Below are 114,569 nucleotides of genomic sequence, written 5' to 3'. Positions count from 1 at the left end.
GAGGTCGCGACTTTCTACTTCATGTTCAACATGAAGCCGATCGGCCGCTATCACCTGCAACTCTGCGGCACCACGCCCTGCATGTTGCGCGGATCGGACGACGTGATGCGCGCCTGCCACGACGCGGCGCATGTGCATGTCGGCCAGACCAGCGCGGACGGTCTGTTCACGCTGACCGAGGTGGAATGCCTCGGCGCCTGCGTGAACGCGCCGGTGCTGCAGGTGGATGACGACTACTACGAGGACCTCGACTACGACCGCACGGTCGCGCTGATCGAGGCACTGAAGCGCGGCGAGCGGCCGAAGCCGGGCAGCACCATCGGGCGCCAGACCAGCGCGCCCGAAGGCGGCCCGCTGACGCTGACCGACGTGCCGGGAGAATAGCGATGGCGCTCTCCGACAAGGACCGCATCTTCACCAACCTCTACGGCATGCAGGACTGGCGCCTGCCGGCCGCGCAGCGCCGCGGCAACTGGGATGGCACGAAGGCCATCCTGGAACGCGGCCGCGACGGCATCATCGAGGAGGTGAAGAATTCCGGCCTGCGCGGCCGCGGCGGCGCGGGCTTCCCCACCGGCATGAAGTGGTCCTTCATGCCGAAGCAGGCGAGCGAACGGCCGCACTACCTCGTGGTCAATGCCGACGAATCCGAGCCCGGCACCTGCAAGGACCGCGACATCATCCGCCACGATCCGCACACGCTGATCGAAGGCTGCCTGATCGCCGGCTTCGCGATGGGCGCGCATGCCGGCTACATCTACATCCGCGGCGAGTACTACAATGAGAGCGAGGTGCTGGAGGCGGCGATCGAGGAGGCCTATGCGGCCGGCCTGATCGGCAAGAACGCCTGCGGCAGCGGCTGGGACTTCGACCTCTACGTCCATCGCGGCGCCGGCGCCTATATCTGCGGCGAAGAGACCGCGCTGATCGAAAGCCTGGAAGGCAAGAAGGGAATGCCGCGGCTGAAACCGCCATTCCCCGCCGCCGTCGGGCTCTACGGCGCGCCGACCACGGTGAACAACGTCGAGACCATCGCGGTGGTGCCGGAGATCATGCGACGCGGCGGCGCCTGGTTCGCGCAGTTCGGTCGCCCGAAGAATTCCGGCACGAAGATCTTCTGCATCCAGGGCCATGTGAACAGGCCCTGCAACGTGGAGGAGGAGATGAGCATCCCGATGCGGGAGCTCATCGAGCGGCATGCCGGCGGCGTGCGCGGCGGCTGGGATAATCTGCTCTGTGTCATCCCCGGCGGCTCCTCCACGCCGCTGCTGCCGAAGCACATTTGCGACGACGTGCTGATGGATTTCGATGCGCTGCGCGAGCACAAGTCGGGCCTCGGCACGGCGGGCGTGATCGTGATGGACAAGTCCACCGACATCGTCCGCGCCATCGCGCGCCTGTCACGCTTCTACAAGCATGAGAGCTGCGGCCAGTGCACGCCCTGCCGCGAAGGCATGGGCTGGGTCAGCCGCATGATGGACCGCATGGTGGAAGGCCGCGCCGAGGTCGAGGAGATCGACCTGCTCGAGGAAGTGACGCGCCGCATCGAGGGCCACACGATCTGCGCGCTGGCGGATGGCGGCGTCTGGCCGGTGCAGGGGCTGATCCGGCACTACCGGCCGGTCATGGAAGAACGCATCGCCGCCTACAAGGCGGCACGCGGCGGCGCGCAACTGCCGCTGGCGGCGGAGTAGCGCGGCATGGCCAAGGTCACCGTCGACGGCATCGAGGTGGAGGTCCCGAACGGGGCTTCCGTGCTTCAAGCGTGCGAGGCCGCGGGCAAGGAGATCCCGCGCTTCTGCTACCACGAACGGCTGAGCGTCGCCGGCAATTGCCGCATGTGCCTGGTCGAGGTGGAGAAGGCGCCGAAGCCGATCGCCTCCTGCGCCTATCCGGTCGCGGACGGCATGGTGGTGAAGACCGACAGCCCGATGGTGCGCAACGCGCGCCGGGGCGTGATGGAATTCCTGCTGATCAACCATCCGCTGGACTGCCCGATCTGCGACCAGGGCGGCGAGTGCGACCTGCAGGACCAGGCGGTCGCCTACGGCATGGACCACTCCCGCTACCGCGAGCCGAAGCGCGTGGTGAAGGACAAGTACATGGGTCCGCTGATCAAGACGATCATGACCCGCTGCATCCAGTGCACGCGCTGCGTCCGCTTCTCGGCCGAGGTCGCGGGCACCTCCGAGCTCGGCGGCACCAACCGCGGCGAGAACATGGAGATCGGCACCTATGTCGAGAAGGCGCTGACCAGCGAACTCAGCGGCAACCTGATCGATATCTGCCCGGTCGGCGCGCTGACCTCCCGGCCCTATGCGTTCGTCTCGCGGCCCTGGGAGCTGCGCAAGACCGACAGCATCGACGTGCAGGACGCGACCGGCACGAACATCCGCATCGACACCCGCGGGCCGGAAGTTCTGCGCATCCTGCCGCGCATCAATGACGATGTGAACGAGGAGTGGATGGCCGATCGCGGCCGCTTCTCCTTCGACGGCCTCAAGCGCAAGCGGCTTGACCGGCCCTGGCTGCGCGTGGACGGCAAGCTGCGCCCGGCGAGCTGGGCGGAGGCCTTCCGCGCCATCGCCGCGCGCGTCCGCGCGGCGTCGCCCGACCGCATCGGCGCGGTGGCCGGCGAGCTGGTGGATGCGGAGAGCGTGTTCGCGCTGAAGGCGCTGATGGCGGCGCTTGGCTCGCAGAACCTGGATTGCCGCACCGATGGCGCGGCGATCGATGCCTCGCGTCGCGATTTCTTCCTGTTCAACAGCACCATCGCCGGCATCGACCAGGCGGATGCGCTGCTCATCATCGGCAGCGATCCGCGCAAGGAAGCGCCGGTGATCAATGCGCGCATCCGCAAGCGCACGCTGGCCGGCCGCTTCCCGGTGGCACGCATCGGCGCGCCGGGCGTGGACCTGACCTATCCGCACCAGCATCTCGGCGACGGGCCTGCGGCGCTGCGCGCGCTGCTGGACGGTTCGCACCCCTTCATGGAGGTGCTGAAGGGCGCGAAGAACCCGATGGTGATCGTCGGGCGCGGCGCCCTGGCGCGGCCTGACGGGCTGCATGTCCTGGCGGCGGCCTGGCAGGTCGCCGTGGCGGCGAATGCCCTGCGGCCGGATTGGCACGGCTTCAACCTGCTGCACCTGTTCGGCGGGCAGGCAGGTGCGCTGGAGCTCGGCTTCCTGCCGGGTCCGAGAGGCAGGACGCTGGGCGGCATGCTCGGCGGCGGCGTGGATGTGCTGTGGCTGCTCGGCGCGGACGGCTTCGATCCCGCGGCGATCGGCGCGGAGACCTTCGTCATCTACCAGGGCCATCACGGCGACCGCGCGGCCGCGCGCGCCGACGTGATCCTGCCCGGCGCGGCCTATACCGAGAAGGACGCCACCTACCTCAACACCGAGGGCCGCGCGCAGCGCGCCTGGCTCGCGGTGCACGCGCCCGGCGAGGCGCGGGAGGATTGGCGCATCATCCGCGCGGCGAGCGAGGTGCTGGGCACGCGCCTGCCCTTCGATACGCTGGAGCAGTTGCGCGCCGCGATGGCGCAGGCCGTTCCGATGCTCGCCGCGCCCTTCGCGCCGCGCGGCTGCGAGGACGCCTCCGGCCCCGCGGGCAATCCTTCGGAGATGTCGGACGCGCCCTTCGCGCCGGCGATCACCCATTATCACCTGGCGGACCAGATCGCGCGCGCCTCCGACGTGATGGCGGAATGCGCGCGCGTCTACGGCGAAGCGCCGGCGCTCGCCGCGGAGTGACGTGATGGAAGGCTTCCTCGCAACCCCCGTCGGCCACCTGGCGCTGACCGTCGCGCAGGCGATGGCGCTGCTGGTGCCGCTGCTGATCGGCGTCGCCTATCTCACCTGGGCCGAGCGCAAGGTCCTGGCCGCGATGCAGCTGCGCAAGGGGCCGAACGTGGTCGGCCCCTTCGGCCTGCTGCAGCCCTTCGCCGACGCGATCAAGATGCTGATGAAGGAGACGATCATCCCCGCCGGGGCCAGCCGCGTGCTGTTCATCATGGCGCCGATGATCACCTTCATGCTGGCCATGCTCGCCTGGGCGGTGATCCCGGTGAACGACGGCTGGGCGATCGCCGACATCAATGTCGGCATCCTCTACCTGTTCGCGATCAGCTCGCTCGGCGTCTACGGCATCATCATCGCGGGCTGGGCGTCGAACTCCAAATACGCCTTCCTCGGCGCGCTGCGCTCGGCGGCGCAGATGGTGTCCTACGAGGTCAGCATGGGCTTCGTCATCGTGACCGTGCTGCTCTGCGTCGGATCGCTGAACCTGACCGAGATCGTCCGCGCGCAGGCGGACATGTGGTTCATCATCCCGCTCTTCCCGATGTTCGTGATCATGTTCATCTCGGCGCTGGCCGAGACGAACCGCGCCCCCTTCGACCTGCCCGAAGGCGAGAGCGAGCTCGTCGCCGGATTCTTCGTCGAATACAGCTCGATGTCCTTCGCGCTGTTCTTTCTCGGCGAATACGCGAACATGATCCTGATGAGCGCGCTGATCACCATCCTGTTCCTGGGTGGCTGGTACGCGCCCTTCGACATCGCGCCCTTCACCTGGATCCCCGGGCCGATGTGGTTCGTGTTCAAGATCTGCTTCTGCCTGTTCGTCTTCATCTGGGTGCGCGCCACCTTCCCGCGCTACCGCTACGACCAGCTCATGCGGCTGGGCTGGAAGGTGTTCCTGCCGTTCAGCCTGGTGTGGCTGGTGCTGACCGCCGCGGCGCTGAAGCTGTTCGGCTGGCTGCCGGCCGCCTGAGGGACACGATCATGGCGCTCACCCTCGACCGCGTCGCGCGATCCTTCCTGCTGGCGGAACTCGCCCAGGGGATGTGGCTGACGCTCAAGACCTTCTTCAAGCCGAAGGCGACCATCTCCTATCCGTACGAGAAGACGCCGCTGAGCCCGCGCTTCAAGGGGGAGCACGCGCTGCGCCGCTACCCGAACGGGGAGGAGCGCTGCATCGCCTGCAAGCTGTGCGAGGCGATCTGCCCCGCCCAGGCCATCACCATCGAGGCCGAGCCGCGCGAGGACGGCTCCCGCCGCACCACGCGCTACGACATCGACATGGTGAAGTGCATCTACTGCGGCATGTGCGAGGAAGCCTGCCCGGTGGACGCGATCGTCGAGGGGCCGAACATGGAGTTCGCGACCGAGACGCGCGAGGAGCTGCTCTACAACAAGGAACGCCTGCTGGAGAACGGCGACCGCTGGGAAGCGGCGCTGGCGAAGCGGCTTGAGCTGGACGCGCCCTACCGATGATCGCAGCCCTCGCCTTCTACCTGTTCGCGGCGGTGCTGATCGCCTCCGCGGTGATGGTGGTAACCAGCCGCAACCCCGTGCACAGCGTGCTGTTCCTGATCCTCACCTTCTTCAACGCCGCCGCGCTGTTCCTGCTGGCGGGCGCCGAGTTCCTGGCGATGATCCTGGTCATCGTCTATGTCGGCGCCGTCGCCGTGCTGTTCCTGTTCGTCGTGATGATGCTGGACATAGACTTCGCGGCGCTGCGGGAGGGTTTCCAGCGCTACGCGCCGATCGGCGGCGTGGTCGGCGCGATCCTGCTGCTGGAACTGCTGCTGGTCTTCGGCACCTGGCAGTTCGCCTCCGACGCGGCGGGGTTCCGGCTCAACCCCGCGCCCGCCGGCGTGGACAACACGCGCGCGCTGGGCCGCATCATGTACACGGACTTCGTCTGGCTGTTCCAGCTTTCCGGCCTGATCCTGCTGGTGGCGATGATCGGCGCCATCGTGCTGACGCTGCGCGGCAAGACCTCCACCAAGCGGCAGGACATCGGCCGGCAGATCGCGCGCAGCGGCAGCGTGAACCTGCGCCAGCCGGCGCTCGGCGCCGGCCTCGGCGAGATCGGCATCGAGCGGCCGCCGGTCGATGCGCCGGCCGAGCCGAAGAAGCTCGCTCATGCCGACCACGGCCACGGGGGACACCACTGAGATGATGGCCGTCGGCCTCGCGCACTACCTCACGGTCAGTGCCATCCTTCTCACGCTCGGCGTGCTCGGCATCTTCCTGAATCGGAAGAACGTCATCGTCATCCTGATGTCGGTGGAGCTGATCCTGCTCTCGGTCAGCCTCAACCTCGTCGCCTTCTCGGCCACGCTCGGCGACCTGACGGGCCAGGTCTTCGCGATGCTGATCCTGACCGTCGCGGCCGCAGAGGCGGCGATCGGGCTGGCCATCGTGGTCATCTACTTCCGCAACCGCGGCACGATCGAGGTGGAGGAAATCTCCACCCTGAAGGGCTAGGCGATGTACGTCGGCGCCATCTTCTTCCCCCTGCTGGGCGCGACGCTCGCGGGGTTCTTCGGCCGCTGGCTGGGCGACAAGGCATCGCAGTGGGTAACGGTGGCCTGCATGGTGCTGGCGGCCGCCTGCGGCATCGGCGCCTTCGTCGAGGTGGCGCTGAACGGCGCGCCGGGCGTCGTGCCGATCGTCACCTTCATCGATGTCGGCGGCTTCGAGGTGTCCTGGGCGCTGCGCTACGACACGCTGAGCGTGGTGATGGTCGCGATGGTGACCTTCATCTCCACGCTGATCCACCTCTACAGCGTCGGCTACATGTCGCATGACGCGACGATCCCGCGCTTCTTCGCCTATCTCAGCCTGTTCACCTTCATGATGCTGATGCTGGTGACGGCGGACAACCTCGTGCAGCTGTTCTTCGGCTGGGAGGGTGTCGGCCTCGCGAGCTACCTGCTGATCGGCTACTGGTACGAGCGCGAGAGCGCGAACCGCGCGGCGATGAAGGCCTTCATCGTGAACCGCGTCGGCGACCTGTTCTTCATGCTGGGCCTGGCGCTGACCTTCTGGACCTTCCAGTCCGTGGAGTTCGACGCGATCTTCGCCGGCGTGCCGGCGGCACGGCAGGTGACCTTCCTGGGCATGCCCGCGCTCGAGGTGATCGGCGTGCTGCTGTTCCTCGGTGCCTGCGGCAAGTCGGCGCAGCTTGGCCTGCACACCTGGCTGCCGGACGCGATGGAAGGCCCGACGCCGGTCTCCGCGCTGATCCATGCGGCGACGATGGTGACCGCGGGCGTGTTCCTGATGGCGCGCATGTCGCCCGTGATGGAATACGCGCCGGTCGCGCTGGCGATCGTGACGATCGTCGGCGCCTCCACCGCGATCTTCGCGGCGACGATCGGCTGCGTGCAGAACGACATCAAGCGGATCATCGCCTATTCCACCTGTTCGCAGCTCGGCTACATGTTCTTCGCCGCCGGCGTCGGCGTCTATCAGGCGGCGATCTTCCACCTCTTCACCCACGCCTTCTTCAAGGCGCTGCTGTTCCTCGGCGCCGGCAGCGTGATCCACGCGATGTCCGACGAGCAGGACATTCGCAGGATGGGCGGCATCTGGAAGAAGATCCCGATCACCTATGCCGTGATGTGGATCGGCAGCCTGGCGCTGGCCGGCGTGCCGCTCTTCGCCGGCTACTACTCGAAGGACATGGTGCTGGAGGTTGCCTATGCCGCGCATAGCGGGCCTGGCGCGTACGCCTTCGCCATGGGCCTGCTCGCCGCCTTCCTGACGGCATTCTACTCCTGGCGCCTCATCATCCTGACCTTCCACGGCGCGCCGCGCGCGGACCATCACGTGATGGAGCATGTGCACGAAAGCCCCCCGGTCATGCTGATCCCGCTGCTGGTGCTGGCGGCCGGCGCGATCGTCACCGGCTACCTGTTCTACCCGCTCTTCGTGGGCGACCAGCAGGAAGCCTTCTGGAACGGCGCGATCCACACCGCCGCGCACAACCACGTGCTGCACCATGCGCATGAGGTGCCGGAATGGGTGCCGCTGGCGCCCACGGTGGTGGGCGTTGCCGGCATCGCACTCGCCTACATCCTCTACATGTTCGCGCCGGGCATCCCCGGCCAGCTCGCCGCGCGCTTCAACGGCGTCTACCGCTTCCTGCTGAACAAGTGGTATTTCGACGAGCTCTACGACGCGATCTTCGTCCGGCCCGCGCAGTATCTTGCGCGCGCCTTCTGGAAGACCGGCGATGCGCGGCTGATCGATGGCGTGCCGAACGGCGCGGCGGCGCTTGCGGTGGATGTCGCGCGGGGCGCCGCCCGCATCCAGACCGGGCGGGTGGCGAACTACGCCTTCACGATGATCATCGGCCTCGTCCTCTTCGTCACCCTGCTGCTCTACGGTGCCCGATGAACGCCGCCGGCTTCCCGATCCTCAGCCTCGTCACCTTCCTGCCTCTGGCGGGCGCCTTCATCATCCTGATGGTGCGCGGCGAGGATGAGGTCGTCGCGCGCAACGCACGCTGGACCGCGCTGTGGACCAGCCTGATCACGCTGGCGCTCTCGCTCATTCTCTGGGCGCGCTTCGATCCCTCCACGGCGGATTTCCAGTTCGTGGAACGGGTCGCGTGGCTGCCCGAGTTCGGCGTGAACTACCACATGGGCGTGGACGGCATCTCCGTGCTGTTCGTGCTGCTCTCCACGCTTCTCACGCCGCTCTGCATCCTGGCGTCTTGGGAGAGCGTGCAGACACGCGTGCGCGACTACATGGTCGCCTTCCTCGTGCTGGAAAGCATGATGGTCGGCATGTTCTGCGCGCTCGATTTCGTGGTGTTCTACATCTTCTTCGAGGCCGTGCTGATCCCGATGTTCCTGATCATCGGCGTCTGGGGCGGCGCGCGGCGCGTGTATGCCGCCTTCAAGTTCTTCCTCTACACGCTGGCGGGCTCGCTGCTGATGCTGCTGGCGATCCTGGCGGTCTGGTACTATGCAGGCACCACCGACATCCCGACCTTGATGGCCACGGCCTTCCCGCCGGCGATGCAGTTCTGGCTGTTCCTGGCCTTCTTCGTCTCCTTCGCGGTGAAGGTGCCGATGTGGCCGGTGCATACCTGGCTGCCGGACGCGCATGTGGAAGCGCCCACCGCCGGCTCCGTCATCCTGGCGGGCGTGCTGCTGAAGATGGGCGCCTATGGCTTCGTCCGCTTCTCGCTGCCGATGCTGCCGCATGCCAGCGCGGATTTCGCGCCGCTGATCTTCGCGCTGTCGGTCGTGGCCGTGGTCTACACCTCCCTCGTCGCGCTCGCGCAGGAGGACATGAAGAAGCTGATCGCCTATTCCTCGGTCGCCCATATGGGCATCGTGACGCTCGGCATCTTCACCTTCACGCAGCAGGGACTCTCGGGCGCACTGTTCACCATGCTGTCGCACGGCGTGGTTTCAGGCGCGCTGTTCCTCTGCGTCGGTGTGCTCTACGACCGCGTGCATTCACGCGAGATCGCGCGCTACGGCGGGGTCGCGAAGATCATGCCGGCCTATGCGCTGATCTTCATGCTGTTCACGATGGCCTCGGTCGCGCTGCCGGGCACGGCGGGCTTCCCGGGTGAGCTGCTGGTCATCGTCGGCGCCTTCAAGGTGAACCCCTGGGTGGCGTTTGGTGCCGCGCTCGGCATGATCCTCGGCGCGGCCTACATGCTGTATCTCTATCGCCGCGTCGCCTTCGGGAAGATCACGCGCGACGATCTGCGCGCGCTGCTCGATCTCAGCCCGCGCGAATACGCGGTCTTCGCGCCGCTGATCCTGCTGACGCTCTGGATGGGGGTCTACCCCTCGTCGTTCCTCAACTTCTTCGAGGCCAGCGTGGCGAACCTGATCGCGCAGCACGAAGCCGCGCTCAGCGCCGCGCGCCTGGCGGGGATGTGACGCCGTGATGAACTGGACCCTCGCCGCGCCGGAGATCCTGCTCGGCGTCTCCGGCCTCGTGATCCTGCTGATCGGCGTGATCCCGCGAAAGGGGATGTTCTTTCCCGTGGCCATGGCGGTGGTCGGCGCGCTGATCCTGGCCGCCGTCCTGGTGCTCGGTCAGGACGAGGGCACCGCCTTCCTCGGCCAGTATGTCGCGGACGACTTCTCGCGCTTCGCCAAGGTGCTGATCCTGCTGGGCGCCGCGTTGGGCCTCGTGCTTGCGCTGGATTTCAACGAGAAGGCCGACCTCGCCCGGTTCGAGTATCCGGTGCTGATGCTCTTCGCGACGCTCGGCATGATGGTCATGGTCTCGGCCAACGACCTCATGTCGCTGTATATCGGGCTCGAGCTGCTGTCGCTCTCGCTCTACGTCATCGCCGCCTTCGACCGCGACAATCCCCGCAGCGCGGAGGCGGGGCTGAAGTATTTCGTGCTCGGCGCGCTCGCCTCAGGCCTGCTGCTCTATGGCGCATCGCTGGTCTATGGCTTCGCGGGCACGACGAATTTCGACCGTCTCGCGGACGCGCTCTCGGCGGGCGATGTCGGCACGGGCGTCGTCGTCGGGCTGGTCTTCGTGCTGGCGGGCCTCGCCTTCAAGGTCTCGGCGGTGCCGTTCCACATGTGGACGCCGGATGTGTACGAAGGCGCCCCGACCCCGGTCACCGCGTTCTTCGCCACGGCGCCGAAGGTCGCTGCCATCGCGCTGCTGATGCATGTGCTGATCGGCCCCTTCGGCGACCTCTCGGCGCAGTGGATGCAGGTGATCTGGCTCTGCTCCGCGGGTTCGATGATCCTCGGCGCCTTCGCCGCCATCGGGCAGAAGAACATCAAGCGGCTGATGGCCTATTCCTCCATCGGCCATGTCGGCTACGCGCTGATGGGCCTCGCGGTGGCGAACGACACCGGCTATCGCGGCGTTCTGGTCTACATGGCGATCTACGTGGTGATGAATCTCGGCACCTTCGCCGTGCTGATCGCCATGCGCCGCGGCGGCCGCGCGCTGGAGCAGGTGGAGGACCTGGCCGGTCTCGGGAAGACGGATCCCGCGATGGCGCTGTGGATGGCGGTGTTCATGTTCTCGATGGCCGGCATCCCGCCGCTCGCCGGCTTCTTCGGCAAGCTCTACGTCTTCCTCGCCGCGGTTCAGGCCGGGTTCTGGACGCTGGCCATCATCGGCATCGTCACCAGCGTGATCGCCAGCTACTACTACCTGCGCATCGTGAAGGTGATGTATTTCGACAGCGCCGAGCAGGGCGCGCTGGATGCGCGGCCCGCCAGCCTGACGGTGGTGATGGCCGGCACGGGGCTGCTGACGCTGCTGTTCTTCCTGTTCCCCGCGGCGCTGATCGGCGCGGCGCAGGTTGCCGTCGCCGCGCTCGCCGGCTGAGGGCGCGGCCGCGCTGCCGCCGGGCTGGCGGCTGCGCATCGAGGCCGAATTGCCTTCGACCTCGGATCTTCTGCAGCGACTGGCCGCGGCGGGAGAGCCGGAGGGGCTTGCCATCCTCGCCCGCCGCCAGACCGCCGGGCGCGGTCGCGATGGCCGAAGCTGGCAGAGCCCGGAGGGCAACCTCTCCATCTCGCTGCTGCTCCGCCCGGATGCGCCGGCCGCCCATGCGCCGCGCTTCGCCTTGCTCGGCGGCGTCGCGCTGGCCGAGGCGCTCTCCGCCTTCCTGCCGGACCGGGACGCCATCCGGCTGAAATGGCCGAACGACCTGCTGCTCGGCGGGGCGAAGCTGGCGGGCATGCTGTGCGAAGGCTCGGCGCATGACGGGCGGATCGAATGGATCGCGCTGGGCCTCGGCGCCAACCTGGCGGTGGCACCGGCGGTGCCGGACCGGCCCACCACCTGCGTCGCCGCCTATGCTGCGGCGCCGGAGCCGGAAGCGGTCGCCGTCGCGCTGATCCGCGCCGTGGCGGCCTGGCAGCACCGCCTGGCGACAGAGGGCATCGCGCCGCTGCTGGACGCATGGCAGCACCGCGGACCGCGCCCGGGCACGATGTTGACGCTGCGCACCGGTGCGGGTGAAACCTCCGGCCTCTACCGGGGCCTGGATGCGGACGGCGCCCTGCTGCTGGAGACGGATGGGCGGACCAGGCGCTTCGCGACCGGCGAGCTCTCGGCGGGAGGAGACTGAGGTCCCATGCTGCTGGCGGTGGATGCGGGCAACACCAACGTCGTCTTCGCCGTGCATGACGGCGCCGAGTGGCGCGGCCGCTGGCGCATCCGCACCGATGCCGAGCGCACCTCGGACGAATACGCCGTCTGGCTGATGACGCTGCTCGGCCATTCCGGGCTGAAGCCGGCCGACATCTCCCGCTGCGTGATCGGCACGGTGGTGCCGGCGGCGCTCTACAACCTGCGCCGCCTGGCGCGCGAATGGTTCGCCTGCGAACCGCTGATCGCCCGGGCTTCGCTGGATTGGGGCTTCGAGATCCGGGTGGACGCGCCGCATGAGGTCGGCGCCGACCGCCTGCTCAACGCGCTGGCCACGCATCACCGCTACAAGGGGCCGCTGATCGTCATCGATTTCGGCACCGCCACCACCTTCGACGTGGTGCACCGGGACGGCGCCTATCTCGGCGGCGTCATCGCGCCGGGCATCAACCTGTCCATCGAGGCGCTGCACCGGGCCGCGGCCCGGCTGCCGCGCATCGGCATCGGCCGGCCGCAGGCGGTGGTCGGCCGCAACACCGTCGCCGCCATGCAATCCGGCATCTACTGGGGCTATGTCGGCCTGATCGAAGGCATCGTCGCCCGTATCCGCGGCGAGTACGACGAGGCGGTGGACGGGCACCTGAAGGTCATCGCCACCGGCGGCCTCGCCCCGCTCTTCGCGGAAGGGACGGCGGTGATCGAGACCACCGACCCCGACACCACCCTCGATGGGCTGCGGCTGTTGGCGGAGCGCAACCCCGCCCCCACATTGGTGAGACATTCCCGCCGCGACGACACCCTGGCCTGAAGGGCCGCCGCACCACTCCCTGACCTGATCGAGAAAACGGAAAAACAATGACAGGAGACCTGGCCTTCATCCCGCTCGGCGGGACGGGGGAGATCGGCCTCAACCTCAACATCTACCGCTGCGATGGCCAGCTTCTGGCCGTGGATTGCGGCCTGGGCTTCGGTGGGCCTGAGCATCCGGAAGTGGATGTGATGGTGCCCGATGCCGGCTGGCTGGCTGCGCGCCGCGAGCGCCTGGTCGGCCTGGTGATCACGCACGCCCATGAGGACCATGTGGGCGCGGTGGCGCATCTCTGGCCGGCGCTGCGCTGCCCGATCCATGCCGGCCCCTTCGTCTCGGCCGTGCTGCGGCGCAAGCTGGGGGAGGCGGGGCTGCTGACCCAGGCCGAGATCATCACCCAGCCTCTCGGCGGCCGCTGGACGCTCGGTCCCTTCGACCTGGAGTTCCTGCGCGTCGCCCATTCCGTGCCGGAGGCGCAGGCGCTGGCGATCCGCACGACATACGGAACGGTGCTGCACACGGGCGACTGGAAGCTCGACCCGCAGCCGCTGATCGGCCCGCCGACCGACGAGGCCGCCTTCGCCCGCCTCGGCGAGGAGGGCGTGCTGGCGATGGTCTGCGACAGCACCAATGCACTGGTGGAAGGCCATTCCGGCAGCGAGGCGGAGGTCCGGCGGAACCTGGCCGCGTTGATCAAGGGGCTGAAGGGCCGCGTCGCCGTCACCTGCTTCGCGACCAATGTCGCGCGGGTGGAGAGCATCGCGCTCGCCGCGCGTGCCGCCGGGCGGGAGGTGGCGCTGTTCGGCCGCAGCCTGCGCAATGCGGAGGCCGCGGCGCGGGAATGCGGCTATCTGCGCGACATCCCGCCCTTCCTGACCGAGGAGCAATCCGCCGATGTCTCGGACAGCCGGCTGGTGATGATCTGCACCGGCAGCCAGGGCGAGCCGCGCAGCGCCATGTCCAAGATCGCCGCGGACACCCATCCCCATGTGTCCCTCGGTGAGGGCGACACGGCGATCTTCTCCTCGCGCATGATCCCCGGCAACGAGCGCGCGATCCTGCGCGTGCAGGACGAACTGAGCCGCGCCGGGGTCGAGGTGATGACTGCCGATGACCACATGGTGCATGTCTCCGGCCATCCGGCGCGCGACGAGCTCAAGCGGCTGTACCAGCTCGTGAAGCCGAAATACGCCGTGCCCGTACATGGCGAGTGGCGGCACATGAACGAGCACGCCAACCTCGCCGAGGCGCTGGGCGCCGACGCCTATGTGATCGAGGATGGCGACGTCCTGAAGCTTGCCCCCGGCACGCCCGACATCGTGGAGAGCGTGCCCGTCGGCCGGCTCGCGGTGGATGGCGACCGGCTGCTGCCGCTGGATGGCGATGTGCTCGCCGCGCGGAAGAAGATGCTGTTCAACGGCGTGGTCATCGCCTCCCTCGCGGTGGATGGCGCCGGGCGGGTGCTGGGTCAGCCGCAGGTCTCGGCGCCCGGCCTGTTCGACGGCACGGATGGCGAGACGGCGCAGATTGCCGCCGACCTGGCCCGTGCCGTGGTGGAGCTTCCCGCGCCGATGAAGCGCGAGGACGGTGCTTTGCGGGAAGCGGCGCGGACCGCGGTGCGCCGCGCCGTTGGCCGCCGGCTGCGCAAGCGGCCGAGCGTCGAGGTGCATCTGCTGCGGGTCTGAGGTGTGGCGGCAAAAGGCCGGCGGCTACGCTTCTGGCTCGGGCTCGGTCAGCCAGGCCATCGCCTGCGCCCGCTCGCCGGAGTCGAAGCGGCGCAGCTTGGGCGGCAGCAGCGCGGCGGCGACTCGGGCGAGCATCCCGGCCAGGTCGCTGTCGGTGACCAGGGCCACCCGGTCCACCTTCGCCGCATGGCCGCGCACGAACCGGCCATGCGCCAATAACCCGTCCAGCCCGTCCCAGCGGGGAAAGCTGCGCGTGTCCACCATCAGGCCGCGCAGGCGCCCCGCCTCCTCCAGATAGGGATCGATCAGCGCGCCCAGGCGGTCGAAATCCTCTTCCGTGAGCGGCCCGTCTGGTTCCAGCACCAGCACGCCGCGTTGGCGCATCAATTCCATCTCCAGCATGCCGGGCCCTCCCGCCAGTGAGGGTCAGGCCTGCCATCCCGTGCGGTCAAGCGAGACTTCCGCGGCGGCGAACGCGGAGGCACATAGGCGCATGGACTGGTTCACGGGCATCATCGTCTATCTGCTGATCTGGTGGCTGACGTTGTTCGCCGTGCTGCCGGTGGGCACGCGGCCGGTGGAGGAGGCGGATCCGGAGGCCGGCGGCTGGCGCGGTGCGCCGACCCGGCCGCAACTGCTGCGCAAGGCGATCGCGACCACGCTGATCGCGGGCGTGCTCTGGCTCGGCGCCTACGCGCTGATCGCCTCCGACCTGGTGAGCTTCCGGGAGGGCTGGTTGGCGTATGAGGGGCCGGCAGGGCGGTGAGTCTGGGCGCTCGGCGGGGTGTGCATAAAATTCAGGCGGCCAACCCGCCTCCCCAGCGGGTGCCGCCCTCGAAATGCGCAGTTCGGTTTCGGAAGCCTGTTTTTTGGCTTTCCACGGCGGCCTTTATTGTTGTGCCGCCTTAGCTCCCCAAGCCAATATCCATCCCAGGGAGAGGTTGATCCTCTCTCTGCCGTGTGACTGGCGTTTCCTCCCTAAACTCGGGCCGCCCCCTTTGGGGTGCGGCCCGTTTTTTTCTACCTGCGGAATTATGAATTGCAAAGGGCTTTTTGGGCTGAATCGTGGCGAAATCGGCGTGATATTTTCTTTCGTCCGCCTTGCGCCTAATTTTGTTGCGACGCAACATGACGCACGGACTGCTTGTCGCGAGCGCCCGGCCGGCATTTCCCGCCCCCGCGATCCGGTCTAGTTTCCCGGCCTTCCCGCCGCCCGGAGCCTCGCCTTGCGCCTCTCCCGCGCCTTCCTGCCCACGCTCAAGGAAACGCCAGCCGAGGCGCAGATCGTCTCGCACCGGCTCATGCTGCGCGCCGGCCTGGTGCGCCAGACCTCCGCCGGCATCTACGCCTGGCTACCGCTGGGCTGGCGCACGCTGCAGAAGGTCGAGCAGATCGTGCGCGAGGAGCAGGACCGCGCCGGCGCGCAGGAGATCCTGATGCCGACAATCCAGTCGGCCGATCTCTGGCGCCAGTCCGGCCGCTACGACGCCTATGGCCCGGAGATGCTGCGGCTGAAGGACCGCCACGAGCGGGAGATGCTGTTCGGCCCCACCAACGAGGAGATGGTGACGGAGATCTTCGCCCAGTTCGCGAAGAGCTACCGCGACCTGCCGCGCAACCTGTACCACATCCAATGGAAGTTCCGCGACGAGGTGCGCCCGCGCTTCGGCGTGATGCGCGGCCGCGAGTTCCTGATGAAGGATGCCTATTCCTTCGACCTGACGAAGGAGGGCGCCACGCACTCCTACCGCCAGATGTTCCTGGCCTATCTGCGCACCTTCGCCCGCATGGGGCTGAAGGCCATCCCGATGCGCGCCGACACCGGCCCGATCGGCGGCGACCTCTCCCACGAATTCATCATCCTGGCCGAGACCGGGGAGAGCCAGGTCTTCGTCAGCAAGGCTCTGCTGGAGATGGACCCGCTGGCCGAGACGCCGGACTACGATTCGGACCTTACGCCGCTGGTGAACCGCTGGACCGGCCACTACGCCGCCACCGAAGAGATGCATGACGAGGCCGCCTGGGCCAACCTGCCGGAAGAGAGCCGCGTCTCCGCGCGCGGGATCGAGGTGGGGCACATCTTCTACTTCGGCACCAAGTATTCGCAGCCCATGGGCCTGCGCGTGCAGGGCGCCGACGGCCAGGCGGTCGCGCCGGAGATGGGCAGCTACGGCATCGGCGTCTCCCGCCTCGTCGGCGCGATCATCGAGGCCAACCACGACGAGGCCGGGATCAAGTGGCCGGACGCCGTGGCGCCGTTCAAGGCAGCGGTGATCAACCTCAAGCCGGGCGACCTCTCCTGCGATGCGCTGAGCGAGCGCGTCTATGCCGCGCTCGGCAATGACGGCGTCTATGACGACCGTCCGGACCGGGCCGGCGTGAAGTTTGCCGACGCCGACCTGATGGGCCATCCCTGGCAGGTCATCATCGGCCCGCGCGGTGCCGCGGCCGACAAGGTGGAGCTCAAGCGCCGCATGACCGGCGAGCGCTACGAGCTGAGCGTCGAGGACGCGATCGCGCGGCTGAGCGCCTGACTTTCGCCTGATGTTCAACGCCTTCGAGCGCGCCGTCGCCTTCCGCTATCTGCGGGCACGCAAGGGCGAGCGCTTCGTCTCTGTCATCGCGATCTTCTCCCTGGTCGGCATCGCGCTCGGCGTCGCCACGCTGATCATCGTGATGAGCGTGATGGGCGGCTTCCGGCAGGAGCTGCTGGGGCGGATCCTCGGCCTGAACGGCCATCTCGGCGTCTACGGGATGGAGCGCAACATCACCGACTACGACGCGATGGCCGCGCGCATCCGCACCGTGCCCGGCGTGATCAGCGCGACGCCGATCGTGGAAGGCCAGGTGCTGCTGACGAGCGAGCAGGGCGGCGCCTCCGGCGGGCTCGCGCGCGGGGTGAAGCCGGATGATCTGCGCGCGCGCGGCCTTGTCGCGCAGAACATCATGGTCGGCTCGCTGGAGCAGTTTGAGGGCGACGACGCCATCATCATCGGCACGCGGCTGGCCCAGAAGATGCGCATCACGGTCGGCGACAAGATCACGCTGGTCTCGCCGCAGGGCCGCACGACGGTGTTCGGCACGGTGCCGCGGGTGCGCGCCTATACGGTGGTCGCGCTGTTCCAGGTGGGCATGCACGAATACGACAGCAGCTTCGTCTTCCTGCCGATGCAGGCCGCGCAGGTGTTCTTCCAGACCGGCGACACGGCCACGCAGATCGAGGTCTTCGTGCGTGACCCGACCGAGGTCCGTGCGGTGACGCGGGCGATCCGCACGGCGCTGGACGGCACGCCGGTGCGCATCCTCGACTGGCAGGACGCCAATTCCAGCTTCTTCGCGGCGGTGCAGGTGGAGCGGAACGTGATGTTCCTGATCCTGACGCTGATCATCCTGGTGGCGGCCTTCAACATCATCTCCTCCCTGATCATGCTGGTGAAGGACAAGGGCCGGGACATCGCGATCCTGCGCACCATGGGCGCGACCAGCGGGTCCATCCTGCGGATCTTCCTGCTGTGCGGTGCAAGCGTGGGCGTGGCGGGCACGCTGATCGGCTTCGTGCTCGGCATGCTGTTCGTCTGGAACATCGAGAGCATCCGCCAGGCGATCCAGGCGCTGTCGGGGACCGAGCTGTTCAGCCCGGAGGTCTATTTCCTCTCCCGCCTGCCAGCCGTGGTGGACCCGTGGGAGGTGACGCAGGTGGTGCTGATGGGCCTCGGCCTGTCGCTGCTGGCCACGATCTACCCAAGCTGGCGCGCGGCGAAGACTGACCCGGTCGAGGCGTTGCGCAATGAGTGATTCCGCGCCGTTGGAGCTCCGCGCCGTCGCCCGCGCCTTCCGCACGGAAGCGGGCGAACTGCCCGTGCTGCGCGGCGCGGACCTGACGCTTGCGGCCGGCGAGATCGTGGCGCTCGTCGCCCCGTCCGGCACCGGCAAGTCCACGCTGCTGCATCTGGCAGGCCTGCTGGAGAGACCCGATTCGGGCGAGGTGTTCGTCGGCGGCAAGGCCGCAGGCACCCTCAACGACGATCAGCGCACCGCGATCCGGCGGACCACCATCGGCTTCGTCTACCAGTTCCATCACCTGCTGCCGGAATTCACGGCGCTGGAGAACATCGCCCTGCCGCAGATGGCCGCCGGCGTGGCGCGCGCGGCGGCCTCGGAGCGCGCGACGACGCTGCTGCACGCCTTCGGCCTTCAGGGGCGCGAGCAGCATCGGCCGGGGAAGCTGTCGGGCGGCGAGCAGCAGCGCGTGGCGATCGCGCGCGCCCTGGCGAACAGCCCGCGCGTGCTGCTGGCCGACGAGCCGACCGGGAATCTCGACATCGGCACCGCCGACCGCGTGTTCAGCGAGTTGCTGCAGGCGGTGCGTGGCCAGGGCGTCGCGGCGATGATCGCGACCCACAACCCGGATCTTGCCGCCCGGATGGATCGGGTTGTGACGCTGCGCGAGGGGCGCGTCATCCCGGCCTGAGACTTCTGGCAAGTTCATTGCATCCCGGCCAGGGCGACTCATGTAGGATTGTTGCCATGCCGACCGACCCGCCTCCGCCTGCCACGGACCTGCACCGCATCGTCGTCGTCGGTGGGGGGGCCGGGGGACTCGAACTCGCAACGCGCCTCGGGGACACGCTGGGCCGGCGCGGCAAGGCGCGCGTCACGCTGGTGGACCGCACCCGCAGCCATCTCTGGAAGCCGCTGCTGCACGAGGTTGCGGCCGGCAGCCTGGATGTGGACGACCATGAGCTGGACTACCTGGCGCAGGCGCATTGGCACCACTTCACCTATCGCTATGGCGAGCTGATCGGCCTTGATCGCGCCGCGAAGATCGTGAAGCTCGGCCCGACCTTCGACGAGGACGGGCGGCAGGTCACGCCGGGGCGCGAGGAGCCCTACGACACGCTGGTCATCGCCATCGGCAGCACGACCAACGATTTCGGCACGCCCGGCGTGCGCGACCACGCGATCCCGCTGGAGACCACGGACCAGGCGCGGCGCTTCAACCGGCGCCTGCTGAATGCCTGCATACGCGCCCAGACGCAGCCGGAGCCGATCCGCCCGGGACAGCTGCATGTCGCCATCATCGGCGCCGGCGCGACGGGAACGGAACTCTCCGCGGAACTGCACCGCGCCACGCGCCAGCTTGTCGCCTACGGCCTGGATCGCATCGACCCGGAGCGCGACCTGCGCCTGACGCTGATCGAGGCCGCGCCGCGCATCCTGCCGGCGCTGCCGGAGCGGCTTTCGGAAGCCGCGACGAAGCTGCTGGAGGGGCTCGGCGTGAGCGTGCTGGCCGGCACGCGGGTCAACGCCGTGACGGCCGAGGGCGTGCAACTCGCCGACGGCCGCTTCCTGGAATCCGAACTCGTCGTCTGGTCCGCCGGCGTGAAGGGCCCGCCGGTGCTGGCGCAGCTCGACGGGCTGGAACTGGCGCGCATGCACCAGCTGGCGGTGCTGCCGACGCTGCAGACCACGCGCGACCCGGACATCTTCGCCATCGGCGACTGCGCCGCCTGCCCAGGTCCGGGACCGGGCGGCTTCCTGCCGCCGCGCGCCCAGGCGGCGCACCAGCAGGCGAGCCACGTGCTGCGCCAGGTCCGCCGGAGGCTGAAGGGCGAGGCGCCGGAGCCGTTCAAGTATCGCGATTTCGGCAGCCTGGTCTCGCTCGGCCACTACTCGACCGTCGGCAGCCTGATGGGCGTGCTGGTGGGCAAGAGCCTGATGGTCGAGGGGTATTTCGCGCGGCTGATGTACCGCTCGCTCTACAAGATGCACCAGCGCGCGCTGCATGGCTGGGCGAAGACGGCGCTGGCCTCGGTCGGGCGCATGCTGACACAGCGGACCGAGCCGCGCGTGAAGCTGCATTGATTTTGGCGCCCTCAGGCGCGTCGTGCGAAGGCACGCCTTTGTCGTGACGCGCCGCCTCCGGCGGCTTGGCTCGCCGCACAAGCGGCGGGCCGCATTCGCGGCCTCGGCCAGCTTCGCTGGCCGCCACTGTGTCTACCAGAAGCCGTGATGCGCCACGGCCGCCTCGTCCTCCAGCAGCGGGCCTTCCACGCGGACCGAGCGCTGGCCCGCGGCGAAGACGTCGCGGCAGGGCAGGTCCATCGTCAGGTTCTCGGGATGCGGGCCGATCATCGCCTTGAGGCGCTTCTCCGAAAGGCCGAAGACCACGCGGCCGATGCCTGCCCAGTAGATCGCGCCGGCGCACATCGCGCAGGGCTCGGCGCTGGAATAGAGCGTCGCCGCGGCGCGCTGCTTCGGCGCCAGCTCGATGCAGGCGCGCGTGGCGACCAGCCGCTCGGCATGCGCGGTGCCGTCGCCATGCGGGTGGAAGCCGTTGCCCGCCTCCATCAGCACGCTTCCCTCCGAATCGGCCAGCACGGCGCCGAAGGGGTGCTGGCCGGCGGCGCGGCTCGACTCCGCCAAGGCGATGGCGCGGCGCAGCAGGGCGAGGTCGTCTTGCATCGCGAATCTCCGGCCGGTCCGTGCTAGGAAGGGGGTGATGTCCTCCTTCGTCCATCTGCACGTCCATTCCTCCTATTCGCTGTCCGAAGGCGCGATCAAGGCGGAGAAGCTGCCGGCGCTCGCGAAGGACGACGGCATGCCCGCGGTCGCGCTGACCGACACCGCCAACCTGTTCGGCGCGCTGGAATTCGCGCAGGCCTGCGCCGGCAAGGGCATCCAGCCCATCATGGGCTGCCAGTTCTTTTTGTCTCGTAGTGCCACCGAGGATGCCGGGCGTGCCGCCGATCCGCGCTACAGCCGGCCGGACCCGATCGTGGCGCTGGCCAAGGATGCGCAGGGGCTGGAGAACCTTCAGCGCCTGTCCTCGGCGGGCTTCCTCGGCAGCGATCCCTCCGGCCAGCCCTGCATCACGCTGGACACGCTCGGCGCGCACGCGCAGGGCCTGATCCTGCTGACCGGCGGCACCACCGGCCCGCTCGGCCGCCTGCTGTCGGAAGGCCGGCGCGACGCCGCCGCCACGCTGCTCGCGAAACTGAAGGAACAATTCGGGCCGGACGACCTGGTGGTGGAACTGCAGCGCCACGGCCTGGCGCTGGAGCGCGCGATCGAGCCGGCGCTGCTGCGCCTGGCGGACGAGGCGGGGCTGCCCATCGTCGCCGCGAACGACGTGTATTTCGCCAAGACCGGCATGTACGAAGCGCATGACGCGCTGCTCTGCATCGCGGAAAGCCGCGTGCTGGCGGAGCAGGACCGCCGCCGCGTGACGCCGGAACACTGGTTCAAGCCGGCCGCGGTGATGCGCGATCTCTTCGCCGACCTGCCGGAGGCCTGCGACAACACGATCGCCATCGCGCGGCGCTGCGCGGTCATGGCGGAATCGCGCAAGCCGGAACTGCCGATCTGCCCCAAGGTGCGCCCCGGCATGACGGAGGCCGAAACCGTCGCCGCGATGGCGAAGGAAGGGCTGGAGCGACGCCTGGAAGCCCAGGCCACGCCGGAGGCCGAGCGGCCGACCTATCGCGAGCGCCTCGCCTACGAACTCTCCGTCATCGAGAAGATGGGCTTCTCCGGCTACTTCCTGATCGTCGCGGACTTCATCCAGTGGGCGAAGCAGCACGGCATCCCCGTGGGGCCCGGCCGCGGTTCGGGCGCCGGTTCCGTCGCCGCCTGGGCGCTGCTGATCACCGATCTCGACCCGCTGCGCTTCGGCCTGCTCTTCGAGCGCTTCCTGAACCCCGAGCGCGTCTCGATGCCGGATTTCGACATCGATTTCTGCCAGGACCGGCGCGACGAGGTGATCCAGTACGTGGTGCGCGAATACGGCGCCGACCGCGTCGCGCAGATCATCACCTTCGGCAAGCTGCAGGCGAAGGCGGCGGTGCGCGATGTGGGCCGTGTGCTCGGCATGCCCTATGGCCAGGTGGACCGCATCGCCTCCCTGATCCCGTTCAACCCGGCCAAGCCCGTCACGCTGTCGCAGGCGATCGAGGGCGAGCCGAAGCTGCAGGAAATGCGCGACAACGACGAGCAGGTGGCCCGCCTGCTGGAGATCGCGCAGCAGATCGAGGGCTGCTACCGCAACGCCTCCACCCATGCCGCGGGCGTGGTGATCGGCCGCAAGCCGCTGGTCGAGATCGTGCCGCTCTACAAGGACCCGCGGTCCGACATGCTCATCACCCAGTATTCGATGAAGCATGTCGAGAACGCCTCGCTCGTGAAGTTCGACTTTCTCGGCCTCAAGACACTGACCGTGCTGGAACGCGCGGTGGAGTTGCTGAAGCGGCAGGGCATCACGCTCGATCTCGCCGCGCTGCCGCTGGATGACGCGAAGACCTACGCGATGCTGGCGAAGGGCGACGCCGCCGGCGTGTTCCAGTTCGAAGGCCAGGGCATGCGCGACTGCCTGCGCATGATGCGCCCTGACCGCTTCGAGGACCTGATCGCCGCCGTCTCGCTCTATCGCCCGGGCCCGATGGCCAACATCCCCGCCTATTGCCAGCGCAAGCATGGCGAGCCATGGGCCGCGCCGCATCCTGCGATCATGCACATCGTGCAGGAGACCTACGGCATCCTGGTCTACCAGGAGCAGGTGATGCAGATCGCGCAGGAGCTGGCGGGCTACAGCCTGGGCGGCGCCGACCTGCTGCGCCGCGCGATGGGCAAGAAGAACCGCGCAGAGATGGAGGCGCAGCGCCGCATCTTCGTGGACGGCGCGGTGAAGAACGGCGTCCCCGACGCGAAGGCCGGCGAGATCTTCGACCTGATGGAGAAGTTCGCCGAATACGGATTCAACAAGTCGCATGCCGCGGCCTATGCGCTGGTCGCCTATCACACGGCCTGGCTCAAGGCGAACCACCCGGTCGCCTTCCTCGCCGCGTCGATGTCGCTCGACCTCGGCAACACCGACAAGCTCGCGGGCCACATGCAGGAGGCGGCGCGGCTCGGCATCGCCGTGCTGCCGCCGGACATCAACCGTTCGGGCGCGGAATTCGTGCTGGAACCGCAGGAGGACGGCAAGGTCGCCATCCGCTTCGCGCTCGGCGCCATCAAGCGTGTCGGCCTCGGCGCGATGAAGGAGCTGGTGGCGGCGCGCGACGCCCGCGGCGGCTTCGCCTCGCTGTCCGATTTCGCCGGCTGCGTGGATGCGCGGCTGCTGAACAAGATGCAGCTGGAGAATTTGGCGCGCGCCGGGGCCTTCGACACGCTGGAGAAGAACCGCGCGCGGGTTGTGCAGGGCTCGGAGCTGATCCTGCGCGCGGCACAGGAAGCGGCCGAGCGTCGCGCCAATCCCACGCGCGACATGTTCGGCGCGGAAAGCGCGCCGCCGCCGCTGCGCCTGCCGGAAGCACAGGACTGGCCTCTGCTGGAACGCCTGGCCTTCGAGGCGGAGGCGGTGGGCTTCCACCTTTCGGCGCATCCGCTGGACACCTACAAGCGGGCGCTGGCCAAGCTCGGCGTCGTCTCCTCGGTGCAGATCGCGGAGCGCGCGCGCGGCGGGGCGGGGCGCATCAGGCTGGCCGGCACGGTGGTCAGCAGCCGTTCGATGAAGACCAAGACCGGCAGCCGCATGGCCTTCGTGCGCATGTCGGACGCGCAGGGCGCCTATGAGGTGACCTTCTTCAGCGAGGTGCTGGCGCGCGCCGGGGACCTGCTGTCGGAAGGCCAGGCGCTGGTCGTCACCGCCGATGCACGGGTGGATGGCGAGACCCTGCGCCTGACCGCGCAGGACGTCGAGAACCTGGAGAAGGCGGCGGCCGGCATCGCCGGCGGGCTCAAGCTCTGGCTGGAACAGACCGCCGCCGTGCCGCATATCCGGTCGCTGCTGGAGCGCGAGGGCAGGGGGCGCGGCCGCGTCGTGCTGGTGCCCGTCACCGGCCCGGGGCAGGAGGTCGAGATCGCGCTCCCCGGCGGCTTCAACGTCTCGCCCCGGTTGATGCAGGCGATGAAGGTGCTGCCCGGCGTGGCCGAGGTCCAGGAACTGTAGTGGCAGGGAAAGGAGTGGGCTAAATGCGTGTCGGCCTGGAACGGAGCGACGACCCTGACCGCGCATCTGCCTGACCTCTCGCCCGATCGCGCCGCCGCGCTGGTGGATGCCGCGCTGGAGCGGCGCAACCTGCTGCGCCTGCGGGAGGACGCCGCGCCGCTGGTGGAGGCGCTGCCGCCGGAAGTGCAGCCCTTCGCGGAACTCGTGCTGTCCGAACTCGCCCGCAACGCCGCGCGGCTGGATGCGCTGGAAGCGGCGCAGGAGGAAGCGCGGCTGACGCGCGAGGACCGGTTGCGGCTCGATCCGCTGCGCTTCATCCCCGCCGCGCGTCTGGCTGCCGCGCTCGGCCCTGCCGCCGCGGCGGAAGCCGGCCCGGTCGCCGTCACGCCGGGCGAGCCGGATTTCGTCGGCTATGGCTGGTGGGATCCGGAGCAGACCGAGGGCGGCTGGCTGATCTGGTCCGGTGCCGCCCGCTGCAGCACCGTGCTGCTGCCCGCGCTCGGCGGCGGCGAGCTGGTGCTGACCCTCTGCCTGCGCTCGCCCTTCGGGCTGCCGCTCGACATCAGCGCGCAGGACATGTTCCTCGACGGCGTTCCGCTGGACTTCGCCCCCATTTCCAACGATGGCACGGTGGGCATCTTCGAGGCGCGGCCGGTGCTGGCGGACCTGCCGGCCGGCACGCGCCTGACGCTGATGCTGCACGGCCCGCTGCACGAGGACCCCTCCCGCGGCCCGCGGCGCGACACGCGGCGCATCGGGATCGGCCTGGTCTGGGCGCGGCTCGAACGGGCGTGAGGTTTTTCGTGCCCTCCTGCGCCGGGCGGCGTCGTCGGCGCCCTGGCTGCGTCACGCCGTGACGCTGCGCCTCCTCGTCACCGGGGACGTGCTGCGTCCGCTGGATGAGGGCTTCCGGCCCTCGCAGATCGGCAACATCCTCTGGCTGCACCGCCTGCTGCGTCGTCCGCTCGCCGCCGCGACGGGGCTGGAGGTGGAGGCGCTGGCCTGGGGACCGCCGCCGGGCTCCACCGCAACGCCCTTCGACACGCCGGGCTTCTACGCCGCCGCCGGCGTCACGCCCGACATCGACGGCTGGGTCGCGCTGTTCGACGCCGAGAGCATCCCGCGCGAGGCGGCCTCCCGCATGGCGGCGAGCTTCGACGGCGTGGGCGCGGTGATCGGCTTCGAGCTGGCGGAGATGCAGAAGCGGCTGCTGACGCGGCTCGGCATCCCCTGGGTGGACCTCAACATCCATCCCTATCGCTTCGGCCCCGACCTGCTCTTCGCCGTGCAGACCAACCACGGCGACATCGTGCAGGCCCTGGCCGCGCATCACGCCGAGGACCACGTCTTCGAGCCCTGGGCGGATCTGGTCGCAGCGACCGCCGTGAAGATCCCGGTCAGCGCCCCGGTGACCGAGGAGGTCCTGGTCGTCGGCCAGACGCGGGTGGACCGCTCGCTGCTGTCCGGCGGCAGGCTGATCGACCTGCGGGACATGGCGCCAGCGTTCCATCGCGCCATCGGGCCGGAGGCGCCGATCCTCTACAAGCCGCACCCCTACAATCCCGAGGGCTTCGGCCTGCACGATGTCGGCCTGCCGCTGCGCCGCATCCGGGAGGTGTCGGACAACGCCTATGTGCTGATGGGGCAGGACGCGATCCGCCGCGTCGTCGGCATCTCCTCCTCCCTGGTGGCGGAGGCGCGGTTCTTCGGGAAGGAGGGCGTCTTCCTGGGCAACTCGCCCTTCCGCATCCCGTCGACGCGCGATGCGCTGGCGCCGGGGATGCATGCGAGCGTGGTGGATGCCTGGATGTCCGCCGATTTCTGGCGCGACCTGCTCGCGCCGGTGCTGAAGGTGACGGCGCATGACGGGCGCCGGCCGGTGCTTGGGCCGAATGCGCTGCGCACCTCGCTGCGGCAGTTCTGGGGCTGGGACGAGATCATCTTCCAGCTTCCCTTCGACCTGGCGCGCCAGCGGTCGGACGAGCGGCGCCGGGCGTAGAGCCGCGCGCTTACCGCTACCGCGACAGCAACGCCATCGCCTGCTCCGCCGCCGCGGCGATCGCGGCGGGTCCGTGGTTGCGCTCGACATGTCGGCGCGCGGCGCGGCCCATCTGGATGCGCAGCGCGTCGTCCGTCAGCAGCAGCTCCACCGCATGCGGCAGCCCCGCCTCCGAGACCAGCAGGCCCGCGGTCGCGGGGATGCCGCCGGCAATCGTCTCGCGCAACGCCACCACCGGCACGCCGCAGGCCATTGCCTCCACCGTGGCGCGCGGCAGGCCGTCGCCGACGGAGCTGTGCACCATGATGCGCGACCGCCGCAGCACGCCGAACACCTCCGCATGCGGCAGGCGCTTGAAGAAGGTGACGTTCTCCGCATGGCCGGCCTTGCGCACCGTGCGCTGTGCCTCCGCCAGCAGCGGGCCACCGCCGACGAAGGCCAGCCGGTGCCGCGCCGCGAAGGGCAGCAGCGCGCCCTGGTTCTTCCGCTTCTCGGCGAAGGTGCCGACATTGACGATGTCGAACTCCGCGCGCCGCGGTGGCGCGCCCTCGCCGGCGAGCGACAGGTCGATGTGCTTGGGCATCACCATCGTCCGCCCTTCCAGCATGGCCGGGCGGAAATGCTTGGCGAGCTGTTCGCGATACTCGCCGAAGATCGCCGCCGCGCCATCGACCAGCGGGTCGGTGATGGCGCCGCCGACGATCAGCCCGTAGCGCGCGCCGGCCGGCCGCGCGGCCTGGACATAGGCGTTGATGTGGTAGCTGAGGCCCTTGTACAGCACGACCTCCGGCGCGAAGGCGACCACCTCGTCGCGCAGCGCGGGGGAGAGCTGGTAGTGCGGCGCCTTCTCCGGCGCGTCGGACGGGCAGAAGCGCACCGGCACGCCGAGGATCTCCTCCTCCGCGCTCTCCCTGCCCTCATGCATGCGCCACACGCGCGCATCCACGCCGCGGGCCCGCAGCGCCGCGCAGAAATGCAGTTCGCGGACCGCGCCGCCCATGGCGCGGCTGGCATGACTCATGACGACGACGAGGCGCTGCATCGGAAGCCTCGTCGCTACTCGGCTGCCGCCGCGCGCGGCGCGGCGGCGCGGCCGGGCGTGGCATAGGCACGATCCAGCGCCGCCAGGAACTCGTCGCGCCCGATCACGTCGCGCAGGCTCGCGCCATATTGCGCGCGCAGCGCGGGATCGGCCGCTTCCACCATCGCGCGCGCCAGGTCCACCGGCGAGCCGCGGTCGAAATGCAGCGCGTCCACGCCGGCCTCGGCCTTCTCCGCCATGCCGCCGATGCCGGACACGATCAGCGGCGTGCCGGCGCGCCGCGCTTCCTGGATCACCACCGGCGAATTCTCCCACCAGACGGAAGGCACCACCACCCACCCCACGCCGCGCATCAGCGCGACCGCGTCCAGCGCGTCATAGCGCCCGGCGAAGGAGAGGCTGGCACCGGCCTGCTCGAACTGCGGCTCCAGCACCGGGAACAGGCGCAGCACGTCCTCGCGGTCGGCGCCGAAGACCGTCAGCGTGATCGCGGGGTTCTCGCGCAGCGCCAGCGGCAGCGCGCGCAGCAGCACGTCCAGCCCCTTGTAGGGCGTGGGCTGGCCGAAGAAGCCGAAGCGCGGCGCCAGGCGGTGCGGATCGCCCGCCCGGCGGGGCTCCGCCATCAGTTCGTCGCCCAGGAAATTCTCGATGACGCTGCCCGGCCGACCCGCCAGCCCCCATGCCTCGTAGCGGCCGCGCAGGAAGGCGCTGGGATAGACCACGTGGTCCAGGCGCCGCAGCACGGAGAGCAGCGTCGCCTTGCGGAAGGCGAAGCGTTCCAGCGTCTGGTCGGGGAAGCAGGCGAGGCACGACAGCGGGCTTTCCCGCCGGCACAGCTCGCGCGAGCGCGTCTTCACCATCTGGCCGTGATGCAGGCAGATCGCCAGCATCTCATGCAGCGTCATGACGAAGCGCGCATCCGGCCGCGCCGCCATCAGGTCGTGGATCAGGTCCAGCCCGACGCGCCAGTAGTGGTGCAGGTGATAGACATCCGTGCCGAGCCCCGCGAGGAACTCCACCAGCATCCGCCGCTGCCAGGGATCGTCCCAGCCCAGCCGGTCCTCCGCCATGCCGGCGAAGGAGAAGACGAAGTCGTCCTCGCCATGCGCGATCACCGTCTCGATCGGCCGCTGCGCCGCATAGGTCGTGCCGGTCTCGCAGGCGCCGACGAACACCGCCCGGCGCCCGGCCGCGCGCAGCGCCAGGAACTGGCGATGCGCCGCCATCTCGCCGCCGCCCTTGGAGAAGTCGGGATGCGAATGGGCCAGGATGCAGACGCTGGGCGCGGTCTCAGCCATGCGCTGCCGCCCCTGCTGCGCCGTCCGACCAGAGCCGTTCCAGATGCGCCAGCACCGGCGCCGCGGCGTGCCGGTTGCTCCAGCTGCGCGGCACAGGGGCGAAGCGGCGCTGCGCCGACCCGCCGTGCCGCGCGCGCAGCAGCCGCCGCAGGCTGTCGGCCAGCGCCGGCGCGCAGCCGGCCACCGCATGCAGCGCCAGCAGCCGCGCCAGCTCCGCGCCGGTGAGGACATCGGCGAAGGCGGCGTCGGGCGTGCCGGCGATCACCGCCTCGGCGAAGCCCGTCGCGTCCAGCGCCAGCACCCCGGTCGTGAAGCTGGCCGCACGCAGCGCGTCGGCGGCCGCCTCGCCCACCAGCACCTCCGGCCCGCTGCCCGGCGCGAAGGCCTGCGCCACCTCGTCCGCCGCGGTGCCGATCACCAGCAGCCGGTCGCAATGGCGCGCGAAGAGCTCGGCGGTCACATGGAACAGCCGCGCCGCAGCGGGATCGTCGGCGCCGAGCAGCAGGGCGGTGCGCGGCGCCGGCGCCGACGCCGCCGGGGCGGCGCCGAGCGTCGTCAGCATCGGCGTGAAGGCCGCCTCCCGCCGCGCGATCACCGCCCGCAGCAGGTCGAGGCCGGCCGAGCCCGCCGCCTCCACCGGGACAGCCAGGGAATCCGCGGTGCCGCGGCAGGCGGCGTCGAGCAGGTCCGGCACGGTGGCCGGGGCCGGCCGGCAGCGCAGCCACACATCCTCGCCGGGCTCCGGCTCGGCATGGACGATGATCTCCAGCGCCTGCACCCTGTCGGCCAGGGGCCCGCCGAGCCGGCCATAGCCCGCCAGCGCCGCGGGCAGCCTGCTGCCCAGCCACTCCGCAAAGGGCAGCAGCCGTGGCTCCGCCGGGCTGCGGGGCGTGGCCCGGACCCAGCCGATGGCGACCGCGTCCATGCGGGCCTCGGCCGGCAGCGCCATGGCTGCGCGCAGCATCACCAGAACCTCGCCCGAACTCGCCTGCAGCGCCTCGGCCTCCGCGATGCGACCGTGATGGGCGGCGCGGCCGCGCAGAACGGGCATCGCGCCGAGCCAATCGGCGAAGGCGCCCAATGGGCGGCCCTGATGCGTCATCAGCGGCGCGAGTTCCGGCACCGAGGCGGCCTGGCGCAGCAGCGCCAGGTTGAGCCGCCAGTTCCGCGCCGCAATGCCCTTAGGCAGGCTCCGCTCCACGCGCTTGTCCCGCATGTCCGCGCGCAGCTGCACCGTGCCGGCCGTCAGCGTCATGGTCAGCGCCTCGGGCGCCGAGGGCAGCTCGAAGACCAGCACGAAGCCCTTCACCACGGCCTGGCGCGGATCGGCGTTGCCGACATCGGGGCGGTCGTGGAAATCGGCGTGCAGGATCGGGCAGGGCAGGTCGCCGGCCGCCGCAATGTCCAGCCCGCCCTCCACGCCACGCGGCAGCATGGTCCAGCCGAAGGCGATGCCGCGCCGCGCCGAGAGATAGGCGACGCAATCCAGGCCGAGCTGCCGCGTCTCATCCAGGAAGACGAACACCGGCTTCTCTGTTCCTCCGCAGGATGGCGCCGACTGATGGCGCTTTGCCGATCCGTGTCAACCGGCGCGCTCAGGCCGCTGGCGGCGCACCCCAGGCGACGAAGGGGCCGTTGCGGAAGCCCGCCGCCGCCTTCCCGTATTGGAAGGGTGCGCCCTCCGGCGTCGCCACGCTGCCGCCGGCGGCTTCCAGCACCGCCTGGCCGGCCGCCGTGTCCCATTCCATGGTCGGCGCGAGGCGCGGATAGACATCCGCCTCGCCCTCCGCGACCAGGCAGAACTTCAGGGAGGAACCGATCGAGCGGCGGTCCCCGACCGGCAGCGCGGTCAGGAAGGCCTCGGTGTCCTTGTCGAGATGCGAGCGGCTGGCGACGGCAACCAGTGCCTTCGCAGGGCGGGCGCGGGCGCGGATCGGCACCCAGGCGATCCGCGCGGGGTCCGCCCCCGGCGCCAGCGCCCCGGCTGCTGCGCCTTGCCCCGCCGCGCCGCGCCAGATGCGCCCGAGCGCCGGCGCATAGACCACGCCGCAGACCGGCCGTCCGTCCTTCACCAGCGCGATGTTGACAGTGAACTCGCCGGAGGGGCCGAGGAACTCCCTGGTGCCGTCCAGCGGGTCCACCAGCAGGAAGGGCACGCCCGCCGGCGGGTCCACCCGTGCTGCGTCCTCCTCCGAGACCACGGGGACGGAAGGCGCGGCACTGGCCAGGCCGGCGGCGATGATCGCCTCGGCCGCCAGGTCGGCTTCGGTCAGCGGGGTGCCGTCGCCCTTGGCGGTGACCTCGTGCGGCCGGCTGCGGATCTCGACGATGCGCGTGCCTGCCGCGGCGGCGATGGAGACCAGGTCCGGCAGCAGGGCGGCGGGATCGGGCATGTCTCGGCGGATTCCTTGACGCTGGGGGGCCATCGGGCCGGGCCGGGCGGCCATCTTGCGGCCGCGTGGTCCGGTATGGGATAGCCGCATTGCGCAAAGGTTGCACCCCGCCGGGCGCGGCGCCCTTTTTCTTGCGGCGGCGGCGGACCCGAGACCAGGTCGAGGACTGCGTCACGATGGATCAACTTCCCCTTGGGCAGCCCTCCGGCGCCCAGGCGGCTCGCGGCCTGCTTCGGTTCCTCACCTGCGGGTCGGTGGATGACGGCAAGTCCACGCTGATCGGCCGGCTGCTCTACGACAGCCGCCTGATCATGGAGGACACCCTCGCCACCATCGAGAAGGACAGCCGCAAGCACGGCACCACCGGCGATGATGTGGACCTCGCCTTGCTGGTGGACGGGCTGGAGGCCGAGCGGCAGCAGGGCATCACCATCGACGTCGCCTATCGCTTCTTCGGCACGCCGAAGCGCAGCTTCATCGTCGCCGACACGCCCGGCCACGAGCAATACACCCGCAACATGGCGACCGGTGCCTCCAACTCCGACCTTGCCATCATCCTCTGCGACGCGCGCAAGGGCGTGCTGACCCAGACAAGGCGGCATACCTACATCTGCTCGCTGCTCGGCATCCGCCATGTCGTGCTGGCGGTGAACAAGATGGACCTCGCGAACTGGGACGAGGCGACCTTCGACCGCATCGTCGGCGACTGGGCGATCTTTGCCGCGGGGCTGGGCTTCACCACGCTCACCCCTGTGCCGGTCTCCGCCCGTTTCGGCGACAACGTGACGCAGAAGAGCGGGAACACGCCTTGGTATCGTGGCCCGACGCTGCTCGCGCATCTCGAGGCCGTGGATGTGGAGCATGGCGCGGAGGACAAGCCCTTCCGCTTCCCCGTGCAATGGGTGAACCGCCCGAACCTGGATTTCCGCGGCTTCTCCGGCACCGTCGCCTCCGGCCGCATCGCGGTGGGCGACGGGGTCGTGGTGGCGGCATCCGGCCGGCAGAGCCGCGTGGCGCGCATCCTCGGCCCCGATGCCGAGCAGGAGATCGCTTCCGCCGGGGAGGCGGTGACGATCTGCCTGGCCGACGAGGTGGATGTCGCGCGCGGCGACGTGCTCGCGCCGCTCGCCGACCGGCCGGAGGTGGTGGACCAGTTCGCCGCCCATCTTCTGTGGATGGACGAGGAGGCGCTGCTGCCGGGCCGGCAGTATCTCGCGCGCTTCGGCAATCTCTGGACCAGCGCCTCGGTCACCGCCATCAAGCACAAGGTGGACGTGAACACGCTGGAGCAGCAGCCGGCGAAGAAGCTGGCCTTCAACGAGATCGCGGTGTGCAACCTGGCGCTCTCCCAACGGGTGCCGCTCGATCCCTATGCCGAGAACCGCGCCACCGGTGCCTTCATCCTGGTGGACCGCTTCACCAACCGCACCGCGGGCGCCGGCATGGTGGATTTCGCGCTGCGCCGCGCCACCAACATCCACACCGAGGAATTCCTGGTGGACAAGGCGGCGCGCGCCGCACTGGATCATCAGAAGCCGCTGATCCTGTGGTTCACCGGCCTGTCGGGCTCGGGCAAGTCCACCATCGCCAAGCTGGTGGAGAAGGCGCTGTTCGCGGAAGGCCGGCACACCTACACGCTGGACGGCGACAACCTCCGCCACGGGCTCAACCGCGACCTCGGCTTCACCGACCAGGACCGGGTGGAGAACATTCGCCGCGTCGGCGAGGTGGCGAAGCTTTTCGTGGATGCGGGGCTGATCGTGCTGTGCAGCTTCATCTCGCCCTTTCGCGCGGAACGCCGCATGGTGCGGGAGTTGATGCAGCCGGGCGAGTTCGTGGAGGTCTTCGTGGACACCCCGATCGAGGAGTGCATGAAGCGCGACCCGAAGGGCCTCTACGCCAAGGCCATGCGCGGCGCGATCAGCAACTTCACCGGCGTGTCCTCTCCCTATGAGGCGCCGGAGAAGCCGGAACTCACGATAGACACCGTCGGCCGCTCGCCCGAGCAATCGGCCGAGCTGGTGCTCGCGCATGTCCGGCGCCTCCTCGACGGCTGAGGCGCAGCCGCCCCCGGGGCCGATGCGGCTGCTCTTCGAAGGCAGCTTCAACGCCTATTTCCGCGCCGCGGCGCCGGGGCAGGGGCTGGTGCTGTTCGTGCACGTGCCGAAGACCGCCGGCACCTCGCTCCGGCGGGAGATCGCGGCGCTGCGCCAGCCCGACGTCAACATCGTCGTGGATTATGCCGACACCGCGCGCAGCTTCCATGAGCGCATGGACCAGTCGGTCGAGCGCTTCCTGGCGCGTGCGGCGGAGAAGCCGGTGCGCTTCGCCTCCGGCCACATCTTCGCCCGCCATGTCGCGCGCATCCGCGCGGCGATGCCGGATACGCGGGTGGTGACCTTCCTGCGCGACCCGGTCAGCCGCGTCGTCTCCGACTTCCGCTACCAGGGATCGGAGCGGCATCCGCTGCATGCGGAGTTCCGCGCGCGCGTGCCGGATCTCGATGCCTATCTCGCATTGGAATCCGAGCGCAACAAGATGGCGGAGCACCTGGTGCCGCGGGAGATCCGTGCCGACGGCGATCCCGCCGCCTGCGTCGCGCATCTGCTCGGCACCTACGACTTCATCGGCGTGCAGGAGCTCTATCCGCTCGGCTTCCGCACCTTGACGACGATGCTTGGTGCGCCAGCCTGGCCGACGCTGCGCGAGAATGTCGGCGCGACGGAGGAAGCTGAGCAGGGCGTGTCGCCGGATATGGCCGCGCGGATCCGCGCCGCCAATCCGCTCGACGTCGCGCTGTACCAGGCGGTGGCGCCACGCTGGCAGCGCCTGCGCGAGGCGCTGGCGAAGCGCCTGGCATGAGCCACGCCGGGCTGCTGCTCGATGGCTGTTTCGAGGCATGGCTCACACCACGCCCGGCGCCGCCGCTCTGGCTGTTCGTGCATGTGCCGAAGACCGCCGGCAGTTCGCTGGCGGCCGACCTTGCCGCACTCATCCCGCCCTATCGCAGCATCCATATCGACCATCTCGACCGCGCGCGGCCGGCGCCGGAACGCTACGATGATGCGACCGAGGCCTTCATCGCAGCCCAGCGCGACGCACCCTGTCGCATCGCCTCGGGCCATGTGCAGCACCGCCATGTGCAGCGCATCCAGGATGCGCTGCCGGGGACCGCGCTGTTCACCATGCTGCGCGAGCCCGTGGCGCGACTGGTCTCCGACTATCTCTACCAGCGCTCGCCGATGCATCCGCTGGCGGCGGAGGTGCGGACGCGCATCCCGAACTTCGCCGCCTTCGTGGAGCTGAAGGGCCAGCGCAACCGCATCGCGCGCCACCTGCTGCCGCCGCGCGTCGTGCAGGAGGCGGACGTTGCCGCGGGGCTCGCCATGCTGCGCGCGCGCTATGCGTTCATCGGCGTGCAGGAGCGTTACGCGCTGGGTTATCGCGCGCTGACCACGCTGCTGGCCGGCGCGCCGTCGCTGCCGGCCGCGCGCAAGCGGGTGAATGACGGCGCGGTGGCGGAGAAGGCCGAGGTAGTGCGTGCACTGGAAGACCAGGCGCTGCGCGACCGCATCGCCGCGCTCAACGCCTTCGACCTTGGCATCCACAAGGCGATCGCCGCGGAATGGGATGCGATAGCCGGGCCGCTCGATGCGTTCCTCGGAAGCCGCTCCGCGGCGGCGGGGTGAGCGGCAGGCTCGACCACCGCGCGCGGACGGTGCATAGCAGCCCGCGACAGACGGAGTGCCGACGCATGACGCCAACCGACATCGCCCGCGTGCAGACCTATCTGCGGCGCATCCTTGGATCCGAGCGGATCACGCTCGTCCCGCCGGCGCGCAAGGGCATGTCGGTGGAGGTGATGGTGCAGGACGAGGTGATCGGCACCGTCCATCGCGACGACGAAGAGGGCGAGGTCTCCTACGCCGTGCACATCACCGTGCTCGAGGAAGACCTCCCGCCGGCGCCGGCTGCGGCCGCGCCGAAACGCAAGTAGCGGTTTCCCTCCCCCGCCCTGCGGGGGAGGGACGCCACGGGGTCAGACTGGCCCGATGCGGGGGCCGCCACTGGGGCCCGTGCTGGTGCCGGTGGTCCGGCCAGGCGGATTGCCGGTGCCGGTTCCGACGCCCGTCCCGGGTGTGGCCGTCTTGTCGGTGCCGGGCGTCGTCGCGGTGCCGGTGCCGGATGCGGCAGGCTTCTCGCCACGCCGTTCGGAACCGTCCTTCTCAGCCTGGTCGATCTCCGCGCGCGCCGCGCTGCCGACATCCTGCGCCGTGCGCTCCACCGTCTCGCGGAGGTCGCGGGCGACCTCGCCAAGGGCCTGGGCGCCGCCGCGGACGCGCTCCTGCGCATCGCCGAGGTGTTCGCCAGCCGTCTCCTTCGCCTTGTCATAGGCCTCGCCGGCCATGGCGGAGAGCCGGTCCGCCACGCGGTCGCGGCTCTCGCCCATCAGGCGATCCTCGGCCGTGCTGGAAGGCAGCAGCGCGCCGATGGCCGCACCGATGGCCAGGCCGAAGGCGCCGAGCAGCAGCGGCTGCTCCTCGACGGTCTCGGCGAGGCGCCGTCCGGTTCGGTCGCCCATGCGGTATGCACCGCGGCCAAGCCCGGAGGCCGTGTCCGCCGCGGCGCTCCAGCCGCGCCGGGCGCCGCCCGCGACGCGCCGACCCGCATATCCCGCGCCGGAGGCCGCCGAGTTTGCTGCGCCCGTCGCGCTGTCCCAGACCTGCTCGGCGGCGCCGGAGACGCTGTCCCAGGCACTGCTCGCCGCCTGGCCGGCGCGCTCCGCCATGCTGCCGGCGCGATCGCGCAGGTCATGCGCGGTCTCCCCGGCGCTGCGACGCATCTGCGACGCACGCTCGCCGATCCCGGCCGCAGCGTCATGCGTGGCAGTGCCGAAGGCGGATGACTCGCTGGTTCCCCTGGCTGCGTCGCCGGCATAGGCCTCCGGCGGATAGCTCTCGCCGGGATAGGCGCCGTAGCCGATCGGCGGCGCGTCCTCATAGGGGTCGTGCTCGCGCCAGCGACGATGCGCCCGCCCCTCGCCGCGACCGCCCATCGCCAGCCAGCCGATGCCTGCCGCGATCAGCACCACCGGAACCGGATTGTCGCGCAGCGTGCCGCCGAGATTGTCGAGGAACTGGCGGCCACCGGAGCCGCGCAGCCACTCCATGCCCTGCTCGGCGAGCGTGCCCGGCGAAACGCGGTCCTTCAGCTCCTCGACCGTGCCGGTCAGGCGCGCGCGGGTCTGCTCGACCTCGCGCTCGATCTCCGCGGCGGAACGGTCGCCGGGATTGGTCGTGCCCATGCCCTGTGTGTTGCTCGTCGTGCTCATCCCACCTGTTCCTTCGCTGCCTGGGCATCGCGCGAGAGCTGCTCGGCAGTGCGATGCGGGGTGAGGTTGGTCGCCTTCAGCTTCGACATGCCGCTGCGGATCAGCGCGTAGCCGATCAGGGCGGCCAGGACGCCGACGATCAGCAGGCTCCATCCGGCTGCGATGGCCAGCCAGGCGGAAAGCCCGGCGGCGGCGGCCATCAGCAGAAGAATGAGCCCGGCAAAGGCGAGGCCGGCGCCGCCGGCCATGCCGGGGATGGCGCCGCCGGCGTCGGAGACCTTCTCGCTCATCTCCGCGCGGGCGAGCTGGATCTCCTTGCGGAACAGCAGCGAGAGCTGCGTGAGCATGTCGCCCAGCAATTCCGGCACGCTGCGCGAGTCATGCAGCCGCGCATCGTCGTTCACCGCGCGGGTCGGCTTCGGTGGCACCCGGTCGGGGTCGTACTGCGTTGACATGGCGGCCTCCCTCTCAGATGCGGTCGCGGTTCTGCGGGCCGGTGACGGACTCGCCCGGCTGCGCCGCGACGAGCGTCGCCGTGCCTTCCGGCTTCTCCGCGGTCACGCCGGAATCGCCAGGCGCCGCGGCGACCAGCGGGCCGTTGCCGCCGACATGGCCGTAATGGCGCATCGGCCCGCTCTCCGGCGTGATGCCCGGCTGCATGCGGCCATGCGTCGTCTCGTGATGGTGATCCGCGGAAGCCCGCGCGAAGCGGGCGAGCGCGAATCCTGCCAGCGTCGCGACGCCGAAGAAGGCCAGTGGCTGGCGGCGCGCGAAATCCTCCGCCGTGCGCAGCAGGTCGCGCGGGCTGCGCTCGCGCAGCGCGCGCGCCATGCCATCCACGCGGCCGGCGGCGTCGTGGATGGTGCGCGCCAATTCGGGGCTTTCCTTCTCCAGCTCGTCAGCCGCGCGATGGATCGCGCGCGCCACGCCGCCGACCTGGCGGGCGCCCTGCTTCACGCCCTGCTCCGCGGCCTCGCTGGCGCGCGCCTTGGCGGTTTCCAGGACAGCCGCCCCTTCCTCCTTCACCGTGCGGGCCGCCGCGCTGGCTTCCGCTGCGATGCTGGAGGCCGCTTCGCTGGCCGTCGTGCGGAGATCCTCCGTCGGGCGCTCCGCCTTCGTCCTTGGGTCGTTCCGATCGCTCATGCCGTCGGCGCTCCTCGTCTGGTTGCGAGCTGCGCCGTCCTGGCGGCGGCGCATCATCGCGACCTCAACGATGCGCCGGCACTTCCGTTCCGGCGTGCGGCGACCTGCGCGATCAGGCCGTGCGGCCGGCCTCGCGCGCGAGGGCAACCGCCTCGGCAACCCGGCCGGCAAGCGTGGCCCAGCGCGCGGTATCCGGTGCATCCAGCCGTGCCGCACGGCTCGCGCGACCGGCGACCTCGGGCAGCACGTCCATGAGAGCGGCGATCAAGGCGCGGTCATGAGGCGTGGTGAGCGCGGCGAGCGCGGTCGCGGTCGCCTCGGTCTCAAGCCGCCAGAACGGGCCATGCGGGTCCTTCCCGCCCTGCGGCCAGGAATCGAACATGGGTGGCCAGCCCCGCGCCTGGCGGAACTCGAGGCCGGCGACGCCCCGGCGCTCGAACAGCTTCAGGCGCACCTGGCGCCACAGCCCGCCGGGCGAGACCAGCCCGGCGATCGCCACATCCATGTGGCGATAGGTCGAGCCGGCCTTGTCGAGATGCTGGTTGAGGCGGAACTCCTGGAAGCCCGTCGCGCCTGCCGGCAGGAAGGGCGTGGCCGCGACGGCAGCGCGCGCGCCGCCGCGCCCGCTGGCCACGGCATCCGGCGGCGGCGCGGGCGGCGCAGGCTGCCAGGCCGGCAGGACAGGGCCGGGCGGCACCATCACGGCATGGCGGCGACGTCCGCCCTCCTGCTCCGCCGCCGGCGCCATCCGCTTCTCGCCGGCGGCACCGGCGAGCAGCGCCAGGCTCTCGATTTCCAGCAGCACGGGCCGTGCGCCGCTCTGCCGCAGCGCGAGTCGCGGCACCACCATGCCGCCGGCGGGCAGCGGCAGCGCCAGTTCCGTGCGCATGCCGAGCGGCCGCCAGCCGGTGGTCGCCGCGCCGGTGCCGAGCGCGACCTCGACCGACGCGCCGTCCGGCTCGCGCCGGAGCAAGGCCAGGCGCAGCAGGTCGGCGGGGCCGACCGGCACCGCGGGCAGGTCGAGCGTCATGGTGCCTTCCGCCGGCAATTCGATCGCCAGCCGCGGAATGTCCTCGCCGAGGGCGACCAGCTCGGCCCGCCCGCCGGTGGGCACCGCCTCCGCCAGCAGGGGGGCGGGGAAGGGCAGGGGCAGGATCGGCCGGGCGGCGCCGAGCGCGGCCCAGTCGAAGTGGCGCGGCAGCACCGACCAGCCGGGTCCGGCGGTCCAGAGCCGCAGCGCCAGCCCCGCCTGCGGCTCGCCGGAGCAGAGGGAGAGCAGCGGCGGCACCTCCGCGCCATCCGCGACAACCTCCAGCAGTGCCTCGTCGGCCAGCTCAGGTGCGGGCTCCGGCAGATCGAGGGCGAGCCAGCCGGACGGGCGCGCCGCTTCGGGAACCCGCCAGCTTCCGACCACCCGTTCGCCCGCCACCAGGCGCAGATGCAGCGTGCCCCGGCCGGGCGCGGCGAGGTGGAGTTCCAGCGTGCAGAGTCCGGTCGCGGGGCGGCCGAGCGGCTGGCTTGCCGGCGCCGCAACGGCCGCGCCGCCGATCGGCGGCAGGTCGAGCGCCAGGGCCGGCCGCGGCGTCGCGCTGCCGAGCGCGCGGCGGAGCAGCCTGGCCTCGGCCTCGGCCGCGTCGCGCCCGGCCTGCGCCGCCTGCAGCACTTCGGCCAGCAGCGCCGGCAGCATGGCGGGGTCGTCCAGCACCGGAAGACCCTCGGGCAGCAGGGGCAGCAGTTCCGCGGCGGCGAGTTCGGGCGCCAGCAGCGCAAGCAGCGGCAGGTCGGGCGGCAGCGCCACGCTGCGGTCCGGCGGGCAATCGGCGCGCGTCAGCACGCCGTCCCGCGGCGTCAGGACCAGCAGCGGGTGCAGCGGCGGCAGCGCGATCCCGGGGGCCGCTACCAGCGCCGGCGCACCGGCCTCGATCTCCGCCAGCTCGGCGGTGCCGATCCTCATGCCAATCCTCCCCCGGCCTTGAGCACGGCGCCGCGCAGCAGCCCGAGCGCCTGATCCACGACCCCCGCCCAGTGGCGTCCGGCGGCGAGGCGCGCCGCCGCGGCGGCCAGGGCTTCGGCGCGAGCCGGATCGCCCAGCAGCGCGGCGGCCGCCACCGCCATGCCCGCCGCGTCCGACGTGTCCGCAATGCTGGCGACACGTGGTGCCTCCTCGCCGAAAGCCTCGAGCGCAGCCGGCGTCGCGGCGACGGGACAGCCATTCGCGGCGGCCTCCAGGAACACCAGCGGCGCACCCTCCAGGCGCGAGGGCAGTAGCAGAGCATCGGCGGCCAGGTACCAAGGGGCGGGATCGGCGAGCTGGCCGAGCAGCCGCAGCCGACCGGCGCCATCTTCGGCGGCGGCGCGGTCCAGCAGCTCCCGCAACGGTCCTTCTCCGGCGATGGCGATGGTCGCCTTCAGCCGCGCCGCGATGCCAGGCAGCAGCTCCGCCCCTTTCGCCTTCTCCAGCCGCCCGACGAAAAGCAGCAGCCGTGCCGAGGCATCGAGGCCGAGCGCGGCGCGGAGCGTCCGCCGCGTGGCGGCGCGGTCCGCCGCGACCGGCCGCGGCGCGGGGTTCGGCAGCACCGCGACGGTGCTTGGCGCCAGCCCCCAGGCCAGTGCCGCGCGTCGGGCGACCGGCGACGAGACGGCGGCGACCATGGCGCCATCGAGCCCGAGCGACGGCACGGCCTCCGGCGGCTCCGCTTCCGGCGCCAGGTGCAGCAGGACCAGGCGCGGCACGCTCGCCTTGGCCAGCGCCGGGAGCAGGCCGCTGCCGGCGTCGGGCCAGGGCAGCGCGGCCAGCGCGGCATCGGGATGGAGGTCGTCGAGCAGCCGCCGCGTCTCTGCCGCCTGGCGAGCGGCGCGCTCCTCGGCCTGCTCGGCACCCTCCCAGGCGAGTTCGGCCGGGTGCAGCTCGGCGCCTTCGGGCTCCAGCGCGGCCAGGCCGGGCAGCAGCGCCGGCGCGGCGGCGATGTGAACGGCCATGCCGGTCCGTGCCTTCAGACGCGCCGCGAGCGTCGCGGTATGCCGCTCGGTCCCGCCGAGCCGGTTGGAGGGCAGCAGCAGGAGCAGCCGGTCGAGCCGCCGCGTCCCGATCATGCCGGCTGGGCGAGGACGGGCCGCGGCACGCCGCGCGCAAGCTGCATCAGCGCGCGCATCGCCCGTTCCAACTCGCGCGGGCCGAAATGCCGCCGCGCGAAAGCCTGCGCGGCAGCGCCCATGCGCGCGCGCAGCGCCGCATCCTCGATCAGCGCGGCAAGGCCCGCGATGAAGGCGCCCTGGTCCGGGGCGAGGACATAGGCCTCCCCGGCGCCGCCGGCGATGCCGTAGAGCGCCTCCGCGCTCAGCACGCAGGGCAGGCCATGGGCGAGGTATTCCACGGTCTTGATCTTGAGCCCGCCGCCGTAGAAGACCGGGTTAACGGCGATGTCGAGGCTGGCGAGGAAGGCGGAGCCGTCCTCCACCTCACCATGCGCGACGACGCCTTCGCGGCCTTCAGGCATGGTGGAGCAGACGCCGCCGGCCACATGCAGTTCTGCGCCCAGCGGCAGCACCGCCGGCCAGACCTGGTCCATCACCCAGCGCAGCCCGTCGCGGTTCATCGGGCTGTCCCCGCCGATGAAACCCACGCGCAGCCGCGCGCCTTGCGGGCTGCCCTTGGCGCGGGGCACCGCCGGCACGGTGTGCGGCGCGAGCAGCACGCGGCCCGGCAGCAGCGCCTCCAGCCAGCGCGCCTCCTCCGCCTGGATCGCCAGCACCGTGGCGAAGCCGCCGAGGATGCGCAGTTCCTCCGCCGTCGAGATGCGGACGAAGTGGATGCGGCCGAAGCGCTTGAAGTTCTGCGCCCGCACGGACATCACGTCATGCGTGTCCAGCACGGTCAGCGCGGGCAGGCCCTCGGCGTGCCGCAGATAGGACAGCATCAGGTATTCGACGATGACGGCCTGCGGCGGATGCTGCGCCAGATGCGCCTCGAAGGCGGCGAAGATGCTGCCGCTGAAGCGGCTGCGCTCATAGGGGGTGAGGTCGGCCGGCGGCTTGGCGGGCTGCGCGCCCCCGGCGACGAAGACGCGGCTGCGCGGGCCGAGGACGCGGCGCGCGGCCTGCCGCTCCTCGGCGGTCATCGGCGCGGTGAAGAACAGGTCGAGATTGGCCTCGGCGCGAGTCGCCGCGATCAGGGCGGTGATGCGCTGGTGGTTGCCGAGCTTGTTGCGCCAGAAGCGGACATCGGTGACCAGCAGAACGCGCGGCCGGTCGCGCAGGCGCGCCAGCGCGGGGCGGGAGGCGAGCAGGGCGCGTGCATCCAGCACCTCCCGCGCATAGCGTTCCGCCAGCGCCGCGGAGGCGGCGGCGACCTCCGCGCGGAAATCCGGCTCGGCGACGTAGCGGCGGACATAGGCGGCGACCTCCGCGGCGTCGGCCGCGGCGTGGAAGGCGGCTTCGGCAGGCAGGCCGGCGAAGGCCTCCGCGGTGCCGATCACGGGCCGCCCGCGCTCCAGGGCCTCCACCGTCTTGATCTTGAGTCCGGTGCCGCCCTCATGCGGGTTCACCACGAGGTCCGCCCGTCCATAGAGGTCGTCGGCATCGGCGACGGGGCCGATCGGGACCAGGCCGGGGCCGGGCTCCAGCGCGTTTGCCGCGCCGCCTGCGACCAGCACGGCGGCCCCCCCGGCGTCCAGCGCTTCGAGATCCAGCGCGCCGAGGAAGCGGCCGAGGGCGCGGGTGTTCATCGGGTTCGAACTGCCGATGTAGCCGATGGCGACCCGGCCATCGGGTTCGCGGGGCGGCAGCTTCGGCCGGCGCTCGGCCGGCAGGTGGCCGAGTGTCAGGATCGGCGCGCGGATGCGGGCCGAGAAATCCGTCGCATCCTCGGACTGGATGGCGAGCACCAGGTCGGCGCGGTCGAGGCCGCGATTCTCCTCCTGCTGCGTGGTGGCGAAGAAGCGGTTGGGCAGGCCGAGGGCGGCGAGCTTGGCGGCGCGGTCGGCGAAGACGTCGTGGGTGTCCAGCACCTTCACCACCTCCGGCGGGAAGGGCAGCAGGGCGGCGCTCATGAAGACGTAGTTGACCAGCACCATATCGAAGCCGGGCTCGCGCGCGGCGAGTTCGGCGAAGGCGCGCTCGGCCTCCGGCAGGATCCAGTCGTCCAGTGCGTTGAGGCCGCCGGGCAGGGTGCGGCGCTCGGCCGGGCGGTAATGCGGCACCGGGATCACCTCGTCCCAGGCGGCGCGCATGGCGGCGAGCCCGTCCTCCGTGACGGTCTCGCGCAGCAGCAGGCAGAGATGGATTGCATGCCCCCGCTCCTTCAGCGCGGTGAGAAGGGCATGGATGCGGGCGCGGTTGCCGGCATCCTGCGGGTGCGAGGGCGTGGGCGAAATCACGAGGATGCGCATCGCGCGGCAGGATAGCCGCGGCCCGGTCGCGGGGAAACCGAGGCGGGAACGCCGCCGCCCTTGCCTCGACGGACGACGTGGGGCATATGCGCGCGGTCGGCGCCGGGGGAAGACCCTGGCGGCGGCAAATCCGCACGCGGCGCACCCTTCCAGCCATACACGGCCAGAACGGGTCCGGTCCCCTGGGGTCTCGATGACTTCGGTCTCGATGACCACGGGGATGGCGCCGCGGAGGCCTAACCGGACCACTGGAAGAAGAAGGATTCCTCGCCCGATGGCGATGCCAGACGTCACCCTGCGCGGCCTGCTCGAGGCCGGCGTGCATTTCGGCCACCACACCCGCCGCTGGAACCCGCGGATGGCGCCGTACATCTTCGGCGTCCGCAACCAGGTGCACATCCTGGACCTGCAGCAGACGGTGCCGATGATGGACCGCGCGCTCCGCGCCATCCGCGACGTGGTCGCCGGCGGCGGCCGCGTGCTGATGGTCGGCACCAAGAAGGCCGCGGCCGACTACGTGGCCGAGAGCGCGCAGCGCTGCGGCCAGTACTACGTGAACCATCGCTGGCTGGGCGGCATGCTGACCAACTGGAAGACCATCCAGGGCAGCATCAAGCGCTTGAAGCAGATGGAGGAGCGCCTCGGCGGCGACATCCAGGGCCTCACCAAGAAGGAGGTCCTGATGCTGACGCGCGAGCGCGACAAGCTCGAGCGTGCGCTGGGCGGCATCAAGGACATGGGCGGCCTGCCGGACATCATCTTCGTCATCGACACGGTGAAGGAGAAGCTGGCGATCGAGGAGGCCAACAAGCTCGGCATCCCCGTGATCGCCGTGGTGGACAGCAACGCCGACCCCCAGGGCATCGCCTTCCCGATCCCGGGCAATGACGACGCGATCCGCGCCATCCACCTGTACTGCGACAGCGTCGCGGGCGCGGTGCTGGACGGTCTGGCCGGCGCGCTCTCCTCCTCCGGCGCCGATATCGGCGCGATGGAGGACCTGCCCCCCGAGGCGCTGCCGGAAGCGCCCCTCGAAGTCGCCCCGACCGACCAGCCGGCGGCGGAGTGAACTGACGCGTGGGGCGGCCGGCGCAAGCCGGCCGTCTCGCCGCCGGACCACACCGGCGGCACGCTTCGAATTGTGGTGCCGGGCGGCCGGCGCCAGCCGGCCGAGGCCGCGAATGCGGCCCGCCGCCGGTGCGGCGGAAGCCAAGCGGCCGGAGGCCGCGCCCGGCGTCTGAGGGCACATACAAGGAGTCTCAATCAATGGCCGAGATCACCGCGGCGATGGTGCGCGAACTGCGCGAGCGCACGGGCGCCGGCATGATGGACTGCAAGAAGGCGCTGACCGAGTCGGGCGGCGACATGGAAGGCGCGATCGACTGGCTGCGGAAGAAGGGCCTCTCGGCCGCCGCGAAGAAGTCGGGCCGCGTCGCGGCCGAGGGGCTCGTCGGCGTGGCCACCGGCCCCGGCGTCGGCGCCATGGTCGAGGTGAATGCCGAGACCGACTTCGTCGCGCGCAACGAGCTGTTCCAGCACTTCGTCGCCGCCGTGGCCGAACTGGCCCTGTCGGTCGGCGAGGACGTGGAGGCGCTGAAGAACGCGACCTATCCCGGCGTGCCGGAACTGATCGAGGGCGCGCGTGATCGCCGCACCGTGCAGGAGGAACTGACCCACCTCATCGCGACGATCGGCGAGAACATGACGATCCGCCGCGCCCGCGTGCTGCGGGTGACGAGCGGCAGCGTCGCGTCCTACGTGCACAACGCCGTGAAGCCGGGGCTGGGCAAGATCGGCGTGCTGGTCGCGCTGGAAGCCGCGAGCGAGCTCGAGGCGATGGAGACGCTGGGGCGGCAGATCGGCATGCATGTCGCGGCCACCCGCCCGACGGCGCTCGACATCTCCGGTGTCGAGCCCTCCGAGCTCGAGCGCGAGAAGGCGGTGCTGCGCGAGCAGGCGGCCGCCTCCGGCAAGAAGGCGGACATCATCGAGAAGATGATCGATGGCCGCATCCGGAAATACTACGAGGAAGTGGTCCTGCTGGAGCAGGTCTGGGTGCATGACGGGGAGACCCGCGTGAAGGAAGTGGTGAAGAAGTCCGGCGGCAACCTGACCGGCTTCGCCCGCTTCCAGCTCGGCGAGGGCATCCAGAGGGAGAGCAGCGACTTCGCCGCCGAGGTCGCGGCGATGAGCAAGGGCTGAGCGGCGCCCGGCGGGGCAGAAACCCCGCCTGCGCCAGAGCGCGCGGCTGGCCCGGGACGCGTCCTGTCCCGGGCTTCGTCGTGTTTGCGGCGGCCCGCGGGCGACCCTGCCTTGCCGTGGCCACGGCGCCACGCCTATCTTCCGCCGCCGCGCGCCCGCCCGCCCTTCCCGGAGTCCTTCTGGAGCCCCGATGACCGAAGCCCTCCGCTACAAGCGCGTCCTGCTCAAGGTCTCCGGCGAGGCGCTGATGGGCCAGCGCGACTACGGGCTCGACATCGGCACGCTGAAGGCGATCGCCGAGGATGTGCGGGATGTGGTGGCGCTCGGTGTGCAGGTCTGCCTGGTGATCGGCGGCGGCAACATCTTCCGCGGCGTTTCCGGCGCCTCTGCCGGGATGGATCGCGCCCAGGCCGACGGCATGGGCATGCTGGCCACCGTGATGAACGCGCTGGCCATGCAGAACGTGCTGGAGAAGCTCGGCGTGCACACGCGCGTGCAGAGCGCGATCAACATGGCGAGCCTGTGCGAGCCCTTCATCCGCCGCCGCGCGATCCGGCACATGGAGAAGGGGCGCGTGGTGATCTTCGCCGGCGGCACCGGCAACCCCTTCTTCACCACCGACACGGCCGCGGCGCTGCGAGCGGCCGAGATGGATTGCGACGCGCTGCTGAAGGGCACGCAGGTGGACGGCGTCTATTCCGCCGACCCCCGCAAGAACCCGAAGGCCGAGCGCTATGTCACGCTGACCTATCTGGACATGCTGGCGCGCGACCTGGCCGTGATGGATGCCGCGGCGATCAGCCTGGCGCGTGAGAACAAGCTGCCGATCATCGTGTTCAACATCCACGAGCCCGGCGCCTTCACCGCGGTGATGAAGGGCGAAGGCCGCTTCACCACGGTCGTGGATCTCTGAGGGGAGGAGGGACGGGGAAATGCCCGCCGATTTTCCGAAGCTGAAGTTGGACCTGCAGCGCCGCATGGATGGCGCGATGGACACGTTGAAGAAGGAATTCGCCGGCCTGCGGACCGGCCGCGCCAGCCCCGCCCTGCTGGAGCCGATCCGCGTCGAGGCGTATGGCACGAACCAGCCGCTGAACCAGGTGGCGAACATCTCGGTCGCCGGTCCGGGGCTGCTGTCGGTGCAGGTCTTCGACCGCTCCATCACCAAGCAGGTGGAGGTTGCGATCCGCGATTCGGGCCTTGGGCTGAACCCGATGGCGGAGGGGCAGGTGATCCGCGTGCCGCTGCCGCCGCTGACCCAGGAACGCCGCAACGACCTGGCGAAGACGGCGGCCAAGTATGCCGAGGCCGCGCGCGTCGCGACCCGCGCCGTCCGCCGGGACGGGATGGAGACGGTGAAGGGCTGGGAGAAGGACAAGAAGTCCGAGGCCAGCCAGGACGACGTGAAGCGCTGGAGCGACGAGGTACAGAAGATGACCGATTCGCACATCAAGCAGATCGACGCGGCGCTCGCCGAGAAGGAAAAGGATATCCGGACGAGCTGAGCCCCCGGGGTCTGGGACGCAGGGACAGATGGACGGTATGAGCGCGGCCGCCACGGCCACGACGAAGGTGGCCCCGGCCGCCGCGCCGCAACCGGCCCCCCGGCCGGGCGTGCCGCGGCATGTCGGCATCATCATGGATGGCAATGGCCGCTGGGCGACCGCGCGCGGCCTGCCGCGGGCGCTGGGCCACAAGGCCGGCGCCGAGGCGGCGCGGCGCGTGGTGGAAGCCGCCGGCGATGCCGGCATCGGCTGGCTGACGCTGTTCGCCTTCTCCTCGGAGAACTGGCAGCGCCCCGCGGAGGAGGTGCGCGACCTCACCGCGCTGATGCGCCACTACCTCGCCACCGAGGTCGCGCGGCTGGTCAAGGAAGGCGTCCGGCTGCGCATCATCGGCGATCGCGACCGCTTCGGGCCGGAGACCGTCCGCGCCATCGCGCGCGCGGAGCAGGCGACCGCGGGCGGCACCCGGCTCAACCTGACCGTTGCCCTGTCCTATGGCGGAAGGGCGGAGATCGCCGCCGCTGCGCGGGAGATCGCGCGGCGTGCCGCGGCCGGCACGCTGGACCCGGAGAGCGTGGACGAGCACTGTTTCTCTGGCTTCCTCGGCACGGCGGGCATGCCCGACCCGGACCTGATCATCCGGACCTCCGGCGAGAAGCGGATCTCCAACTTCCTGCTCTGGCAGGCGGCCTATGCGGAGTTCGTCTTCCAGGACGTGCTCTGGCCCGACTATGGCGCGCCGCATCTGCAATCGGCGATCGCCGACTTCGCCGGGCGCGAGCGGCGCTACGGCGCCCGCGCGGCCTGAGCCGGGTCGGCGTGAGCCAGAAGGCGCCGGCCGACAGGGCACCGCCCACCGCGCGCGACACCGCGGCCACCGCCGTCGCCCAGGCCGCGGTGGTGGACGCCGCGGCGCGTGCCAAGCGCTGGGGCGACCTGCGCAAGCGTGCCCTCTCCGCCATGGTCCTCGGCCCGCTGGCCTTGGCCTGCATCTGGCTGGGCGCCGAGGCCTTCACGGGGATGATGGCTCTCGCGGTCGCGCTGTTGGCCTGGGAATGGGTGCATCTCTGCGGACGGCGCATCCGCGTGCTGCCCGGCATGGCCGTGCCGGTCGCGGTCTTTGCCGCCGGTGCGCTGGCGGTGCAGGACCATGCGCGGCTGGCGCTGCTGGTGCTCGCGGTCGGCTTCGTCGTCACCTGGTGGTTCGCCCACCGCATGGCCGAAACCCTGACCCAGCCGGCGCTGCGGCTGGCGCTGGGCGTGCTGTATATCGGGCTGGCGGGCATCGCGCTGATCGAGTTGCGGCACGACAACTGGGCCGGGCGCGCCAATGTCTTCTTCCTGTTCCTCGTCGTCTGGGCCTCGGATATCGGGGCCTACATGGCGGGGCGGGTGCTGGGGGGGCCGAAGCTCTGGCAGGCGGTCTCGCCCAACAAGACATGGTCCGGTGCAGCCGGCGGGCTGCTTGCCGCCCTGCTCGTGGGGCTGGGCGTCGCCTTCGCGGTGGATTCCCGTGTCGAGGTGCTGCCCGTGCTGGCGGTGGCGGCCCTGCTCGGCGTAGCGTCCCAGATCGGCGACCTGCTCGAGAGCGCGATCAAGCGGCATTTCCACGTGAAGGACAGTTCCTCCCTGATCCCCGGCCATGGCGGGCTGCTGGACCGGCTCGATGGCCTGCTCGCCGCGGCGCCCGTCGCGGCCCTGGTCTCCTTCCTGCTCGGCTATGGCCGGCTGCTGTGGCACTGGGGCTGAGCATGGCGCGCAGCGTCAGCATTCTCGGCAGCACCGGCTCCATCGGGCGCTCCACCATCGCCCTGATGGAGGCCGCCGCGCCCGGCGAGTTCCGGATCGAGGCGCTGGTCGCGAATCGCGACGTCGCGACGCTCGCCGCCCAGGCTGTGCGCTATGGCGCGCGGCAGGCGGTGGTGGCGGATCCGTCGGCCTATGGCGCGCTGAAGGCGGCGCTGGCGGGGCAGGGGATCGCGCTCGGCGCCGGCCCGGACGCCGTGGTGGAGGCCGCCGCGCGACCGGCCGACTGGACCATGGCGGCCATCGTCGGCGCGGCCGGCCTGCGCTCGACCCTGGCGGCGCTGTCGCGCGGCGGGACGCTGGCGCTCGCCAACAAGGAAAGCCTCGTCTGCGCCGCCGACCTGGTGCTGGCCGCGGCCGCTGCGGGCGGGGCGACGCTGCTGCCGGTGGATTCCGAGCACAACGCTGTCTTCCAATGCCTGATGGGCTGCGCGCCGGAAGCGGTGGAGAAGGTGATCCTGACGGCCTCGGGCGGGCCGTTCCGCGACTGGCCGCTGGAGCGGATGGCGCGTGTCACGCCGGACCAGGCGCTGAAGCACCCCGTCTGGTCCATGGGCGCCAAGATCAGCATCGACAGCGCCACCATGATGAACAAGGGGCTGGAGGTGATCGAGGCCGCCCGACTCTTCGGCCTGCCGCCGGACCGCATCGAGGTCCTGGTGCATCCGCAATCCGCGGTGCATGGCATGGTGCAATATGCCGATGGCTCGCTGCTGGCGCAGATGGGCACGCCGGACATGCGGACGCCCATCGCCCACGCGCTGGCCTGGCCCGCCCGGATGGCGGCCGACATCCCGCGCCTGGACCTTGCCGCCCTGGCAAGGCTCGACTTCCTCGCCCCCGACCCGATCCGCTTTCCGGCCTTGCGCCTCGCGCGGGAGGCCTTGATGGCGGGGGGCGGGGCCCCAACCATATTGAATGCCGCGAACGAGACGGCCGTGGCACTGTTCCTGGAACGGCGCCTCGGTTTCCTCGACATCGCGACGGTGGTGGAGGAGACGCTCTCGGCGCTTCCGGCCTGCAGGCCGGATGGGCTGGATGCGATCGTCGCCCTCGATCACGCGGCGCGCGCGGAGGCCCTGCGGCAGGCCGAGGCGCGCGCGGCGACCGTCTGAGACTGGCCGGCCAACCGGAGAGAGCAGTGGATTTCCTTCCCGACCCGTTCCGCACGATCCTGGCCTTCGTGGTCGTGCTCGGCGTTCTCGTCTTCATCCACGAGCTCGGCCACTACCTCGCGGCGCGCTGGCGTGGCGTGCATGTGGAACGCTTCGCGGTGGGCTTCGGCCGCCCCTTGGCGAGCTGGGTGGACAAGCGTGGCACGCAGTGGCGGATCGGCTGGATCCCGCTCGGCGGCTACGTGAAGATGCATGGCCAGGAGACGGCCGAGGAGGCCTCCGCCGAGGTCCAGGCCGGCTGGCGGGAAGGCGAGACCTTCCACGAGAAGTCGGTGGGTGACCGCGCCATCGTGGTGGCGGCCGGTCCGATCGCGAATTTCGCCCTGGCCGCGGTGCTGTTCGGCATTCTCTTCGCGACGGTCGGCGAGCCGCGATCCACCACCATGGTCGGCACGGTGCGGGAGAATTCTGCGGCGGCGCGCGCCGGGCTCGCGCCGGGCGACCAGATCATCGCGCTGGATGGCAACCCGGTCTCCCGCTTCGAGCAGGTGCAGCGCCACATCCAGCCGCGCGCCGGCACGCCGGTGGCGATCACCGTGCTGCGCGACGGGCAGGAGCGCGTGCTGACCGCGACGCCGGAGGGAAGCGGCAGCGTCGGCATCCTCGGCGTCGGCGCGACGCCATCGGAGTTCGAGCGGCTCGATCCGCTCAGCGCCGCTTGGGCCGGGGTGGCGCAGACCTGGGATGTCAGCGTGCAGACGCTCTCGGCGGTGTGGCAGATGATCACCGGCGCGCGTGGCACGGATGACCTCGGCGGCCCGCTCGGCATCGGGAAGATCGCAGGCGATGCGGCGGCGCTGGGCGTGGCCAGCCTGATCAGCTTCATGGCGGTGCTGTCCGTGAACCTGGCGCTGATCAACCTGTTCCCCATTCCGATCCTGGATGGCGGGCATCTGGTGTTCTACGCGGCAGAGGCGATCCGCGGTCGTCCGCTGCCGCCGCGGGCGCAGGAATTCGGCTATCGCGCCGGCTTCGCGCTGCTGATCACGCTGTTTGTCTTCGCCACCTGGAACGATCTGACGAATCTCGGCGTGGTGCGCTGGGCGGCGGGGTTGTTCGGCTAGGCCCGCGAATCGGCGCCTCCGGGACCGGGGGCGGCGCCGGGCTGCCGCGCCCGCGCCCCGGCGCCCCGCGGGGACGGCGCCCCGATCGGCACAACCTGTTGGCGGTCAACAGGTTGCGCCGCGCGGAAGCCGGCTGAAACCTTCGGAAATGCAGCTTGCGCCTGGGTCGGGGTGGCGGGCATGGGTGCCTTCGGCTAGAGGTGTCTGCCGCTTCTCACGCCCCAGGGAACCCCACCTTGGCTGCCAACCGGCTCCTGCTGCTCCTGCTGGGCGTCCTCGCCCCGCTCGCCTTGTCTGCCGCCGCCGATGCACAGCCGCGCCCGCGCGCGGGCGCTGCGGAAGCGCAGGCGCGCCAGCGTCCTCCCGCGCCGCGCGGCGACGTGATCCGCGCGGTCGAGGTGCAGGGCAACCAGCGCATCGAGGCCGACACCATCCGGTCCTACATGCTGATCCAGCCCGGCGATCCCTTCGATGCCGACCGGATGGACCGTTCGCTGCGCACCCTCTTCGCCACCGGCCTGTTCCGCGATGTGAAGCTGACCCGTCAGGGCGACCGGATCGTCGTGGAGGTGCAGGAAAATCCGCTGGTCAATCGCGTCGCCTTCGAGGGCAACAGCAAGGTCAACGACGACGCGCTGCGCCCGGAGGTGACGCTGCGCCCGCGCGCCGTCTTCACGCCCGAGCAGGCTCAGGCCGACCGCCAGCGCATCCTCGATATCTACGCGCGCCGCGGCCGCTTCGGCGCGACGGTCGAGCCGAAGGTGATCGACCTCGACCAGAACCGCGTGGATGTCGTGTTCGAGATCAACGAGGGACCGACCGCCCTCGTCAGCCGCATCAGCTTCGTCGGCAACACAACCTTCTCCGACCGGCGCCTGAAGGATGTGATCGCGACCCGCGAGCAGGCCTGGTACCGCATCCTCTCGAGCTCGGACATCTACGACCCCGAGCGGCTTGCCTTCGACCGCGAGCTGCTGCGGCGCTTCTACCTGCGATCGGGCTTCGCGGATGTGCAGATCACCGGCGCCGTCGCCGAACTGTCGCCTGACCGCAGCGGATTCTTCGTGACCTACACGGTCAACGAGGGGCCGCGTTACCGGGTTGGGAAGGTGGAGATCAACTCCGCGCTTCCGGCCGTGGACAACGCGGTGCTTCGCCGCAGCGTGCCCTTCGATGTCGGCGACTACTACGACGGCGAGGCCGTGGAGCGCGCGACCGAGCAGATGACGGACGTCGCCGGCACGCTGGTGCCCTTCGTCGAGATCCGCCCGCGCATCGCCCGCAACCGCGAGGAGCGCACCGTCGACGTGATCTTCGAGGTCGTCGAGGGTGGCCGCACCTTCGTCGAGCGGATCGACATCAGCGGGAATGTCCGCACCGCCGACCACGTGATCCGCCGCGAATTCCGCCTGGCCGAGGGCGATCCGCTGAACGCGTCGAATGTCCGCCGTTCGCGCCAGCGGCTGCGCGACCTGGGATACTTCAGCAACGTGGACATCCAGGCCGTGCCGGGCTCGCGGCCGGACCGCTCCATCCTGAACACCACGGTCGCCGAACGCGCCACCGGCGAGGTGTCGCTGGGTGGCGGCTTCTCAACCGACGCCGGCTTCCTGCTCGACTTCGGCATCCGCGAGCGCAACATCGCCGGCACGGGCGTGGATACGCGCCTTCAGGCGGTGTTGGCGCAGCGGCGCAGCCAGGTGGACTTCTCGGTCACCGACCCGTCCTTCCTCGATCGGAACCTCGCGGCCGGCTTCGACGTGTTCTACCTGCAGCGCAACCTGCAGGAGATCGCCTCCTACAACGAGCGGCGCTACGGCACCGTGCTGCGCGCCGGCTACGAGTTCAACGAACGGATGCGCCAGTCCTGGGCCTACAGCCTGGTGCAGCGCACGATCTACGACGTCCAGGACAATGCGAGCCTGCCGATCCAGGAGCAGGAAGGCACGACCCTGCTGTCGCAGGTCGGCACGACGCTGGTCTATGACGTGCGCGACAGCCGCGTCGAGCCGCGGCAGGGCTACATCATCCGCGTCGGCACCGACCTCGCTGGTCTTGGCGGCGATGTGAGCTATGTGCGCCTGCGCGGCGACGTCGCCGGCTACATCCCGCTGGAGCGGATCTTCGGCGACCCGGATTTCGTGCTGGTGCTGCAGGCCGGCGCCGGCTGGCTGGAGCCCTGGGGCGACGACCAGGAACGCATCGTGGACCGGTTCTTCCTCGGCGGCGACAATCTCCGCGGCTTCGCGCTGGCCGGCGCGGGCCCGCGCGACCTGCAGGGCAACGACCCGCTGGGTGGCCGCCTGCTCTGGACACAGAGCACGGAGCTGCGCTTCCCGCTGCCCGTACCATCGGAACTCGGGCTCGTCGGCCGCGCCTTCGTCGATGTCGGCTCGCTGTCCGAGACGCCCTATACCGGCCCGACCATCGTGGACGATGCCGCGCCGCGCGTCGGCGCCGGCGTGGGCATCTCCTGGCGGACGCCGATCGGTCTGATCAACGTCGATATCGCGCAGGCCGTCGTGAAGCAGTCCTACGACGAGACCCAGGTCATCCGCTTCGGCTTCGGCACGCGCTTCTGACATTCCTCGGGAATCCATCCGCGATGCGTCTTCGCCATCTGCTGCCCTTCCTGCTCCTGCCAGCGGCGCCCCTGGCGCCGGTGCCTGCCGTCGCGCAGCAGCAGGGTCAGCAGTGGTTCATTCCGGGCCAGCAGCAGGGTCAGCGCCCACCGGCGCAGGCGCAGCAGCAGCGCCCGCCGCAGGCGCAGCAGCGCCCGGCGAACCAGCGCCCGCCCGCGCCGGTGATCGCCATCGTGGACATCCCCGAGGTGCAGCGTCTCTCCGCCGCCTTCAACCAGGTGCGCGAGGAGATCGAGCGGCGCCGCGTGCGCCTGAACGAGGACCTGCAGCAGGAGCAGGGCCGCTGGCGCGAGGAGCAGCAGGCGCTCGCCGCGGCCCGCGCCACCTTGCCGCCGGAGTCGCTGCGCGAGCGCGAGCGCGCGCTGCAGGAACGCATCACCGATGCGCAGCGCATCTTCCGCGACCGCAACCGCACCATCGATGCGGCCGCGCAGGTCGGCCTGCAGCAGCTCGAACAGGCCATGGGCGCGGTGGTGCGGCAGGTGGCGACCACCCGGGGGGTGAACCTGGTGCTGCCGCGCCAGCTTGCCATCCTCAGCGATCCCGTCTTCGACGTGACGGATGAGGTCTCCGCCCAGCTCAACCGCGTGCTGCGGACGGTCAACCTGCCTGCCGAGGGCGAGATGCCGGCGCCGCCGCCCGCGGCCCAGGGACAGCAGCAGGAGACCCCGCCGCCGCCGCCTCCGGCACCGCAGCGCCCGGCGGCGCAGCAGCAGCCCCGGCGGAACTGATCGACCAACATGGCGGCCGATCCGCGCTTCCACCCGGCAGGCCCGCCGCTGAGCCTGGCCGAGGCCGCCGGCATCGCGGGCGGAGAGCTGCGCAGCGGCGATCCGGCGGCGCTGATCTCTGGCGTCGGCCCACTGGACGGCGCCGGGCCGGGCGAGGTCTCCTTCCTCGACAACCGGCGCTATGCTGCGCTGCTCGGCGGCACGAAGGCCGCGGCCGTGGTGCTGGCGGAGGATTTCGTCGCGCGGCTGCCGGCGGGCGTCGCCGCCATCGTCACGGCCCAGCCTTATCTCGGCTTTGCGCGCATCGCCGCGCGGCTGCATCCGCGTGCCGCGCCCCGGCCGGGGATCCATCCCAGCGCGGTCGTGGACCCCTCCGCGCGCCTCGGCGCCGGCTGCGAGGTGGGGCCGCTCGCGGTGATCGGCGCCGGCGCAGAGATCGGGGCGGGCTGCGTGATCGGCCCGCATGCCGTGATCGGCGAGGGTGTGACGCTCGGCGAGGGCTGCCGGGTTGGTGCGCAGGTGACCGTCAGCCACTGCATCGCCGGACGCGGCGTGGTGTTCCATCCCGGCTGCCGGGTGGGGCAGGAGGGCTTCGGCTTCGCCGTCACGCCGGAAGGCCGCTTCGAGACGATGCCCCAGCTCGGGCGCGTGATCCTGGGCGACCTCGTGGAGATCGGCGCCAACTCCACCGTGGACCGCGGCAGCCAGGGGGACACGGTGCTGGGAGCAGGCACGCGCCTCGACAACCTGGTGCAGATCGGCCACAACGTTCGCACCGGACGTGGTTGCGTGATCGTCGCGCAGGTCGGCATTTCGGGCTCGGCGACGCTCGGCGACGGGGTGCAGATGGGCGGGCAGTCCGGCCTGACCGGGCATCTGACGCTGGGCGACCGGGTCCGTGTCTCCGCCCAGGCGGGCGTGATGAATGACGTGCCGTCCGGCACCGATGTCGCGGGCACGCCGGCCTGGCCTGCCAAGGACACGCTCCGCGCCGTGGCGGCGCTGCGCAAGCTGGGCCAGAAGCCCGCGCGCGGATGATGCGCCGCACGACGCAGGGGCACGCGCAGGGGGCTCGCGAAGGGGGGATGATGGACGCCACCGCCGGCAGCGCCGAGGCCACGCAGGACAGCGTCGGCGCCTATGACATCGCCCGCATCATGCAGGCGATCCCGCACCGCTTTCCCTTCCTGCTGGTGGACCGGGTGGTGGACATCGTCGCGAACGAATCCGCCGTCGGCATCAAGAACGTCTCGATAAACGAGAACTTCTTCCAGGGCCATTTCCCGCAGCACCCGGTCTTTCCGGGCGTGCTGATCATCGAGAGCATGGCGCAGACCGCGGCCGTGCTGGTGGTGGAGACGCTCGGTCCCTCGGCCGCGGGCAAGCTGGTGTATTTCATGACCGTGGACGGCGCGAAGTTCCGCAAGCCCGTGGTGCCCGGCGACCAGATGCGCGTGCATGTGCGCAAGGAGAAGCAGCGCGGCAATATCTGGCGCTTCACGGCGGAGGCGAAGGTGGACGGCAAGGTGGTGGCCGAGGCGACATACGCCGCGATGATCCTCGACCGGTAGCGCCGCCTTGGATCATACCTCGCCCGGCCCCGGCATCTCGCCCGAGGCCATCGTCTCGCCTGCCGCCTTCGTCGCGCCGGGCGCCTCCGTCGCCGCCGGCTGCCGCATCGGCCCGGGCTGCGTCGTCGGCCCCGATTGCGTGCTGGAGGAAGGCGTCGAACTGATCGCGCATGTCGTGCTGGACGGCCGCACCCGGATCGGCGCCGGCGCGCGCATCTTCCCCTTCGCGACGATCGGCATGGCGCCGCAGGACCTGAAGTACAAGGGCGAGCCGACCGGCGCGATCGTCGGCGCCCGCACCATGGTGCGCGAACACGCCACGATCCATCGCGGCAGCACCGGCGGGGACGGCTTCACCCGCGTCGGCAGCGACTGCCTGATCATGTGCGTCGCCCATGTCGGGCATGACTGCCAGGTCGGCGACGGCGTGATCATCGTCAACAACGTGATGCTGGCGGGCCATGTCGCGGTGGGCGACTTCGCCTTCATCCAGGGCGGTGCGGCGGTGCAGCAATTCGTGCGCATCGGCCGCATGGCGCTTGTCACGGGCATGTCGGGCGTGGAGCGCAACGTGCTGCCCTTCGGCCGCGTGAAGGGCTATCGCGCGAAGCTGCACGGGCTGAACACCATCGCCATGCGCCGCCGGCTCGGCCTGTCCAAGGAGGCGGTCATGACCGTCGCGCGGGCGGTGCACGAGCTCTATCGCGGGCGGAACCTGGAGGAGCAGATCGCGGCCATCGCGGCGGCGCATCCGGGCAACCCGCATGTCGCAGAGATCCTCGACTTCGCGCGCGACCGCGGCCGGCACGGCCTGTGTCCCTTCGGCCGCAGCGCCGAGGACGAGGATCCGGACGCCGCCTGAGATGGCGGCGCCGCTCGGGCTCGTCGCCGGCGGCGGCCGCATGCCGCTGCGCGTCGCCGATGCGGCGGTGAAGTCGGGGCGGCCGCTGTTCTGCGTGCTGCTCGACGGCTTCGCGGACCCGGCGGAGTACGCCGCCTATCCGCATGAGGTCGTGGCCCTCGGGCGCATCGGGCACATGGTTGGCCTGATGCGCATCCGGGGAATCAGCGACCTGGTGCTGGCGGGCCGCGTCACCCGCCCCTCGCTGCTGCGCTTCCGCTTCGATGCCGAGGGCGTGAAGCTGGTGGCGAAGCTCGGGCGCGCGGCGCTGTTCGGCGGCGACGACCGCCTGCTCTCGGCCATGTTGCGGGTGATGCGGGAGGAAGGCTTCCGGCCGCTCGGCGCGCAGGAGGTGTTGGACGACCTGCTGGTGGAGGGAGGCGTGCTCGGCGCCGTCGCCCCGACCGACGACGACCGCGCCGACATCGCGCGCGGCATCGCCGTGACCCGTGCGCTGGGCACGGCCGATGTCGGGCAGGGCTGCGTGGTGCAGCAGGGCCTGGTGCTGGGGGTCGAGGCGATCGAGGGAACCGACGCGCTGCTCGCGCGCTGCGGCACGCTGCGGCGCGAAGGGCCGGGCGGCGTGCTGGTGAAGCTGGTCAAGCCGCGCCAGGATGTCCGCGCCGACCTCCCGGTGATCGGCCCGGACACGGTGCGCGAAGCGGCCGTGGCCGGGCTGGCCGGCATTGCCATCGAGGCGCGTGCCGGCCATGCGGGAACCTTGGTGGTGGACCGCGCGGAGACCATCTCAGAGGCTGACGCGGCCGGGCTCTTCCTCGTCGCGATACGGCCCGACGAATTCCTCTCGCAACAGGAGCAGATGACATGAGCGCCGGAAAATTCCTGCACACGATGATCCGCGTCGGCGACCTCGAAGGCAGCGTGAAGTTCTACACGGAGCTGCTCGGCATGAAGGAACTGCGCCGCCGCGACGTGCCGGAAGGGAAATACACGCTGGTGTTCCTCGGCTATGGCGAGGGCAACAAGGAAGGCCAGGGCGAGATCGAGCTGACCTACAATTACGGCGTGGACAAGTACGAGCAGGGCAACGCCTTCGGTCATCTCGCGGTCGGCGTGCCGGATGTGAAGGCGGCCTGCGAGAAGGTGCGCGCGGGCGGCGGCAAGGTGACGCGCGAGGCCGGGCCGGTGAAGCACGGCACGACGGTGATCGCCTTCGTCGAGGACCCGAACGGCTACAAGATCGAGCTGATCGAGCGGACCTGACCGGCGCATCTTCGTCCGCCGCAACCCTCCTCCGCTCTCGCGGGGGAAGGTTGGGCGGGGGAAATTCGCGCTAGCCTTCGCCGGACATGGCCTCCCTCCTTTCCCCCTTCGAGGACGCCCTCGCCGGCGCCGAGGATCTCGGCCGCGCGCTGATCGGGCGCGAGCGGGTCCGGTTGGCCGTCACCGGCCTGTCGCGCGCGGGCAAGACGGTGTTCCTCACCTCGGTCATCGCCAATCTGCTGGCGGCCGGGCAGGGCGCGCGCACGCTGCCGGCGCTGGAAGCGGCCGCCGGCGGCAGGCTGCGCGGCGCACGCATCGTGCCGGCGGAAACGCAGGCGACACCGCGCTTCGACGCCAGCGGCCACCTGCAGGCGCTCGCCGCCGATCCGCCGCGCTGGCCGGAACGCACCGACGACCTGTCTACTCTGGAGATCGCGCTGAATCTCGACCCGCGCTCGATGCTCGGTCAGGCGCGGGCGATGCTGGCGGGGCCGCGGCGCGTCACGCTGGAACTGCTCGACTATCCCGGCGAATGGCTGCTGGACCTGCCGATGCTGGAACAGTCCTACGCCGCGTGGTCGCGCGAGACGCTGGCGCGGCTGCGCCGCGGCAAGCGGGCAGAGGCGGCGGCCGCCTTCCTCGCCTTCGTGGATGCGCTGCCAGCCAGCGCACCGGCCGAGGAATCGCTCGCCCGCCAGGGTTTCGCCCTGTACCGCGACGCGCTGCGCGCCTGCCGCGACAGGCTCGGCTTCCGCTTCCTGCAGCCGGGACGCACGCTGAACCCAGGCCCGCGCGGGGAGGCGCCGCTGCTGTGGTTCTTCCCGCTGCCGGAGCGCGTGACGGGCGACCTGGCGACGCAGCTTCGGCGCCGGCACGAGGCCTATCTCGACGACCAGCGCAGCAGCTTCTTCGACCCCTTCTTCCGCCGCTTCCACCGGCAGGCCGTGCTGGTGGATGCGCTGGGCGCGCTGCATGCCGGGGAGGAAGCCTTCGACGACACGGCCGAGGCGCTGGCCGCCGTCGCCGCCAGCCTGCGGGGCGGGCTCGGCCTGTTCGACCTGCTGACCGGGCAGGGCGTGCGCCGCGTGGGTTTCGCGGCAACGAAGGCCGACCACGTGCCGTCGCGCGCGCGGGACGCGCTGGTCGGCCTTCTGGGCGACCTGGTCGGGCGCGATCCCGCGGGGCCGCTGGATGCGGCGACCTCCGTGCATGCCATCGCGGCGATCCGCTGCACCGAGGATGACGTGGCGACGCTGGAGGGCCGGCCCGTCGCCGTAGTGCGCGGCGTGCTGATGGAGACCGGACGCTCCAGCAAGGTGTATCCTGGCGAGGTGCCGCTGCGCCGCCCCGACCCAGCCTTCTGGGATCACGCCTTCTTCGAGATGCCGGTATTCCAGCCGCCGCGCCTGGCCGGCGATGGCCGCTCGGGTATTCCGCATCTCGGGCTGGATACGCTGCTGGCGAAGCTGATCGGGGACCTGTTGTGAGCGATACGCCGCCGCGCGGGCCGCGCATCCTGGACGATGTGCCGGAAGCGCCGGCCGGACGCCTCGATTTCGGCTGGGAGCAGTCGGTCGCGCCGCTGGCGAAACCGCGCGGCGCTCGGCGCTGGTCGGCGCTGACGCTGGCGGCGGCGGGGCTTGGCGTGCTGCTGGTGGGGCTCTCGGCCCTGGATGTGGCGAACTTCGTCAGCGACCAGTTCGCGCGCGCGGATTGGCTGGGCTGGATCACGCTGGCGGTCGCGTTGCTGGGCTACGGGCTGATCGCCTGGGCCTTCCTGCGGGAATTGCGGGGGCTGTGGTCGCTGGAGGTGGTGGACAAGGCGCGGGCGGCCTTCGCGCGCGGCGACTACGTCACGGCGCGCGCTGCGACCCTCGCCTGGGCCGCACGAACGCCGGCCGCCGCGCCGGTGGCGGAGGCGCTGCGCGGTGCGAATGACATCGACAGCCTGCGCGCGCTGCTGGAGGCGGGGCCGCTGGCCGATCTGGACCGCGCTTCGGCCGCCGCCGGCCGCGCCGCGGCGGTGCAGGCGGCGGGCGCGATCGTGGTGATGCCGACGCCGGCGCTCGACGCCGTGTTCTTCGTCTGGCGCGGCTTCCGGCTGGTGCGGGACGTCGCGGCGATCCACGGGCTGCGCCCGGGCATCGCGGGCACGGTGGGCCTGTTGCGCCGCGCCTTGTTCGAGGCGGGTGCGGTGGCCGCCGCCGATGTGGCGATCGACGCCGCGACGCAGTTCGTCGCCTCGCATCCGCTGGTGAAGACCGCCATCGGCGAATCCGGCAAGGGCGCGGTGGCCGCGCGCCGCATGATCATGCTGGCGCGTGCCGCCGCCCGCGCCTGCCGCATCGTCCCGCCGCCGCCCTGAAGGCAGGGGCCGGGGACGATCATCGTCCCCGGTTGTCTCGCCTACGAGTCCAGCCTCACATTCGCCGCCCGCGCCACCTCGCGCCACTTCGCGATCTCGCTGGCGACGAAGGCCGCATATTCCGCCGGCGTGCCCGGGTCCGGGAAGCCGCCGAGCTCCACCATGCGCGCCGCGATCGCGGGGTCGCGCAGGATCGCCACCGCATCCGCGTTGATCCTGGCGATGATGGCCTGCGGCGTGCCGGCCGGCGCGATCAGCCCCGACCATCCCTGGGCCTGGAAGCCGGGCGAGACGGTCTCCGCCACGGTCGGCACGTTCGGCAGTTGCGGCGCCCGGCGTGGGCCGGTGACGGCCAGCGCGCGGATGCGGCCGGCCTGCACGTTCGGCAGCGCGCTCGCCAGGCTGTCCACCATGATCTTGACGTTGCCCGCGATCAGGTCGGCCATGGCCGGCCCGCTGCCGCGATAGGGCACATGCGTCATCTGCAGCGAGAGGCGGTTGGCCAGCATCTCCGCGGTGAGATGCTGCGCGGTGCCCGGCCCGGCGGACGCATATTGCACGCGGCCCGGCGCGCTCTTCGCGAGTGCCACGAAGCCGGCCATGTCGGTGGCCTCGAAGCTCGGATGCGCGACGAAGACCAGCGGCAGGGTGAAGATGTTGGTGATCGGCGCGAAGTCGCGTTCCGCGTCGTAGGGCAGGCGCTGCATGACCGACGGGTTGATGCCGAGCGTGCCGGAGGTGCCGATGCCCAGCGTGTAGCCGTCCGGCGTCGCGGTCTTCACCGCCTCCATGCCGATGGCCCCGGCGCCGCCGGCGCGGTTCTCCACCACCATGCGCTGCGGCCAGCGCTTGGTGAGCTCATCCGCCATCACCCGCGCGAAGAGGTCGGCGGCCTGCCCGGGCGGGAAGGGCACGATCACGCGGACCGGGCGGCTGGGATAGTCGCCCTGCGCGGCCACAGGGCGGCTCGCCGCGAGGGCGAGGGGCGCGGCGATCAGGGCGCGGCGCGGCAGGCGCGTCGTCGTCATCGTTGGCGTTTCCTTCCTCAAGCGGCATCGATGCGGCCGCTCGGGGCAGGATGGCGCGGCTCCGTCCGCGGCCGCAACCCGATCCCCCGGCGGCCGACCGCGTGGGCGCAGCCGCCGGCCTGGACCGCAGCCGATGCCGCGCCGCACGCAACGCGCGCAAGCGGGCGGCTTCGCGGCCGCCGATCGCGTGCGCTTCAAGACTCCGTGGGCGGGGCGAAGCGCACGCCATGCGCGGCGCAGATGGCGCCGATCTCCGCCGGTGCCGGCCCGCCTGGCCCGGCCGAGCGGGTTGCGCGGTGCAGCGCGCGGAACATCGCCGCCGCGCCGGTGCCGGGCGTGAGCATCACCTGCATCGAGACCGGCGTGTCGCCATCGTTGCGGAAGCCATGCGCCACGCCGCGCGGCAGCAGCACCGTGTCACCCGGACGGGCCACATGCCCGCCCTCCGGGCCGAGGAGCGTCAGGCTGCCCGAGCGGATCACGAAGACCTCGTCGTCGGCGTCATGCACATGCAGCGGCACGCCGAGGCCGGGCGGGACCTGGTGTTCCGCCACGAACAGCCCGCCGGTGTGGGGCTCGACCTTCACGACGAGGCCGAGGCCGAAGATGTCGAGCACCTCGCCTGTCTCGGCGGGCAGCAGCGCCACCCCCCGCGTCACCGCATCCAGCATGGCATCCTCCTCTGCTTGCTGCGGGGGGCAGGGTGGCGCAAGGCCACGGCGCCGTCTGTGCATCGTTCTGGACAGAGCGTTCGCCGCAGCGAACACTTCCGCCATGCAGGTCTTCGCTGGCATCGAGGTCTTCGTCGCGGTGGTGGAGGCGGGCAGCGTCACCGGCGCCGCCGCGCGCCTCCAGGCCGCGAAGTCATCGGTCAGCGAGACCCTGCGGGGGCTGGAGGAGCGGCTGGGCGTGCGGCTGCTGGACCGCGGCGCGCGGCGCCTGCGCCCCACCGAGGCGGGCGAGGCCTTCTATGCCCGCTGCCGCCGCCTGCTGGCTGAGGAGGAAGCAGCCCGGCTCGAGGTGCAGGCGCTGCAGCGCGCGCCGGTCGGCACGCTGCGGGTCGCGGTGCCGGACGGGTTCGGCGAGGCCTGGGTGGTGCCGGCCCTGGCCGACTTCCTGCCGGACAATCCCGCGCTGGCGGTGGAGTTGGTCGAAGCCGCCGCGCATGCACGCCTCGTGGAGGACAGCCTGGATTTGGCGATCCGCGTGATGGCGACGCCGGCCGCGGGCCAGGTCGTACGGCGGCTCGGACGTTCGCAGGCGATCATCGTGGCGAGCCCGGCCTATCTGTCGCACCGCGGCATGCCGACGACGCCTGCCGACCTGGCCGCGCATGCCTGTGTCGGCTTTTCGCCGCTGCCCTGGCGCGACACCTGGGTGCTGGGCGAGGAGAGCGTGGCGGTGCGGCCGGTGTTGCTGACCGACAGCAGCGCCTCCCTGCGCGCCGCCGCACTGGCCGGCATCGGGCTGGTGGCGCTGCCGGACTGGTCCGTCCTGGATGCGCTTTCGCAGGGCAGGCTGCGGCAGGTGCTGGCCGAGCTGCCGACCGTGCCAAAGGGCATCTACGCGGTCTACCCGACCAACCGCCTGATCACGCCCAAGGTGCGCGCCTTCGTGGACCACCTGGCGCGCTGGGTGCGGGCACGGGGACTGGCCGCCTGAAGGCCGGGCCGGCAGCCCGCCCCGATCCGGACCTCAGCGCGGCGACTTCGCCGGCGCGCGTGGCGCATCATCGCTCGCGGCGTCGTCGGCGTCGGGCGGATCCAGTCGTATCTCCGCCTCCGCGGCACCGGCATCGGCCGACAGCACGATCGCATGCGGAATGGCGAGCAGCAGCAGCCCGATCAACCGGCGCAGCTCCTCCTCGCCGAGGATTCCCGCCATGTCCGCCAGCAGCACGATCCCGGGCCGTGCGAGCACCACGCGTGCGAAGGCCAGCCGCAATCGTTCGGAATCATCGAGGACCGCGTCCCAGTCCGGGGTCTGCTCGAGCTGCGGCACCAGCCGGGCGAGGCCGACGCTGTTCAGCACCGCCGTCAGCACCTCGTGCGAGGTGCCGGCCGGCGGGCCCAGCAGCCGGGCGAGCGACATCGCCGGCAGCCACGGCCGGCGCGGCAGCACCGCGAGGCGATGGCCGAACGGCAGTCCGATGCGTCCGTCGCCCCAGAGCCAGAGACCGGAGACGGCGAGGAACAGTGCCCGGACCGCTCGCGGATCGCCGACCACGCCGACATGCGTGCCCGGCGGCAGCCTCGCCTGCAGGGGTCCAGTGAGCGGCACGCCCTCCGGCGTGCTCAGCGTCACCGCGTCGAGCACCATCGCAGCGCCGTCCTCCTCGATCCGGATGCCGCCCGGCGTGGCCTCGGCGTGTTCGACCGCTTCGGCGAGAAGCAGGACGCGGTCGGCCGAGGCGCGCCATTCGGCGAGCCGCGCCGCGTTGTCCACCGGCCAGGCGAGCGCCGCCACCACCTGCTGGAAGCCGAGCGAGAGCTGCATCAGCTCGCCGAGCGAGAGGCGGCCGGCCAGGTAGCGGGGCGCGGCCACCAGGAGGGGCAGGACCGGCGCCACCGTCACGAAGGCCGACTGGAAGGCCGCCAGGTTGACCAGCCCCACGGTCTGGCGCCGCCACGTCAGGGCCAGGGCCGCGAAGCGACGCAGCAGGTCGCCGCGCGCGGCAGCTTCCCCCCGCGCCACAGCCAGCTCCTCCTCATGCTCGCGCACCCGCGCCATGCCGAAGCGCAGATCGGCCTCGGCGCGCTGGCGCAACTCGGTCCAGCGGGTCAGCGGGCGCCCGATGACGAAGGCCACCACCGCCCCGCCCGCCGCATAGATCAGGGACAGCCAGACCATCCGACCGGGGATCGAAACGCCGAACAGTTCGACGTCGCCCGAGAGCGACCAGAGGATGCCGGTGAAGGAGATGAGCAGCGTGACCGAGAAGAACAGCGAGGTGGCGAGGTCCATCGCCGCCTCGGTGGCGATCCGGATGTCCTCCGCGATGCGGCCGTCCGGGTTGTCGGGGCTGCCGGGGATCTGCCCGATCCGCCAATGGCGCCCGTGGTCGAGCCAACGGGCGAGCAGCTGCGTGGTCAATGCCCGCCGCCAGGAGAGGGTGGCGGATCGCCTGACCACCATGTGGCCGGCATTGACCGTGACGATGCCGGCCAGCAGCAGCAGGAATTGCCCCGCCACCAGCCACAGCCCCCCGGCGTCGCGCGCGTCCAGCGCGTCGAAAAGCGAGGCACTCCAGATGTTGGACGCGACCGCGAGGCCAGTCTGCAGGCTGGTCAGCACCAGCAGAAGCAGGATGGCGCCCATCGTGCGCGGCTCGGCGAGCCAGGGGCGGGAGAGCGCGAGGAGCCCGCGCAGGGTCGAACGGCGGGCAGGCGGGGAGAGGGCGCCGGCCGCGCCGCTCATGGCCCGATGCGTTCCTGCACCATATACCCAGACTGCGCTGCCGTGCGGTGTCTGTCGAGGGCGGGATGATCAGCCCGGCCGGGCGGGCCGGGTGCCGCGGCTCAGCCTTCCGCCGCCGCCAGGATCCGGCTCACCGCCTCGCCGCGGCCGAGCGCGAAGAGCACGGCGTCGATCGGCGGCGACTGGGTGCTGCCGGTCAGCGCGGCGCGCAGCGGCTGCGCCACGCTGCCGAGCTTGATGCCCTTCACATCGGCATAGTCGCGCAGCCACTGTTCCAGGTCCTTGCGCTCCCACGGCGCGTCGGTGAGGAAGATGGCGAGGTCCTTCAGCCGCTCCTTCGCCTCCGGCGTCAGCAGCGCGGCGGCCTTGGGATCCATCACGGGTGGGCCTTCCTGCGCGGCGAAGGCGGCGGAGCCGGCGAGTTCCTCCAGCGTCTTCGCGCGCTCCTTCAGGTCGGGCATCAGCATGCGCACCCGGTCGCCGCCATCGGTGCCGAACAGCACGCCGCGCCTCGCGAAGCGTTCCAGCACCTCCGTCGTCAGGCGGTCGTCATCGGCGGCGCGGAGCCAGACGCCGTTGAAGTGGGTGAGCTTGGCGTAGTCCATGCGCGCGGCGGCGCGGCCGACATCGGCGATGTCGAAGATCTTCGTCACGTCCTCGCGGCTGATGATCTCGGTGTCGCCATGCCCCCAGCCGAGCCGCAGCAGGTAGTTGCACACGGCTTCCGGCAGGAAGCCCTGCTCCTTGAATTCCAGCGCGCCGACCGCGCCGTGGCGCTTGGACAGCTTCGCGCCATCCGCACCGTGGATCAGCGGCACATGCGCGAAGTGGGGGCGCCGCCAGCCCATCGCGTCATAGACCATGCATTGGCGGAAGGTGTTGGTCAGGTGGTCGTCGCCGCGGATGACATGGGTGATGTCCATGTCGTGGTCGTCCACCACCACGGCATGCAGGTAGGTCGGCGTGCCGTCCGAGCGGAGGATGATCATGTCGTCCAGTTCGCTGGCGGCGACGCGCACCTCGCCCTGCACCAGGTCCTTCACCACCGTCTCGCCTTCGCGCGGCGCGATGATGCGGATCGCCGGCGCGACCGAGGGCGCGTCCTTCGCCTCCATGCCGATCCAGCGGCTGCCGTCGTATTTGAAGGGGCGCTTCTCGGCCTCCGCCGCGGCGCGCTGCGCGGCCAGTTCCTCCGGCGTGTCATAGGCGAGATAGGCCTTGCCCATCGCCAGCAGCGCCTGCGCGATCTCGGCGTGGCGGGGCTCCCGCGTGGACTGGAAGACCGGCGGCTCGTCCGGCGACAGGCCAAGCCAGTCCAGGCTGTCCAGGATCTGCTGCACCGCTTCGGGCGTGGAGCGCTGCCGGTCCGTGTCCTCGATGCGCAGCAGGTACTGGCCGCCGTGGCGGCGGGCGAAGAGATAGTTGAACAACGCCGTGCGGGCCCCGCCGATATGCAGGTAGCCGGTGGGGGAGGGGGCGAAGCGCGTGCGGACCGACATGGGTGTCCCGGAGAAAGCGAGGGGTGCCGCTTCCTAGCCCAGCTTGGCGCCAGGCAGAACCGCCGCCATCCCCATGGCGCGGCTTTCTCATCGAAGGGTTGCATAAGCGCGGGCAAGTACCGACTCTTCCGCGCGTGAGCCTGGCCCTTGGCGCGACGGAGCGGCCGGACGTCCCCGCCCGGCTGCGTGCGGGGGCGGCAGCGCTCCTCGCCCGGCAGCATGGCCGCTTCGCACCCTGGCTCGCGGTGGCGCTGGGTGCAGGCGTGCTGCTGTATTTCCGCCAGCCGACCGAACCGGGGCTCGGCGCGCTGTTCCTGGCGGTGCCCCTGGCCGGCCTTGCGGCCCTGGTCTCCCGCCATGCGCCGCTGACGGGCTGGGCCGTGGCGCTGCTGGCGGCCTTCTGCCTCGGCTTCGGCATCGCGGCCTGGCACGCCGAGCGGTTGCCCCCGCCGCTGGACCTGCCGCGCGGCGCGGTCCAGCTCACGGGCCAGGTCACGGAGGTCGAGGCGCTGCCGGAAGGCCAGCGCGTGACCCTGCAGGGCGTGCGCATCGCCGGCGGCGATGCGCTGCCGCGCAGCATCCGCATCCGCCTGCGGGCGAATGATCCCGCGCGGCCGATGCCGGGCGACAGCCTCGCCGCCCGCGTCCTGTTGCGCGAACCTGGTGGCCCGGTGGTGCCGGGCGCCTGGGATTTCGGGCGCGCCGCCTATTTCTCGGGCCTCGGCGGCTCCGGCACCGCGCTCGGCCCGGTGGCGGTCACGTCAGGCGGCGGCGAATGGCCGGTCTTCGCGTTGCTGCGGGCGAGGCTGGAAGCGAAGGTGGAGGCGGCGATACCCGGCGCCGCCGGGGCGGTGGCCGCCGCGCTGCTCACCGGCTCCCAGGCGGCGATCCCGCCGGCGGAGATCGCGGCGATGCGCGACTCCGGTCTGGCGCATCTGCTCTCCGTCTCCGGTCTGCACATGACCATCGTGATGGGAGCGGTGTTCGGCGTGCTGCGGCTGGCCGTGGCGCTGGTGCCCTGGCTGGCGCTGCGGGTGAACGGCAAGGCGGTCGCCGCCATGGGCGCGCTGCTGGCGGGGCTGGCCTATACGCTGCTGACCGGCGCGCAGGTGCCGATGCAGCGCTGCCTGGTCATGGCCGCGCTTGTCACGCTCGGCCTGCTGGCGGGAAGGCGGGCGCTGACGGTGCGGACGCTGGCGCTGGCGGCCGCGGCGGTGCTGCTGGTGGCGCCGGCGGAGGTGCTCGGCCCCTCCTTCCAGATGTCCTTCGCGGCGGTGCTGGCGCTGGCGGCTGGATGGGAAGCCTTGCGTGGACGGCTGCCGGCGCCGGGTTCGGGCTGGAGGCGCCGGCTGGCGCTGGCGGCCTTCGGGTTGGTGGTGACCTCCGTGCTGGCGGGGGCCGCGACGACCCCCTTCGGCCTGCACCATTTCGGGCGGCTGCAGATCTATGGCGTGGCGGCGAATGCGCTGGCGGTCCCGATCACCTCCCTTCTCGTCATGCCGGCAGGCATGATCGCGCTGCTGCTGATGCCATTGGGCCTGGAAGGCCCTGCGCTCTGGGCGATGGGGGAGGGGGTCGAGGCGATCCTGGCCGTCGCCGCGCAGGTCGCATCCTGGCCGGAGGCAGCGCCGGTGCTGGCCCCGCTGCCCGGCGCGGCACTGGCGGTGATGAGCTTCGGCTTCTGCTGGCTTGCGCTGTGGCGTGGCGCGCTGCGGCTGGTCGGCGTGCCGATCATGGCAGGCGCGCTGGCCGCCGGACTGTCCGTGCCGCCGCCGAATGTGCTGATGACCGGCGATGCGCGGCTGGTGGCGCTGCGCACGGCGCAGGGCGTCTACCTGCACGCCCTGCCCGGCGCCAGCGCCTTCGCTCGAAGCGCGCTGCTGCGGCAGATGGGGGTGGAGGCGGCCCAGCCGCTGCCAGCGCAGGGCGAGGCGGCAGAGGGCGCCATCGCCTGCACGCCCGTTGCGTGCCGGTTCCGCCCGCGTCCCGGTGGCCCGGAGGCGGTGCTGTTCCGCACCGCCCCGCCCGCGCGCGGACAGCGCAGCGGCGAGCCGCCGGATCGCGCCACCCTGGCGGAGGCCTGCGGCCGTGCCGCCCTGCTGATCGCCACGGAGCCGCTGCGCCGGCGCTGCCCCGGCAGCATCGCCATCGACCGCTTCACGGTCTGGCGGGAGGGGGCGCAGGCGGTGCGCTTCTCGACCAACGGCGTCACGGTGGTGTCGGAGCGCTCGGCGCGGGGCGAGCGGCCCTGGGTGCCGGCGCCGCCAGTGCCGGGACGCCCCGATCCGCAGGCGCAGGCGCCGCGCGACTCAGGCGGATGAAGGCGGCGCGGCGCCAGTAACCATTCCTTCATCTCCACGCGCTCAGATGGCGGCGCTGGAGGGAAGGAGGTTCGCATGGGATTCGGGCTGATGATCGGCGTGGCCTTCGGGCTGGCCGCGCCGCTGCTGCTGCGGCGCCTGCATGCCTGGCGCGAGGCGCGCGCCCTGTCGGAGTGGGACCCCTACTGACGGTGCGCGCGCGGGCGATCAGGGCCGAACGACGATGACGCCTTCCGGATCGAGATCCACCGACACCGTCTCCCCGGGCCGGGCGCGCTGCAGCCGGTCCGGGCTGACGGCGAAGAGCTCGCCGACGGCGCTCGTCAGGTGGTACTCGGTGTGGGAACCCATATAGGTGGCGCGGGAGACGGTGGCGCTGAGGCCGGTGCCGCCCTCGCGCCGCAGGCGAACGGCTTCGGGACGGATCACGATGTCGGCCTCGCCGGGCGCGATGCCGCGATCCGGCAGCGCCATGCGCATCTCGCCCAGCATCACATCCGCCCGGCCGCCGGCAGTGCCGAGGACGCGGCCGCGCACATGGTTCGCCTCCCCCATGAAGGTGGCGACGAAGACGGATTGCGGCTGGGTGTAGAGTTCCGCCGGCGTGCCGGCCTGCGCGATCTCCGCGTTGCGCATCACCACGATCTTGTCCGAGACCGCCAGCGCTTCCGCCTGGTCGTGCGTCACATAGACCACGGTGACGCCGAGCCGCTGCTGCAGCGCGCGGATCTCCTCCCGCATGCTGCGCCGCAGCCGCGCATCCAGGTTCGACAGCGGCTCGTCGAACAGCAGCACCTGCGGCTCCAGCACCAGGGCGCGGGCCACCGCCACGCGCTGCTGCTGGCCGCCCGACATCTCCGATGGCAGGCGGGCGCCGAAGCCCTTCAGCCCCACCGTCTCCAGCGCCACCTCGGCGCGCGCATGCGCATCACGCTTGCGCATGCCGGAGGAGATCAGGCCGTAGGCCACGTTGTCCAGCACGCTCATGTGCGGGAACAGCGCGTAGGACTGGAACACCATGGAGACGTTGCGCTCGCCCGCCGGCAGCAGCGTGACGTCGCGGCCGCCGATGAACAGGCGACCCTCCGTCGCCTGCTCCAGCCCGGCGATCATGCGCAGCAGCGTCGTCTTGCCGCAGCCGGAGGGCCCCAGCAGCGTCACCAGCGTGCCGCCCTCGATCACCAGGTCCAGCGGCTTGACGGCCTGGACCTGGCCGTAGCGCTTGCCGACGCCCTGCAGCCGGACCTCGGCGCCGGTGAGCCTCGGAAGATCGGTCACGCGCGGCCTCCGGCAGGAAGGGCGGCCGGCGCCGCGCGACGCCCGAGGCGCCGGCTGCCGACCGCGAGGTTGATCAGCCCGATCGCCGCCATCATCAGCACGATCAGCACCGCGCAATAGGCGATGGCCAGGCCGTAATCGCCGTTGATGACGCGGTTGATGATGAAGACGGTCGCCATCTCGTATTCCGCGGAGACCAGGAAGATCACCGCCGATACCGTCGTCATCGCGCGTACGAAGGAATAGACTAGCGCGGTGACGATGGCCGGCTTCAGCAGCGGCAGCACCACCGTGCGCAGGGCACGGAAGGTGGAGGCGCGTAGCGTGATCGCCGCCTCGTCCAGCGACTTGTCGAGCTGGCTCATCGCCGCGACGCCGCTGCGCACGCCGACCGGCAGGTTGCGGAAGACGAAGCAGGCGATGAGGATCATCGCGGTGCCGGTGATCTCCAACGGCGGGATGTTGTAGGTCAGGATGTAGGCTACGCCGATCACCGTGCCGGGCACCGCGAAGGTGAGCATCAGCGAGAATTCCAGCGCGGTGCGGCCGGCGAAGCGCTGGCGCGTGAGCACCCAGGCGGCAAGAAGGCCGATGGAGGCGGTGATGGGTGCGGCGATCGCCGCCAGCTGGATCGTGGTGAAGAGCGAATGCCACGCGCCGCCCGAGAACAGCATCCGCCCATCCGCCGCCCATTCGATGGCGAAGGCACGCTGGAAGTGGGAGAGCGTCGGCGTCCAGTCGCGGCCCCAGACGCGCACGAAGGCGCCGGCCAGCGCCATGGTGTAGACGACGATGGTGAGGATCGCCCAGGGGATCGCGACGGCGAAGGCCACCACCCGCACCGGCGGCGGCAGCGGCGTCGGCAGGCCGACATCCCCCTTGCCGGTGACCGAGACGTAGGAGCGCCGCCCCACCACGGCGCGCTGCAGCAGGAAGGCGCACAGGCCGACGACCAGCATGATGCCCGCCAGCACCGCGGCGCGGCCGAAATCCTGCTGCGCGCCGACCACGGCGAAGAAGATCTCGGTGGACAGCACGCCATAGGATCCGCCGAGCACGATCGGGTTGCCGAAATCCGCCAGCGATTCGACGAACACGACCAGCCAGGCATTGGCGAGCCCCGGCACCATCAGTGGCAGCGTCACCGCGCGGAAGGTGCGCATCCGGCTGGCGCGCAGCGTCTGGCTGGCCTCCTCCATCGCGGGCGAGATGCCCTCCACGACGCCGATCAGCACCAGGAAGGCGGTCGGCGTGAAGGAGAAGACCTGCGCCAGCAGCACGCCGTTGAAGCCGTAGATCCAGCGCCCGAGTTCCACCCCCGTGGTCGCCGCGACGATCTGGTTCACCACGCCGGACCGGCCGAAGATCAGGATCAGCCCGAGCCCGATGACGAAGGGCGGCGTGATGATCGGCAGCACGGTCAGCAGCCGCATCGCGCGCCGCGCCGGGAACTGCGTGCGTGTGACGATCAGCGCGAAGCAGAGGCCGAGACAGGTGGCGGCCGTGGCGGTGCAGGTCGCCAGGAGCAGCGTGTTCCAGAACACGCCGCAATTCACGTTGGAGCCGACACAGGCCAGGCCCCAGATCTTGCTGTCCGCCACGCGCTCGACCAGCGAGGCGCCGATGCCGAGATCGCCGCGCGGCGTGAACATCTGGCCCAGCATCGTCAGCACGGGCCAGGCGGTGAAGAGAGCGATGGAGGCTACGAGCAGGCCGACCGCACCGGAGACGAAGCGGTCCCCCTTGAACAGCCCGCGCATCGCCAGGCCGTCGGTGACCATCACCAGGCAGCCGAGGAACGCCAGGCTGCCGCCGAGACCGATGCCGAACTGCCGGTCGTCCAGCTCCCCGAACAGCGCGGCGAGCCAGGGCCAGGACCAGCCCTGCACGCCGATGGCCATGCCCTGCAGCACGATGGCGAGCAGCCCGAGCCCCCCGCCCCACAGAAGGAAGACGGCGCGGCGCGCGGCCGAGCCTGCGGGCAGCGCGCCCGGCAGGGCGAGCGCGATGGCGGCGACGACCGGCCAGAACCAGAACCGGCCGAAGGCCATCGCCTGCCACAGCGCCGAGGACGCTTCCGGATCCTCCTGCCCCAAGGCCACCAGCCCCGCGACGGTGACGCCATCCTGCTGCATGTGCCAGGGCAGGATGGCGGCGCCGAGCGCGGCCAGAAGCCAGAAGAAGAGGGAGGATCCGAGGAACATGGTGGCTTCAGCGCGGCAGGGCGCCGACCTCCCTGTCCCAGCGCGCCAGCAGGCGCCGCCGTTCGGCGGAGGCGCCGAAGCGCGCATTGTCGTAGTCGATGATGCGTGCCGTCGCCATGTTCGGCGCGCCGTCGGTCAGCGGCACGTTGCGATTGGCCATGGTCTGCAGCTTCTTCGCTTCCCGGCTGGCGGCGAGCTGCGCCTCCGCCGAGAGCGCCCAGTTGTAGAAGCGCTGCGCGTTCTGCAGGTTGCGCGCGCCGCGGATGATGGACATGGAACCGATCTCGTAGCCGGTGCCTTCGCAGGGCACGGCATGGCCCACCGGGAAGCCGGCCGCCGCTTCCTCCGCCGCATTGTGCACGAAGGAGATGGAGACCGCCGTCTCGCCGCGCGCCACCGCGGTGATCGGCGCGGTGCCGCTGCGCGGATAGGAATTCACCGACCCGTGCAGCGTCTTCAGATACTCGAAGGCCGGGTCCTCGCCCATCATCTGCACGAGGGTCGCGATGACGATGTACGCGGTGCCGGAGCTGTTCGGGTTCGCCACCTGGATCTCGCCGCGATAGGCGGGGTTGAGCAGGTCCGCCCAGCAGCGCGGCGCCGGCAGGTTGCGCCGCGCGATCAGCTCCGTGTTGAAGCCGAAGCCGAGCACGGAGGCATAGACGCCGACGGTCCGGCCCTGAGTCTGGCGCCACTGTGCCTGCGCCCAGTCATGCAGCTCCGCGATGCGCGGGCTCTCATAGGGTTGGGTGAGGCCTTCCTCGCCTGCGGCAACATGCGGGTCGCCGGTGCCGCCCCACCACACGTCGCCGCGCGGGTTGCGCCCTTCCGAGCGGATCGCCGCGAGCATCTCGCCGGTGGAGCGTTGCGTCAGGTTCACGCGCACGCCGCTTTCCCGCTCGAAGCCGCGGGCGATGGGCTGGCACCACTCGATCGTCGCCGAGCAGTAGAGGTTGAGCTGGCCCTGCGCCGCCGCGGGCAGCGCAGGGAGGGCGAAGGCGAGGGCGAAGGCCGCGCGGCGGAGCATCGTGCGTTTCCTCAGCGTGGCAGCGATCCGACTTCGCGGTCCCAGCGGGCCAAGATGCGACGGCGCATCTCGGCGGAGCCGAAGCGGGCGAAGTCGTAGTCCACCAGGCGGATCTGCGAGAGGTCGGGGATGCGCGGATCGGGCGCGGCGCCGCGATGCGCAGGCACGTGCCACTGGTTCACCTTCGGGCCGATATCCATGGCGGCCGGCGTCAGGTACCAATCGTAGAAGCGGCGCGCCTGCGCCAGGTTGCGCGCGCCGCGGATGATCGACATGCAGGCGACCTCGTAGCTGGTGCCCTCGGTCGGATAGACCATGTCGATCGGGAAGCCGGCGTGTTTCATGGACGCGGTCTCCATGTTGAAGCTCGCCGCCAGCGCCGTTTCGCCACGCGCCACCGCCTGCATCGGCGCGGCGCCGGAGCGCGTGTAGGCGTTCACGTTGCCATGCAGCCGGCGCAAATAGTCGAAGGCGCGGTCCTCGTCCCACAACTGCACCAGGCCGGCGATGATCGTGTAGGCGGTGCCCGAGGAATTCGGGTTCGGCAGCTGCACCTCGTTGCGGTAGATCGGGTTCGCCAGCTCCTCCCAGCTGCGGGGCACGGGCAGGTTCTTGCGCGTCATCAGTTCCGTGTTGAAGGCGATGCCGATGGCGCCGGAGGAGACGCCGACGCAGCGGCCATCGGTGATGCGGTGCACGTTCTGCGCCCAGTCATGCAGCTGCGTCATGTTGGGCGAGGTGTAGGGCTGCAGCAGGTTCTGCTCGGCCGCGGCGATATGCGTCTCGGCGGAGGCGCCGAACCAGATATCAGTGCGCGGATTCTGCGCCTCGGCGCGGATCTGCGCCAGGATCTCGCCGGCGGATTTGCGCGTCATGTTCACGCGGATTCCGGTGTCGCGCTGGAAGCCGGCGGCGATCGCCTCGCACCAGTCGGCGGCGGGCGCGCAGAGCATGTTGAGCGAGCCCTGCGCGCCGGCGGGCGCGGAGAGCGCGAAGGTCAGGCCGATCGCGGCGGCCAGGGTGCGAAGCGACATGGGGGATGGTCCGTCCGGGGGGAAAGGCGCGCCGGCGTGGGTTGCGCCGGCGCAAGATGCGTTCAGCGCGGCTGGCTGCCGACCTCGCGGTCCCAGCGCTCGATCAGGCGGCGGCGCTCCGCGCTGCGGCCGTATTTCGCGAAGTCGTAGTCGATCAGCCGGATGCGGCTGAGATCCGGCGCATTGGGCGGCAACGGCGCGCTGCGGTTGGAGGGCTGCTGGAGCTGCCCGCCCGCCTCGAAGCCCAGCCGCTGCGCGGGCTCGGTCAGCGCCCAGTCGTAGAAGCGGCGGGCCTGGGTCAGGTTGCGCGAGCCGCGGATGATGGACATGGAGCCGATCTCGTAGCCCGTCCCCTCGCAGGGCGTGCTGTAGGCCACGGGGAAGCCTGCATTCCGCTCCGTCACCGCGTCATGCACGAAAGACAGGCTGACGCCGGTCTCGCCGCGCGCCACCGCCTTGATCGGCGCGGTGCCGCTGCGCGTGTAGCTGTTCACGTTGGGATGCAGGCGGCGCATATAGTCGAAGGCCTGGTCCTCGCCCATCAGCTGCACCAGTGTCGCGATGATGACGTAGGCGGTGCCGGAGGAGTTCGGGTTCGCCACCTGGATCTCGCCGCGGAAGCGCGCATCCACCAGGTCGGCCCAGCAGGCCGGCGGCGCGATGTTCTTCCGCGCCAGCAGCTCCGTGTTGTAGCCGAAGCCGACGGCGCCGGCGTAGACGCCAATGGCGCGCTGGTTGGACTGGTTCCACTGCGCCAGCGCCCAGGGAAAGAGCTGGGCGTTGTTCGGGCTGGTGTAGGACTGCGTCAGGTTCTCCTCGGCGGCCGCGAGATGCGGGTCGCCGGTGCCGCCGAACCACACGTCGCCGCGCGGGTTCTGGCTTTCCGCGCGGATCGCCGCCAGCGTCTCGCCGGAGCCGCGCTGCGTCATGTTCACGCGGATGCCGGTGTCGCGCTGAAAGTTGGTGGCGACGGCCTGGCACCATTCGATCTGCACGGAGCAATAGACATTCACGCTGCCCTGGGCGGCGGCGGGGACGCTCCAGGCCAGCGGCGCGGCGGCGCCGAAGGCGAGGGCGGCAAGCAGGCGACGACGCATCGTGGCGTTTCCCTTCGTTGTGCTGGTCATGAGCGAAGCAGGCTGGCCTGCCCGGCATCGAGGCTGAGGCCGATGGCCGTGCCCGGCGCGATCGGCGCCAGGCCGCGCAGATGCGGCTCCTCCGCGGTCAGCGCGATGCCCTCGCCGAGGTCGAGGGTGTAGCGCACATGCCCGCCGAGGAATTCCGCGCGCACCACGCGGGCCGGCACGCCGCCGCCATCGCGCTGCAGCGCCAGCGCCTGTGGGCGCAGCGCCAGCGTCGCGCGGCCGGGCGCGGCATCGGGCGCGGGCAGCGCGAGCGCACCGGCACGGAAGCTGCCCTGCTCGACAACGCCCTCGATCAGGTTGGCGGTGCCGAGGAAGCCGGCGACGAAGCGGTCCACCGGCCGGTCATACAGCTCCGCCGGTGCGCCAACTTGCAGCACGCGCCCCTCGTTCAGCACGGCCATGCGGTCGGCGGCGGCGTTCGCCTCCTCCTGGTCGTGCGTGACGAGGATGGTGGTGAGGCCGAGGCGGCGCTGCAGCTCCACCAGCTCGGTGCGCACGCCGGCGCGCAGCCCGGCATCAAGGTTGGAGAGCGGCTCGTCCAGTAGCAGCACCTCGGGCTCAATCGCCAGCGTGCGCGCGATGGCCACGCGCTGCTGCTGGCCGCCGGACAGCTGCGCGGGGCGGCGTTCCGCCAGGTGCCAGAGCCCGACGAGATCGAGCGCCGCCTTCACGCGCCGGTCGCGTTCTGCCCGCCCGACACGACGGCGCTCCAGCCCGAAGGCGACGTTCTGCGCCACGGTCATGTGCGGCCAGAGCGCATAGGATTGGAACACCAGCCCCACATTGCGCGCCCAGGGCGGCTGCTTCGTCGCGTCGCGGCCGCCGATCAGGATGCGCCCGGAATCCGGCGTGCCGAAGCCGGCGACCAGGCGCAGCAACGTGGTCTTGCCGCTGCCGGAAGGGCCGAGGAAGGCGAAGAACTCACCCTTCGCGATGGAGAGCGAGACATCCTCCAGCACGCGGGTGCGGCCATAGCCGAAGGAGACGCGCTCGATCTCGACGCCGGCGGCGCTCATGCCTCGTTGTGTCCCCGGCTGCGGCGCCTGCGCTCGCCCTCGGCGATGCGGTGCGCGATGAAGGTGCAGATCGCGACGGTGACGACCGCGATGACGCCGAGCGCGGCGCCGGGGCCGCGGCCGGCCGGGCTCTGCATGAAGACGTAGATGCCGTAGGACAGCGGCGCGTCCACGTCGCGCGCGGCCAGCACCAGCGTGGCGGAGAGCTCCACCGCGGCGGTGGCGAAGCTGGTAACGAAGGCCGCCGCCAGCCCGCCCACCATCAGCGGCACGACGATGCGCAGCAGCGTGGTGGTCTTGCCGGCGCCGAGATTCTCGGCCGCCTCCTCCAGGCTGCGATGCACCTGCTGCAGCGCCGCCGTCGCCGCGCGCAGCGCATAGGGCAGGCGGCGCACGGCATAGACGATGGTCAGCATCAGCCCGGTCGTTGCCAGCGACACGCCATTGGGCATCTGCACGTCGAAATAGGTGCGGAGGATTCCGATGCCGAGCACCAGGCCAGGGACGGCGAGCGCCGACATCGCCGCCAGGTCCAGCAGGCGGCGGCCCGGCAGGCGCGTGCGCAGCACCAGCCAGGCGATGGTCACGCCGATCACCACGTCGATCAGCCCGGCCACGCCGCAATAGATCAGCGTGTTGGTCAGGAACTGCGGCGTTTCCCGCAGCACCGTGGCGTAATGCGCCAGGGTGAAGCCGTCGGGCAGCGGGCTGAAGGACCAGACGGTCGCGAAGCTCAGCATCAGGATGCCGAAATGCGGCGCCAGAACCAGCAGCAGGACGGGAATCACGAAGCACCAGGCCAGCACCATGCCGCCGCGCGACAGGCTTCGCCGCCCGAGCCCGCCGCCGCCGCGCTGCTGCGTGGCATAGTCGCGCCCGCGCAGCAGCAGCGCCGCCAGCAGCATCGCGGCGACCGAGACCAGCACCAGGATGACGCTGATCACATAGCCCATCGGGTCGCCGAGCCCGACCGAGGTGACGCGCAGATAGGCCTGCGGCGCCAGCATGTTCGTCACGTTGAGCAGCAGCGGCGTGGCGAGGTCGTCGAACACCTTCACGAAGACCAGCGACGCGCCCGCCAGATACCCGGGCAGCGCCAGCGGCAGAACGATGGTGCGCAGCAGGGTGAAGCCCTTCGCGCCGAGGTTCTGCCCGGCTTCCTCCATCGCCACGTCGATGTTCGACAGCGACGCGGTGAGGTTCATCAGGATGAAGGGGAAGTAGTGCAGCGCCTGCACGAAGACGACGCCGTTCAGCCCCTCCATCAGCGACAGGCGCACATCGAACCAATCCATCAGCAGCAGGTTCACGCTGCCGTTGCGCCCGAAGACAAGCTGCATCGCCACCGCGCCGACGAAGGGCGGCATCACCAGCGGCAGCACGCCGAGCGTGTTGATCAGCGCCGCGCCGGGGAAGCGGTAGCGCGCCAGGATCACTGCCAGCGGCACCGCGATCAGCGAGGCGACGACCACACTCATCCCCGCGACATAGGCGCTGTTCCAGAAGCTCTCGATGAACAGGCTGGTGCGGAAGAAGTCGCCGAAATGCACCAGGGTGAACCCGCCATCCGGCGCGGCGAAGGCGGCGGCGAAGACGCGGCCCACCGGCACGATCAGGAAGGCCAGGAGGAAGGCGGCGACCAGCAGCGCCGCGATCACCTGGACCGGCGACGCCTCCAGCCGCAGGCGCGCCTTCCAGGGCCGGGTGACGGCCGCAGTCGGAATCGTGGTGGCCGACACCCGCCTGCCTCAGCCCGTGGCGATCAGCGCGCGCGCTGCGCGCGTTCGGCGAGCTGCTTCGCCTCCGCGTAGTTCGCCACCGCGAAGCGGTCCCACTCCTCCTCCAACTGCGCCTGGCGGGGGCCCGGCGTGCGGCCCGGGCGGGTTGGCTGGAAGGCGCCGGCGATGGCGCTGTCGGCGGCCTGCGCCTCGCTCACCGGCACCTGCGTCAGCTTCTGCCGCGCTTCCGCGACCAGCCTGCGGCCCTCCGCGTTGTCGCGACGGGCCAGCGCGGCCTCCGCGGCATGCACCGCCTTCCAGGCTTCCGTCAGCTCGCGCAGGCGGAAGGTGATCATGCGGTCGAACAGGCTGTTCAGCAGCTCGTAGCGCTTCTCGGAGACGTCGTTGTCGAACTTCACCCGCGCACCGAGCGACGGGTCGGTGAAGGGGTTCGGGAATCCCGCTGGCGCCTTGGCATAGGTTTCCGGCCGCACCGGCAGGCGCATCACCTTCGGGTCGAGCAGTACCTCCTGTCCCTCAGGCGAGAGCAGGAACTGGATGAAGGCGCGCGCCGCGTTCGGGTTCTTCGCGCCCTCGATCATCGCGATGTTGGCCGGCACCAGGGTGGTGACGGTGGGATAGACGAACTCCACCGGGAAGCCCGCGGCCTTGGCGGCGAAGCCGAAGAAGTCGATGACGATGCCGATGCCGTACTGCCCGCTGTTCACCGCATCCGGCACGCCGAAGCTGCGGTCCGAGACCTGCGCGAAGTTGCCGCCGATCTCCAGCAGCTGCGCCCAGCCCGGCGCCCAGCCTTCGCCCTGCAGGATGGTTTCCACCGTCAGATGCGTGGTGCCGGAGCGGCTGGGCGAGCTGATGCCGACATGGTTCTGGTAGACCGGGTTCTTCAGGTCCGCCCATTCCTTCGGCACCGGCAGGCGGTTCGCGCGCAGGTAGCGGGTATTGTACATGATGCCGTAGCCGGAGACGGCGAAGCCGAAATAATGCCCCTCGGGGTCGTTGGTCGGGCCGCCGCCGATCCGCGCGGGGATGCCGCTGGTGTCGATCTGCGGCTTCGCGAGCAGGTTGCCCTGCTTCAGCACCTCGAAGGCGTCGGGCGCGCTGGCCCACATCATGTCGGGCGGGCTGGACCGCGTCTCGCGGATGAAGGCGACGGCCGCCGTGGTGCTGCGGTTCTGCACCTCGATCTTCGTGCCGGGATGGCGGCGTTCGAAGGCCTGCACGAAGGGCGTGGTGACATCGCGCGAGAAGCTGGTGATGATGACAGCGCGCGGCTCCAACGCCGCCTGGGCGCGGGCCACCTGCGGAACGAGAAGCGCGCCGCCGCTGGCACCGAGCAGGCGGCGTCGCGTGGTCTGCCAAGCTTCAGGCATGGATCCCTCCCGGATTTTGCGGGCACGGCTTGGCCGCCGCACTCGCTTCCCGAAGGTCGTGCAACAAAACTGTCACATTTTCAAGCCGCATGCGCCCGGCGCGGCCGGCCGGATCAGGTCGCTGCGGGGCCGGGGAAGATCCGCGTGCCCGGCGGCGCCCGCGACGGCGCCACCACCTCGATCCCCTGCCGGCAGGCCTGGCACCACAGCAGGGCGCGCGGATCCCCCGGCGCCTGGCGCTCGCCCGGTGTCGGTTCCGACAGCGACACCGGGCCGAGCGGCCCGAAGCGCCGCGCCAGCGCCAGCAGGTCGATCGTGCAGGCGGCCTGCGTGCGTCCCCATGGCGAGCTTCGCAACGCGATACCAGCGCGGCGCATCGCTCCCTCGATCGGCTGCAGATGCGCACAGTCGGTCGATGTCGCTGCGCCGAGTTGCGCTGCGGCATGCGCCGCATTCGCGTCGCGCTGCCGTGCCCAGCCTGCGCGGATCGCCGGGAACAGGATCCAGAGCGTGACGGCGCCGACCACCGTTCCAACAGGAGGAAGGAACAGGATCAGCGCGGCCACGTAGCCCAGCGCGATCGGGCCCCAATGGCGGTCGCGCAGCGTGCCGACCGCGCCCAGCACCGCCGGCGCCAGCAGGATCGCCGCGGCCAGCAGGAACAGCACGCCGGCGTCGCTGGTGGAGACGCCTCCGCGCGGCCCTGCGGCGGACAGCAGCGCCGAGAGCGGGAAGCCGACCACGAGCGCAAGCCCGGCGACGATCCCGTAGCACCAGGCGATGATCCGTACGCCGCGGCCCATGCATGTCCCCGTCTGCGGCTTCGATCCGCCTGCGCGACATTGGGCAAGGAGGTACGACTCCGCAATCTCGCCGCCTTGCCTGCCCTGTTGCCGAGGGTGCCGCCTGGACAGTCTGCGCGCCCGCGCAAATACTGCATGAAGCGATCAGGAGCCCCCGCCATGACACAATCCGCGACGTCGTCCCTTTCGCGCCGTCACGTCCTCGCCGGGCTGGCCGTAGCCCCGGCCATGCTGGCCGGTGGCGCATCCCGTGCGCAGGCGCAGGCGGCGGGCACGGTCAACTTCGTCGGCTGGTCCGCCGCGGTGGACCAGGTGAAGGCGCAGATCTCCGCCTTCGAGCGCGCGACGAATCTGCGCGTGAACTACGAGAACTTCCCCTGGGCGCAGTACCGCACCGCGCTCGTCACGCGCCTGGTCGGCAACGCGCCGATCGACGTGGCCTGGATCTCCGACGCTTGGCTGCCGGAATTCGCCGAGGCCGGCTGGCTGGCGGAGATCAACGACGTCCCGCAGCTCATGCGCTTCAACGCCGAAGCGGCGGAATACTGCACGCAGTCCATGACGTACAAAGGCAAGCAGTACGGCCTCGCCTATTACGGCGACCACATGAGCTTCATGTACAACACGGAGCTGCTGCAGCGCGCCGGCATCTCGGCGCCGCCGACCACCTGGGACGAGGTCGTGCAGCAATCGCTGCGCATCAAGCAGCAGGGCATCTCCGAATACCCGCTGCTGCTCTCGCTGGCCGCCGACACCTGGCTGATCGAGTTCGTCTCCGCGCTCACCTTCGCCTTCGGCGGCCGCTTCACCGACGAGCAGGGCAACGCGGTGATGGCGGATGCCAATCGCGGCGCGGTGCGCGCGGCGCGCTTCATCCGCGAGGCGATCCACACCCACAAGATCGTCTCCCCCGGCGCGGTGGAGACGCCCGAGATCAACGGGCTGCGCGCGATGGGCGGCGGCTCGCACGCCTTCGGCATCGTGCCCACCTATCGCATCCGCGCGCTGAACGACCCGTCCCAGGCCTCCGCCGCGGGCAAGATCCGCATCGCGCTGATGCCGAAGGGCGGGCCGGACGGCACGAATGCGACCTGCGGCTGGATCCGCTTCTACGGCATGACGCCCGGCGCCAAGCAGGACCGTGCGCGGCGCGACCGCGCGGTGAAGTTCGTCGAATTCTTCGGCGGCCGCGACACCTCCGGCAATTATTCCATGCAGAAGCTGCTGCTGACCGATGTCGGCCTGCCCACCTGCGCGATGCCGCTGGCGCAGGACCCCGTGGTGCAGGAATTCTGGCAGCGCTGGGCCGGCGGCGGCGCGGTGATCGCGCAGCAGGCGATGCTGGCGAAGAAGAAGGATGTCATCTCGCCCTGGTTCGGCGAATGGGTGGAGACCTCCAACCAGGCTTGGCAGTCCGTCTGCCTCGGCCGCGCCGAGCCGGAGGCGGCGATGCGCACGGCGGCGGCGAAGTGGACCGAGCTGAAGCGCGCCTTCCGCTGAGGTGAGCGCCACGTTGCCACGGCGCCCCGTGCAGGGGCGCCGCAGGCGCTTCTCCCTGGGCTACGACGAACGCAGCGCTGCCATCCTGGTGTTTCCGGTGGTGGCGGTGCTGCTGGTCGTCGCGGCCTATCCGATCCTCTATTCCTTCTGGGTCAGCCTGCACGACATCGTGCTGACGCGGCCGCTGCGCCGGCCCTTCGTCGGCTTCGACAACTACCTTCGCATCTTCGACGACGACCGCTTCTGGCTCGCGGTGGGACGCACCACCGTCTACACGGTGGTGACGGTCGCCGTGACGACCGTGCTCGCCGTGCTGGTCGCGCTGCTGCTGAACGAGGTGTTTCCCGGCCAGCGCATCCTGGCCGCGCTGCTGCTGGTGCCCTGGGCGACGCCCTCCGTCGTCAATGGGCTGATGTGGAAATGGATCTACGATCCGACCTATGGCCTGCTGAACGGGCTGCTGCTGCAACTCGGCCTGATCGAGCGATACCGTGCCTGGCTCGGCGACCCCGACCTCACGCTGCTGCTGATCGCCAATGCGGCGATCTGGAAGCAGATGCCGCTGGCCGCGCTGCTGCTGATCGTGACGATGAAGGCGATCCCGGACGACCTGTATCGCGCCGCCAAGGTCGATGGCGCCAACGTCTTCCAGCGCTTCGTGCATGTCACGCTGCCGGCGCTGCGGCCCGGGCTGATGCTCGTGCTGGTCTACGAGACGATGATCAGCATCCGCCATTTCGACCTGTTCCTGATCATGACGCAGGGCGGGCCGGGCGATGCTTCCTTCACGCTCTCCTGGCTGATCTATGTCGAGACCTTCCGCTCGCTTCGCTTCGGCACCGGCGCCGCGATGAGCTACGTGCTGGCGATGGCGACCTTCCTGCTGTCATGGGCGGTGATCCGCTGGCTGGGGAAGCGGCTCTGATGGCCGGGCGTCCCCTCGCGCCGCGGATCGGCCGCGCGCTGCTGCTGGCCTTCTTCTCGGCGCTGTTCGTGCTGTATGTGGCGGGGCCGGTGGCGTGGCTGGTTTCGTCGTCCTTGCAGACGGAAGCGCAGATCACCGCGGTGCCGCCGAACTGGCTGCCGCCGGAACTCAACTTCGGCAATTTCGACGCCATCCTGAACGCCGCCGAGCGCCAGGTGACCTACGAGACCCGGCGCCAGGGCGACCCCGCCACCGGCGGTTTTCTTCCCTCCGGTGCGGCGAACCTCATCCCCTCGCTGTGGAACAGCCTGACGGTCGGGCTCTGGGTGGCGGTGCTGAACCTGCTGCTGTCCATCACGGCGGCCTATGCGATCGCGGTGATCGACTTCCGCGGCCGCCGCGCCACGCTGTACACCGTGCTGGCGACGCGCGTGGTGCCGGACATCGCGCTGATCGTGCCGCTGTTTTTGGTGGTGCGGAATCTCGGGCTGATCAACACGCTCGGCGCGCTGGTGGTGACCTATCTCGCCATCACCGTGCCCTTCACCATCTTCATCCTGATCTCCTATTTCGAGGGCATCCCGCGCGACCTGTACCGCGCCGCGCGGATCGACGGCTGCGGGCATTGGGGCGCGCTGCGCCATGTCTACCTGCCGCTGTCGCTGCCGGCGCTGGTGGCGTCCCTCACCTTCGCCTTCCTCACCTCCTGGAACGAGTTCGTCTTCGCGCTGGTGCTGACGCAGAACGTCGCGGCGCAGACGCTGCCGATCGTCATCTCGGGCTTCGTGATGGACTTCACCACCAGCTTCTCCTTCGTCAACGCGGCAGGCGTCATCGCCATCATCCCGCCGGTGCTGATGGCGGTGCTGTTCCAGCGCTACATCGTCTCCGGTCTGACCGCCGGCGCGGTGAAGGGGTAGCGACATGGCCACCATCGCCTGCGAGCAGCTCACCAAGCGCTATGGCAGCGTCGTCGCCGTGGACCGGCTGGACCTGACGATCCGCCATGGCGAGTTCATGGTGCTGCTCGGGCCTTCGGGCTGCGGCAAGACCACGACGCTCAACATGATCGCCGGCCTCGAGGAGATCAGCGACGGCACGCTGCGCTTCGACGAGAAGGACGTCACCTGGCAGCCCCCGCACAAGCGGGAGGTCGCGATGGTCTTCCAGTCCTACGCGCTCTATCCCAACAAGACAGTGCGCGAGAATATTTCGTTCCCCCTGGCGCTGCGCCGCACGCCGAAGGCGGAGATCGAACGGGCCGTGCAGGCCGTGGCGGAGCAACTGGAAATCGCGCATCTGCTCGATCGCCGTCCCTCGCAGCTCTCCGGCGGGCAGCGGCAGCGCGTGGCGCTCGGCCGCGCCATCGTGCGCAAGCCGAGCGTCTTCCTGATGGACGAGCCGCTGTCGAACCTCGATGCCGCGCTGCGGCTCTCGATGCGCAGCCTGATCAAGCATCTGCACCAGCGCCTGCAGGCCACCTTCGTCTATGTCACGCATGACCAGGCGGAGGCGATGACGCTGGCCGATCGCATCGCCGTGATGAAGGGCGGCCTGATCCAGCAGCTCGACACGCCCGAGGGCATCTACGCCCGCCCGGCCAACACCTTCGTCGCCAGCTTCCTCGGCAGCCCGCAGATCAACCTGGTCGAGGGCGAGATCGCGCCCGATGGCAGCTTCGTCCGCGGCCCGCTGCGCATCGCGTTGCCGGAGGCCGTGGCCGCGCCGGGGCGCGCCGTGATGCTCGGGCTGCGGCCGGAGGATGTCGGCACGCCCGCACCCGGCCTCGCTGGCGTCGAGGCACGGGTGGACCTGGTCTCCCCGCTCGGCTCGGAGACGCTGCTGGAAGTCGTCGCGCCCGGCGAGGTGCCGCTGACGCTGCGCGTGCCGAAGGAATGGCGCGCGCGTTCCGGCGAGACGATCCGCTTCGGCGTGGACCCGGCGCGGCTGCACCTGTTCGACAAGCAGACGGAAGCGCGGCTGTGACCGTCCCGCCGCCCCCCGAACCGGGCGGCGTCCTCGGCCGTCCGCTGCGGCGGCGTGAGGACCGGCGCCTGCTGATGGGCCAGGGCCGCTTCCTGGACGACATCGCCGCCCCGCCGGGCTGCCTGCACGCGGTCTTCGTGCGCAGCCCGCATCCGCATGCGCGGATCGGCGGCATCGACAGCGAGGCCGCGCGCGGTGTTGCGGGGGTGGTCGCCGTACTCACCGCGCACGACCTGAACGCGCTGGTCGCGCCGCTGCGCATGGCCCCGCCCATCGAGGGGCTGCTGCCGATGGAGATGCCGGTCCTGCCGGTGGAGACGGCGCGCCTCGTCGGCGATCCCGTCGCGCTGGTGCTGGCGGAGACGCGCATCGCCGCCGAGGACGCGGCGGAACTGGTGCAGGTGGACTGGGACCCGCTGCCCGCCGTCGCCAGCATCGCGCAGGCCAAGGCCGCGGCCGCCCTCGTGGACCCTGCGGTTCCGGGCAACCGCGTCTCGCACCAACACTTCGCCACGCCGGGGCTGGACGCCGCCTTCGCGCGCGCGGATCGCGTCGTCGAAACACATTTCGGCCAGCACCGACAGACGCATGTGCCGATGGAGCCGCGCGGCGTGCTGGCGATCTGGGATGCCGGGCGCGAGCACCTGACCATGCGCGTCGGCACCCAGGCGCCGCATCCCTATCGCAGCGCGCTCGCCGCGCGGCTCGGCCTCAAGGAATTCCAGATCACGGTGGACAGCCCCGAGATGGGCGGCGGCTTCGGCCAGAAGATCATTCCCTTACGCGAGGATTTTTGTCTGGCTGCCGCTGCCCGGCTTCTGAACAGGCCGGTCCGTTGGCGCGAAACGCGCGGCGAGAACCTCACCGCCGCGATGATGGCGCGCGAGGAGATCGTCTCCACCCGCGCCGCGGTCAGCGCCGATGGCCGCCTGCTGGGCCTCGCCTGCGCCATCGAGGCCGATTTCGGCGCCTGGTCCTTCTTCCCCGCCAACTACATGGCGCGCGTCGTCGCAATGATCCTGCCCGGGCCCTACCGCGTGAAGGAATATGGCTACGACGTGCAGGTCTGGCTGACCAACAAATGCCCCGCCGGGCCGATGCGTGCGCCGATGGCCGTTACCTCCTGGATCATGGAGGGGACGATGGATTCTGTTGCGCGCGAGTTGCACCTCGATCCGCTGGAGGTGCGGCGGATCAACTCCATCGCCGATGCCGACCTGCCCTGGATCACCGCGACGGGGGAGCGCTACGACGCGCTGACGCCGCGCGCGACGCTTGACGCCGCCGCCGAGATGCTCGGCTACGCCACGCTGCGCGCGCAGCAGGCGCAATCGCACGAAACACTGCTCGGCATTGGCCTCTGCACCGTGGTGGAAAGCACCACCTACGGCTCCGCCTTCTACAGATCCGCCGGCATCCCCGGGTCGGGCCATGAGGTCGCGACGATCCGCGTGGAGCCCTCCGGCGCCGTCATCGCCTCCTGCGGGCTGATGGGCTCCGGCCAGGGCTATGAGACGACGCTGGCGCAGGCCGCCGCCGCGGGCCTCGGCGCGGCCTTCGACGATCTGGTGATCCAGATCGGCAACAGCGACATCGCGCCCTATGGCATGGGCAGCCGCGGCAGCCGCGGCGCGGCGGCGGGCGGCGGCGCGCTCTACATGGCCGGGCAGCGGCTGAAGGCGAAGGTCCTGGCCATCGCCGCGGCAATGCTCGACCTCAACAGCGCCGACGGGCTCGACCTGCGCGAGGGCCGCGTGCTGCGCCAGGTCGAAGGCGCGTGGTCCGAAACCGGTCTCACCCTCGCCCAGGTGGCGCGCACCGCGCATCTCGATCCGCTGCGCCTGCCGCCGGGCATGGAGCCGGGCCTGCACACCGTGCTCGCCTTCGACCCGCCGGCGATGACCTATTCCAATTCCACCCATGCCTGCGCGGTGGAGATCGAGCCCGCGACCGGCGCGCTGCGCATCCTGCGCTACGTCGTCGCCGAGGATTCCGGCACGCGCATCAACCCGCTCGTCGTCGAGGGGCAGACGCATGGCGCGACGGCGATGGGCCTCTCCGGCGCGATGATGGAACACGCGGCCTATGGTGAGGACGGCCAGGCGCTGGCCGGGTCCTTCATGGACTACGCCCTTGCGCGCGCCGCCGACCTGCCCGATTTCACGCTCTCCCACCACGACACGCCCAGCCCGCGCACTCCGGCCGGCATCAAGGGCATGGCGGAAGGCGGGACGATGGGCGGCATCGGTGCGCTGATGAACGCCGTGAACGATGCGCTGGCGCAGGCCGGCGCGCATCTCGAAAGCCAGCCTGCGACGCCCGCCCGCATCTGGGCCGCGCTGCAGGCCGCGAAGGACAACGCATGAGCAACGCCACGCTTCCCCGAATCGGCTTCATGGGGCTCGGCATCATGGGCGGCGCGATGGCCGGGCATCTGCGCGCCGCCGGCCATCCCATGGCCATCGCCAACCGCTCGCGCGGCCCGCGCGTGCAGGCGCTTCTGGATGCCGGCGCGACATGGGCAGAGACGCCGGCCGCGCTGGCCGCCGCCTCCGACATCGTCGTCACCATCCTCGGCTTCCCGCAGGATGTGGAGCAGGTCTGGCTCGGCGCCGATGGCCTGCTGGCCGGCGCGAAGCCCGGCACGCTGCTGATCGACATGACAACCTCCTCGCCGCGCCTGGCCGTGCAGCTTGCGGAGGCCGCGGCGGCGAAGGGCTGCGCGGCGCTGGATGCGCCGGTCTCCGGCGGTGATGTCGGCGCGCGCAACGCGGCGCTCTCCATCATGGTGGGCGGCGATGCCGATGCCTTCGCGCGCGCGCAGCCGGTCTTCGCGCGCATGGGCAAGACGATCCGCCACATGGGCGGGCCGGGCGCGGGCCAGCACACCAAGATGGCGAACCAGATCGCCATCGCCTCCGCCGTGATGGGCGTGGCCGAGGCGCTGTCCTATGCGCGCCACGCCGGGCTGGACGGAGAGGCGGTGATCGCGGCGCTCGCGCCCGGCGCGGCCGGGTCCACGCAGCTCAACGTGATGGGGCCGAAGATGCTGGTGGGCGACTATGCGCCGGGCTTCATGGTGAAGCACTTCCTGAAGGACCTCGGCATCGCGCTGGCCGAGGCGCAGGAGATGCAGCTCGACCTGCCGGGCATGGCGCTGTCGCGCAGGCTGTTCGAGCGTGTCGCGGCGGAACTCGGTGGCGATGTCGGTACGCAGTCGATCATCGCGGCGTACCGGTAGGCCGGCGCAGCCTCAGTTCAGGCGCAGATCCAGGATGTGGCGCGGGTCGGGCCGCAGCTCGCCGTGCTCGACACGCCGCACGATGTCGGTCAGCGCCGCATTCGCCGGCGCCGCGATGCCGACCTCCTGGCCGCGCTCCACGATGTAGCCGTTGAGGAACTCGATCTCGGTGCGGCGTCCCTTCTCCATGTCCTGGCCCATGGAGGGACGATGCGCGCCGCCGCCGCCCGCGGCATCGGCCAGGCGCCGTTCGTCGAACAGGCGCGTGGCCTCCGCGTCGCCCTCGCCGGCGCGTGCGATCACCTCCGGCGCGATGTGGTGGATCTCCTCCAGCGTGTAGCCCAGCGCCTGGCCGATGCGGATCGCCTCGCTGCCCAGGCGCGCGGTGAAGCGGCGCAGCCGGTCGTCCAGCAGCAGGTCGCGCGTGATCAGGCCGGTGCAGGCGGAAAGCCCGTTGGCCATCGCGTTGGCGACCAGTTTCGTCCAGCGCTCGCCCCAGAGATTCGCCGTGATCTTCGTGCTGTCGGACAGTGCCAGCAGGCGCGCCACCTCCTGCGCGCGCGGCGTGGCGCGACCATGCACCTCGCCGACGCGGAAGACGGTGTGCTGCGCGCCGCTCCGCCCCGCGGCGCGGCGCACATGGCCGGGCTCGCAGAGATCCACCGTGATCAGGCTGGCGATGGCGCCCAGCGTGCGGCCCCACCCGACCACGCCGGCCACCGTCTCCTCGTTCATGCAGTTCTGCAGCGAGACGACGAAGCCGCCCGGCGCCAGGTACTGCCGCACCATCATCGTCGCCCAGGCCGTGTCGTACGACTTCACGCAGACGAAGGCGATGTCGACCGGTCGTTCCCGGCTCAGCCCCTGCAGTTCCGTCACGTGCAGCGCGCGCACCGGCACGCTGAATTCCGGCACGTCGCGCAGGTGGCTGATTCGCAGTCCGCGGGCGCGAATCGCCTCCACATTCTCCGGCCACATGTCCACCAGCGTCACATCCTCGCCTGCCTGCGCCATATGCGCGCCGACATAGCCGCCGACCGCGCCGGCTCCGATGATCGCGATCCGCTGACCCATGAGTTCTCCCCCGAAGGGCGCCATTGTCACGCATGCGCGCGCCGGGGCAAGCGCCGGCCGGCCCGATCCGCTCAGGCCGCCGGCTTCCAGGCCAGCAGTCGCAGCGCGTTCAGCGTGACCAGTACCGTCGCCCCGGTATCCGCCAGGATCGCTGGCCACAGCCCGGTGACGCCCAGCATCGTCGTGACCAGGAACACGCCCTTCAGCCCGATCGCGATCGCGACATTGGCGCGTACATTCGCCATGGTCGCCCGCGACAGGGCGACGAGCTCGGCAATGCCCGTCACGCGGTCCGGCAGCACCGCCGCGTCGGCGGTTTCCAGTGCGACATCCGTGCCGCCGCCCATGGCAATGCCGACCGAGGCCGCCGCGAGCGCCGGCGCATCGTTGATCCCGTCGCCGACCATCGCCACCGTGCCGTCCTGCTTCAGCCGCGCGATCTCCCGCAGCTTGTCGCCCGGCAGCAGTTCCGCCATCGCATGCAGCCCGAGCGTGGCGGCGATCGCTTCGCCGGTGCGCCGGTTGTCGCCGGTCAGCATCACCGCGCGGATGCCGAGCGCGGTCAGCGCCTGCACGCCTGCGGCGGCATCCGCGCGCGGCTCATCGCGAAAGGCCAGCACGCCCAGAGCCTTCGCATCCGCCTGGACCACCGCGACGGTCTTGCCCTCCTGCTCCAGCCGCGCGATCTCTGCCGCGAGCGACCCGAGCGCGATGCCCGTCTCGGCAGCATGGCGCGGACTGCCGACCGCGACCGACCGCCCATCCACCGTCGCCCGCACCGCCTTGCCGGGTATCGCCGATTGACCTCGCGCGGGCGGCACGGCGAGGCTGCGCGCTTCCGCTGCGGCCAGCACGGCCCTTGCAAGGGGATGCGCCGATCCCGCTTCCACGGCGGCTGCCTGCGCGAGCAGCGCGTCGGAGGAGCCGCCGGCCACAGGCAGCAGGTCGGTCAGGCGCGGCCGGCCCTCGGTCAGTGTGCCGGTCTTGTCGAAGGCGACGCAGCGCGCGACGCCGATCGTCTCCAGCGCCGCGCCCCCCTTGATCAGCAATCCGCGCCGGGCGCCCGCCGAAAGGCCGGAGGCCAGCGCCGCGGGCACCGAGATCACCAGCGCGCAGGGGCAGGCGATCAGCAGCACCGCCAATCCGCGATAGAGACTCGTCCACCAGTCCCAGCCGAAGGCGAAGGGCGTGACGAGGATGACCAGCGCGGAGACCGCCATCGCGCTCGGCGTCCACCAGGCGGCGAAGCGTTCGATGAAGCGTTGCGTCGGCGCGCGGCTTGCGGTGGCGTCTTCCACCATGCGGATGATGCGCGCGATGGTGTTGTCCGCGGCGGCGCGAAGCACGCGCACGCGCAAGCTGCCGTCCGCGTTGATCGCGCCGGCAACGACGCGATCGCCGGGGCCGCGCGCGATCGGCACGCTCTCCCCGGTCACGGGGCTTTCGTCCAGCGCCGACTGCCCTTCCTCGATGATGCCGTCACAAGGCACGCGGTCGCCAGGACGCACCAGCACGCGGTCGTCCACTGCCAGCGCAGCGGCCGGCACAGCCTCGGTCGTGCCGTCGGGGTGCAGCCGCAGCGTGCTGCGTGGCATCAGCGCGGCGAGCGAGCGGATGCCCGCTCGCGCGCGGCCGGCGGCCACCGTCTCCAGCAGCTCGCCCACGGCGAAGAGCAGCACGACGACCGCCGCTTCTTCCGCCGCGCCGATCACCGCGGCGCCGATGGCCGCGGTGCACATCAGGGTCTCGATCGAGAAGGGGCTGCCGGCGCGCGCCAGCGAAAGGGCGCGGCGCCCGAAGGGCACCAGCGCAACCAGCGTCGCCGCGAGGAACAGCGGATAGGTCAGCCGCTCCGGCAGCACCAGGGCGAGCGCGTAGGCGCCGAGCACGAGGCCGCCCAGCATCCAGACCAGCATCGCCTTGCCGCTGCGCCACCATGGCTTGCCGGCATCGGCGGGATCGTCGGCATGGGCGTGTGTATGTGCATGCCCGTGGCCGATGCCTTCACGCTCGGCCGTTGCACCACCGTGCCGGTGATCATCGCCATCCTTGTCCGGCGAGCCGGTGATGGGGTGCGCGCGGTAGCCGAGCTGCTCCACCTGCTGCGTGACGGCCTCGGGCGTCGCGGCGTGCGGCGCAAGCGAGACCGTCAGGCGGTCCGCCATCAGGTTGACCTCGACATCGGCCACACCGGGCAGGCGCTCCACGGCCCGCGTCACCTTCGCAACGCAGGCGGCGCAGTCCATCCCTTCCACCCGCCAGACGCGGCGCGTTGCTTCTGCCATCGGGCCACCTCGTTGCCGTGGCCCCCGGTATGGGACTTCCAGTCGCTGGAAGTTCAAGCCCCCATGCGCGATGCCCTGGCGAAAAGGGCTCGCGGCCCGGCTACTCCGCCATGGCGATCTCGGTGAGGTCGGACAGCGCGGCCGCGTAGTGCGACAGGCTGCGCTGCGCCGTCCGATATGCGGTGAGCTCACGCCCCGCGAGTTGCACCGACTGCGCCGTGCGACGCGCGGGATCCACGGGTCGGCCCTGAACGATGACCTCGTAATGCAGGTGCGGGCCGGTCGAGAGGCCAGTGGAGCCCACCGCCCCGATCGCGTCGCCCTGCCGGACCTGGCGGCCTGGTGCGATGCCGCGCGCGAAGCGAGACAGATGCGCGTAGCGCGTCTCGATGCCGCCGGCGTGCCGCAGGCGCACGATGCGCCCGTATCCGCGTTCGAACCGGGCCGAGATGACGGTGCCGTTTGCCGCTGCATAGACGGGCGTGCCGGTCGGCGCGGCGAAGTCGGTGCCGCGGTGCAGCCGCGTGAAGCCCAGGATCGGATGGCTGCGCATTCCGAAGCCCGAGGAGACACGCGCGCCGTCCAGCGGCGTGCGCAGGAAGGCGCGGCGCAGGCTTCTGCCCGCAGCGTCGTACCAATCCGCCGTTCCGTCGCGCGTCGTGTGGCGCCAGATCGCCAGGCGGCGGCCTGACAACATCAACTCCGCATGCAGCACGCGGCCATGGCCGAGCAGCGCGCCCTCGTCATCGCGGAAGCGCTCGAACAGCACGGCGAAGCTGTCGCCGGGTTGCAGGTCGCGCTGGAAGTCGATCTCGTGGCCCAGCGCGCGGATCAGCGAGAGAGCGAGGCCGGGCGGCATGCCAGAGGCCGTCATCGCCGGAAACAGGCCGCCTTCCACCTTGCCGGCCACCCGCACGAGCATGCGCTGCTTCGGCGCGAGGATCTCTTCGACCTGCCACTGCTCGCCTCGCAGCGTCGCGCGGATCGTCCGCCCGGGCGAGGGCTCGATCTCGAACTCCGCCAGCGCGTCGTCGCGCGAAGGATCGAGCGTGATCGCAATCTCTTGACCGGGACGGAGCGCCCTGGGCGGGAAGAGATCCTGCAATGCAACCACGAGACGATGCACATCCCCCGAATCGACTCCGGCGCCACCGAGCAGGCCGGCCAAGGTGTCGCCCGATCGCACCACCAGCATCCGCTCCGGTGCCGAAGCGCTCGCCGCTTCCTGCGGCGGCGAAGCGCCTGAAACCGCCTGCGCGGCTTCACCCGACATCAGCAGCCAGGCTGCCGCAAGCGATCCGATGATGAACCGACCCACCATGCCCCAATCGTCCCCCCGAACGCAGAGCAGCGATCAAACAGCCGCTCGTTCGAGCGTCAATCGCGGAAGGACGATCGCAACGGCGCCGGAAGCACGCCGGGGGCGTCACATGCTGGTGGAACGATTCGGCCGGAGCAGCTCCGCCGCGATCGCGCAGCAGGCGCCGAACAGCATGAGCAGGGCCATCGGCCGCGGCGTTCCGTCGGCCAGCAGGCCGACCAGCGCGCTGCCGAGTGCGGCGCAGCCGAATTGCAGCGTGCCGAGCAGGGCCGAAGCGCTGCCGGCGCGCGAGGAGTGGCGCGAAAGCGCCCCGACGGCCGCGTTGGGAAACACCAGGCCCGTGCTGGCCAGCGCCAGTACTGCGGGCAGGAAGATGCCGGCGAGCCCGCCCAGCCCGGTGAAGGCCGCGAGGGTCAGCGCCAGCACGGCTACGGCAGCGACCCGCAGGGCATAGGCCGGGACCTTGCGCGCGCCCCATCGGCGCAGCAGCGGTGGGTTGAGCTGCGACGCCGCGATGAAGCCCACGGCACTGACGGCGAAGAGCAGCCCGAACCGCTCCGGCGGCACGTGGAAATACTCGATGTAGACGGCCGGCGCGCCGCCGATGAAGGCAAAGACCGAGAACATGGCGAAGGCGCCCATCAGCGCGTTGCTGATGAAGCCGCGTTCGCGCCCGATGCGCAGGAAGTCGCGCAGCAGATCGGCGGCGGATCGGCGCAGCCGACGCGCGGGCGGCAGCGTTTCCGGCAGCAGCGCCCATGCCAACACGCAGGACAAGCCGCCATAGGCCGCCGAGACCCAGAAGATCGAACGCCATCCTCCTGCGCCCAGCAGCAGGCCGCCCAGCGTCGGCGCCAGGATCGGGGCTGCGCCCATCACGAGCATGAGGCGCGACATCAGCCGCGCGGCGGCGAGCCCGTCGGCCAGGTCCCGCACCATCGCCCTGGGTATCACCGCGCTGGCCGCGCCGCCGAAGGCTGCGATGCAGCGCCACGCCGCCAATGTCGTCATGTCCGATGCGAGCGCGCACCCGATCGATGCGACGGTGTAGAGGGCGGTTCCCGCGATCAGCGGCGTGCGCCGTCCCAGCCGGTCGGCAAGGGTTCCCTGCACCAGCTGCCCGACCGCAAGTCCGACGAACCAGGATGCGAGCGTGATCTCCACGCTGCCCCGGCTCGTGCCGAGCTCGCCCTCGATGGCCGGGAAGGCCGGAAGATACATGTCTGTCGAGATCGGACCGACGGCGGTCAGGAAGCCGAGCAGCAGAGGCAGCCAACGGGGCATGGTGTTCCGTTCGGAAAAGGGACGGCAGCGAGCGGGGAGCTTCCGCGGCGGGTGGCTGACTGGCGCGGGTCGGCATCGCCGCCAGGGTCGAGACTAGCGCCGCCGCCGCCGCGGGGGCAGGGCACCGATGTCAGCGGGCTGTCGCGCGGCGCGACCACACGGTTTCGCTCGCGCTGGGACACCGCGGCAGCAGGCTGGCCCCGTCCGAACGCGCGCCACCTCCGTCATCCCGACGCCGAGGGCGAGCGCGCCGAGCGCGCCATGTATCGAGGTGTGGCTGTCTCCGCAGACGATGATGATGCCGGGTTGGCCGAGGCCGGCCTCCGGCCCCAAGACATGCACGAGGCCCGGGCGCTCGTCGTGCAGGCCGAACAGGGTGAAGCCCTACGCGGCGGCGTTCCGCTCCGGCGCGCGGTGGCGCGCCTCGCGCTGCCGCAGCATCGCGAAGGCCGGCGCCGAGCCGTCATGCAGCAGGTGGCATCGAATACCGCCATCGGCAACGAGGCCTGGATCGGCGACGACCAGCGGGCGTCCGATCCGGCGCCGACGATGCGCGCGGCCTCCGTCAGGCGGTCGCACAGCGCGACGATGGCTTCCTTGTGCGGCACCGTCACGACGATGCCACCGAAATTCTCGACGCGGCTCAGCGCAGCGACGACGGCGGCAAGCTCCTCGGCCCGCACCTGCATCGGCACCAGCACCGCGTCGCGCCCGCTCGCGGCGAAATGGGCGTTCAGCGCGGCGGGTGTGCGCAAGGATCACCACCAGCCGCGTATGGCCGCTGATGGAGGCGCGGGTCGCAACCTCGCCCGACGTCACGGCGCGGCGTTCGCCGTCCAGCCGCCATCCACCGCCAGCACCGCGCCGTTGATGCTCGATGCGGCCGGCGAGGCGAGGAACAGCGCGGGCGCCGCCACCGCATTCGGCTGCACGAGGCGGCGCTGCGGCGAGCGGTGGCGGATCGCGCCGCCGTCGAGCCTGCCGCGGGCGAGAAGATCGGAAACCAGCGCGGTCTCGACATAGCCGGGCGCGAGTGCATTCACGCGAACGCCATGCTCGCCCCACTCGCAGACCAGCGCACGCGCCAGGTTCGCGACGCCGCCCTTGCTGCCGCAACAGGCCGCGCGCGCCGCACCGGCGGTGGCGTGTTAGAGGCTCGCCGTGAAAAGCAGCAGCCCCGACCCCTGCGCCACCATGCGCCGGCCCGCCGCCTGCGCGGGCAGGAAGGCGCCGGTGACGTTGACATCGATGGTCCGGCGCCATTCCTCCGCGCCGAGTTCGAGCGTCGGCTTGTTGGCGGAGATGCCGGCATTGGCATGCGCCACGTCCACGCCGCCCCATTCGCGGTGCATCGCTTCGAAGGCAGCCTCGACCTCTGCCGCCACCGCCACGTTGCCGCTCACCACCAGCCAGTCCGGTGATGCCTCTGGCACGACGCCCAGGTCGAACACGCAGACCCGTGCGCCGCGGGCGTGGAATGCGTTCGCCACCGCGCGGCCGATGCCCTGCGCGCCGCGGGTGACCAGCACGCGCGTGCCCGGCGCGGGCAGGGGCGAGGCGGTGACGGACTCGTCCAGCGTTGCGCTCATGGCAGCGGATAGGCCTCCAGGAAGGGCTGGTAGTCCGGCTCGACCTCGACCTCCAGCGTGGCGAGAAGCCGCACCACGCCGCAGTAGTAGGCGATGGTGACGACCAGGTCGGTCAGTCGCTCGGGATCGAGATGCGGGCGCAAGGCATCGAAGGTCCCGGCGCTCATCGCGCCGGCGAACATCTCGCGCGCGCCCAGAAGCACCAGGCGCGCCAACGGCTCCAGGCCGGACGCGCCGCCTTCACTCTCCACCGCGATGGCGCGGATGTCGGCGTCGGAGCAGCCGAACTCGATGCCGATGCGCACATGGTGGGACCACTCGTACGGATTCCGTGCCAGCCACCCAACCTGCATGATCGCAAGCTGACGCAGCCGCGGGTCCAGCTTGCTGCCGAAGCGGATGTACATGCCGAGATCCGTGAAGGCGCGCGCCGCGCCGGGGCTGTGCGCCATGACGCGGTTCAGCCAGATGTCGCGGGAGACCACGTCCCGGTTCTCCGGCGCCAGGTCCTTGCTTGTCAGATAGGGCAGACGGGCCAAGCGCCTCTCCTCCTCAGCTTTCCGGCGCGATGCGATAGAAGCGCGCGGCGGTGTCGTGGAACAGCGCGGCGCGCTCGGTAGGCGACCAGCGCGCGGTGATGCGCTTAAAGGCGTTCCAGAGCGTGGTTTAGCCGATGCCCGCCTTGTCCACCGGGACGTTGCTCTCGAACATGCAGCGCCCGGCACCGAAGGCTTCCACCGCGGTCTCCACCATCGGGCGCCACAGCTCCGCCGTTCCTCGGACGAGGGCGGGCGCGGATTCTCGTGGGCGCCGAAGCCGAAGAGACGCAAGCCGAGCCTGCCGGTCTTAACATGCAGGTTCGGGCAATGCGACAGGTCTCGGAGCGCCGCGCCCCAGCCCGCGCGGACATGGCGGCCGCGAACGCGGCCTCGCGGCGGAGCGCGAGCGCATGGCCGCAATCGTGGAGCCGACGATCGAGCGCTGGTTGACCGCGCCCTTCCGCGCCGATCGCGCCGTGGCGCGCCTGCGCGAAAGGTTGCTGTCCGACGACGCCGCCGACTGGTCCGCCGGCTGGCGCGCCATCGCCGGCATGTCGCTGACGCCGCATCTCGGCGCCGTGCGCGCACCGACGCTGGTGCTTGCCGGCGAGCGGGACGTGGCGACCACGCCGGCGATGGCGGACGCCACGGTGGCGCGCGCCATTCCGGGCGCGCGCTTCGCCGTGCGGCCGGGGGCGCCGCACATGATGCAGATCGAGACCGATGCGGCGTTCACACTGCGCGAGACCGTAACCCAGATGCAGCGCGCCGCGCAGACCGGCGACGGCCATTACTGAGGCAACGTCCGCTTCAACGAGCGCTTCGCGGAAGTCGCGCGCAACCGCACACTGCTGCGCCAGCTCGACAGCCTGGCGCTGCGCAGCCTGCGCTTCCGGCGCCGCACCCTGTCGAACCCCGAGCGTGTCGCGCGCTCCATCGCCGACCATTCGCGCCTGGTCGCTGCGCTGGAGGATCGCGACCCGACGCTGGCCTCGGCGCGCGCCAGCGCCAATGTCCTCGGCGCGCTGCGCATGCTGGAAGCGATGCTGAACGCCGAGGAGGCGGAGCAGGCGACGCCGGAGCTCGCCCCGCGCCGCCAGATCATCCGAGGGTGATGCCGGCCTCGCGGATCACCTGCGCCACGATCTGCCGCTGGTTCTGCAGCCAGCGGGTGAACTCCGCCGTGCTCTGGCCGACCAGCACCGTGCCGAGCGGCGCCATGCGCGCCAGCACGCCGGGATCGCGGCAGGCCTGAGCCACCACGGATTGCAGCTTCCCGATGACGGCGGGCGGCGCGTCGCTCGGCGCGAAAAGGCCGTTCCAGTCATCCATGTCGAAGCCGGGAAAGCCGCTCTCCGCCATGGTCGGCACGCTGGGCGGCGTGGGCAGCCGCTCCGCGCCCACCATCGCCAGCGGCCGCGCCTTGCCCGTCTCGATCGGCGGGCGGCTGACCCCGCCCTGGCGGGGGGAAGCAACCGTGTGCCTATCGCCCAGTGAGGGCGCCGCCGGCGGCACCGACGCCGCCGCCGATCAGCGCGCCCGTGCCGGCATTGCCGGAGAGCGATCCCACCGCGGCGCCCGCGCCGGCACCGAGCAATCCGCCACTCACGGCACGCGTTCCCCGCGATTCGCCGCAGGCCGCAAGCGCCAAGGTCAGTGCCCCGACAAGCAGCAGGGGTGTCGTCCGCATCGCCATCTCCTTCCGCATCCGCACGTCGCAACGCAGGGAGCTGGCAAAAGGATGCGCGGCTCTCTCAGCCTGGTTCGGCGAGGGAGGCGGCGAGCCGCGCCGCTTCCGCGGCGGCCGCCCGGCCGAGCGGGCTGTCCGGCGGCACATCCGCGCCCAGCAACCCCTCCGGGGTGCCGAGCCGTGCCGCCACGGCCTGGCGCTGTTCCGGCGTCGCGGCCTGCAACAGCGCGCGGAGCGCGAAGCGCGTGACCATCGCCTGCGCTTCCTGCTGCAATTGCTCGCGCCTTATCTCCTTCAGCAGGTCGGTGATGGCGTCGAGCGTCTCGCGGAGATCGCCGCTGCGGACGACGGGTGAGCGCATGGTGGGAGGCTCCTCAGGCAGCGAGGCTGTCGAGCGGCCAGCGCGGCCGCGGCGCGTGGTCCAGCGGATCAGCCAGGCCGAGGCGCAGGCGCTCGATGCCGGCCCAGGCGACCATCACCGCATTGTCGGTGCAGAGCCGGATGGGCGGCGCCACCAGGGGCAGCCCGGCCGTCTGCGCGACCCCGGACAGCGCTGCGCGCACCGCGCCATTGGCCGCGACGCCGCCGGCGACGACGACCGCGGTGGCGGTGGGCAGCATCGCCAGCGCGTGCCGCGCGCGGTCCGCCAGCACCGCGGCGACCGCCGCCTGGAAACTGGCGGCGAGGTCGCGTCGCCCCGTCTCGTCCAGCCCCTTCGCCACTTGCTGCGCGACGGCCGTCTTCAGGCCGCTGAAGGAAAAGTCGCAGCCGGGGCGGCCAAGAAGCGGGCGGGGCAGGGGGATGCGCGCGGGATCACCGCCCTGCGCCAGCCGCTCCAGATGCGGGCCGCCGGGCCAGGGCAGGCCGAGCAGCTTGGCGGATTTGTCGAAGGCCTCGCCCACCGCGTCGTCCAACGTGGAGCCGAGCCGTCGATGCCGCCCCACGCCCTCCACCGCCACGCACTGGCAATGCCCGCCGGACAGCAGCAGCAGCAGATAGGGGAAGCCGAGCCCCTGCGGGCTGATCGAGGGCAGCCTGGGCGAGAGGGCATGCGCCTCCAGGTGGTTCACCGCGACGAAGGGCAGGCCGTTCGCCGTGGCGATCCCCTTGCCGAAGCTCGCGCCGACGATGAGGCCGCCGATCAGCCCGGGCCCGGAGGTTGCCGCCACGGCCGCAAGCCCGGCCGGCGTCGTGCCTGCCCGGTCCAGCACGCGCCGCACCAGGCCCGGCAGATGCGCCAGATGGGCGCGCGCCGCGATCTCCGGCACCACGCCGCCATAGGGCGCGTGATCGGCCAGTTGGCTGAGCACCGCTTCGGCCAGCACCGTGCCGTCGGCGCGCAGCACGGCGGCGGCCGTCTCATCGCAGGAGCTTTCCAGGCCGAGCACCAGCCCGTCTCCTCGCACGCCGCGCATCGGTTCCGCGTATTCCGCCACTTTCGTCGCCCCAGCGGCCGCTCTATGAGGCCGCCCCATGTCGGTAGCCCATCCGCCGGGTCCAGCCCATCCTCACGCCGCTGCCCATGGCGCCCCGCGCCTGGCCGCCACGGCGCATGTCCGCCCCCATATGCGCAGCCTGCCGCTGCGCGTGGGCACCCGCGGCTCGCCGCTTGCGCTGTGGCAGACGCGGCACTTCCTGGGGCTGGTCACGAAATTCTGCCCCATCCTGCGCGACGTGAAGGCCTTCGAGGAGCACGCCATCGCGACCTCTGGCGACAGGATCCAGGACCGCCGCCTGGCCGATGTCGGCGGCAAGGGCCTCTTCGCCAAGGAGATCCACGAGGCGCTGGCCGATGGCAGGATCGACTTCGCGGTCCACAGCCTGAAGGACCTTGAGACGGACCTGCCGCCCGGCATCGAGCTGGCCTGCACCCTGACGCGGGAGGACAGCCGCGATGCGCTGATCCTCGGTCCCAGGGCGGGCGCGGTGGACCCCGCGGACCCCTTCGCCTGCCTGCCCGCGGGCGCGGTGGTCGGCACCGCCTCGGTCCGGCGCCAGAGCCAGATCCTGCATGCGCGGCCGGACCTGCAGATCACCATGATCCGCGGCAACGTCCAGACCCGCATCGACAAGGTCCGCGCCGCGGACGGCCCGCATGCCTCGCTGCTGGCGCTGGCCGGGCTGCGCCGGCTGGGGCTGGAAGCCGAGGCGGCGGTGGTGCTCGACCCCGACGCGATGGTGCCGGCTGCCTGCCAGGGCATCGTCGGCGTCACCGTCCGGTCCGAGGATGTCGAACTGCTGGAACTGCTCTCCGGCATCGAGGATGCCGAGGCGCGCGCCGTCTCCACCGCCGAGCGCGCGCTGCTGGCCGCGCTGGACGGCTCCTGCCGCACGCCGATCGGCGGCCATGCGCGGCTGCTGCCGGACGGCCAGCTCCACCTGACCGGCCTCGTCGCGCGGGCGGACGGCTCCTTCCTGCTGAAGCGGTCGCTGCATGGCGCGCCGAAGGACGCCGCGCGGCTCGGGCGCGAACTGGGCGACAGCCTTCGGCAGGACGCCCCGGCCGATATCTTTGCCTGATCCCGCGGCACCCGCTGTCCTCGTCACCCGCCCGGAGCCGGGCGGCGGCGAGACGGCGGCACGAGTCGCGGCGCTGGGCTGGGAGCCGGTGGTCGCGCCCGCCCTGGTGCTGCGGTCTCGCGGCTTCGTGATCCCCGCCTGCCAGGCGCTGCTGCTGACCAGTCGCGCCGCCGCCCGCGCCTTGCCGCCCCCGATTCCGGGCCTGCCGGTGCTGGCGGTGGGCGTCGCAACGGCGGAGGAGGCGCGCGCGCGGGGCTGGCGCGATTGCCGGGCCGCGGATGGCACCGCCGAAAGCCTCGCCGCGCTCGCCGCCGCCACGCTGCACCCCGGGCGCGGGTCGCTGCTGCTTGCGGTGGGGGAGGGCTATGCGCTGGACCTCGCCAGCGCGCTGCGCGCGCGCGGCTTCCGCGTGATCCGCCGCATTGCCTACGCGGCCGTGCCCGCCCAGACGCTGCCCGAGCGTGCCCGCCTTGCCATTCTGGCAGGCCGGGTGGGAACCGTGCTGTTCCACTCGCCACGCTCGGCGCGCTGTGCGATGACCCTGCTTCGGGCCGCCGGCCTTGCGGCAGCCGCCCCGGGCATGGACGTTCTGGCGATCAGCCGCAGGGTGGCGCAGGCCGCCATCGCCGCCGCCGCGCCCGATGCCTGGCGCGGCGTCCGCATTGCGGCGCGACCCGAGGAGCAAGCGCTTCTGGCGCTGCTCGGCCCGTCTCCGACGGCCGGCAGCACAGGGCGCCCGACACCATCAGGAGAGCCATGAGCCCGCCCGACTCCTCCCCGACTTTCCTGGACCGGCTCCGGCGTTTCGATCCCACGGTCCTCCCCATCGTCGTTGCGGCGCTGGTCCTGGTCGGCGCCGTCCTGTGGCTGCTGGGGCGCCCGCTGCCGGTGCCGCAGGCTGCCGGACCCGATCCGCAGACCGCGCAGGAGCTCGCGGCGCTGCGCGCGGGCCTGGCGCAGCTGCAGGGCAGCACCCAGCGCCTGGCCGCGCTGGAGAACCGGCCGGCTCCGCCCGCGCCGGCCCTCGCCCCGCTGCGCGAGGCCGCGGCTGCGGCCAGCGCCCGCGCGGAGGCGGCCGAGCAGCGCGCCGAAGCCGCAGGCCGCGAAGCGGCCGCCCTGCAGGAGCGGGTCAACGCCCTGGCGCAGGACCTCGCGGCGCGGCCGAATGTCGATCCCGCGACGCTGGCGCAGCGTGGCGCGGTGGAGCAGCTCGGCAGCCGTCTCGACCAGCTCACGCAGCGAGCGGATGCGATCGCGCGCGACCTCGCGGCGCGGCCGAATATCGATCCCGCGACGCTGGCGCAGCGCGATGCGGTGGAGCAGCTTGGCAGCCGGCTCGACCAACTTGGCGCGCACGCTGATGCGATCGCGCGCGACCTCGCGGCGCGGCCGAACATCGATCCCGCGACGCTGGCGCAGCGCGATGCGGTGGAGCAGCTCGGCAGCCGGCTCGACCAGCTCGGTGCGCGCGCCGATGCGATCGCGCGCGACCTCGCGGCACGGCCGAACATCGATCCCGCGACGCTGGCGCAGCGCGGCGCGCTGGAGCAGCTGGGCAGCCGGCTCGACCAGCTTGGCACGCGGGCCGATGCGATCGCGCGCGACCTCGCGGCACGGCCGAACATCGATCCCGCGACGCTGGCGCAGCGCAGCGCGGTGGAGCAACTCGGCAGCCGTCTCGACCAGCTCGGCACGCGGGCCGACACCATCGCGCGCGACCTGCAGGCCGCCGGCGCCCAGGCGCAGCAGCGCCAGGCGGCGACCGAGCAGGCACTGTCGGGCGTCACCGGCCGAATCACCGCCAGCGACGCCGCCCTGGCGGCGCGCGGCCAGGCGATCGAGGCGCAGGGCACGCGCATCGGCGCGCTGGAAATGGCGCTGACCGGGCGGCTCGATACGCTCGGCGCGCAGCTTGCGCAGCGCGCCCAGGCCGCCGAGCAACTCGCCGGAAGGCTGAACGCGCTGGAGCAGCAGCAGCAGCGCCTCGCCGCGCTGGAGAGCCGCGCCACGCGGCTTGCTGCCGTGGAGGCCGCACGCGCCGCGCTGGATGCCGGGCGCCCGCTCGGCCAGATCGCGAACGCGCCGGAGGCGCTCGGCCGCTACGCCAGCGCCGCGCCGCCCACCGAGGCCTCGCTCCGCCTCAGCTTCGACGCGGCCGCACGCGCCGCGCTGGCCGCCAGCGAGCCGCCGACCAGCGGCGGCGTGCTGGACTCCGCCGTCTCCCGCCTCTCCGGGCTGGTGACGGTGCGCCGCGGCGAGGAGGTGCTGTGGGGCGACGCCGCCGCTGCCGAGATCGAGCGGGCGCGCCGCGCGCTGGAAGCGGGCGACCTGCAGGCGACCCTGGCGCATCTGGCGAAACTCTCGGCGCCGGCGAAGCAGGCCATGGCCGACTGGATCGCGCGCGCGGAGGCGCTGCTCGCCGCCCGCGATGCGCTGCGCCAGATGGCGGCCGGCTGAGGGGGCGGAGGCGATGCGCAGCGCGCTGCTCTACCTCGCCCTCCTTGCCGCGGGCGTGGCGGGCGTTCTCTACATGGTCCGGCTCGGCGGCGCGGTGGAGATCCGCGTCGGCGACGTCGAGATCCTGGTGCCGTTCTTCCTGGCGGTGCTGCTGCTGGCGGTGGCCTTCCTGCTGCTTTACGGCATCCTGGCCGGCATCGGCGCGCTGCGCCGCTGGCCGGCAAGGCGCCGCGCGAAGCGCGAGGCGCGGCACAGGATGGAAGGCGAGGCGGCGCTGACCCGCGCGCTGGTGGCGCTGGCCGCCGGCACGCCGGATGTCGCGCGCATCGAGGTGCTGCGCGCCCGCGAACGCCTGGGCGACACGCCGCAGACCCTGGTGCTGACCGCCGAGGCCGAGCGGCTGGCCGGTCGCGAGGACGCTGCCTCCGAGGCCTTCCACCAGTTGGCGGCGCGCCCCGATTCGCGCTTCCTCGGCCTGCGCGGCCTGCTGCGCCAGGCGATCCAGCGCGAGGACTGGCCGACCGCCCAACGCCTGGCGCGCGAGGCCGAGGCCGCCCAACCCGGCGCCGCCTGGCTCAAGGAGGAGCGCGAGACGCTGGCGCTCCGCACGCGCGATTGGCGCGAGGCGCTGGCGCTCGCCGCGCCCGGTAAGCACCAGGCGCCGCTGGCCCTGGCAGCCGCCGGGCAGGAGCCTGAGGGCGGCCGTGCGGCGGAGCTGGAAAAGCAGGCCTTCCAGGCCGATCCCGGCTTCACCCCCGCGGCGCTCGCCCATGCCCGTCGGCTGCGCGAGGCAGGCAGCCCCCGCCGCGCGAAGCAGGTGCTGGAGGAGGCCTGGAAGGCGAAGCCGCATCCCGACCTTGCCGAAGCGTATCTGGACGGCGAGACCGACCCTCTGCAGCGGGTGAAGGCCGCCGAGCAGCTGGTGCAGGGCACCGCCCGCAACCCCGAGAGCCAGCTTCTGATTGGGCGGCTGGCGACCGAGGCGAGCCTCACCGGCCGCGCCAGGCAGGAGCTGGAGGCGCTGACCGGATCGGGTGTCGCCGATCGCCGGGCCTATCTGGCGCTGGCCGACCTCGAGGAGGTGGAGGGTGGCGATTCGCCGGAAAGCCGCGCCGCCCAGGCAAAGTGGCTGCGCCGCGCCGCCACGGCCGCGCCGGAGCCGCGCTGGCGCTGCACCCATTGCGGCACCGACCACGCCGCCTGGGGGCCGGTCTGTCCGCAATGCCAGTCGGTCGGCACCATCGGCTGGGCGGTTCCGCAGCAATTGCTGGCGGCTCCGGCGGCCGGATAGCGCCCGCCGCCGCCCGGGCTTGACCCGCCCGGATCGGCGTCGGAGCGTGCGGCACCGCGAGGGAGGACAACCATGCGTCGAAACGCCCTGGCTGCCGGATTGCTGCTGGCCGCTGCCCCGGCCCTGGCGCAGGACCGGCCGCCGCTGACGCCGACCCGCGACGTGACCGTGACCTACCGCATCACCGGCGACACGCCGCGTGGCGCGCCGCCGCCGATGACCGTGAGCTGGCAGGCCGCGACCGGCACGATGCGCACCGACATGCCCGGCGGCATGGGCTGGATGGTGGCCGATACCCGCAACGGCCGCGCCTTCATGGTCATGGAACAGATGCGCATGGTCATGGACATCCCCGCCGCGCAGGCCCAGGCGATGTCGGCACGGGCCGGTTCGGAACGCGCCACCTTCCGGCGCGAAGGCACCGCCACCGTGGCCGGGCTGCGATGCACCATCTGGGCGGTGCAGGACGGCGACAATCGCGGCCGCACCTGCGTGACCGATGACGGCGTGGTGCTGCGCGCGGAAGGCTCCAGCCAGGGCCGCAGCGGCGGGATGGAGGCGACCCAGGTCACCTTCGCACCGCAGGACCCGGCGCGCTTCCAGCGCCCGCAGGGCTACCAGACGATGCAGATGCCGCAGGGCATGCCGCCGGGCGCGATGCCAGGCCAGGGGGCCGGGCCCGGCGCCGGGGCGGGCGGCGGCCTGCCGCCCGGCCTGATGCGCCCACCCGGCAAGTAGCGCGCTTCAGCCGGCGATCTCGCCCCGCCATATCGGGATGCTGCCGGACATCTCCGGCAGGCCCGGCCGGCGCCACACCGCGCGCCAGGCCACGCGGTCGAGGTTGAGCCCCATGTTCACGAAGCTGCCCGCTTCCGTCAGTTCGATGGCGATCACGGCGCGACGCAGTTCCGGCGAGAACCGTTCCAGCACATGGTTGGCCAGCACATGCCGCGGCACGCCGTGCAGCTCCGTGGCGTCCACGGGCAGCGTCGTGAGCGGTCCGGCGAAATCGAGGGGCATGGCGGCGCCTTTCGCTGTGCGCCCGATCCTCGGGTTCCTGGCTCGCGCCGCTTTTCGGCCTGGCATGCAGCCTGCGGCGAAGGCGATAACCGCGGCGTTAACGCGCCGGCACGCTCGGTGACATTTCGCGGCCTTCCGTTTGCCACGCCGGTGGGCCATGTGTGCGGCATGTCGCGACGCCGCCTGATCGGGGCTGCCCTGCTGGCCGCCCTGCCGATCCACGCCCCACATGCGCAGCAGCGCGGCGCGGCGCCAGCCCCGGCGCCCGCCCCGCGCCCGCTGACCGCCGCCGACCGCGCGGTACTGGGCCAGGTGGAGGCCTATCTGAACGGGCTGCGGACCATCCGCGCCCGCTTCGTGCAGATTGCCCAGAACGGGGCGAGCGCGCAGGGCACCGCCTGGATCGTGCGGCCAGGGCGCATGCGGTTCGACTACGACCCGCCGGAGCCGATGCTGCTGGTCGCCTCCGGCGGCCAGGTGATGATGTATGACCGCGAACTGGGCCAGCCCAGCACCGTGCCGGCTTCCTCCACGCCGCTCGGCCTGCTGCTGCGCGACCAGATCCGGCTTTCCGGCGACATCACCGTGACCGCCGTGGAGCGGCGCGGCGGCTTCCTGCACGTCACGATGCACCGCACCGGTTCCCCGGCGGAAGGACGCCTGACGCTCTCCTTCGAGGAGACCCCCATGCAACTGCGGCAATGGACCGTGGTGGACGCACAGGGGCGGGCGACGCGGGTGACGCTCTACGAGATCGACACGACGGTGCGCCCGAACCTGCGCATGTTCGACTTCAACGACCCGCGCTTCCTGGAGGAACTGCGGCGCTGACCGGCGCCGCGGCCCGCAGGGGGATCAGTTCGGCGGCGTGGTCTTCGCCGGTTCCTTCTGCACCTTCTTGAGCCGTCCGGACTGAAGCAGCTGCTCGGTGAGCTGCGGCAGGCGCTCACCGAAGGTGGCCAGCGCCTCCACCGGGATCACCAGGGTGAAGGCGTGCACGGTCTTCGGCTTGCCCTTGCCTTCCGGCACCAGGGTGTGGAAGCGCACGCGGGCATTGGCGCCGACCACGGTCACGTCGGTCACGCCATCGGCATAGACGGTGTCGTTCATCGCAGGCTCCTGATGGGCGGCCCGGCCGCGGGGCAGGGCCAGCACCGGCTTATCGCCGGACCGTGTCGGTCCGGTAAAGGGGCGGGAGGAAAGCCGCGGCCGGCGTCGGGCGCCGGCCGCGTCCGGCGTCAGGTGACGAGGATGATGTCATCCTGCGCGGCGATGGCGGCGAGGTCCGACGCCTGGTAGCCGTAGCCGCCGAGGTCGAGATCGGTCCAGCTGCCGTAGCCGACGCCGTCATAGGCGTGCACCTCGAGCCCGTCGCCGTAGCCTTCGTCATAGACGAACCAGAGCACGCCCTCTGCCACTTCCATGCTGTAGTCGAAGGCGTCGTAGCGGGCGGAGGTGGTGCCGGCGGTGATCTGCGAGACCTCCTGCGACGCCAGGTCGAAGCGGAAGAGCTGCGTCCCGTTGCTCCAGCTGTCGGCGAAGAAGAACAGGCCGCCGTCGTAGAACTCGGTGCCGGCATCCAGGAAGGGGATTCCGGAGATGCCTGCATTGAACAGGTCGATCCGCATCTCCACGGTCGTGCCGGACACCAGCCAGAGCGCCGGGCCACCCTCCGTGTCGCCGAAGGCGTAGACGGTGGTGCCGTCCGTCGCGATCTGGCGCGGGAACGAGCCGACCTGGCCGCCGGCGTTGTCCTCGAGATCGATGATGGTGAAGCTGCCATCGGTTTCGATCCGGACCAGCTCGTTGTTGCCCGAGAAGCCGTTCGCGTCGAGCTGTGCGCGGAGATAGACGCCGCCGTCGGCCGCCACGAATTCCCGCGGATCGCCGCGTTCGGCGCCGGGGTTGAGGTCCACCAGTGTCGTCGTTCCGGTCGCCAGGTCGTAGATCCTGACCTCGGAGCCGAAGCCGCCGGTGAACTCGTCCTCGAAGAAGAGGAAGTCGCCGACTTGCGCCGCTTCCGTGCGGAATACGTAGCCCGTCTGGTCGTCCACCAGCGTCGCCGTCGTGCCGCGGACGGCCCACAGCTCGTAGGTGTAGACGTTGTTCGCGTAGTCGGGGATGTACTTGTTCACCAGCAGCGCATCGCCCAGCGCGATGGGCGCCAGGATGTATTCCGGGAGCGTGTTGGGGTCGGTCGGGCTGCCAACGGCGCTGAGGCCGTGGACCTGCTCGAAGCTCCGCGTCTGCGTGTCCACATCGTAGGAGATCCGGAACAGGTACGCCGTGTCCTCCCCGAGGGCAGGGATGTTCGCGACCGTGTAGATGTCCGCGATGTAAGAGTCGCCGAGCTGTTCGAGCTGGGCGAAGCCCGAGGGGAAGGAATTCGCCGGATTGGCCGGGAAGTCCGGGTCCTGCCCTGGCGCGATGTCGAGCCCGTCCACCACGACGGTGCCTTCGTAGAACGCCGCCTCCGCGCCCTGGCCATAGGTGAAGGATGCCAACGGCACCTGGCCGAAGAACCCGCGCTCCCCATTCGAGCTGAGGGAGAAGCCGTCCAGGTTCTGCAGTTCGAATGTGTTGTAGGACACGAAATACGTATACCAGTTATTTCCGACTGCGTGATTGAAGTAGAGGCCGTACTCCGAGGCGGTCAGGTTGTAGTAGGCGATTTCCGTGTTTCCGCGTTCCAGGCGATGCGTCGCCGTGTCCCCGTAATCCGCCGGGTTGTATTCGTAGATCGCGTCCGATGAGCCGCCTTCCCCGCCGTAATAGTCGGAGCTGGTGACGAACAGACGCTCGCGGCTCAGAACCTCCAGCTCGTTCATGTAGTAGGGGTCGTGGTCGGTCAGGCGCTGCACGCTGGTGCCGTCGAAGACGAACACCTCGTAGCCGTACCCGTCTCCGTCCTGGGCGATGTAGAAGGCCTCGCCATCGACGACCTGCAGGTCCTGGAAGTCGTAGTTCCAGTCGTCAACCAGCACGAAGCCGCTCTCGTTGCCGAAATAGAGACCTTCGACGCCGGTATCGTAGTCGTAGAAATGTGCCAGGACGCCATCCTGGAACTCGATGAGCGAGTATTGGCCGTCGTAGTCGAGCGTATAGAACTGGCCGTCCTGTCCGGACGAATTGTCGTAGACGACCACTCCCGCACCGCTGTCGTCGGCGCGCCAGAGCTGCTCGTTGTAGTTCTCGTTGTAGGCGATGAAATACACCTGCTCGCCCACCGCGACGAGGTCGCGGGCATAGGGCTCGCCTTCGGCCATGCCGGTCCAGCCGAAGCTGGATACCGTGCCGATGGCGAAGCCGTCGCCATCCACCGTCTCGTCGTCGAGGTCGAGGCGGAACAGCGTGCCATAGCTGCTCGGCGCGTCCCCGAAGCTGTCGGCGACAAAGAACACGGCGTCCTCGGTCACCACCATGTCGCTGATGTTGTCGATCGAGCCGTCAGTGCTGATGACGAACTGTTCGATGCTCTGGGTGCCCGGGTCGTAGCGGAAGATCGCCAGCTCCCCGAAGTCGGAGTTGTAGCCGGCGAAGAAGACGACGCCGTTGCCTTCCGTCAGCTCGGAGATGCCGTAGGCAGAGGGCTCGACATAGCCATTCGGTGCGTCGGGGCCGAAGGCGTAGAAGCCGGCATAGCTGGTGGCGTAGAGGTCGTCGCCGACGACCAGCACCTCGTAGATCGAGTCGCCAGAGACCAGCGTCTGCAACCCGCCCACTTCGCTGTAGGTATACAGCCCATCATTGTAGCTGGAGGCGGAGAAGACCACGCCGTCGCCATAGGGCGTGATGTTGTAGGGATAGTAGCTGGAGTAGCCGTCGATGTCCTGCAGCGCCACTTCCACGAAGGGGCTCTCGCTCGGCACGTAGTGCCAGAGCTGATAGCCGCCGCCCTGGTAGTCGTAACCGCGGAAATAGAGCACGACCGGCGGTGCCTCGGTGGGATCGAGGGTGATGACACCGCTGTCCGACGCGCCTTCGGGGTCCGCGAAGCTGTACTCGAACTGCATCGGGTCGCCCGACCCGTCCGCGAAGAAGCGGATGCCATTGCCTTCGATGCTGATCGTGCCGCCGCTGACCGCGAAGGCGTCGAGGAAGGACAGCTCGAAATCGTTGTGGTCCTCGTCGCTGACATGGGAGAGCAGCTGCGAGAAGCTGACGAAGAACTCGCTGTCCCCGATCGGCACGGGGATGATGGCGTCGTCCACCACCGGCGCGTCGTTCACCGCCGTGATATACACATAGACACCGGCTGTTGGCGAGGTCGTGTTCCCGTCGGTGACGGCATAGTAGAAATAGAACTCGCCGCTCTGCTCGACATTGGGCGTGAAGCGGACGAAAGCCTCGCCATCGATGTCGACCAGCTGCGCGAACCCGTAGGAGGACGAGAAGCTGCCCGGGTCGATGGAAAGCGCGTCGCCTTCCTCGTCGAAATCGGCACCCGTCTGATAGACGCCGTTCACATACTGCCCGTCGATCAGCAGGCTGACGGGGATGTCGAGATAAGAGTCCTCATAGCCCACCAGCGGGTTGGTCGCCGGGTTCGTGTCGTTGTAGCCGACGCCGCTGTAGTACCAGTAATCCCAGCTCGCCAGCGGCGTGTCGTTGCCGTCCTCAATGGTCAGCGTGACGCGCACCGGCTCGCTGTAGGCGGTCGGGCTGCCGCTGTCATAGGCGCGATACTCGAACCAGGTCTCGCCTTCCCAATCGGGATCGAGCAGGTAGATCGTCACGCCGCTGCCGTAATAGGACACGGACTGGATGACGCTTTCATCCCAGGCCGGGTAGATGCCAGGCGAGGTGACAAACAGCGTCTGCCCTTCCGGATCGCTGTCATTGCCGACCAGTTCGAGCCGGGTCAGCGCGATGTTCCGCGAACCGCCATCCGGCGAATAGGTCGCCTCCGTCTCGCTGACGGTGATGGCATCGGGCTGCGCCACCGGCGCGCCGTTGAAATACACCGTCGCCGTGCTGGTGGAGCCGCCCTCGTCCTGCACCGTGTATTCGTAGGAGCCGCTGCCGCCCGTATGGGTGAAGGTGACGAAGTCGTCCGAAGCGTCGCCGGCCGTGCCGTTGTCGTTCAGGACCGCCGTGCCGTTCACCGCATTCTGCACCGAGATGATGGTCAGCGTCCCGTTCGGGTCCGGGTTGCTGTCGTTGTTCACCATCTGCGCGTAGGTGACGTCCTGCTCCTCCGGCGCGCCGGGCGGGCGGGCCACGTAGTCGTCTGCGGCCACGACGGGATCGTTGATGTTGTTGACGATCACGCGGACGAAGGCCGTATCGCCGCCGGTCACCGTGTAGAAGAAGCCCGGGCCGTCATACCCATACCAGTAGTTGCCGCCGTACACGGGGTTGAACCCTTCGGCAACGTTCTGCCCAGGCGTGTAGGTGACGGTGCCGTTGCCGTTGTTCACCACCGAGCCGCTGCCGAGCAGATAACTCGTATAGAAGCTGGTGGCCGCGAAGGAATCGCCTTCGACGTCGTAGTCATTCGCCAGCAGATCGGCGATCTGGATCACGATGCCGGTCTGTTCGTTCGTCACCCAGGCCGGGTCGCTGTCGTCCTCGGCCACCGCGAGGTCATCCACCGGCGCGACCTGCACGTCCAGCGTCACCGTCAGGTCCGTCGCGGTGTTGCCGTCGCTGATCGTGAAGGTGAAGGTGGCTGGCCCGTTGAAGTTCTCGGGGCCAGGCGTCAGCCAGTTCTCCTCCACCTGCCACCACCAGCCGCCCCAGACCCCGACATTCGGGTTGGTGCCGTAGCCGCTGATGAACAGATTGTCGTTGTTCGCATCCGTCACGCCGGCCAGCGCGATGAGCTGGTCGTCGGTGAAGTAGGACTGCGTGTCCTCCGTCAGGTTCAGCACGCCGGGCGTGCCGGTCTGTTGCGGCCCGCTGTTCAGCGTGACCTCGGCAGTGTCGGAGAAGGTGCCGTCCGACAGGGTGTAGGTGAAGGTCGCCGAGCCGGAGGTGTAGGTGACCGTCACGGACTGGTCGGCATTGAGCACGATGCTGCTGACATTGGCACCGGCGACGACGCCGGTGATCGCCGCGTCGCTGTCCACGTCCACGTCGTTCCCGACGAGTTGGGCGCGCGTGATGGTCTGCGTGCCGGCTTCCGGGAACAGCCGCGCGATCACGTCGTCATTCGCCGTCACCGGGTCGTTCACCGGGGTCACGGTGACATAGGCGTAGGTGTCGAGATCCGTGGCGCCCGCCGCATCGGTCAGCGAGTAGTAGAAATAGGCGTTGCCGTTGAAGTTGGCGTTGGGCGTGAACACCACCTCGTCATCGGCGTGATCGGCCGTGCCCTTGTCATCCAGCACCGCGGTGCCGCCGAACGGGCCGTAATAGGTGACGGAGGAGATCCAGAAATCCTCACTGTCCCCGTCGAAGTCGCCATTGGCGAGCAGCGACGCGACAGGGATGACGATCGCGGTGTCCTCGGCCGTGGAGAAGGTGCCGATCTGCTCCGAAACGCCGACAGGCGCGTCGTTCTGCGGTGTGACGGTGACGCTGAGGATCGCCGTGTCCGTCGCGCCTCGTCCGTCGGAGACGGTGTACTGGATCTCGAAGGCGTCGTTGAAATACGGATCGGTCAGGTAGAACGTCAGGAAGTTCTCGGCCGACCAATAGGCGACGACCGGCACGCCGCCGAGCGCCTGCGCGTTGACGATGGAAAGCGCGTCGCCGTCCGCATCCTCGTCATTGGCGAGCACATCGACGTACTGCACCGCGAAGTAGGCGTCGTTCTCACCCACCGTCACGGTATCGTCATCCGCAATGGGCACGGTGTTCAGGCTGACGGTTGCCGTCGCCGTGCCGCCCTCGCCGTCCGACATCGTGTAGTCGAAGCTGTAGGCGCCGGTATGGCCTGCGTCGTAATCCACCGTCAGGGTGCGCGCGACGCCATCCACCGTCACGGTGACGCCGCTCTCCGCGGAGATGCCGGTGATGGTCCAGCCGCTGGTGGGGCTGTCCCAGTCGTAGTCGTTGGCGAAGACCGTGTCGAAGGCGATGACCTGCGGGTCGCCGCTGCGCGCCACGGTGTCGTCTTCCGCGCTCGGGTCTTCGTTGACGTCGTTGACGCGGACATAGGCATAGGTCGACGCCGTGTCGCCATCGCCGTTGGTCTCAGTGACGGTGTAGTAGAAATAGGCCAGCCAAGATGAGGCGTAATCCTGCACTCCCCCGACATTCGCATCCGGCGTGAAGCGCACGGCGTCGTTCACCAGGTCGCCATCCGTATCCACCAGCACTGCGCTGCCACGGCTGAAGAATTGGACCGAGGTGATCGTGAAATCCGTGCCGTCGGGATGCTCGTCATTCGCCAGCAGCGTGGAGAAGGCGATGTCCACCGGGGTGAACTGGCTCGTCGTGACGATCTCGGAATTCAGCAGGTCCGGCCGCACGATCGGCGCATCGTCTTCCGGTGTGACGTTGATCGTCACGACGGCGGTGTCGGTGCCGCCGCGCTGGTCGGAGACGGTGTACTCGACCTGGAAGGTGCCGTTGGTGTTGTTGGAGGGGTCGTTGACGTAGAAGCGCAGGCTGTCGTTGCGGCCGTCTGCGTTCGAATCCCAAGCCTCCGCGATGATCGGCGCGCCGCCGAGCGCCGTCACGCCGGTGACCGTCAGCAGGTCGCCATCCGCGTCGCTGTCGTTCCCGGTCACGTTGACGAAATGGTAGTTCGTCCAGCTGTCGTTCTCGCCGATCGTCGTCGTGTCGTCGGTCGCGACCGGCGGGTTGTTCAGTGTGACCAGCGCGGTGTCGAAACCCCCGGCGCCATCGGAGACGGTGTATTCGAAGCTGTAGCCGCCGACATGGCCGGCATCGTAGGTGACGGTGACCGTGCGTGCGACGTTGTCCACCGCGACCGTCACGCCGCTCTCGTTGCCGATCGCGCTGATCGTGCGGTTCGCGGCCGGCGTGTCCACGTCGCTGTCATTGGCGAACAGCGTCGCGAAGCTGATGACCTGCGGGCTGCCGCTGCGCGCCACCACGTCGTCGCCCGCCACCGGCGCGTCGTTCACCGGCGCGAGCGTGACGGTGATGGTGCCGCCCGCCGTCTCCGTACCGTCCGTCACCGACAGGAAGAAGGAGCCGGCGCTGTCGCGGTTCGCCTGCGGCGTGAAGATCAGGTTCCCGGCGTCGGTCGTGACCGTACCGCCGAAGGGGCCAGACACGTTCAGGAAGGAGATCGTGTCGCCATCGACATCCGCGGCTACCTGCGCGAGCAGGTCCGTGATGGCGATGATGAAGGGCTGGTCCTCGGTGCCGGCGAAGGTGGTGGCGGTGACCGTCGGCGCGTCGTTCACCGGCGCGATGTTCAGCGTCAGGATGCCGTCCACCAGGCCGCCATTTCCGTCGCTGAGCTGGTAGGTCGCCGTGCGCGTGCCGTTGGTGTTGAGCGTGCCGCTGACCCAGATCCCGTCATTCTGCAGGTAGCCCGTGACGAAGGCGTTCGTGGTGAGGCCAGTCACGAAGAGCGCGTCGCCCTCGGCATCGGTCGCGCCGGCGATGAGCTGCTCCCGCGTGACGAAGACATAGGTGTCCTCGTTGACCGCCACCTCCGGGCCGTCCGGCGCTGTCGGCGCGTCGTTGACCGCGTTGACGGTGACCGTGACGGTGCCCTGGTTGCTGTCGGCGTTGCCGTCATTGGCGATGAAATCAAAGGTGATGCTGCCGTTGAAGTTGGCGGGGGGCGTGTAGACGTAGCTGCCATCGCCGTTGAAGGTCAGGCCGGCCGGCGTCGTGCCCACCAGGGCGAAGACGAGGTTGTCGCCATCCGGATCGTTGGCGAGGCTGGTGACCGAGCCATTGAGCGTGCCGTCCTCATTGACGGAGGCGACGCCGTCCTCGACCGTCGGTGCCTGGTTGTCCGGCGTCTCGTCCACATCGGAGACGGAGATGACAAAGGCTTCCGTGCGCGTGCCGCCGGCCCCGTCATTCGCCTGGATGGTCAGCGTGTATGCGTCCTGCGTCTCGTAGTCGAGCGCGCCGGCCACCTGCAGCTGGTTGCCGACGATGGCGAAGGGCGTGGGGCCGCCGAGGATCGAATAGGTGAAGCTGCTGCTGTCGATATCCGTGGCGGAGAGCAGGCCGACCACCGTGCCGTTCGGGCTGTTCTCCTGCACCGAGGCGTTGCTCAGCGCGATGTCCGTTGGCGCGTCGTTGACCGGCGTCACCTCTATCGTGATCGTCGCGACGTTGCTGTCGTCGGTGCCGTCATTGGCCCGGTACTGGAAGCTGATCGTGCCGTTGAAATCGGGGCCCGGCGCGTACTGCCAGGTGCCGTTCGGGTTGACGACGACCCCGGCCGGGTTGGGCCCGACCAGGCTGAAGGACGGCGTGCCGCCATCCGGATCGGTCAGCAGGTCGTTGAGATCCGCCAGGATGAAACCGGCTTCGGCAATCACGATCGTGTCGTCGGCCACCACGGGCGCATCGTTCACGGGCGTGATGACGATGGTGAGCGTCGCGACGTTGCTGTCGGCCGTGCCGTCGTTCACGTAGAACTGGAAGCTGTCACCCAGCGTGAAGTTCTCCGAAGGCGAGTAGATGTAGGTGCCGTCGGTGTTCCAGGTGAAGTCGCCGAAGTCCGGCGCGTCGGCGAGAACGAAGGTCAGGGTGTCGCCGTCCACGTCGAAGGCAAGGCTGGCCAACGAGCCGTTCAGCGTGCCGTCCTCGAGAACGATCTCTTGCCCGTTCTGGACTACCGGCGCGTCGTTGACGGCATTGACCTCGATGGTGACGGTGCCGGTATTGCTGTCGGTGGTGCCGTCATTGGCGACGAAGTCGAAGCTGACGGTGCCGTTGAAATCGGCCGGCGGCGCGT

General features: G+C 70.9%; 96 protein-coding genes and 2 pseudogenes (1 of these 98 running past the window's edge). 58 read left to right on the top strand and 40 right to left on the bottom strand.

Annotation, left to right across the window (positions count from 1 at the left end):
• The 13 genes in view from E4T13_RS12545 to E4T13_RS12485 are tightly spaced (at most 47 nt apart) and all read left to right on the top strand, a layout consistent with a single transcriptional unit that may run on beyond the window.
• Window positions 1–384: the 3' portion of an NAD(P)H-dependent oxidoreductase subunit E gene (locus E4T13_RS12545; RefSeq protein WP_137178641.1), read on the top strand. Its footprint begins 234 nt before the window's first position; only the last 384 of its 618 coding nucleotides appear in the window; its start codon lies beyond the left edge, outside the window; the stop codon is at window positions 382–384.
• A 2-nt stretch (window positions 385–386) separates the two neighbouring features.
• Window positions 387–1,694 (top strand): NADH-quinone oxidoreductase subunit NuoF, encoded by a 1,308-nt coding sequence (gene nuoF / locus E4T13_RS12540; RefSeq protein ID WP_137178640.1) that lies wholly within the window; start codon window positions 387–389, stop codon window positions 1,692–1,694.
• Between the two features lie 6 nt (window positions 1,695–1,700).
• Window positions 1,701–3,755, top strand: coding sequence for an NADH-quinone oxidoreductase subunit NuoG (gene nuoG / locus E4T13_RS12535; RefSeq protein ID WP_137178639.1), 2,055 nt, complete (start codon window positions 1,701–1,703; stop codon window positions 3,753–3,755).
• A 1-nt stretch (window position 3,756) separates the two neighbouring features.
• Window positions 3,757–4,773, top strand: coding sequence for an NADH-quinone oxidoreductase subunit NuoH (nuoH, locus tag E4T13_RS12530; RefSeq protein WP_408906391.1), 1,017 nt, complete (start codon window positions 3,757–3,759; stop codon window positions 4,771–4,773).
• A gap of 11 nt (window positions 4,774–4,784) precedes the next feature.
• Complete coding sequence (gene nuoI / locus E4T13_RS12525; RefSeq protein WP_137178637.1) at window positions 4,785–5,276, top strand: NADH-quinone oxidoreductase subunit NuoI; 492 nt, start codon at window positions 4,785–4,787, stop codon at window positions 5,274–5,276.
• Window positions 5,273–5,962, top strand: coding sequence for an NADH-quinone oxidoreductase subunit J (locus tag E4T13_RS12520; RefSeq protein ID WP_137178636.1), 690 nt, complete (start codon window positions 5,273–5,275; stop codon window positions 5,960–5,962). Before nuoI ends, E4T13_RS12520 begins: the two co-directional genes overlap by 4 nt.
• Window position 5,963: 1 nt before the next feature.
• Window positions 5,964–6,275 (top strand): NADH-quinone oxidoreductase subunit NuoK, encoded by a 312-nt coding sequence (gene nuoK, locus E4T13_RS12515; protein ID WP_206030164.1) that lies wholly within the window; start codon window positions 5,964–5,966, stop codon window positions 6,273–6,275.
• Between the two features lie 3 nt (window positions 6,276–6,278).
• The gene (nuoL, locus tag E4T13_RS12510; RefSeq protein ID WP_137178635.1) at window positions 6,279–8,192 is read left to right on the top strand and encodes an NADH-quinone oxidoreductase subunit L; all 1,914 of its coding nucleotides are present in this window, start codon (window positions 6,279–6,281) and stop codon (window positions 8,190–8,192) included.
• Window positions 8,189–9,700 carry an NADH-quinone oxidoreductase subunit M gene (locus tag E4T13_RS12505; RefSeq protein ID WP_137178634.1) on the top strand — a complete coding sequence of 504 codons (1,512 nt, stop codon included), beginning with the start codon at window positions 8,189–8,191 and terminating at the stop codon, window positions 9,698–9,700. The genes nuoL and E4T13_RS12505 overlap by 4 nt, the downstream gene beginning before the upstream one ends.
• A 7-nt stretch (window positions 9,701–9,707) precedes the next feature.
• Window positions 9,708–11,129, top strand: a complete 1,422-nt coding sequence (gene nuoN / locus E4T13_RS12500; protein WP_137178633.1) for an NADH-quinone oxidoreductase subunit NuoN — start codon at window positions 9,708–9,710, stop codon at window positions 11,127–11,129.
• Window positions 11,104–11,877, top strand: a complete 774-nt coding sequence (locus tag E4T13_RS12495) for a biotin--[acetyl-CoA-carboxylase] ligase (RefSeq protein ID WP_240791107.1) — start codon at window positions 11,104–11,106, stop codon at window positions 11,875–11,877. The genes nuoN and E4T13_RS12495 overlap by 26 nt, the downstream gene beginning before the upstream one ends.
• A 6-nt stretch (window positions 11,878–11,883) precedes the next feature.
• Window positions 11,884–12,705 (top strand): type III pantothenate kinase, encoded by an 822-nt coding sequence (locus E4T13_RS12490; RefSeq protein WP_137178632.1) that lies wholly within the window; start codon window positions 11,884–11,886, stop codon window positions 12,703–12,705.
• Window positions 12,706–12,752: 47 nt separating this feature from the next.
• The gene (locus E4T13_RS12485) at window positions 12,753–14,390 is read left to right on the top strand and encodes a ribonuclease J (RefSeq protein WP_137178631.1); all 1,638 of its coding nucleotides are present in this window, start codon (window positions 12,753–12,755) and stop codon (window positions 14,388–14,390) included.
• Window positions 14,391–14,414: 24 nt separating this feature from the next.
• On the opposite strand, the gene E4T13_RS12480 is transcribed toward E4T13_RS12485, so the two are convergent.
• On the bottom strand, window positions 14,415–14,792 hold the full coding sequence (locus tag E4T13_RS12480; RefSeq protein ID WP_137178630.1) for an STAS/SEC14 domain-containing protein: 378 nt from the start codon (window positions 14,790–14,792) through the stop codon (window positions 14,415–14,417).
• A gap of 91 nt (window positions 14,793–14,883) precedes the next feature.
• On the opposite strand from E4T13_RS12480, the gene E4T13_RS12475 reads away from it, so the two are divergent.
• The 5 genes from E4T13_RS12475 to E4T13_RS12455 all read left to right on the top strand — a co-directional run bounded on the left by E4T13_RS12475 (window position 14,884) and on the right by E4T13_RS12455 (window position 20,255).
• Window positions 14,884–15,156, top strand: coding sequence for a DUF1467 family protein (locus E4T13_RS12475; protein ID WP_137178629.1), 273 nt, complete (start codon window positions 14,884–14,886; stop codon window positions 15,154–15,156).
• Between the two features lie 460 nt (window positions 15,157–15,616).
• Window positions 15,617–16,924 carry a proline--tRNA ligase gene (gene proS, locus E4T13_RS12470; protein ID WP_137178628.1) on the top strand — a complete coding sequence of 436 codons (1,308 nt, stop codon included), beginning with the start codon at window positions 15,617–15,619 and terminating at the stop codon, window positions 16,922–16,924.
• A 10-nt stretch (window positions 16,925–16,934) separates the two neighbouring features.
• Complete coding sequence (locus E4T13_RS12465) at window positions 16,935–18,185, top strand: lipoprotein-releasing ABC transporter permease subunit (RefSeq protein ID WP_137178627.1); 1,251 nt, start codon at window positions 16,935–16,937, stop codon at window positions 18,183–18,185.
• A complete protein-coding gene (locus E4T13_RS12460) occupies window positions 18,178–18,861 on the top strand; it encodes an ABC transporter ATP-binding protein (RefSeq protein WP_137178626.1) in 684 nt (227 codons plus the stop codon). Before E4T13_RS12465 ends, E4T13_RS12460 begins: the two co-directional genes overlap by 8 nt.
• A 56-nt stretch (window positions 18,862–18,917) precedes the next feature.
• On the top strand, window positions 18,918–20,255 hold the full coding sequence (locus tag E4T13_RS12455; protein WP_137178625.1) for an NAD(P)/FAD-dependent oxidoreductase: 1,338 nt from the start codon (window positions 18,918–18,920) through the stop codon (window positions 20,253–20,255).
• A gap of 132 nt (window positions 20,256–20,387) precedes the next feature.
• Here the strand turns inward: E4T13_RS12455 and E4T13_RS12450 are convergent, their stop codons facing one another.
• A complete protein-coding gene (locus E4T13_RS12450) occupies window positions 20,388–20,855 on the bottom strand; it encodes a nucleoside deaminase (RefSeq protein ID WP_137178624.1) in 468 nt (155 codons plus the stop codon).
• A 37-nt stretch (window positions 20,856–20,892) separates the two neighbouring features.
• Between E4T13_RS12450 and dnaE the strand changes: the two genes are divergently transcribed.
• From dnaE to E4T13_RS12435, 3 genes are read left to right on the top strand one after another with little or no spacing between them, the layout of a single operon-like run.
• The gene (gene dnaE, locus E4T13_RS12445; RefSeq protein WP_137178623.1) at window positions 20,893–24,339 is read left to right on the top strand and encodes a DNA polymerase III subunit alpha; all 3,447 of its coding nucleotides are present in this window, start codon (window positions 20,893–20,895) and stop codon (window positions 24,337–24,339) included.
• Window positions 24,340–24,366: 27 nt separating this feature from the next.
• Window positions 24,367–25,134, top strand: coding sequence for a hypothetical protein (locus tag E4T13_RS12440; protein WP_137178622.1), 768 nt, complete (start codon window positions 24,367–24,369; stop codon window positions 25,132–25,134).
• 58 nt (window positions 25,135–25,192) lie between these two features.
• Window positions 25,193–26,338, top strand: a complete 1,146-nt coding sequence (locus tag E4T13_RS12435) for a hypothetical protein (protein WP_137178621.1) — start codon at window positions 25,193–25,195, stop codon at window positions 26,336–26,338.
• Between the two features lie 16 nt (window positions 26,339–26,354).
• On the opposite strand, the gene E4T13_RS12430 is transcribed toward E4T13_RS12435, so the two are convergent.
• The 4 genes from E4T13_RS12430 to cysQ all read right to left on the bottom strand — a co-directional run bounded on the left by E4T13_RS12430 (window position 26,355) and on the right by cysQ (window position 31,071).
• The gene (locus tag E4T13_RS12430; RefSeq protein ID WP_137178620.1) at window positions 26,355–27,380 is read right to left on the bottom strand and encodes a glycosyltransferase family 4 protein; all 1,026 of its coding nucleotides are present in this window, start codon (window positions 27,378–27,380) and stop codon (window positions 26,355–26,357) included.
• A gap of 14 nt (window positions 27,381–27,394) precedes the next feature.
• Window positions 27,395–28,678: a glycosyltransferase gene (locus tag E4T13_RS12425; protein WP_170984970.1), complete on the bottom strand. Its 1,284-nt coding sequence runs from the start codon at window positions 28,676–28,678 to the stop codon at window positions 27,395–27,397.
• Window positions 28,671–30,203 (bottom strand): hypothetical protein, encoded by a 1,533-nt coding sequence (locus E4T13_RS29895; RefSeq protein ID WP_170984969.1) that lies wholly within the window; start codon window positions 30,201–30,203, stop codon window positions 28,671–28,673. Before E4T13_RS29895 ends, E4T13_RS12425 begins: the two co-directional genes overlap by 8 nt.
• A 70-nt stretch (window positions 30,204–30,273) precedes the next feature.
• Entirely contained in the window at window positions 30,274–31,071 is a 798-nt protein-coding gene (gene cysQ, locus E4T13_RS12420; protein ID WP_137178618.1) for a 3'(2'),5'-bisphosphate nucleotidase CysQ, read from the bottom strand.
• Between the two features lie 176 nt (window positions 31,072–31,247).
• Here cysQ and cysN point away from each other — a divergent pair, with 176 nt between their 5' ends.
• The 4 genes from cysN (at window position 31,248) to E4T13_RS12400 (ending at window position 35,068) form a co-directional block, all read left to right on the top strand.
• Window positions 31,248–33,128, top strand: a complete 1,881-nt coding sequence (cysN, locus tag E4T13_RS12415) for a sulfate adenylyltransferase subunit CysN (RefSeq protein ID WP_137178617.1) — start codon at window positions 31,248–31,250, stop codon at window positions 33,126–33,128.
• Window positions 33,129–33,150: 22 nt separating this feature from the next.
• Window positions 33,151–33,933 carry a sulfotransferase family 2 domain-containing protein gene (locus tag E4T13_RS12410; RefSeq protein ID WP_170984968.1) on the top strand — a complete coding sequence of 261 codons (783 nt, stop codon included), beginning with the start codon at window positions 33,151–33,153 and terminating at the stop codon, window positions 33,931–33,933.
• Window positions 33,930–34,760, top strand: a complete 831-nt coding sequence (locus tag E4T13_RS12405; protein WP_137178615.1) for a sulfotransferase family 2 domain-containing protein — start codon at window positions 33,930–33,932, stop codon at window positions 34,758–34,760. Before E4T13_RS12410 ends, E4T13_RS12405 begins: the two co-directional genes overlap by 4 nt.
• Before the next feature lie 65 nt (window positions 34,761–34,825).
• The gene (locus E4T13_RS12400; protein WP_137178614.1) at window positions 34,826–35,068 is read left to right on the top strand and encodes a DUF3126 family protein; all 243 of its coding nucleotides are present in this window, start codon (window positions 34,826–34,828) and stop codon (window positions 35,066–35,068) included.
• A gap of 42 nt (window positions 35,069–35,110) precedes the next feature.
• Here E4T13_RS12400 and E4T13_RS12395 read toward each other — a convergent pair whose 3' ends face one another.
• From E4T13_RS12395 to E4T13_RS12370, 6 genes are all read right to left on the bottom strand, one after another.
• Window positions 35,111–36,403 (bottom strand): DUF3618 domain-containing protein, encoded by a 1,293-nt coding sequence (locus tag E4T13_RS12395; RefSeq protein WP_137178613.1) that lies wholly within the window; start codon window positions 36,401–36,403, stop codon window positions 35,111–35,113.
• Complete coding sequence (locus tag E4T13_RS12390; protein ID WP_137178612.1) at window positions 36,400–36,858, bottom strand: phage holin family protein; 459 nt, start codon at window positions 36,856–36,858, stop codon at window positions 36,400–36,402. The genes E4T13_RS12395 and E4T13_RS12390 overlap by 4 nt, the downstream gene beginning before the upstream one ends.
• A gap of 13 nt (window positions 36,859–36,871) precedes the next feature.
• Window positions 36,872–37,546, bottom strand: a complete 675-nt coding sequence (locus E4T13_RS12385) for a hypothetical protein (protein ID WP_137178611.1) — start codon at window positions 37,544–37,546, stop codon at window positions 36,872–36,874.
• Window positions 37,547–37,658: 112 nt separating this feature from the next.
• Window positions 37,659–39,500 carry a DUF6212 domain-containing protein gene (locus E4T13_RS12380; RefSeq protein WP_137178610.1) on the bottom strand — a complete coding sequence of 614 codons (1,842 nt, stop codon included), beginning with the start codon at window positions 39,498–39,500 and terminating at the stop codon, window positions 37,659–37,661.
• Window positions 39,497–40,639, bottom strand: coding sequence for a glycosyltransferase (locus tag E4T13_RS12375; protein ID WP_137178609.1), 1,143 nt, complete (start codon window positions 40,637–40,639; stop codon window positions 39,497–39,499). The genes E4T13_RS12380 and E4T13_RS12375 overlap by 4 nt, the downstream gene beginning before the upstream one ends.
• Entirely contained in the window at window positions 40,636–42,933 is a 2,298-nt protein-coding gene (locus tag E4T13_RS12370) for a glycosyltransferase (RefSeq protein WP_170984967.1), read from the bottom strand. The genes E4T13_RS12375 and E4T13_RS12370 overlap by 4 nt, the downstream gene beginning before the upstream one ends.
• A 274-nt stretch (window positions 42,934–43,207) precedes the next feature.
• On the opposite strand from E4T13_RS12370, the gene rpsB reads away from it, so the two are divergent.
• From rpsB to E4T13_RS12285, 17 genes are all read left to right on the top strand, one after another.
• Window positions 43,208–44,002, top strand: coding sequence for a 30S ribosomal protein S2 (rpsB, locus tag E4T13_RS12365; protein ID WP_137178607.1), 795 nt, complete (start codon window positions 43,208–43,210; stop codon window positions 44,000–44,002).
• Window positions 44,003–44,199: 197 nt separating this feature from the next.
• A complete protein-coding gene (tsf, locus tag E4T13_RS12360) occupies window positions 44,200–45,135 on the top strand; it encodes a translation elongation factor Ts (protein WP_137178606.1) in 936 nt (311 codons plus the stop codon).
• Window positions 45,136–45,325: 190 nt separating this feature from the next.
• On the top strand, window positions 45,326–46,048 hold the full coding sequence (gene pyrH / locus E4T13_RS12355; RefSeq protein WP_137178605.1) for a UMP kinase: 723 nt from the start codon (window positions 45,326–45,328) through the stop codon (window positions 46,046–46,048).
• Window positions 46,049–46,067: 19 nt separating this feature from the next.
• Window positions 46,068–46,640, top strand: a complete 573-nt coding sequence (gene frr / locus E4T13_RS12350) for a ribosome recycling factor (protein WP_137178604.1) — start codon at window positions 46,068–46,070, stop codon at window positions 46,638–46,640.
• Window positions 46,641–46,677: 37 nt separating this feature from the next.
• On the top strand, window positions 46,678–47,448 hold the full coding sequence (gene uppS, locus E4T13_RS12345; protein ID WP_137178899.1) for a polyprenyl diphosphate synthase: 771 nt from the start codon (window positions 46,678–46,680) through the stop codon (window positions 47,446–47,448).
• Between the two features lie 11 nt (window positions 47,449–47,459).
• The gene (locus tag E4T13_RS12340) at window positions 47,460–48,389 is read left to right on the top strand and encodes a CDP-archaeol synthase (RefSeq protein ID WP_240791105.1); all 930 of its coding nucleotides are present in this window, start codon (window positions 47,460–47,462) and stop codon (window positions 48,387–48,389) included.
• 2 nt (window positions 48,390–48,391) lie between these two features.
• Window positions 48,392–49,561 carry a 1-deoxy-D-xylulose-5-phosphate reductoisomerase gene (dxr, locus tag E4T13_RS12335; protein ID WP_137178603.1) on the top strand — a complete coding sequence of 390 codons (1,170 nt, stop codon included), beginning with the start codon at window positions 48,392–48,394 and terminating at the stop codon, window positions 49,559–49,561.
• 26 nt (window positions 49,562–49,587) lie between these two features.
• The gene (rseP, locus tag E4T13_RS12330) at window positions 49,588–50,685 is read left to right on the top strand and encodes an RIP metalloprotease RseP (protein WP_137178602.1); all 1,098 of its coding nucleotides are present in this window, start codon (window positions 49,588–49,590) and stop codon (window positions 50,683–50,685) included.
• A gap of 236 nt (window positions 50,686–50,921) precedes the next feature.
• Window positions 50,922–53,267, top strand: a complete 2,346-nt coding sequence (bamA, locus tag E4T13_RS12325; protein ID WP_240791104.1) for an outer membrane protein assembly factor BamA — start codon at window positions 50,922–50,924, stop codon at window positions 53,265–53,267.
• Between the two features lie 23 nt (window positions 53,268–53,290).
• Window positions 53,291–54,058 (top strand): OmpH family outer membrane protein, encoded by a 768-nt coding sequence (locus E4T13_RS12320; RefSeq protein WP_137178601.1) that lies wholly within the window; start codon window positions 53,291–53,293, stop codon window positions 54,056–54,058.
• 9 nt (window positions 54,059–54,067) lie between these two features.
• The gene (gene lpxD, locus E4T13_RS12315; protein WP_137178600.1) at window positions 54,068–55,096 is read left to right on the top strand and encodes a UDP-3-O-(3-hydroxymyristoyl)glucosamine N-acyltransferase; all 1,029 of its coding nucleotides are present in this window, start codon (window positions 54,068–54,070) and stop codon (window positions 55,094–55,096) included.
• A 50-nt stretch (window positions 55,097–55,146) separates the two neighbouring features.
• Entirely contained in the window at window positions 55,147–55,629 is a 483-nt protein-coding gene (gene fabZ, locus E4T13_RS12310; RefSeq protein ID WP_137178896.1) for a 3-hydroxyacyl-ACP dehydratase FabZ, read from the top strand.
• Between the two features lie 7 nt (window positions 55,630–55,636).
• A complete protein-coding gene (lpxA, locus tag E4T13_RS12305) occupies window positions 55,637–56,491 on the top strand; it encodes an acyl-ACP--UDP-N-acetylglucosamine O-acyltransferase (RefSeq protein ID WP_240791103.1) in 855 nt (284 codons plus the stop codon).
• A gap of 1 nt (window position 56,492) precedes the next feature.
• Window positions 56,493–57,359 carry an LpxI family protein gene (locus tag E4T13_RS12300; protein WP_137178599.1) on the top strand — a complete coding sequence of 289 codons (867 nt, stop codon included), beginning with the start codon at window positions 56,493–56,495 and terminating at the stop codon, window positions 57,357–57,359.
• Window positions 57,356–57,754 carry a lactoylglutathione lyase gene (gloA, locus tag E4T13_RS12295; protein ID WP_137178598.1) on the top strand — a complete coding sequence of 133 codons (399 nt, stop codon included), beginning with the start codon at window positions 57,356–57,358 and terminating at the stop codon, window positions 57,752–57,754. The genes E4T13_RS12300 and gloA overlap by 4 nt, the downstream gene beginning before the upstream one ends.
• 86 nt (window positions 57,755–57,840) lie before the next feature.
• Entirely contained in the window at window positions 57,841–59,241 is a 1,401-nt protein-coding gene (locus E4T13_RS12290; protein WP_137178597.1) for a YcjX family protein, read from the top strand.
• Window positions 59,238–60,119: a DUF697 domain-containing protein gene (locus tag E4T13_RS12285; protein WP_137178596.1), complete on the top strand. Its 882-nt coding sequence runs from the start codon at window positions 59,238–59,240 to the stop codon at window positions 60,117–60,119. Before E4T13_RS12290 ends, E4T13_RS12285 begins: the two co-directional genes overlap by 4 nt.
• 41 nt (window positions 60,120–60,160) lie before the next feature.
• On the opposite strand, the gene E4T13_RS12280 is transcribed toward E4T13_RS12285, so the two are convergent.
• Both E4T13_RS12280 and E4T13_RS12275 read right to left on the bottom strand, forming a co-directional pair.
• Complete coding sequence (locus E4T13_RS12280; RefSeq protein WP_137178595.1) at window positions 60,161–61,147, bottom strand: tripartite tricarboxylate transporter substrate binding protein; 987 nt, start codon at window positions 61,145–61,147, stop codon at window positions 60,161–60,163.
• Between the two features lie 194 nt (window positions 61,148–61,341).
• Window positions 61,342–61,818: a cupin domain-containing protein gene (locus E4T13_RS12275; RefSeq protein ID WP_170984966.1), complete on the bottom strand. Its 477-nt coding sequence runs from the start codon at window positions 61,816–61,818 to the stop codon at window positions 61,342–61,344.
• Between the two features lie 103 nt (window positions 61,819–61,921).
• On the opposite strand from E4T13_RS12275, the gene E4T13_RS12270 reads away from it, so the two are divergent.
• Window positions 61,922–62,809 (top strand): LysR family transcriptional regulator, encoded by an 888-nt coding sequence (locus tag E4T13_RS12270; protein WP_170984965.1) that lies wholly within the window; start codon window positions 61,922–61,924, stop codon window positions 62,807–62,809.
• A gap of 33 nt (window positions 62,810–62,842) precedes the next feature.
• Here the strand turns inward: E4T13_RS12270 and E4T13_RS12265 are convergent, their stop codons facing one another.
• Complete coding sequence (locus tag E4T13_RS12265) at window positions 62,843–64,564, bottom strand: SbmA/BacA-like family transporter (RefSeq protein ID WP_137178592.1); 1,722 nt, start codon at window positions 64,562–64,564, stop codon at window positions 62,843–62,845.
• 101 nt (window positions 64,565–64,665) lie between these two features.
• Window positions 64,666–66,063: a glutamate--tRNA ligase gene (gene gltX / locus E4T13_RS12260; protein WP_137178591.1), complete on the bottom strand. Its 1,398-nt coding sequence runs from the start codon at window positions 66,061–66,063 to the stop codon at window positions 64,666–64,668.
• Window positions 66,064–66,197: 134 nt separating this feature from the next.
• On the opposite strand from gltX, the gene E4T13_RS12255 reads away from it, so the two are divergent.
• The gene (locus tag E4T13_RS12255) at window positions 66,198–68,384 is read left to right on the top strand and encodes a ComEC/Rec2 family competence protein (RefSeq protein ID WP_240791102.1); all 2,187 of its coding nucleotides are present in this window, start codon (window positions 66,198–66,200) and stop codon (window positions 68,382–68,384) included.
• A 207-nt stretch (window positions 68,385–68,591) separates the two neighbouring features.
• Here the strand turns inward: E4T13_RS12255 and E4T13_RS30510 are convergent, their stop codons facing one another.
• The 9 genes from E4T13_RS30510 to E4T13_RS29890 all read right to left on the bottom strand — a co-directional run bounded on the left by E4T13_RS30510 (window position 68,592) and on the right by E4T13_RS29890 (window position 80,003).
• A complete protein-coding gene (locus E4T13_RS30510) occupies window positions 68,592–69,662 on the bottom strand; it encodes an ABC transporter ATP-binding protein (protein ID WP_137178590.1) in 1,071 nt (356 codons plus the stop codon).
• Window positions 69,659–71,866, bottom strand: a complete 2,208-nt coding sequence (locus tag E4T13_RS30505) for an iron ABC transporter permease (RefSeq protein WP_137178589.1) — start codon at window positions 71,864–71,866, stop codon at window positions 69,659–69,661. Before E4T13_RS30505 ends, E4T13_RS30510 begins: the two co-directional genes overlap by 4 nt.
• Before the next feature lie 7 nt (window positions 71,867–71,873).
• Window positions 71,874–72,893 (bottom strand): ABC transporter substrate-binding protein, encoded by a 1,020-nt coding sequence (locus E4T13_RS12240; protein WP_137178588.1) that lies wholly within the window; start codon window positions 72,891–72,893, stop codon window positions 71,874–71,876.
• 11 nt (window positions 72,894–72,904) lie between these two features.
• The gene (locus tag E4T13_RS12235) at window positions 72,905–73,927 is read right to left on the bottom strand and encodes an ABC transporter substrate-binding protein (protein ID WP_137178587.1); all 1,023 of its coding nucleotides are present in this window, start codon (window positions 73,925–73,927) and stop codon (window positions 72,905–72,907) included.
• 62 nt (window positions 73,928–73,989) lie between these two features.
• Window positions 73,990–75,024: an ABC transporter substrate-binding protein gene (locus E4T13_RS12230; RefSeq protein ID WP_137178586.1), complete on the bottom strand. Its 1,035-nt coding sequence runs from the start codon at window positions 75,022–75,024 to the stop codon at window positions 73,990–73,992.
• Between the two features lie 26 nt (window positions 75,025–75,050).
• The gene (locus E4T13_RS12225; RefSeq protein WP_137178585.1) at window positions 75,051–76,088 is read right to left on the bottom strand and encodes an ABC transporter ATP-binding protein; all 1,038 of its coding nucleotides are present in this window, start codon (window positions 76,086–76,088) and stop codon (window positions 75,051–75,053) included.
• Entirely contained in the window at window positions 76,085–77,827 is a 1,743-nt protein-coding gene (locus E4T13_RS12220; protein ID WP_240791101.1) for an iron ABC transporter permease, read from the bottom strand. Before E4T13_RS12220 ends, E4T13_RS12225 begins: the two co-directional genes overlap by 4 nt.
• Before the next feature lie 23 nt (window positions 77,828–77,850).
• On the bottom strand, window positions 77,851–79,200 hold the full coding sequence (locus tag E4T13_RS12215; protein WP_137178584.1) for an ABC transporter substrate-binding protein: 1,350 nt from the start codon (window positions 79,198–79,200) through the stop codon (window positions 77,851–77,853).
• Between the two features lie 113 nt (window positions 79,201–79,313).
• Window positions 79,314–80,003, bottom strand: a complete 690-nt coding sequence (locus tag E4T13_RS29890; RefSeq protein ID WP_170984964.1) for a hypothetical protein — start codon at window positions 80,001–80,003, stop codon at window positions 79,314–79,316.
• Window positions 80,004–80,162: 159 nt separating this feature from the next.
• Between E4T13_RS29890 and E4T13_RS29885 the strand changes: the two genes are divergently transcribed.
• The 6 genes from E4T13_RS29885 to E4T13_RS12185 are packed head-to-tail and all read left to right on the top strand — an operon-like array spanning window position 80,163 to window position 87,655.
• Window positions 80,163–81,503 carry an ABC transporter substrate-binding protein gene (locus E4T13_RS29885; RefSeq protein ID WP_170984963.1) on the top strand — a complete coding sequence of 447 codons (1,341 nt, stop codon included), beginning with the start codon at window positions 80,163–80,165 and terminating at the stop codon, window positions 81,501–81,503.
• 13 nt (window positions 81,504–81,516) lie between these two features.
• Window positions 81,517–82,428, top strand: a complete 912-nt coding sequence (locus E4T13_RS12205; RefSeq protein ID WP_206030163.1) for a carbohydrate ABC transporter permease — start codon at window positions 81,517–81,519, stop codon at window positions 82,426–82,428.
• Window positions 82,428–83,348: a carbohydrate ABC transporter permease gene (locus tag E4T13_RS12200; RefSeq protein ID WP_137178582.1), complete on the top strand. Its 921-nt coding sequence runs from the start codon at window positions 82,428–82,430 to the stop codon at window positions 83,346–83,348. Before E4T13_RS12205 ends, E4T13_RS12200 begins: the two co-directional genes overlap by 1 nt.
• A gap of 4 nt (window positions 83,349–83,352) precedes the next feature.
• Window positions 83,353–84,414: an ABC transporter ATP-binding protein gene (locus E4T13_RS12195; RefSeq protein ID WP_137178581.1), complete on the top strand. Its 1,062-nt coding sequence runs from the start codon at window positions 83,353–83,355 to the stop codon at window positions 84,412–84,414.
• Window positions 84,411–86,780, top strand: coding sequence for a xanthine dehydrogenase family protein molybdopterin-binding subunit (locus E4T13_RS12190; RefSeq protein ID WP_170984962.1), 2,370 nt, complete (start codon window positions 84,411–84,413; stop codon window positions 86,778–86,780). Before E4T13_RS12195 ends, E4T13_RS12190 begins: the two co-directional genes overlap by 4 nt.
• Window positions 86,777–87,655, top strand: coding sequence for an NAD(P)-dependent oxidoreductase (locus tag E4T13_RS12185; RefSeq protein WP_137178579.1), 879 nt, complete (start codon window positions 86,777–86,779; stop codon window positions 87,653–87,655). The genes E4T13_RS12190 and E4T13_RS12185 overlap by 4 nt, the downstream gene beginning before the upstream one ends.
• Window positions 87,656–87,667: 12 nt before the next feature.
• On the opposite strand, the gene E4T13_RS12180 is transcribed toward E4T13_RS12185, so the two are convergent.
• From E4T13_RS12180 to E4T13_RS12145, 8 genes and pseudogenes are all read right to left on the bottom strand, one after another.
• Window positions 87,668–88,729, bottom strand: coding sequence for a ketopantoate reductase family protein (locus E4T13_RS12180; protein ID WP_170984961.1), 1,062 nt, complete (start codon window positions 88,727–88,729; stop codon window positions 87,668–87,670).
• Window positions 88,730–88,800: 71 nt separating this feature from the next.
• Complete coding sequence (locus tag E4T13_RS12175; RefSeq protein ID WP_240791100.1) at window positions 88,801–91,014, bottom strand: heavy metal translocating P-type ATPase; 2,214 nt, start codon at window positions 91,012–91,014, stop codon at window positions 88,801–88,803.
• A gap of 100 nt (window positions 91,015–91,114) precedes the next feature.
• A complete protein-coding gene (locus E4T13_RS12170) occupies window positions 91,115–92,335 on the bottom strand; it encodes a peptidoglycan DD-metalloendopeptidase family protein (protein ID WP_137178577.1) in 1,221 nt (406 codons plus the stop codon).
• 105 nt (window positions 92,336–92,440) lie between these two features.
• Window positions 92,441–93,619 carry a multidrug effflux MFS transporter gene (locus E4T13_RS12165; RefSeq protein ID WP_137178576.1) on the bottom strand — a complete coding sequence of 393 codons (1,179 nt, stop codon included), beginning with the start codon at window positions 93,617–93,619 and terminating at the stop codon, window positions 92,441–92,443.
• 93 nt (window positions 93,620–93,712) lie between these two features.
• Entirely contained in the window at window positions 93,713–93,961 is a 249-nt protein-coding gene (locus E4T13_RS12160) for an aconitase family protein (RefSeq protein ID WP_240791099.1), read from the bottom strand.
• A complete protein-coding gene (locus E4T13_RS30500) occupies window positions 93,844–94,374 on the bottom strand; it encodes a hypothetical protein (protein WP_240791098.1) in 531 nt (176 codons plus the stop codon). Before E4T13_RS30500 ends, E4T13_RS12160 begins: the two co-directional genes overlap by 118 nt.
• A gap of 60 nt (window positions 94,375–94,434) precedes the next feature.
• A pseudogene (locus E4T13_RS30495) lies at window positions 94,435–95,208 on the bottom strand (SDR family NAD(P)-dependent oxidoreductase).
• Entirely contained in the window at window positions 95,205–95,747 is a 543-nt protein-coding gene (locus E4T13_RS12145) for a carboxymuconolactone decarboxylase family protein (RefSeq protein ID WP_137178575.1), read from the bottom strand. The pseudogene E4T13_RS30495 and the gene E4T13_RS12145 overlap by 4 nt, the downstream one beginning before the upstream one ends.
• A 410-nt stretch (window positions 95,748–96,157) precedes the next feature.
• On the opposite strand from E4T13_RS12145, the gene E4T13_RS12140 reads away from it, so the two are divergent.
• A complete protein-coding gene (locus tag E4T13_RS12140) occupies window positions 96,158–96,544 on the top strand; it encodes an alpha/beta fold hydrolase (protein ID WP_137178574.1) in 387 nt (128 codons plus the stop codon).
• Window positions 96,545–96,559: 15 nt separating this feature from the next.
• Window positions 96,560–96,862: pseudogene (locus tag E4T13_RS30985) on the top strand (FCD domain-containing protein); the annotation flags it as partial.
• Here E4T13_RS30985 and E4T13_RS12130 read toward each other — a convergent pair.
• From E4T13_RS12130 to tsaD, 4 genes are all read right to left on the bottom strand, one after another.
• The gene (locus E4T13_RS12130; protein WP_256370449.1) at window positions 96,849–97,262 is read right to left on the bottom strand and encodes a tripartite tricarboxylate transporter substrate binding protein; all 414 of its coding nucleotides are present in this window, start codon (window positions 97,260–97,262) and stop codon (window positions 96,849–96,851) included. The pseudogene E4T13_RS30985 and the gene E4T13_RS12130 overlap by 14 nt on opposite strands.
• Window positions 97,231–97,437, bottom strand: a complete 207-nt coding sequence (locus E4T13_RS12125) for a YMGG-like glycine zipper-containing protein (RefSeq protein ID WP_137178572.1) — start codon at window positions 97,435–97,437, stop codon at window positions 97,231–97,233. Before E4T13_RS12125 ends, E4T13_RS12130 begins: the two co-directional genes overlap by 32 nt.
• A gap of 64 nt (window positions 97,438–97,501) precedes the next feature.
• Entirely contained in the window at window positions 97,502–97,798 is a 297-nt protein-coding gene (locus E4T13_RS12120; protein ID WP_137178571.1) for a hypothetical protein, read from the bottom strand.
• A 13-nt stretch (window positions 97,799–97,811) separates the two neighbouring features.
• Window positions 97,812–98,852: a tRNA (adenosine(37)-N6)-threonylcarbamoyltransferase complex transferase subunit TsaD gene (gene tsaD, locus E4T13_RS12115; protein WP_137178890.1), complete on the bottom strand. Its 1,041-nt coding sequence runs from the start codon at window positions 98,850–98,852 to the stop codon at window positions 97,812–97,814.
• 58 nt (window positions 98,853–98,910) lie between these two features.
• Between tsaD and hemC the strand changes: the two genes are divergently transcribed.
• The 5 genes from hemC to E4T13_RS12090 all read left to right on the top strand — a co-directional run bounded on the left by hemC (window position 98,911) and on the right by E4T13_RS12090 (window position 104,443).
• A complete protein-coding gene (hemC, locus tag E4T13_RS12110) occupies window positions 98,911–99,957 on the top strand; it encodes a hydroxymethylbilane synthase (RefSeq protein WP_137178570.1) in 1,047 nt (348 codons plus the stop codon).
• Window positions 99,950–100,717 (top strand): uroporphyrinogen-III synthase, encoded by a 768-nt coding sequence (locus E4T13_RS12105; RefSeq protein WP_170984960.1) that lies wholly within the window; start codon window positions 99,950–99,952, stop codon window positions 100,715–100,717. The genes hemC and E4T13_RS12105 overlap by 8 nt, the downstream gene beginning before the upstream one ends.
• The gene (locus E4T13_RS12100) at window positions 100,714–102,414 is read left to right on the top strand and encodes a hypothetical protein (protein ID WP_137178568.1); all 1,701 of its coding nucleotides are present in this window, start codon (window positions 100,714–100,716) and stop codon (window positions 102,412–102,414) included. The genes E4T13_RS12105 and E4T13_RS12100 overlap by 4 nt, the downstream gene beginning before the upstream one ends.
• A 13-nt stretch (window positions 102,415–102,427) precedes the next feature.
• Window positions 102,428–103,705: a heme biosynthesis HemY N-terminal domain-containing protein gene (locus E4T13_RS12095; RefSeq protein WP_137178567.1), complete on the top strand. Its 1,278-nt coding sequence runs from the start codon at window positions 102,428–102,430 to the stop codon at window positions 103,703–103,705.
• Window positions 103,706–103,777: 72 nt separating this feature from the next.
• The gene (locus E4T13_RS12090) at window positions 103,778–104,443 is read left to right on the top strand and encodes a DUF4412 domain-containing protein (RefSeq protein ID WP_137178566.1); all 666 of its coding nucleotides are present in this window, start codon (window positions 103,778–103,780) and stop codon (window positions 104,441–104,443) included.
• Between the two features lie 6 nt (window positions 104,444–104,449).
• Here the strand turns inward: E4T13_RS12090 and E4T13_RS12085 are convergent, their stop codons facing one another.
• Window positions 104,450–104,725 carry a hypothetical protein gene (locus E4T13_RS12085; protein ID WP_137178565.1) on the bottom strand — a complete coding sequence of 92 codons (276 nt, stop codon included), beginning with the start codon at window positions 104,723–104,725 and terminating at the stop codon, window positions 104,450–104,452.
• Between the two features lie 168 nt (window positions 104,726–104,893).
• On the opposite strand from E4T13_RS12085, the gene E4T13_RS12080 reads away from it, so the two are divergent.
• Window positions 104,894–105,556, top strand: a complete 663-nt coding sequence (locus tag E4T13_RS12080) for an outer membrane lipoprotein carrier protein LolA (RefSeq protein WP_137178564.1) — start codon at window positions 104,894–104,896, stop codon at window positions 105,554–105,556.
• A gap of 24 nt (window positions 105,557–105,580) precedes the next feature.
• Here the strand turns inward: E4T13_RS12080 and E4T13_RS12075 are convergent, their stop codons facing one another.
• A complete protein-coding gene (locus tag E4T13_RS12075) occupies window positions 105,581–105,835 on the bottom strand; it encodes a hypothetical protein (RefSeq protein ID WP_137178563.1) in 255 nt (84 codons plus the stop codon).
• A gap of 128 nt (window positions 105,836–105,963) precedes the next feature.
• Window positions 105,964–114,569: tandem-95 repeat protein (locus E4T13_RS12070; RefSeq protein WP_137178562.1), on the bottom strand; the 8,606-nt coding region annotated here is incomplete at its 5' end.

The organism is Roseomonas sp. AR75, from assembly GCF_005222815.1.
GTDB lineage: Bacteria > Pseudomonadota > Alphaproteobacteria > Acetobacterales > Acetobacteraceae > Falsiroseomonas.
This window is presented reverse-complemented; position numbering and strand designations above follow the sequence as displayed.

Excerpts from the sequence above, each read along its gene's own strand:
- E4T13_RS12480 (WP_137178630.1), bottom strand. The coding sequence starts at position 14,792 with ATGCTGGAGATGGAATTGATGCGCCAACGCGGCGTGCTGGTGCTGGAA.
- E4T13_RS12185 (WP_137178579.1), top strand. The coding sequence starts at position 86,777 with ATGAGCAACGCCACGCTTCCCCGAATCGGCTTCATGGGGCTCGGCATC.
- E4T13_RS12425 (WP_170984970.1), bottom strand. The coding sequence starts at position 28,678 with ATGGCTGAGACCGCGCCCAGCGTCTGCATCCTGGCCCATTCGCATCCC.
- E4T13_RS12290 (WP_137178597.1), top strand. The coding sequence starts at position 57,841 with ATGGCCTCCCTCCTTTCCCCCTTCGAGGACGCCCTCGCCGGCGCCGAG.
- E4T13_RS12090 (WP_137178566.1), top strand. The coding sequence starts at position 103,778 with ATGCGTCGAAACGCCCTGGCTGCCGGATTGCTGCTGGCCGCTGCCCCG.
- nuoI (WP_137178637.1), top strand. The coding sequence starts at position 4,785 with ATGGCGCTCACCCTCGACCGCGTCGCGCGATCCTTCCTGCTGGCGGAA.
- E4T13_RS12390 (WP_137178612.1), bottom strand. The coding sequence starts at position 36,858 with ATGTCAACGCAGTACGACCCCGACCGGGTGCCACCGAAGCCGACCCGC.
- E4T13_RS12175 (WP_240791100.1), bottom strand. The coding sequence starts at position 91,014 with ATGGCAGAAGCAACGCGCCGCGTCTGGCGGGTGGAAGGGATGGACTGC.
- E4T13_RS12235 (WP_137178587.1), bottom strand. The coding sequence starts at position 73,927 with ATGTCGCTTCGCACCCTGGCCGCCGCGATCGGCCTGACCTTCGCGCTC.
- rpsB (WP_137178607.1), top strand. The coding sequence starts at position 43,208 with ATGGCGATGCCAGACGTCACCCTGCGCGGCCTGCTCGAGGCCGGCGTG.
- E4T13_RS12375 (WP_137178609.1), bottom strand. The coding sequence starts at position 40,639 with ATGATCGGGACGCGGCGGCTCGACCGGCTGCTCCTGCTGCTGCCCTCC.
- E4T13_RS12370 (WP_170984967.1), bottom strand. The coding sequence starts at position 42,933 with ATGCGCATCCTCGTGATTTCGCCCACGCCCTCGCACCCGCAGGATGCC.
- nuoL (WP_137178635.1), top strand. The coding sequence starts at position 6,279 with ATGTACGTCGGCGCCATCTTCTTCCCCCTGCTGGGCGCGACGCTCGCG.
- E4T13_RS12475 (WP_137178629.1), top strand. The coding sequence starts at position 14,884 with ATGGACTGGTTCACGGGCATCATCGTCTATCTGCTGATCTGGTGGCTG.
- E4T13_RS12490 (WP_137178632.1), top strand. The coding sequence starts at position 11,884 with ATGCTGCTGGCGGTGGATGCGGGCAACACCAACGTCGTCTTCGCCGTG.
- nuoF (WP_137178640.1), top strand. The coding sequence starts at position 387 with ATGGCGCTCTCCGACAAGGACCGCATCTTCACCAACCTCTACGGCATG.
- E4T13_RS12395 (WP_137178613.1), bottom strand. The coding sequence starts at position 36,403 with ATGAGCACGACGAGCAACACACAGGGCATGGGCACGACCAATCCCGGC.
- E4T13_RS12465 (WP_137178627.1), top strand. The coding sequence starts at position 16,935 with ATGTTCAACGCCTTCGAGCGCGCCGTCGCCTTCCGCTATCTGCGGGCA.
- dxr (WP_137178603.1), top strand. The coding sequence starts at position 48,392 with ATGGCGCGCAGCGTCAGCATTCTCGGCAGCACCGGCTCCATCGGGCGC.
- E4T13_RS12240 (WP_137178588.1), bottom strand. The coding sequence starts at position 72,893 with ATGCTCCGCCGCGCGGCCTTCGCCCTCGCCTTCGCCCTCCCTGCGCTG.
- E4T13_RS12520 (WP_137178636.1), top strand. The coding sequence starts at position 5,273 with ATGATCGCAGCCCTCGCCTTCTACCTGTTCGCGGCGGTGCTGATCGCC.
- E4T13_RS12225 (WP_137178585.1), bottom strand. The coding sequence starts at position 76,088 with ATGAGCGCCGCCGGCGTCGAGATCGAGCGCGTCTCCTTCGGCTATGGC.
- E4T13_RS12200 (WP_137178582.1), top strand. The coding sequence starts at position 82,428 with ATGGCCGGGCGTCCCCTCGCGCCGCGGATCGGCCGCGCGCTGCTGCTG.
- fabZ (WP_137178896.1), top strand. The coding sequence starts at position 55,147 with ATGGACGCCACCGCCGGCAGCGCCGAGGCCACGCAGGACAGCGTCGGC.
- E4T13_RS12505 (WP_137178634.1), top strand. The coding sequence starts at position 8,189 with ATGAACGCCGCCGGCTTCCCGATCCTCAGCCTCGTCACCTTCCTGCCT.
- tsf (WP_137178606.1), top strand. The coding sequence starts at position 44,200 with ATGGCCGAGATCACCGCGGCGATGGTGCGCGAACTGCGCGAGCGCACG.
- E4T13_RS12485 (WP_137178631.1), top strand. The coding sequence starts at position 12,753 with ATGACAGGAGACCTGGCCTTCATCCCGCTCGGCGGGACGGGGGAGATC.
- E4T13_RS12180 (WP_170984961.1), bottom strand. The coding sequence starts at position 88,729 with ATGGGTCAGCGGATCGCGATCATCGGAGCCGGCGCGGTCGGCGGCTAT.
- E4T13_RS12450 (WP_137178624.1), bottom strand. The coding sequence starts at position 20,855 with ATGCAAGACGACCTCGCCCTGCTGCGCCGCGCCATCGCCTTGGCGGAG.
- E4T13_RS12170 (WP_137178577.1), bottom strand. The coding sequence starts at position 92,335 with ATGGTGGGTCGGTTCATCATCGGATCGCTTGCGGCAGCCTGGCTGCTG.
- E4T13_RS12380 (WP_137178610.1), bottom strand. The coding sequence starts at position 39,500 with ATGAGGATCGGCACCGCCGAGCTGGCGGAGATCGAGGCCGGTGCGCCG.
- E4T13_RS12120 (WP_137178571.1), bottom strand. The coding sequence starts at position 97,798 with ATGCGCTCACCCGTCGTCCGCAGCGGCGATCTCCGCGAGACGCTCGAC.
- E4T13_RS29890 (WP_170984964.1), bottom strand. The coding sequence starts at position 80,003 with ATGGGCCGCGGCGTACGGATCATCGCCTGGTGCTACGGGATCGTCGCC.
- E4T13_RS12100 (WP_137178568.1), top strand. The coding sequence starts at position 100,714 with ATGAGCCCGCCCGACTCCTCCCCGACTTTCCTGGACCGGCTCCGGCGT.
- pyrH (WP_137178605.1), top strand. The coding sequence starts at position 45,326 with ATGACCGAAGCCCTCCGCTACAAGCGCGTCCTGCTCAAGGTCTCCGGC.
- E4T13_RS12385 (WP_137178611.1), bottom strand. The coding sequence starts at position 37,546 with ATGAGCGATCGGAACGACCCAAGGACGAAGGCGGAGCGCCCGACGGAG.
- E4T13_RS12125 (WP_137178572.1), bottom strand. The coding sequence starts at position 97,437 with ATGCGGACGACACCCCTGCTGCTTGTCGGGGCACTGACCTTGGCGCTT.
- E4T13_RS30505 (WP_137178589.1), bottom strand. The coding sequence starts at position 71,866 with ATGTTCCTCGGATCCTCCCTCTTCTTCTGGCTTCTGGCCGCGCTCGGC.
- E4T13_RS29885 (WP_170984963.1), top strand. The coding sequence starts at position 80,163 with ATGACACAATCCGCGACGTCGTCCCTTTCGCGCCGTCACGTCCTCGCC.
- E4T13_RS12230 (WP_137178586.1), bottom strand. The coding sequence starts at position 75,024 with ATGCGTCGTCGCCTGCTTGCCGCCCTCGCCTTCGGCGCCGCCGCGCCG.
- E4T13_RS12265 (WP_137178592.1), bottom strand. The coding sequence starts at position 64,564 with ATGAGCGGCGCGGCCGGCGCCCTCTCCCCGCCTGCCCGCCGTTCGACC.
- E4T13_RS12270 (WP_170984965.1), top strand. The coding sequence starts at position 61,922 with ATGCAGGTCTTCGCTGGCATCGAGGTCTTCGTCGCGGTGGTGGAGGCG.
- frr (WP_137178604.1), top strand. The coding sequence starts at position 46,068 with ATGCCCGCCGATTTTCCGAAGCTGAAGTTGGACCTGCAGCGCCGCATG.
- E4T13_RS12460 (WP_137178626.1), top strand. The coding sequence starts at position 18,178 with ATGAGTGATTCCGCGCCGTTGGAGCTCCGCGCCGTCGCCCGCGCCTTC.
- E4T13_RS12300 (WP_137178599.1), top strand. The coding sequence starts at position 56,493 with ATGGCGGCGCCGCTCGGGCTCGTCGCCGGCGGCGGCCGCATGCCGCTG.
- gltX (WP_137178591.1), bottom strand. The coding sequence starts at position 66,063 with ATGTCGGTCCGCACGCGCTTCGCCCCCTCCCCCACCGGCTACCTGCAT.
- E4T13_RS12430 (WP_137178620.1), bottom strand. The coding sequence starts at position 27,380 with ATGCAGCGCCTCGTCGTCGTCATGAGTCATGCCAGCCGCGCCATGGGC.
- E4T13_RS12140 (WP_137178574.1), top strand. The coding sequence starts at position 96,158 with ATGGCCGCAATCGTGGAGCCGACGATCGAGCGCTGGTTGACCGCGCCC.
- E4T13_RS12455 (WP_137178625.1), top strand. The coding sequence starts at position 18,918 with ATGCCGACCGACCCGCCTCCGCCTGCCACGGACCTGCACCGCATCGTC.
- E4T13_RS12195 (WP_137178581.1), top strand. The coding sequence starts at position 83,353 with ATGGCCACCATCGCCTGCGAGCAGCTCACCAAGCGCTATGGCAGCGTC.
- E4T13_RS12085 (WP_137178565.1), bottom strand. The coding sequence starts at position 104,725 with ATGCCCCTCGATTTCGCCGGACCGCTCACGACGCTGCCCGTGGACGCC.
- hemC (WP_137178570.1), top strand. The coding sequence starts at position 98,911 with ATGTCGGTAGCCCATCCGCCGGGTCCAGCCCATCCTCACGCCGCTGCC.
- E4T13_RS12410 (WP_170984968.1), top strand. The coding sequence starts at position 33,151 with ATGCGGCTGCTCTTCGAAGGCAGCTTCAACGCCTATTTCCGCGCCGCG.
- E4T13_RS12320 (WP_137178601.1), top strand. The coding sequence starts at position 53,291 with ATGCGTCTTCGCCATCTGCTGCCCTTCCTGCTCCTGCCAGCGGCGCCC.
- dnaE (WP_137178623.1), top strand. The coding sequence starts at position 20,893 with ATGTCCTCCTTCGTCCATCTGCACGTCCATTCCTCCTATTCGCTGTCC.
- uppS (WP_137178899.1), top strand. The coding sequence starts at position 46,678 with ATGAGCGCGGCCGCCACGGCCACGACGAAGGTGGCCCCGGCCGCCGCG.
- E4T13_RS12095 (WP_137178567.1), top strand. The coding sequence starts at position 102,428 with ATGCGCAGCGCGCTGCTCTACCTCGCCCTCCTTGCCGCGGGCGTGGCG.
- gloA (WP_137178598.1), top strand. The coding sequence starts at position 57,356 with ATGAGCGCCGGAAAATTCCTGCACACGATGATCCGCGTCGGCGACCTC.
- E4T13_RS12215 (WP_137178584.1), bottom strand. The coding sequence starts at position 79,200 with ATGCCTGAAGCTTGGCAGACCACGCGACGCCGCCTGCTCGGTGCCAGC.
- nuoN (WP_137178633.1), top strand. The coding sequence starts at position 9,708 with ATGAACTGGACCCTCGCCGCGCCGGAGATCCTGCTCGGCGTCTCCGGC.
- cysQ (WP_137178618.1), bottom strand. The coding sequence starts at position 31,071 with ATGCCCGATCCCGCCGCCCTGCTGCCGGACCTGGTCTCCATCGCCGCC.
- nuoK (WP_206030164.1), top strand. The coding sequence starts at position 5,964 with ATGATGGCCGTCGGCCTCGCGCACTACCTCACGGTCAGTGCCATCCTT.
- E4T13_RS12075 (WP_137178563.1), bottom strand. The coding sequence starts at position 105,835 with ATGAACGACACCGTCTATGCCGATGGCGTGACCGACGTGACCGTGGTC.
- lpxD (WP_137178600.1), top strand. The coding sequence starts at position 54,068 with ATGGCGGCCGATCCGCGCTTCCACCCGGCAGGCCCGCCGCTGAGCCTG.
- E4T13_RS12165 (WP_137178576.1), bottom strand. The coding sequence starts at position 93,619 with ATGCCCCGTTGGCTGCCTCTGCTGCTCGGCTTCCTGACCGCCGTCGGT.
- E4T13_RS12405 (WP_137178615.1), top strand. The coding sequence starts at position 33,930 with ATGAGCCACGCCGGGCTGCTGCTCGATGGCTGTTTCGAGGCATGGCTC.
- E4T13_RS12080 (WP_137178564.1), top strand. The coding sequence starts at position 104,894 with ATGTCGCGACGCCGCCTGATCGGGGCTGCCCTGCTGGCCGCCCTGCCG.
- E4T13_RS12400 (WP_137178614.1), top strand. The coding sequence starts at position 34,826 with ATGACGCCAACCGACATCGCCCGCGTGCAGACCTATCTGCGGCGCATC.
- E4T13_RS12280 (WP_137178595.1), bottom strand. The coding sequence starts at position 61,147 with ATGACGACGACGCGCCTGCCGCGCCGCGCCCTGATCGCCGCGCCCCTC.
- tsaD (WP_137178890.1), bottom strand. The coding sequence starts at position 98,852 with ATGCGCGGCGTGCGAGGAGACGGGCTGGTGCTCGGCCTGGAAAGCTCC.
- E4T13_RS12275 (WP_170984966.1), bottom strand. The coding sequence starts at position 61,818 with ATGCTGGATGCGGTGACGCGGGGGGTGGCGCTGCTGCCCGCCGAGACA.
- nuoG (WP_137178639.1), top strand. The coding sequence starts at position 1,701 with ATGGCCAAGGTCACCGTCGACGGCATCGAGGTGGAGGTCCCGAACGGG.
- cysN (WP_137178617.1), top strand. The coding sequence starts at position 31,248 with ATGGATCAACTTCCCCTTGGGCAGCCCTCCGGCGCCCAGGCGGCTCGC.